This window comes from Aerococcus sp. 150760013-2 (assembly GCF_053627715.1).
The window spans coordinates 1-103,866 of the sequence record NZ_JBSEYI010000009.1 but is presented as its reverse complement, the minus strand read 5'-3'; the positions used below and the strand labels follow the sequence as shown (position 1 = coordinate 103,866).

General features: G+C 38.7%; 80 protein-coding genes, 2 tRNA genes, 1 other RNA gene, 1 pseudogene and 1 other annotated feature. Of the genes and pseudogenes, 74 read left to right on the top strand and 10 right to left on the bottom strand.

Annotated elements, in window-relative coordinates; genetic code table 11:
- Positions 1-217: 217 nt before the first annotated feature.
- Both ACUW85_RS06395 and ACUW85_RS06390 read right to left on the bottom strand, forming a co-directional pair.
- Positions 218-1,156, bottom strand: coding sequence for a nucleoside hydrolase (locus tag ACUW85_RS06395; protein WP_048725816.1), 939 nt, complete (start codon positions 1,154-1,156; stop codon positions 218-220).
- 139 nt (positions 1,157-1,295) lie between these two features.
- Complete coding sequence (locus ACUW85_RS06390; RefSeq protein WP_048725819.1) at positions 1,296-2,495, bottom strand: NupC/NupG family nucleoside CNT transporter; 1,200 nt, start codon at positions 2,493-2,495, stop codon at positions 1,296-1,298.
- A 239-nt stretch (positions 2,496-2,734) separates the two neighbouring features.
- Here ACUW85_RS06390 and clpX point away from each other — a divergent pair, with 239 nt between their 5' ends.
- The 12 genes from clpX to ACUW85_RS06330 all read left to right on the top strand — a co-directional run bounded on the left by clpX (position 2,735) and on the right by ACUW85_RS06330 (position 21,338).
- On the top strand, positions 2,735-3,991 hold the full coding sequence (gene clpX, locus ACUW85_RS06385; protein WP_048725822.1) for an ATP-dependent Clp protease ATP-binding subunit ClpX: 1,257 nt from the start codon (positions 2,735-2,737) through the stop codon (positions 3,989-3,991).
- 85 nt (positions 3,992-4,076) lie between these two features.
- Positions 4,077-4,682 carry a ribosome biogenesis GTP-binding protein YihA/YsxC gene (gene yihA, locus ACUW85_RS06380; protein WP_048725826.1) on the top strand — a complete coding sequence of 202 codons (606 nt, stop codon included), beginning with the start codon at positions 4,077-4,079 and terminating at the stop codon, positions 4,680-4,682.
- A 100-nt stretch (positions 4,683-4,782) separates the two neighbouring features.
- The gene (gene dnaG / locus ACUW85_RS06375) at positions 4,783-6,678 is read left to right on the top strand and encodes a DNA primase (RefSeq protein WP_259345401.1); all 1,896 of its coding nucleotides are present in this window, start codon (positions 4,783-4,785) and stop codon (positions 6,676-6,678) included.
- 37 nt (positions 6,679-6,715) lie between these two features.
- Positions 6,716-7,840 (top strand): RNA polymerase sigma factor RpoD, encoded by a 1,125-nt coding sequence (gene rpoD, locus ACUW85_RS06370; protein WP_048725833.1) that lies wholly within the window; start codon positions 6,716-6,718, stop codon positions 7,838-7,840.
- A gap of 1,039 nt (positions 7,841-8,879) precedes the next feature.
- Complete coding sequence (gene carB, locus ACUW85_RS06365) at positions 8,880-12,059, top strand: carbamoyl-phosphate synthase large subunit (protein WP_149255916.1); 3,180 nt, start codon at positions 8,880-8,882, stop codon at positions 12,057-12,059.
- Between the two features lie 106 nt (positions 12,060-12,165).
- Positions 12,166-12,387 (top strand) — a binding site (T-box leader).
- A gap of 317 nt (positions 12,388-12,704) precedes the next feature.
- Positions 12,705-13,568: an acetylglutamate kinase gene (gene argB / locus ACUW85_RS06360; RefSeq protein WP_182023474.1), complete on the top strand. Its 864-nt coding sequence runs from the start codon at positions 12,705-12,707 to the stop codon at positions 13,566-13,568.
- A 15-nt stretch (positions 13,569-13,583) separates the two neighbouring features.
- Entirely contained in the window at positions 13,584-14,609 is a 1,026-nt protein-coding gene (gene argF, locus ACUW85_RS06355; RefSeq protein WP_182023473.1) for an ornithine carbamoyltransferase, read from the top strand.
- On the top strand, positions 14,610-15,650 hold the full coding sequence (gene argC, locus ACUW85_RS06350; protein WP_182023472.1) for an N-acetyl-gamma-glutamyl-phosphate reductase: 1,041 nt from the start codon (positions 14,610-14,612) through the stop codon (positions 15,648-15,650).
- Between the two features lie 25 nt (positions 15,651-15,675).
- Positions 15,676-16,947, top strand: a complete 1,272-nt coding sequence (gene argJ / locus ACUW85_RS06345; protein WP_182023471.1) for a bifunctional glutamate N-acetyltransferase/amino-acid acetyltransferase ArgJ — start codon at positions 15,676-15,678, stop codon at positions 16,945-16,947.
- Between the two features lie 9 nt (positions 16,948-16,956).
- Positions 16,957-18,156, top strand: a complete 1,200-nt coding sequence (locus ACUW85_RS06340) for an acetylornithine transaminase (RefSeq protein WP_182023470.1) — start codon at positions 16,957-16,959, stop codon at positions 18,154-18,156.
- Positions 18,157-18,594: 438 nt separating this feature from the next.
- The gene (locus tag ACUW85_RS06335) at positions 18,595-20,136 is read left to right on the top strand and encodes an ATP-binding cassette domain-containing protein (protein ID WP_182023469.1); all 1,542 of its coding nucleotides are present in this window, start codon (positions 18,595-18,597) and stop codon (positions 20,134-20,136) included.
- A gap of 101 nt (positions 20,137-20,237) precedes the next feature.
- Positions 20,238-21,338 carry an FUSC family protein gene (locus ACUW85_RS06330; RefSeq protein ID WP_182023468.1) on the top strand — a complete coding sequence of 367 codons (1,101 nt, stop codon included), beginning with the start codon at positions 20,238-20,240 and terminating at the stop codon, positions 21,336-21,338.
- A gap of 426 nt (positions 21,339-21,764) precedes the next feature.
- On the opposite strand, the gene ACUW85_RS06325 is transcribed toward ACUW85_RS06330, so the two are convergent.
- Together ACUW85_RS06325 and ACUW85_RS06320 are read right to left on the bottom strand one after the other, a co-directional pair.
- Positions 21,765-22,025, bottom strand: a complete 261-nt coding sequence (locus ACUW85_RS06325) for an apurinic/apyrimidinic endonuclease family protein (RefSeq protein ID WP_182023467.1) — start codon at positions 22,023-22,025, stop codon at positions 21,765-21,767.
- A 42-nt stretch (positions 22,026-22,067) separates the two neighbouring features.
- On the bottom strand, positions 22,068-22,619 hold the full coding sequence (locus ACUW85_RS06320) for a DUF924 family protein (protein ID WP_182023466.1): 552 nt from the start codon (positions 22,617-22,619) through the stop codon (positions 22,068-22,070).
- Positions 22,620-23,065: 446 nt separating this feature from the next.
- Here ACUW85_RS06320 and ACUW85_RS06315 point away from each other — a divergent pair, with 446 nt between their 5' ends.
- The 19 genes from ACUW85_RS06315 (at position 23,066) to frr (ending at position 48,467) form a co-directional block, all read left to right on the top strand.
- The gene (locus ACUW85_RS06315; RefSeq protein ID WP_149314700.1) at positions 23,066-23,770 is read left to right on the top strand and encodes a tRNA (adenine(22)-N(1))-methyltransferase; all 705 of its coding nucleotides are present in this window, start codon (positions 23,066-23,068) and stop codon (positions 23,768-23,770) included.
- Between the two features lie 12 nt (positions 23,771-23,782).
- Positions 23,783-24,598 carry a Nif3-like dinuclear metal center hexameric protein gene (locus tag ACUW85_RS06310; protein ID WP_048725870.1) on the top strand — a complete coding sequence of 272 codons (816 nt, stop codon included), beginning with the start codon at positions 23,783-23,785 and terminating at the stop codon, positions 24,596-24,598.
- 13 nt (positions 24,599-24,611) lie between these two features.
- A complete protein-coding gene (gene pepT, locus ACUW85_RS06305) occupies positions 24,612-25,868 on the top strand; it encodes a peptidase T (RefSeq protein WP_069285707.1) in 1,257 nt (418 codons plus the stop codon).
- Positions 25,869-25,998: 130 nt separating this feature from the next.
- On the top strand, positions 25,999-29,727 hold the full coding sequence (locus ACUW85_RS06300) for a PD-(D/E)XK nuclease family protein (RefSeq protein ID WP_182023465.1): 3,729 nt from the start codon (positions 25,999-26,001) through the stop codon (positions 29,725-29,727).
- Positions 29,717-33,580, top strand: coding sequence for a helicase-exonuclease AddAB subunit AddA (gene addA / locus ACUW85_RS06295; protein WP_182023464.1), 3,864 nt, complete (start codon positions 29,717-29,719; stop codon positions 33,578-33,580). The genes ACUW85_RS06300 and addA overlap by 11 nt, the downstream gene beginning before the upstream one ends.
- Positions 33,581-33,638: 58 nt before the next feature.
- A tRNA-Gly gene (locus ACUW85_RS06290) sits at positions 33,639-33,709 on the top strand.
- Between the two features lie 190 nt (positions 33,710-33,899).
- A complete protein-coding gene (locus ACUW85_RS06285) occupies positions 33,900-34,562 on the top strand; it encodes a ribonuclease H1 domain-containing protein (protein ID WP_182023463.1) in 663 nt (220 codons plus the stop codon).
- Positions 34,563-34,620: 58 nt separating this feature from the next.
- Entirely contained in the window at positions 34,621-35,094 is a 474-nt protein-coding gene (gene lspA / locus ACUW85_RS06280; protein WP_182023462.1) for a signal peptidase II, read from the top strand.
- Positions 35,095-35,105: 11 nt separating this feature from the next.
- Positions 35,106-36,059, top strand: coding sequence for an RluA family pseudouridine synthase (locus tag ACUW85_RS06275; protein ID WP_026465939.1), 954 nt, complete (start codon positions 35,106-35,108; stop codon positions 36,057-36,059).
- A gap of 78 nt (positions 36,060-36,137) precedes the next feature.
- Positions 36,138-36,368 carry a YneF family protein gene (locus ACUW85_RS06270; protein ID WP_003141045.1) on the top strand — a complete coding sequence of 77 codons (231 nt, stop codon included), beginning with the start codon at positions 36,138-36,140 and terminating at the stop codon, positions 36,366-36,368.
- 174 nt (positions 36,369-36,542) lie between these two features.
- Complete coding sequence (locus ACUW85_RS06265; protein ID WP_182023461.1) at positions 36,543-38,312, top strand: ABC transporter ATP-binding protein; 1,770 nt, start codon at positions 36,543-36,545, stop codon at positions 38,310-38,312.
- Positions 38,299-40,110 (top strand): ABC transporter ATP-binding protein, encoded by a 1,812-nt coding sequence (locus ACUW85_RS06260; protein ID WP_182023460.1) that lies wholly within the window; start codon positions 38,299-38,301, stop codon positions 40,108-40,110. The genes ACUW85_RS06265 and ACUW85_RS06260 overlap by 14 nt, the downstream gene beginning before the upstream one ends.
- The gene (locus tag ACUW85_RS06255; protein WP_259345399.1) at positions 40,100-40,771 is read left to right on the top strand and encodes a lysophospholipid acyltransferase family protein; all 672 of its coding nucleotides are present in this window, start codon (positions 40,100-40,102) and stop codon (positions 40,769-40,771) included. Before ACUW85_RS06260 ends, ACUW85_RS06255 begins: the two co-directional genes overlap by 11 nt.
- A gap of 63 nt (positions 40,772-40,834) precedes the next feature.
- Positions 40,835-41,326 carry an AI-2E family transporter gene (locus ACUW85_RS06250; RefSeq protein ID WP_016897480.1) on the top strand — a complete coding sequence of 164 codons (492 nt, stop codon included), beginning with the start codon at positions 40,835-40,837 and terminating at the stop codon, positions 41,324-41,326.
- Between the two features lie 538 nt (positions 41,327-41,864).
- The gene (locus tag ACUW85_RS06245) at positions 41,865-45,065 is read left to right on the top strand and encodes an SNF2-related protein (protein ID WP_149314708.1); all 3,201 of its coding nucleotides are present in this window, start codon (positions 41,865-41,867) and stop codon (positions 45,063-45,065) included.
- 198 nt (positions 45,066-45,263) lie between these two features.
- Positions 45,264-46,022, top strand: a complete 759-nt coding sequence (gene rpsB, locus ACUW85_RS06240) for a 30S ribosomal protein S2 (protein ID WP_026465945.1) — start codon at positions 45,264-45,266, stop codon at positions 46,020-46,022.
- A 153-nt stretch (positions 46,023-46,175) separates the two neighbouring features.
- Positions 46,176-47,054, top strand: a complete 879-nt coding sequence (gene tsf / locus ACUW85_RS06235; protein WP_026465946.1) for a translation elongation factor Ts — start codon at positions 46,176-46,178, stop codon at positions 47,052-47,054.
- A 119-nt stretch (positions 47,055-47,173) separates the two neighbouring features.
- Positions 47,174-47,893 carry a UMP kinase gene (pyrH, locus tag ACUW85_RS06230; protein ID WP_048729212.1) on the top strand — a complete coding sequence of 240 codons (720 nt, stop codon included), beginning with the start codon at positions 47,174-47,176 and terminating at the stop codon, positions 47,891-47,893.
- Between the two features lie 13 nt (positions 47,894-47,906).
- Positions 47,907-48,467, top strand: a complete 561-nt coding sequence (frr, locus tag ACUW85_RS06225) for a ribosome recycling factor (RefSeq protein WP_016897475.1) — start codon at positions 47,907-47,909, stop codon at positions 48,465-48,467.
- Positions 48,468-48,653: 186 nt separating this feature from the next.
- Here the strand turns inward: frr and ACUW85_RS06220 are convergent.
- Positions 48,654-49,016, bottom strand: a pseudogene (locus tag ACUW85_RS06220) (response regulator); the annotation flags it as partial.
- Between the two features lie 205 nt (positions 49,017-49,221).
- Here ACUW85_RS06220 and ACUW85_RS06215 point away from each other — a divergent pair.
- From ACUW85_RS06215 to ACUW85_RS06135, 17 genes are all read left to right on the top strand, one after another.
- Positions 49,222-49,962: a polyphosphate polymerase domain-containing protein gene (locus ACUW85_RS06215; RefSeq protein WP_182023457.1), complete on the top strand. Its 741-nt coding sequence runs from the start codon at positions 49,222-49,224 to the stop codon at positions 49,960-49,962.
- Positions 49,952-50,629 carry a DUF4956 domain-containing protein gene (locus ACUW85_RS06210; protein WP_182023456.1) on the top strand — a complete coding sequence of 226 codons (678 nt, stop codon included), beginning with the start codon at positions 49,952-49,954 and terminating at the stop codon, positions 50,627-50,629. Before ACUW85_RS06215 ends, ACUW85_RS06210 begins: the two co-directional genes overlap by 11 nt.
- A 74-nt stretch (positions 50,630-50,703) precedes the next feature.
- On the top strand, positions 50,704-52,479 hold the full coding sequence (locus ACUW85_RS06205) for a carbohydrate-binding domain-containing protein (RefSeq protein WP_259345397.1): 1,776 nt from the start codon (positions 50,704-50,706) through the stop codon (positions 52,477-52,479).
- The gene (locus ACUW85_RS06200) at positions 52,476-52,604 is read left to right on the top strand and encodes a hypothetical protein (RefSeq protein WP_259345395.1); all 129 of its coding nucleotides are present in this window, start codon (positions 52,476-52,478) and stop codon (positions 52,602-52,604) included. The genes ACUW85_RS06205 and ACUW85_RS06200 overlap by 4 nt, the downstream gene beginning before the upstream one ends.
- Positions 52,605-52,913: 309 nt before the next feature.
- Complete coding sequence (locus ACUW85_RS06195; RefSeq protein ID WP_149358499.1) at positions 52,914-53,660, top strand: isoprenyl transferase; 747 nt, start codon at positions 52,914-52,916, stop codon at positions 53,658-53,660.
- A gap of 14 nt (positions 53,661-53,674) precedes the next feature.
- Positions 53,675-54,472, top strand: coding sequence for a phosphatidate cytidylyltransferase (locus ACUW85_RS06190; protein ID WP_149358498.1), 798 nt, complete (start codon positions 53,675-53,677; stop codon positions 54,470-54,472).
- Between the two features lie 47 nt (positions 54,473-54,519).
- Positions 54,520-55,785, top strand: a complete 1,266-nt coding sequence (gene rseP / locus ACUW85_RS06185) for an RIP metalloprotease RseP (RefSeq protein ID WP_182023455.1) — start codon at positions 54,520-54,522, stop codon at positions 55,783-55,785.
- A 90-nt stretch (positions 55,786-55,875) separates the two neighbouring features.
- The gene (locus ACUW85_RS06180) at positions 55,876-60,195 is read left to right on the top strand and encodes a PolC-type DNA polymerase III (RefSeq protein ID WP_149358496.1); all 4,320 of its coding nucleotides are present in this window, start codon (positions 55,876-55,878) and stop codon (positions 60,193-60,195) included.
- Positions 60,196-60,416: 221 nt separating this feature from the next.
- Positions 60,417-61,892, top strand: coding sequence for a DUF1538 domain-containing protein (locus tag ACUW85_RS06175; RefSeq protein ID WP_069286715.1), 1,476 nt, complete (start codon positions 60,417-60,419; stop codon positions 61,890-61,892).
- A gap of 12 nt (positions 61,893-61,904) precedes the next feature.
- Positions 61,905-62,558 (top strand): P-II family nitrogen regulator, encoded by a 654-nt coding sequence (locus ACUW85_RS06170; RefSeq protein WP_069286714.1) that lies wholly within the window; start codon positions 61,905-61,907, stop codon positions 62,556-62,558.
- 143 nt (positions 62,559-62,701) lie between these two features.
- Positions 62,702-63,178 carry a ribosome maturation factor RimP gene (gene rimP, locus ACUW85_RS06165; RefSeq protein WP_026465958.1) on the top strand — a complete coding sequence of 159 codons (477 nt, stop codon included), beginning with the start codon at positions 62,702-62,704 and terminating at the stop codon, positions 63,176-63,178.
- A gap of 30 nt (positions 63,179-63,208) precedes the next feature.
- On the top strand, positions 63,209-64,552 hold the full coding sequence (gene nusA / locus ACUW85_RS06160) for a transcription termination factor NusA (RefSeq protein WP_069286713.1): 1,344 nt from the start codon (positions 63,209-63,211) through the stop codon (positions 64,550-64,552).
- An 18-nt stretch (positions 64,553-64,570) separates the two neighbouring features.
- Complete coding sequence (rnpM, locus tag ACUW85_RS06155) at positions 64,571-64,870, top strand: RNase P modulator RnpM (protein ID WP_182023454.1); 300 nt, start codon at positions 64,571-64,573, stop codon at positions 64,868-64,870.
- Entirely contained in the window at positions 64,860-65,147 is a 288-nt protein-coding gene (locus tag ACUW85_RS06150; protein ID WP_016897462.1) for a L7Ae/L30e/S12e/Gadd45 family ribosomal protein, read from the top strand. The genes rnpM and ACUW85_RS06150 overlap by 11 nt, the downstream gene beginning before the upstream one ends.
- An 80-nt stretch (positions 65,148-65,227) precedes the next feature.
- Positions 65,228-67,489 carry a translation initiation factor IF-2 gene (gene infB, locus ACUW85_RS06145; RefSeq protein ID WP_182023453.1) on the top strand — a complete coding sequence of 754 codons (2,262 nt, stop codon included), beginning with the start codon at positions 65,228-65,230 and terminating at the stop codon, positions 67,487-67,489.
- A gap of 12 nt (positions 67,490-67,501) precedes the next feature.
- Positions 67,502-67,897 carry a 30S ribosome-binding factor RbfA gene (gene rbfA / locus ACUW85_RS06140; protein WP_016897460.1) on the top strand — a complete coding sequence of 132 codons (396 nt, stop codon included), beginning with the start codon at positions 67,502-67,504 and terminating at the stop codon, positions 67,895-67,897.
- A gap of 440 nt (positions 67,898-68,337) precedes the next feature.
- Positions 68,338-69,177, top strand: a complete 840-nt coding sequence (locus ACUW85_RS06135; RefSeq protein ID WP_182023452.1) for a cell wall hydrolase — start codon at positions 68,338-68,340, stop codon at positions 69,175-69,177.
- Between the two features lie 228 nt (positions 69,178-69,405).
- On the opposite strand, the gene ACUW85_RS06130 is transcribed toward ACUW85_RS06135, so the two are convergent.
- Together ACUW85_RS06130 and ACUW85_RS06125 are read right to left on the bottom strand one after the other, a co-directional pair.
- Positions 69,406-69,765 (bottom strand): DUF1304 domain-containing protein, encoded by a 360-nt coding sequence (locus ACUW85_RS06130; protein ID WP_048729192.1) that lies wholly within the window; start codon positions 69,763-69,765, stop codon positions 69,406-69,408.
- Between the two features lie 206 nt (positions 69,766-69,971).
- Positions 69,972-70,043, bottom strand: a tRNA-Arg gene (locus ACUW85_RS06125).
- 294 nt (positions 70,044-70,337) lie between these two features.
- On the opposite strand from ACUW85_RS06125, the gene clpP reads away from it, so the two are divergent.
- The 9 genes from clpP to ACUW85_RS06080 all read left to right on the top strand — a co-directional run bounded on the left by clpP (position 70,338) and on the right by ACUW85_RS06080 (position 82,161).
- Complete coding sequence (clpP, locus tag ACUW85_RS06120) at positions 70,338-70,934, top strand: ATP-dependent Clp endopeptidase proteolytic subunit ClpP (RefSeq protein ID WP_003140760.1); 597 nt, start codon at positions 70,338-70,340, stop codon at positions 70,932-70,934.
- Between the two features lie 313 nt (positions 70,935-71,247).
- Positions 71,248-72,285: a sugar-binding transcriptional regulator gene (locus ACUW85_RS06115; protein WP_059348938.1), complete on the top strand. Its 1,038-nt coding sequence runs from the start codon at positions 71,248-71,250 to the stop codon at positions 72,283-72,285.
- A gap of 37 nt (positions 72,286-72,322) precedes the next feature.
- Positions 72,323-73,336, top strand: coding sequence for a type I glyceraldehyde-3-phosphate dehydrogenase (gap, locus tag ACUW85_RS06110; protein ID WP_016897456.1), 1,014 nt, complete (start codon positions 72,323-72,325; stop codon positions 73,334-73,336).
- 101 nt (positions 73,337-73,437) lie between these two features.
- Positions 73,438-74,631, top strand: coding sequence for a phosphoglycerate kinase (locus tag ACUW85_RS06105; protein WP_149314715.1), 1,194 nt, complete (start codon positions 73,438-73,440; stop codon positions 74,629-74,631).
- A gap of 49 nt (positions 74,632-74,680) precedes the next feature.
- Positions 74,681-75,433 (top strand): triose-phosphate isomerase, encoded by a 753-nt coding sequence (gene tpiA, locus ACUW85_RS06100; protein WP_059134581.1) that lies wholly within the window; start codon positions 74,681-74,683, stop codon positions 75,431-75,433.
- 3 nt (positions 75,434-75,436) lie between these two features.
- A complete protein-coding gene (gene gpmI / locus ACUW85_RS06095; protein ID WP_182023451.1) occupies positions 75,437-76,969 on the top strand; it encodes a 2,3-bisphosphoglycerate-independent phosphoglycerate mutase in 1,533 nt (510 codons plus the stop codon).
- Positions 76,970-77,061: 92 nt separating this feature from the next.
- A complete protein-coding gene (gene eno / locus ACUW85_RS06090; RefSeq protein WP_149314717.1) occupies positions 77,062-78,363 on the top strand; it encodes a phosphopyruvate hydratase in 1,302 nt (433 codons plus the stop codon).
- Between the two features lie 286 nt (positions 78,364-78,649).
- Positions 78,650-80,290 carry a peptide ABC transporter substrate-binding protein gene (locus tag ACUW85_RS06085; protein ID WP_149314718.1) on the top strand — a complete coding sequence of 547 codons (1,641 nt, stop codon included), beginning with the start codon at positions 78,650-78,652 and terminating at the stop codon, positions 80,288-80,290.
- A gap of 197 nt (positions 80,291-80,487) precedes the next feature.
- Positions 80,488-82,161, top strand: a complete 1,674-nt coding sequence (locus tag ACUW85_RS06080; protein WP_149255943.1) for a peptide ABC transporter substrate-binding protein — start codon at positions 80,488-80,490, stop codon at positions 82,159-82,161.
- A gap of 414 nt (positions 82,162-82,575) precedes the next feature.
- On the opposite strand, the gene ACUW85_RS06075 is transcribed toward ACUW85_RS06080, so the two are convergent.
- Entirely contained in the window at positions 82,576-82,950 is a 375-nt protein-coding gene (locus tag ACUW85_RS06075; RefSeq protein ID WP_003143091.1) for a DUF3899 domain-containing protein, read from the bottom strand.
- 61 nt (positions 82,951-83,011) lie between these two features.
- Between ACUW85_RS06075 and opp3b the strand changes: the two genes are divergently transcribed.
- From opp3b to ACUW85_RS06020, 11 genes are all read left to right on the top strand, one after another.
- Entirely contained in the window at positions 83,012-83,956 is a 945-nt protein-coding gene (gene opp3b, locus ACUW85_RS06070) for an oligopeptide ABC transporter permease (RefSeq protein ID WP_003143093.1), read from the top strand.
- A 1-nt stretch (position 83,957) separates the two neighbouring features.
- Positions 83,958-84,998, top strand: coding sequence for an oligopeptide ABC transporter permease (gene opp3C, locus ACUW85_RS06065; RefSeq protein ID WP_149255944.1), 1,041 nt, complete (start codon positions 83,958-83,960; stop codon positions 84,996-84,998).
- Between the two features lie 14 nt (positions 84,999-85,012).
- Positions 85,013-86,194, top strand: coding sequence for an ABC transporter ATP-binding protein (locus ACUW85_RS06060; RefSeq protein ID WP_149314720.1), 1,182 nt, complete (start codon positions 85,013-85,015; stop codon positions 86,192-86,194).
- Entirely contained in the window at positions 86,187-87,128 is a 942-nt protein-coding gene (locus tag ACUW85_RS06055; RefSeq protein ID WP_107309486.1) for an ABC transporter ATP-binding protein, read from the top strand. Before ACUW85_RS06060 ends, ACUW85_RS06055 begins: the two co-directional genes overlap by 8 nt.
- Positions 87,129-87,233: 105 nt before the next feature.
- On the top strand, positions 87,234-87,467 hold the full coding sequence (gene secG / locus ACUW85_RS06050) for a preprotein translocase subunit SecG (RefSeq protein WP_003143098.1): 234 nt from the start codon (positions 87,234-87,236) through the stop codon (positions 87,465-87,467).
- A 158-nt stretch (positions 87,468-87,625) separates the two neighbouring features.
- Positions 87,626-88,384 (top strand): alpha/beta hydrolase, encoded by a 759-nt coding sequence (locus ACUW85_RS06045; RefSeq protein ID WP_182023450.1) that lies wholly within the window; start codon positions 87,626-87,628, stop codon positions 88,382-88,384.
- A 4-nt stretch (positions 88,385-88,388) separates the two neighbouring features.
- A complete protein-coding gene (gene rnr, locus ACUW85_RS06040) occupies positions 88,389-90,905 on the top strand; it encodes a ribonuclease R (protein ID WP_182023449.1) in 2,517 nt (838 codons plus the stop codon).
- Between the two features lie 28 nt (positions 90,906-90,933).
- Positions 90,934-91,407 (top strand): SsrA-binding protein SmpB, encoded by a 474-nt coding sequence (smpB, locus tag ACUW85_RS06035; protein ID WP_016897442.1) that lies wholly within the window; start codon positions 90,934-90,936, stop codon positions 91,405-91,407.
- A gap of 242 nt (positions 91,408-91,649) precedes the next feature.
- Positions 91,650-93,620, top strand: a complete 1,971-nt coding sequence (locus ACUW85_RS06030; RefSeq protein ID WP_182023475.1) for a fructose-1,6-bisphosphatase — start codon at positions 91,650-91,652, stop codon at positions 93,618-93,620.
- A 19-nt stretch (positions 93,621-93,639) separates the two neighbouring features.
- On the top strand, positions 93,640-94,368 hold the full coding sequence (locus ACUW85_RS06025) for a histidine phosphatase family protein (RefSeq protein ID WP_182023448.1): 729 nt from the start codon (positions 93,640-93,642) through the stop codon (positions 94,366-94,368).
- A 76-nt stretch (positions 94,369-94,444) separates the two neighbouring features.
- A complete protein-coding gene (locus tag ACUW85_RS06020) occupies positions 94,445-95,215 on the top strand; it encodes an NRDE family protein (protein ID WP_182023447.1) in 771 nt (256 codons plus the stop codon).
- Between the two features lie 281 nt (positions 95,216-95,496).
- Here ACUW85_RS06020 and ACUW85_RS06015 read toward each other — a convergent pair whose 3' ends face one another.
- The gene (locus tag ACUW85_RS06015) at positions 95,497-95,817 is read right to left on the bottom strand and encodes a hypothetical protein (protein ID WP_182023446.1); all 321 of its coding nucleotides are present in this window, start codon (positions 95,815-95,817) and stop codon (positions 95,497-95,499) included.
- A 34-nt stretch (positions 95,818-95,851) separates the two neighbouring features.
- Positions 95,852-96,076: a CsbD family protein gene (locus tag ACUW85_RS06010; protein ID WP_182023445.1), complete on the bottom strand. Its 225-nt coding sequence runs from the start codon at positions 96,074-96,076 to the stop codon at positions 95,852-95,854.
- 171 nt (positions 96,077-96,247) lie between these two features.
- On the opposite strand from ACUW85_RS06010, the gene ssrA reads away from it, so the two are divergent.
- The 6 genes from ssrA to ACUW85_RS05980 all read left to right on the top strand — a co-directional run bounded on the left by ssrA (position 96,248) and on the right by ACUW85_RS05980 (position 103,727).
- Positions 96,248-96,612, top strand: a transfer-messenger RNA (tmRNA) gene (gene ssrA, locus ACUW85_RS06005).
- A gap of 983 nt (positions 96,613-97,595) precedes the next feature.
- Positions 97,596-99,776: an AAA family ATPase gene (locus ACUW85_RS06000; RefSeq protein ID WP_182023444.1), complete on the top strand. Its 2,181-nt coding sequence runs from the start codon at positions 97,596-97,598 to the stop codon at positions 99,774-99,776.
- Positions 99,777-99,960: 184 nt separating this feature from the next.
- Positions 99,961-101,253: a hypothetical protein gene (locus tag ACUW85_RS05995; RefSeq protein WP_182023443.1), complete on the top strand. Its 1,293-nt coding sequence runs from the start codon at positions 99,961-99,963 to the stop codon at positions 101,251-101,253.
- A 363-nt stretch (positions 101,254-101,616) separates the two neighbouring features.
- Positions 101,617-102,564 carry a nucleoside hydrolase gene (locus tag ACUW85_RS05990; protein ID WP_182023442.1) on the top strand — a complete coding sequence of 316 codons (948 nt, stop codon included), beginning with the start codon at positions 101,617-101,619 and terminating at the stop codon, positions 102,562-102,564.
- A 10-nt stretch (positions 102,565-102,574) separates the two neighbouring features.
- The gene (locus ACUW85_RS05985) at positions 102,575-103,285 is read left to right on the top strand and encodes a DNA alkylation repair protein (protein WP_182023441.1); all 711 of its coding nucleotides are present in this window, start codon (positions 102,575-102,577) and stop codon (positions 103,283-103,285) included.
- 97 nt (positions 103,286-103,382) lie between these two features.
- The gene (locus ACUW85_RS05980; protein WP_003142778.1) at positions 103,383-103,727 is read left to right on the top strand and encodes a hypothetical protein; all 345 of its coding nucleotides are present in this window, start codon (positions 103,383-103,385) and stop codon (positions 103,725-103,727) included.
- The last annotated feature ends 139 nt before the right edge of the window (positions 103,728-103,866 follow it).

Sequence of the window (103,866 nt, the reverse complement as noted above, 5' to 3'; positions counted from 1 at the left end):
TTCGTAGTCCTTGTTGCTACAACATAATAATCTTCTTGCCTAAGGGCAAAAAAAAGCCATACACATAATCGTGTATAGCTTTTCTCTTTGAAGCTTATTTACATATTAATAAATACTAAATAACGTATTCGTGATATTTGAAATTATTTACCAACACTATTTGTAAAAGAACCAAAAAACCGAGCCTAAGCTCGGTTTTTTCGTATTGGAATAGCTATTAGAATGCTTTTACGATTGTGTCTAAGAAGTGTTTGTTATAGCCTTCAGCGTCAACGCCCAAAGCCACAAATACATTAGGTTCTTCATTGCGGTTTAAGGCAGCTTGATCTTGGACTAAACGACCTTCTTGTTCGCCGTATAAACTCTTGATGCGGAATGTTTCACCAGTCACCCAGTCACTCTTAAGGGCAACAGAGACGGCTAATGGATCGTGTAGGGCACAACCTGTTAAGTCTTCGTATGAATTTGCGTAAGCCTTAAAGTAATAAGTCACAATCTCATGGAATACTTCGGCAGCTTCAGACATTTCTAACCAAGGGGCGATATCAGTATCTGTGATTAGGGTACGTAAAGTCACATCTAAACCGATGACTTTAATTGGTAAACCGGAATCAAAGACAATGTTATTCGCTTCTGAGTCCTTCCAGAAGTTAGCTTCAGCAAATGGGCTTACGTTACCTGGAACTGTTAAAGCACCACCCATAGAAACAATCCCTTTAACTTTTTGCATAGCAGGTAAGTCTTTTTGAATGGCTAAGGCAACATTCGTTAAAGGACCTGTTGTCACTAAGACTAATTCTTCACCGTATTTGTTGGCAGACTCAATAATGAAGTCAATAGCGTCTTGGTCAGAAATATTGTTACCAGCAGGCAATTCGATATTTCCTAAACCATTTAAACCATGGAAGATACCAGATGCTGTTTCTTGGATATAATCTTCACTTGCCCCAAGTTTGTGGGAAGCGCCACGGAAAACTGGGATGTCTTCGCGGTCTAATAATTTTAATACTGCTGAGGCATTATGCACGCATTTGTCTACTTCAGCGTTTCCAAATACAGATGTAATGCCGATTACTTCTGCGTCCTCTTCGCCCAAAGCAAGTGCAATAGCCATTGCATCATCAATACCAGTATCAAAGTCTAAGATTAGTTTCATATTTAAACCCCCTATAAAGTTGGATATTTTTCAATATCTTATCCTATGTAAAGTATAAGACATTGTCTTTCAAATTGATAGAAGAAAGACAATGCCTTAGATAAGTTTATTTAAATTTACTATTGAGTTAGGTTATAAATTAGAAGAAGAAACCAACAACTGTTGATGAAATCATAGATACTAAGACAGAAGCAATGATTAAACGCCATGTATTATTTGCGACAACTTTTGCTTGTTTAGCTGACATAATTTTTATTGAAGCAATAATCATGCCGACAGTTGCGATATTTGAAAATGAGATAACGTAAGTTGACATCATTGCCATAGTTTTCTCTGTTACTTGTCCAGATACTGCTTGGACTTCACCTAAGGCTACAAATTCATTGGTTAATAATTTAGAAGCCATGATTGAACCAGCACTTACAATATCAGCACTTGGCACTCCCATGACATATGCAAGTGGAGAAAAAACATAGCCTAAAATGGTAAAGAAATCAATACCAAATATCAATGTAGCTAATGAATTAAGGAATGTAATTAAAGCTGTAAAACCAATCAGAGAACCAGCAATTGCTAAGGCAATTTGGAAACCACTAGAAATATAGTCACTTAACACTGAGAAGAAGTTCTCATCATCAATACCTTCATTTTCTTTAGCCTCTTCAATAGGATTAAAATCTACTTGATACGTTTGAGGGTTATAGGGTGCCATCAGTGAGACAATAATAAACGCAGCGAAAACATTCAATAGAATTGCAACAACTACAAATTTACCGTCAACCATTTGCATATAAGAAGCAATCGTTGTAGCAGATACACAAGAAAGACCCATTAACACAAACGTAAAGATTTGTTCAGGTGAAAATTTATCAATATAACGTTTAAGCGTAATCAAACCATTGGATTGGCCGAGCATAGCCATTATGATAGCAATATATGATTCATTTTCTCCCATACCAGTAATTTTATTAAGAATTTTACCGATATATTTAGCAATGAAAGGTAAAACGTTAATGTATTGAAGGATACCAATCAATCCAGAGATAAAAACAATTGGCATTAAAACATTTAGGAAGAAGATCCCGTAGTTTGTAGCTCCTTCCCCAAAGACAAATTCGGTACCGCCGTTTGCTTGTAAAATTAACCAGTTAAATAAACCTGATACACCTTCCAAAATCGCAATCCCAAAGCTTGTTCTTAAACCAACAAAGGCTAAAACAAACATAATAACTAATAAAATGCCTACTTGCTTAATGCGGGCGTTCTTACGGTCTTTACTAAGAAGTAAAGCAATAAATCCGATAACAATTAATCCGATAATTCCGCGAATAATACTCATAGTTATCTCCTTTTCTTATTTGTATTCAAATTTTGCACTGTTAATCATTATAAAATATCGGTCAATAAAATACTAGTAATATTCTGATGATTTCCGAATGATAAACCAAATGTAATTCTTAAATCCAAATACAATATAATAAGGCTGAATAAACCAATAAAATGAAGACTTTTAAATTGACTTGAGGTCAAGAATTTGGCACAATAAGGTGATGTAAAAGAGAAAGGAGAACGGATAGCATGTATAATGATGATGAACAAACAACGATTCACTGTTCTTTTTGTGGAAAATCACAAGATGAGGTAGACAAAATCATCGCTGGACCTGGCGTCTATATCTGTAATGAATGTGTAGCACTATGTCAAGAAATCATTGATGAAGAAGTTAGCCAAGAACGACAAGAATCTTATACAATGGTTGAACCACCAAAACCAACTGAAATTCGTTCCATCTTAGATGATTATGTTATTGGTCAAGATCAAGCTAAAAAAACTTTATCAGTAGCAGTATATAACCACTACAAACGTATTTCTTCTAATAACGAAACAAATGATGATGGGGTATCTCTACAAAAGAGTAACATCCTACTAATGGGCCCAACTGGTTCAGGTAAAACATACTTAGCTCAAACTTTAGCACGTATTCTTGATGTGCCATTTGCGATTGCAGATGCAACGACACTGACAGAAGCGGGTTATGTTGGGGAAGATGTTGAAAATATCCTAGTGAAATTAATGCAATCAGCTGATTTCGATGTTGAGCGCGCACAAAAAGGGATTATCTATGTCGATGAAATCGATAAGATTGCTCGTAAGTCAGAAAACGTCTCAATCACCCGTGACGTATCTGGTGAAGGTGTACAACAAGCCTTACTGAAGATTTTAGAGGGTACTGAAGCGAATATTCCGCCACAAGGTGGTCGTAAACATCCACACCAAGAATTGATTCAAGTGGATACAACAGATATTCTCTTTATTGTAGGTGGTGCCTTTGATGGTATCGAGCCAATTATTAAAGAACGTCTAGGTGAAAAGGTCATTGGTTTTGGCAATTCTTCAAACAACCATATTTTGAATGACAACGATGCAATTATGCAACAAGCCATTCCACAAGACTTACAAACTTTCGGGCTAATTCCTGAATTTATTGGACGTTTACCGATTATGGCGAACTTGAATAAATTAACAAAAGAAGATTTGGTCCACATTCTAACGCAACCTAAAAATGCCTTAGTGAAACAGTATCAACAATTATTGAAGATGGATAATGTGGAATTAACCTTTACAGATGAAGCTTTAGATGCCATCGCGCAAAAAGCTTTAGACCGTAAGACAGGCGCGCGCGGGTTACGCTCAATTATTGAAGAAGCTATGTTAGAAATCATGTTTGAAATTCCTTCACGAGAAGACGTTTCAAAAGTAATGATTACTGAATCAGTGATTAATGACGACATCGAACCAGATTTATTTGACTTAGAAGGCGAAAAAATCGCTTAATTATTGTTAATAGTAGCAGTGTATTAAATACAATGGGAAAGACTAGAATGAGTCTTTCCTTTTTGCGTCAGAAAGGGGATTTTTCATGGACGTACATAACGTTGAGTTTCTGATATCTGCCGTGAGGCCAGAACAGTATCCAGCACCCATTATTCCGGAAATCGCGTTAGCAGGTCGGTCTAATGTTGGGAAAAGTTCTTTCATCAACACAATGATCAACCGTAAAAAACTGGCTAGAACCTCTAGTAAACCAGGTAAAACACAACAATTAAACTATTATCAAATTGAAGATTTATTCTACTTTGTGGATGTGCCAGGTTACGGTTATGCCAGAGTAAGCAAGACAGAAAAAGCTAAATGGGGCGAGATGTTAGAAACGTATTTTGCTACCCGTGAAAATCTAGCATTGGCCCTATTGGTTGTTGACTTCCGTCATCAGCCAACAAAAGATGATATCCAAATGAAAGAGTTTATGGATTACCATGGTGTACCATATTTTGTCATAGCAACAAAAACAGACAAAATTAAGAAGAGTCAATGGAATAAACACTTAAGTGATATTTATAAAACATTAGAATTAGAATCAATCGATCAGATCTTACCATTCTCTGCTGAAACAAAGGATGGCCGCGATGAAGCGTGGGAAATTATTCAAGCTGTTTTAGATGGCGAATTTGAGGCTGAAGTATAGGCTGCAAATATTCGTAAAGAATATAGCCATATCGATTGCATTTTGATTTGGTTTCCGCTATATTTATTGTGAGTTTTTGCCGGCAAAAGTAGGTGATCAATTGGCGAATTTTATTCCAGAGGAAATCATTAATGAAGTTAAGAATAATGTAAATATCCTTGATGTTACCAGTCAATTTGTTGACTTACAAAAAAGGGGACGTAACTATTTTGGTTATTGTCCATTTCATGAAGAACGTACGCCTTCGTTCACAGTAAATGAAGAAAAGCAGATTTTTCACTGCTTCTCATGTGGTCGGGGGGGTAATGTTTTTCGTTTTATGGAAGAAATTGAAGGCTATTCCTTCCCCCAAGCTGTCCAAAAGGTAGCTGAAGCTGGGAATGTTTCGGTATCTTTCGATTGGTCAGCCTTAGATGATGGCAAACAAACAGCCAATTATTCAAGTGCGCAAAATCGACTCATCCAAATTCATGAAGAATTAAGGCAATTTTACCATTATTTATTGATGAATACGGAAAACGGTCACCAAGGACTAACCTATCTATATGATCGAGGTTTAAGTAAAGAAACGCTTGATGCCTACCAAATTGGTATCGCACCTGAAGATGGGGGCTTAGCTGCACAACATCTGTTAAACAAAGAATTTACCATTGAAGAGTTGCAACTTTCTGGTATATTTGTAGGCGACCAAGACCGGTTAAAAGATAGATTTGCTGGTCGTGTGATGTTCCCACTACGAAATCCCCAAGGGAAGACTGTTGGTTTTTCAGGGAGGATCTTGCCTGGCTCTAGCCATTATGAAAGTCATCCTGATGCAGCCAAGTACTTGAATAGTCCTGAGACAGAAATATTCGAGAAAAATACTTTCCTGTTTAACTTGGATTTAGCTCAAAATGAAGCCCGAAGAGCCAAAGAGCTCGTTTTATTTGAAGGTTTTATGGACGTCATAGCCTCACACAATGAAGGTGTAGGCAATGGGGTTGCATCGATGGGAACTAGTTTAACCAACAACCAAATTAAGGCTATTGAACGAACAAGTAAACAGGTCTTAATTGCTTATGATGGAGATAAACCCGGTCAAAAGGCGACCCTTCGAGCAATTAACTTGATACAAGATCAAAGTAGTCGTTTGAAGCTAAATGTGCTAGCCTTTGAGCAAAATTTAGACCCTGATGAATTTATTCAAAAGTATGGTGGCGAACGGTATGTCAATTTTGTCTTGAACAAAAGGTTGAGTCCGATTCATTTCATGAGGAATTATTACCGGCAGGAATTTTCTCTTGAGACTGATAATGGCAAGATCCAATTCATTAATGTGATGTTGGAAGCCATTGCTAAAATTCAACAAGCCATCGATCGGGATATCTATGTTGGAGAAATTGCTGAAGATACAGGTGTATCTAAAGATACCTTATTACACCAGTTAGAGAGTCGTAGTCCTAAAAACCAGTCACACCAACCCTACCAAACTGATGATAACGGCAACCAGAAGTCTTTTCCAACAAATACCAATTTTCAACCAAGTATTCCTGCTACAACAAGCAAGAAAAAGTCCCAGCTTGAAAAAAGTGAATTGCTATTACTATACCGTTTACTCTATAATAGTGAAACATGGTTACTAATAGCGAATAGGGATTTTCATTTCCAGTCTAGTGAAGTTGAAACGGTCTTTATGTTATTGTCTGACTATCGAGAAAATAATCAAAATATTGACGGTGAGATTGACCCTGGAGATTTCTTACAAGCCTTGTCAGGTGCTGAAGAACAACGTCTTGTAGCTGAAGTGATGAATATGGAAGTGGCACCAGATATAGGTGAGGGCGAAGTTGAAGATCTAATTTATAATATTCAAATTAAAGGTAATATTGAACAAAAAATGCAAACTTTAGACGACGAAATTGCTTATGCAAGATCGGTAGACGACTTTGCACAAATTAGCATTTTGATCAAACAAAAAATAGATTTGTTAAAGCAAATAAAAAGTCGCGGTAAATAAACTATTACAATTATTATTTATGTAAGGAGCGAATTGAATGGTAAAGAAAAAAGTGGACGGCGTAACACTTAACCAAGCTACAAAACAATTAATTGCTGAGAAAAAAATTATTGGTACAATTCAATATACTGATTTAAGCGATAAAATTGCACAACCTTTTGCCTTAGACGATAAAGGTATGGATAGCTTGATCGAAAAATTTGAAGATCAAGGTATTGCCGTTGTTGATGAAAATGGCGAACCAACATTGCGTCAAATGGATAAAGAAGCCGACAAAGAAGCAGAAAAAGTTAAGAAAGAGGAAGTAGATCCTACTTCTGTAGCTTCTGACGTTAAAATTAACGACCCAGTTAGAATGTACTTGAAAGAGATTGGCCGCGTAGAATTATTAACTGCGGACGAAGAGGTTTCTTTAGCACAACGTATTGAACAAGGTGACCCAGTAGCTAAGCAAGAATTAGCTGAAGCCAACTTACGTTTGGTTGTATCTATTGCTAAACGTTATGTAGGACGTGGTATGTCATTCTTAGATTTAATTCAAGAAGGTAACATGGGGCTAATGAAGGCTGTTGAGAAATTTGACTACCATAAAGGGTTCAAATTCTCTACCTACGCTACTTGGTGGATTCGTCAAGCCATTACCCGTGCCATTGCTGACCAGGCGCGTACTATCCGTATTCCGGTACATATGGTTGAAACTATTAATAAATTAGTACGTATCCAACGTCAATTATTGCAAGATTTAGGGCGCGAACCAACCCCAGAAGAAATTGGGGCTGAAATGGATTTACCAACTGAAAAAGTACGTGATATTCTAAAAATTGCTCAAGAGCCAGTATCATTGGAAACACCTATTGGAGAGGAAGATGACTCTCACTTAGGTGATTTCATTGAAGACCACGATGCAACTAGTCCTGCTGACTACACTTCTGCAGAATTATTAAAAGAACAATTAAACGAGGTCTTAGACACTCTAACAGACCGTGAAGAAAATGTTTTGCGTTTACGTTTCGGTCTAGAAGATGGTCAATCGAAAACATTGGAACAAGTTGGTCAACAATTTGGCGTTACCCGGGAGCGTATCCGTCAAATCGAGGCAAAAGCATTGAGAAAATTACGCCACCCATCTCGTTCAAAACAATTAAAAGACTTTTTAGAATAAGATTCTCAACCAAAAAAGCAGCCGAAGGGCTGCTTTTTTATTGCGAGTTTTTAAATTGTATTGACCATTAAGCCCCGTAATTCAAATGCCATTTGACACTTTACTTATCTCTCAGCATGCCATAACTAAGGAACCAATCTATTGCTTGAAATAAGACGATGACCTCCGTAGATTCCTTAACTAAGTTATATAAACAGCCTTGTAACTGGTCAAAATCACTAGACATAATAGACACAGAGACATCATTGTAGTCGGGTTAACCTTCACTAGGAAATTCGTCTGAGAATAATAAACTCTTGCCGTCAATGTCTAGGGCACCGCGCAGCAAATGATGGTGCTATGTTTTTGGTAATTGACCGGAATTTTCAGTATCTACCATAGCGCCATATTCAACTGCGACTAATATTTTACCACCTAGTGTTTCTTTATAGTAGGGCATTGCATCTGTGGCTTATCCATAGAAAAATAAGTAAGTGATTATAGTCATGATTCCACGCCTTTATCGTGACTCCTTGTTTAATTCAGTTTAGCAAATTTTAGCAAAGCCCTAAAATTTCACCGATAAATCAGAGGTTAAAAAAACACAAATTTGAAATATTGATAGTAAATCAAGGGGGACAAAGACAAAGATTGTATCTATTTGTTTTTTTATATATTCATATCAAGTTCATATTTTTCAACGGCTTATATAGAAAGAAGCGGGTTTTCAATAAAAAATATGGCTAAAAAGTTAGAAAAAGATGATGCTGTTTTCATTTTTTGTTTGACCTTCATATCAACATGCCGTAAAGTACGACAAAGGAAAAAATACTTCGCAATCAAAAAGCAGATGACAAGTTGGCTTCAAAAATCATTAAGGGTCATATCTGAGTCTGTGAAAAATGAAAGGGAAAGTATTTTAATTTTAATAAAGCCAATCGGCACCGATGTTTTTAATAAAATCCCACAGATTGCAGGTATGTAGCTTGAATTTGGGGTGTTTAAAGAAATTGGTGGATTTGGTGTGCAATCGATAGGTCATTAGAAAAGGGGAAAAATTATGCCAAAGAGAACAGATATTCACAAAATTCTAGTTATCGGATCTGGTCCCATTGTAATCGGACAAGCAGCCGAATTTGACTATGCTGGTACTCAAGCTTGTTTCGCATTAAAAGAAGAAGGATACGAAGTTGTCCTAATTAATTCGAATCCAGCGACAATAATGACTGATCGCAAGATGGCCGATAAGATTTATATCGAGCCAATTACTGAAGAAATGGTTTCTAAAATTTTATACGAAGAAAAACCAGATGCAATTTTACCATCACTTGGTGGTCAAACAGGCTTAAACATGGCTTTAACTTTAGATGCTTCAGGTATTTTAGAAGAATTAGATATTGAGTTAATTGGTACCAACCTTAAAGCCATTGACCAAGCAGAAGACCGTGAGTTATTTAAAAACTTGATGACTTCAATCGGCCAACCTGTTCCGGATTCAACAATTGTTCACACTGTCGATGAAGCGGTTGATTTTGCCAATAAAATTGGTTACCCAATTATTGTAAGACCAGCCTTTACCATGGGTGGTTCTGGTGGTGGTATCTGTGAAGACCAAGCATCATTAGAAAAAATCGTTAAGAACGGTTTGATTTTATCGCCAGTAACCCAATGTTTAATTGAGAAATCAATTGCCGGTTACCAAGAAATAGAATACGAAGTAATGAGAGATGGCGCGGGTGTTGCAAAAGTCATCACTTCGATGGAAAACTTCGACCCAGTTGGTGTACATACAGGTGATTCAATTGTGTTTGCCCCTAATCAATCACTTGATCAAGCACAAAATGACATGCTAGCAGATGTAGCCATTAAAATTATTCAAGCCTTAGAAATTGAAGGTGGCTGTAATGTACAACTTGCCTTAAAACCTGATACACAAGAATACTACATCATTGAGGTAAACCCTCGTGTGTCTCGTTCATCAGCCCTAGCTTCAAAAGCGACAGGTTTCCCCATTGCCAGAGTGGCAGCTAAAATTGCAGTAGGGTATCGTTTTGACGAATTATACAACCCTTACACTGAAACAACTTTTTCCGAATATGATCCAAAAAATATTACTTATACTGTTGCAAAAGTGCCACGTTGGTCAAGCGACAAGTTCAAAAATGCAGATAGAAGCTTAACGACGCAAATGAAGGCAACTGGTGAGGTAATGTCACTAGGTCAATCGATTGAAGAAGCCTTGTTGAAATCAATCCAATCGCTTGATAACGGCCACCCACACTTATTCGATGTGGATGCTGCTAAAGCGTCAGACGAGAAAATTTTAAAAGAAATTGTCGAAGTGAAAGATGACCGTATCTTCTACTTGGCAGAAGCGATTCGTCGTGGAATGACTGTAGAAGAAGCTGAAGACCATACGAAAATCCGCCCATTATTCCTGAAAGCTATCAAACATATCGTGGACATTGAAGCAGCGCTTAAAAATCAACCGCTAGATAAAGATGTTGTGGCAGAAGCGAAATTAAACGGCTTTGATGACCAAACAATTGCGCAACTTGCCAAAGTAACCGTGAATGAAGTGAAATCCTTTAGAGATGAACATGCCCTTGCACCTAATTTTGTCCCTGTAACCATCTGGGGTATGGGTGACTACGGTGAGGCAAGCTACTTCTTCACCTCTTATGCTGGTGAAAACAAAGTTCATACAGCTACTGATAAAGAATCTGTCTTAGTATTAGGTTCTGGCCCAATCAGAATCGGACAAGGAATTGAGTTTGACTACGCAACTGTTCACTGTGTTAAAGCCTTACAAAAAGCAGGGTATGAAGCCTTGATTATCAACTCTAACCCTGAAACAGTATCTACTGATTTCTCGATCTCTGACAAATTATTCTTTGAACCAGTTACTTTTGAAAATGTGATGGCTATTATTGAACGGGAGCAACCAATCGGTGTTATGATTCAATTCGGTGGACAAACTGCCATCAACTTGGCCAATGACTTGAAAGAAGCTGGTATCCAAATTCTTGGGACATCGGTTGAAGACATGAACCGAGCTGAAGATAGAAAATTATTCGAACAAGCATTAACCCAATTAAATATTGCCCAACCAGAAGGTGCTACAGCCTTAACCTTAGAAGAAGCGCTAGCTATCCCAGAAAAAATTGGTGGCTACCCAGTACTTGTTAGACCATCATTTGTCCTAGGTGGTAGAGGGATGGAAGTGGTTTATGACGAAGAAAACTTAACCACTTACATGAATGACGCCTTGGTTGAAAGTCATAAATTAAAACAAGAAGCGCCAATCTTGATTGACCACTACGTTCAAGGGATTGAAGTTGAAGTGGACGCCATTTGCGACGGCACGGATGTCTTTATCCCAGGTATCATGGAACATATCGAAGCAGCGGGTGTCCACTCAGGTGACTCCATGGCTGTTTTCCCTACACAAAGATTATCACAAGCTGTCATCGACCAAATTATCGATGAAACCATCAAAATTGGAAATGGCTTAGGCACAATTGGGATGGTGAATATCCAGTTCATCGTGGAAAATGATAAAGTCTTTATTATCGAAGTGAACCCTAGAGCCAGCCGTACAGTGCCATTCTTATCAAAAGTAACAGATATTGAAATCGCGCAAATTGCTACAAACGTGATCATGGGGACTAGCTTACAAGCGCAAGGCTATACTAGCGGGGTATTCGACTATACTGATGACCAAGTCCATGTGAAAGCACCGGTCTTCTCATTCACTAAATTAAATGGTGTTGATCCAGCGGTTAGTCCAGAAATGAAATCAACTGGTGAAGTGATGGGGTCAGGTAAGACATACGCCATTGCCCTACAAAGAGCCTTTGAAGGAGCCAACATTCAAGCGACTGAAGATGGTGCGATTGTCTTCAACTTGTTTAAAGCAGATTTAGGAGAAATCGAAGCGGACTTGACCAAGTTGCATAAGGCAGGTTACCCATTAGCAATCTACATCAATGACGCAGACGAAAAGCTTGAATCAGATAACTTTACAGTCTTCTCAAATACAGATGAGTTAAACCAATACATCACTGAAAACGATGTGCAATTAGTGGTGGATACAACGGGTAATGTGCCAGGGTATGAAAAAGGGTTGGCGACTAGATTAACTGCCATCAGCCAATTAGCGTCATTGTTTACCCACCTAGATACCTTTAAAGCCTATACGAAAGTTTTAGACGAAAAAGCGGTTGGCGCTAAGGTTTAATGAATTCTATGCAAGACAGTGATGCAAAAAACATATCACTAACTTAAAAAATCTCTGATAAAACATTTGACTTTATCATTATTTCCTAATAAAATAATGGAAATATTAAAGATCAAGTATGAAGAGAGTAAATGATGATTGGATTCACAGCGAGTTAGGATAGAGTGGAAGCCTAATATGACGACATCACTGAACCGCACTTCATAGATAAATTGGTGAAAGCAAGTAGCTAATTTCGCTGATGCAGCGTTAACAAAATCGAGTGAATTCAATTGTTTGTCAATTTGAGTTAACTAGAGTGGTACCACGGTTAAGCCTCGTCTCTATGTTCTATTTGAACGTGGAACGGGGCTTTTTTATATATAAATGAATCGTAGATAAAGAAAGTAAATTGGGGCGTATGCCAAGCGAAGTAGTGATGGTGTGAGACTACTGATATCAACCAATTGAACCGCGCTTTAAAGATTTCTTGTTAGGTTAAAAAACTGAACAAGGACGTGGTGTCCACGTTAGGATGAGAGATAGCCATTTTCCGGTGATTAAAATCAATGGAAAATGGCTAAGTAGAGTGGTACCGCGGTTTAACGCCTCTATATTTGCGAGATGCAGATGTAGGGGTGTTTTTTGATGAAATGGAGGAGAAAAGTGATAGAGATCAGTAAGCAAGATATTGAGAAGGCAGATATTTTAATAAATTCCTTGGCATATATTAAGGATTTTCACCAAAAAATTGTGGTGATTAAATATGGCGGTCATGCCATGATTTCTGAGGAAATGCGTCAGCGGGTGATTTCAGATATCGCTTGGCTGTCGTACGTTGGAATGAAGCCGATAATTGTCCACGGTGGTGGGCCAGAAATTAACCGAATGCTTGAAGTGCAAGGAGTTGAACCTCATTTTATTAATGGTTTGCGAGTGACTTCAAGTGACGTCATGCGGACAGTGGAGATGGTCTTAACTGGTTTGATCTCACCGAATTTAACCACCATGTTGAATGAGGAGGGCGTTTCGTCAGTTTCAGTTTCTGGTAAGGACAATAAAGTCATGGAAGCTGTGAAGAAAGATGAATCCCTTGGCCTAGTTGGCCAGGTGACCAACGTCAACACGGACTATCTCCACCAAATGTTAGATGATAATATGCTTCCAGTGATTTCACCCATCGCTTATGGACCCAAAGGTGAGAGCTTGAACATCAATTCGGATGAAGCGGCCGCTGCGATTGCTTCAGCTTTAAAGGCTGAAAAAATGATTTACTTGACCGATATTAATGGCATCTATGAAGATCCAGCTGACCCATCAACTTTATATTCCGTTATGTCTGCTGACCAAATCCAAGAAGCAATTGAAAACAAGATCATTACTGGTGGCATGATTCCTAAAGTGGAAAATTGCTTGGGTGCCATTCAATCAGGCGTCCATTCTTGCCAGATTATCGACGGCACTATTCCCCACGCTATTATCTTAGAATTATTCACTAAAAACGGCATTGGCACCATGATTACAGCTTAAAAAGGTGGTTTACACATGAACTTACAAAATAAAAACTTTTTAAAATTACTGGATTATACGAGTGCAGAAATCGAATTCCTAATCGACTTCGCCTTGCATTTAAAAAAATTGAAAAAGCGCAACATTCCACATGAATACTTAAAAGGCCAAAATATTGCCTTATTATTTGAAAAATCTTCCACTCGAACCCGGGCCGCCTTCACCGTAGCGGTCAACGATCTAGGCGGCCACCCTGAATACCTTGGGGCCAACGACATCCAACTCGGTAAGAAAGAATCTGTTATAGACACCGCAAAAGTTCTTGGCTCCATGTTTGATGGCATCGAGTATCGTGGTTTTGACCAGGATGCAGTCGAATTATTAGGCGCCCACGCTGGTGTACCAGTTTGGAACGGCTTGACCGATACCTGGCATCCAACCCAAATGATTGCGGACTTTATGACTATCAAAGAAAGTTTTGGTTGTTTAAAAGGGCACCACTTAGTCTATCTAGGTGATGGTCGTAACAATATGGCCAACTCTTTAATGATTGCTGGGGCCAAGTTGGGCGTTGACATTACCATTGCGACTAGCTCACAATTACAACCTGAACAAGATATTCTTGAAACCGCTCAAGACATCGCTAAAGCAACAAATGCCAAAATCACCGTAACAAATAACCCAGTTCAAGCCGTGAAAACGGCCAACATTATATACACAGATGTCTGGGTGTCAATGGGTGAGGAAGCGACCTTTGAAGACCGGATCAAGCAATTAATGCCATTCCAAGTCAACAAATCATTGATAGACCAAGTTGAGACAGCGAATTGCATTTTCCTACATTGCCTACCTGCCTTCCATGACGTAGAAACCACTTACGGCCAGCAAGTCTTAGACCAATACGGCTACCAAGAAATGGAAGTGACAGATGAAGTCTTCCAGGCCGATTACGCCAAACAATTCTTACAAGCAGAAAATCGCTTGCACTCAATTAAAGCCATCATGGCAGCTACAAACGGCAACTTATTCTGGCCAAACAATAATGACAAAGGAGGCGATTAGGTGATTAAAGTAGGGATTATCGGGGCAACTGGCTATACAGGTGAAGAATTAATCCGCTTGTTGGTGACCCGACCAGATATTGAATTAACCACTTTAACTTCGAGAAATGAAGTGGGAACTAAGGTTCAGGACTATTATCCTCATTTCAAGGGCTTAATCGACCAATCCTTCGTGGCTTATGATCCAAACCAAATTTTCGACCAGGTGGATGTCTTATTCTTGTGCTTGCCGCACGGGGTATCCATGGAAATCGCTAAAGCAGCCCAAGCGCATGACGTCAAGGTGATTGATTTGGGGGCGGACTTTAGACTGAAGGATAGCCAAGTCTACCAAGAATATTATGGCATTCCACAAACAGAACCTGATTTACTTGAACAAGCGGTTTACGGTTTGCCTGAACTTTACGCAGCCGACATTCAAAAGGCAGATTTAATCGCCAATCCTGGCTGTTTTGTGACCTGCAGTTTGCTCGCCTTATTGCCAGTAATCGACCAAGATTTCATTCGAACCGATTCAGTAATTATTGACGCCAAAACAGGTGTCTCTGGGGCAGGCCGGTCTGCCAAGGTAGCCAACTTACTGACTGAGTTAGGTAACAACTTTTACGCTTACAACCCTATGGCCCACCGCCATATTCCTGAAATTGAGCAGACTTTAAATAATGTCGCCAACAATCAAGTCACTGTTCAATTCACCCCGCATTTGTTACCAACCGAACGGGGCATTCATGCCACAATCTATGTGGACTTAACTAAAGACATTAATGAAGACCAAGTCCGTCAAATCTATCAAGATTATTATCAAGACAAATACTTTATTCACATCCTAGGCCAAGACCAATTGCCACAAATTAAAGCGGTTCGGGCCAGCAATTTTGCCCAAATCCAAGTCAAAGTCGATCAAAGAACCAACCGGTTAGTGATTTTTGCCGTTATAGACAACCTAGTAAAAGGGGCAGCTGGTCAAGCCATCCAAAATATGAACCTAATGTTTGGCCTAGACCAAACGACTGGGCTTACCCAAGTCCCAATCTTCCCATAACCATTAATGAAAGGAGTTTGAATACATGTCACAAAATCAATCACCGACCTCAATAAGTAGTGAAAATGCTGAAATACATTCCTTAACTAGTCAGGCCATTTCTGGAGGCCTTTGCGCCATTGAAAATGTCTGGGTGTCTGGTGTCCATTCTGGTTTCAAACACCGCAACAAAGATTTAGCCCTGATTTATTTTCCAAAAGGGGCCACTATGGCAGGGGTATTTACTAAAAATGCCATCCAATCCCATCATATCAAATATGATAAAAAACGCCTGAATGAACAGGCTACCTTTAAAGCCATTATGATTAATTCCGGAAATGCCAACACCTTTAACGGACCAAAAGGAGATACCGATGTTCAAATTATGGCCAACACACTTGCTAGCAAGCTAACAATTCAACCAGATGAAATCCTGATTTGTTCTACAGGTGTTATTGGTGTACCAATGGACCTGAGTAATTTCGACGACCAAGTGGACACATTAACCCATAATCTGACAGACGGTGATTCGATTCAAGCGGCTGAAGCCATTATGACTACGGACAACAAAATTAAGCAAGCAGCTATTGCCTTTGAAATCGAAGGGCAACCCGTTCACCTAGCGGCCATTGCCAAGGGGTCAGGTATGATTCACCCGAATATGGGAACCATGTTGTCTTATATTGTGACTGATTTAGACCTTGGCCAAGAAACCTTACAGCAATTACTGAAAGAGTCTGTTAACCAATCTTTTAATAAGATTTCAATTGACGGGGATACTAGTCCCAACGATACCGTCCTTCTGGCATCTACCAACAAAGTCTCAGTTAAGCCAACCAAGCAAAATATATTGATTTTCCAAGAGAAATTGACGGAAATCTGTCAAATGATGGCTCAAGAAATTGTGGCCGACGGGGAGGGGGCAACGAAATTTGTTACCGTTGCTGTGAAAGGCGCTGCGAGTCAAGCAGACGCTGAAGCGATTGCCAAACAAGTAGCGACATCCTCCCTTGTGAAAACAGCTGTTTACGGGCAAGACGCTAACTGGGGCCGGGTATTATCAGCCATTGGCCAATCCCAGCCAGACTACCTCGACCCAGCCAAAATTCAGATCAGTTTCATTTCTGAAAAGGGAGAGATTTTAACCTGCAAGAATGGTCAGGGGCTAGTATTTGATGAAGATTTAGCCTATGAAATCCTATCTGAAACAGAAATTACCATCCATATCGATTTAGGCCTCGGCAATAGTAAGACCGCCGTTTGGACCTGCGATATGACTGAAGATTACATCAAAATTAACGCCGACTACCGGAGTTAGGAGGAGCATATGACAACACAAAATCTCAATACGCAAGAATTGATTGCATTAGGACAAGAAGTCACCATGCACACCTTTAACCGCCAAGAAACAGTTTTGGTCAAAGGCCAAGGTCCCTATGTTGAAGACCTTGATGGGAAAAAGTACATCGATTTCATTTCTGGCATCGCCTGTAACGTATTAGGGCACGCCGACCAAGGATTCGTCGATTTTATTACCAAGCAAGCGGGCAATCTGATCCATGTGTCCAACCTTTTCTGGAATGAAAATGGGGTAAAACTAGCCGAAAAATTAAGCCAAGTTTCAAATCTGGACAAGACTTTCTTCGCCAATTCGGGGACTGAAGCCAATGAAGCAGCTATTAAACTGGCCCGTAAATGGGGGACTGAGAACAAGGGGCCGGATGCCTTTGAAATTATTTCCATGAACCAATCTTTCCACGGTCGGACCTTGGCCAGCTTGACAGCAACCGGCCAAGAAGACATGCACACCGCCTTTAAACCCTTGCCAGTCGGCTTTAAATATGTGGCATTTAACGACGTTGACGCTTTAAAAAAGGCAGTTAACAAGAATACGTGTGCCATTTTGCTTGAGGTCATCCAAGGAGAAGGTGGGGTCAATGCCATTACGCCTGAATTCGTGTCTGCTATCAACACACTGCAAAAACAAGAGGATGTCCTAGTGATTGTAGATGAGATTCAAACAGGAATTGGTCGTACTGGAACCATGTTCTCCTTCCAACAAACGACTTTAATTCCAGATATCATCACCCTAGCAAAAGGGTTAGGTGGGGGCTTACCAATTGGGGCTGTAGTGGCAAAGGACCAAGTGTCCGACCACTTTAAACCAGGTGACCACGGCACTACCTTTGGTGGCAATCCATTAGCTACAGCAGCGGGCAACTACATCTTGTCAGCCATTGAAGACCAACAACTTTTGAAAAATGTGAAAGTTATATCTGCTTATATCAAGGATCAATTACAATCTTGGCAATCCCCACTAGTAGAAGAAATTCGTGGTCAAGGGTTTTTGATTGGGTTGAAAGTCACTAAGCCAGTTGCCCAAGTGGTTGCGGCGGCGGCAGACCAAGGTTTGCTAGTGACTTCAGCTAAGGATAACGTCATCCGTTTACTACCCCCATTAAATGTCACAAAAGATGTGGTAGATCAAGCTTTAGCAAAGTTGAAAACATCTCTTGAGGGCGAATAAGGCTAGTAGATACCTATAAGAATGTCCTTCTAAATGATATTTAATAGGTTGACTTACCCTCAAAATCCTGGTAAATTGCTTTTATAACATAACAATTTCAAAGAAAGGTCAGGTATCAAGTCCAATGAAGTTATAATCCTACTTTATTTAAAATAGTGAGCGAGAAAAACACTGACGTTAGTGTTTGTTTAACCTGGGCTATTTTGGTAGGATGAAAAAACTTTGGACGGATACTAGGACCTTTCTTTTTTGTGTGCATTTTTAACATTGGAGAAAGTTTATCGGAATATGCAAGCGGGCCTATATCTAGGGTAATACAATAGACCTAGATTTGGTTGGCATCGTCATTCTTCAAGTATTCATGTTCAATATTTGTCCTACTACAGAACAATCTAGTAGGGCATTTTTTGTGCCCAAAATAATAAAGGAGGTACATACATGTTACTAATTACACACTTAACCATGACGCAAGCTAGCACTCTATTCACCGTGATTGACGACTTATCATTTGTGGTAAACCCTGGTGATAAGGTCGCAATCATTGGCGAAGAGGGCAACGGGAAATCATCGATTCTAAAATATATTGTCGGGGATGAAAGCATTCAATCTTATCTTGAAATTACCGGGCAAATGGCCAATCATTTTACCAAGTTAGCTTATTTACCTCAAGCTATGGCAAATGAGGACCTAGCAAAGTCATTGGAAAATTATTTTTTCAGGAGTCGGGATTACGCAGATGTGGATTATCAATTGCTCTATCAACTGGGTAACCAGCTAGATTTTGATGTGGACCGGATTTATGATCAGCAGTTAGTGGGGGACCTGTCTGGGGGTGAGCGGATCAAGTTACAGTTGATTGACTTGTTGATGGATGAGCCGGATTTGTTGTTGATGGATGAACCGTCTAATGACCTAGATGTCGAAACCAGTCTCTGGCTTGAAAAATTTATTCAGCAGAGTGACTTGGCTATGATTTATATTTCCCATGACGAGTTGTTGCTTAAACGAACCGCCTCCCATATCCTGCATGTAGAAAGATTGACCAACAAGTCGACTGCCCGCTCAACCTTTGTAAAGGACAGCTACGAAAATTACCTGACCCACCGTGACCAAGAGATGTCCAATCAGGAGAATTTAGCCAACAAGCAGCGGGAAGAAGACCAAAAACGGATGGCGAAGTTTAACCGCGTGCACGATTCAGTAGACCACCAATTGAACAATACCAAGGATTCTACTGCAGGACGACTTCTTGCTAAAAAGATGAAAGCTGTCCAATCTATGGACAAGCGATTTGAACGCGAACGGGCCAAATTTGTGGACCATCCAATTAAAGAAGCGCCCATTCATATTGAATTTTCAAACGTGAACCCTTTAGGCAAGAGCCAAGTTGTCGTGCACTTAGACGACGGTCAAGTAACCATTGATGACCGCATTTTAGCCGACAATCTGAAATTGACTGCTAAAGGCCAAGATAAGATCGGCATTATTGGGCCTAATGGTATTGGCAAAACGACTTTTCTTCGTCAACTTTGGCATGATTTAAAAGATGCTAAAGGCCTTCAAGTGGGCTACATGCCCCAACAATACAGCGAGGAAATTCCTGATGACCAAACCCCTATCGAATTTATGACTACCACTGGGGACAAGGAAGAAAGAACACAAATCATGACTTATTTGGGTAGTCTCCGCTTTTTACCTGAAGAAATGGACCAACCAATAGCTTACTTATCCGGTGGGCAAAAGGGAAAACTCATCTTAGCTAGTTTGGACCTCAAAGGCTATAATGTCTTACTCTTAGATGAACCGACTAGGAATTTCTCAGCTTCTTCTCAACAAGAAATCCGTACGGTTTTCAATGATTATCCCGGCGCTATCATCACCGTTTCCCACGACCGACAGTTTTTAAAATCAGTGTGTGACACAGTGTATGAATTAAGTTCTGAGGGATTTAAAATCGTTGACCATGTCAATCAATGGTAAAAAATGAAAATGTAGTGAAAACTTTCATGGTATAATGGAAGGGCAACCGGATGCTGGCTGATATAAAAAAGGCAGGTCCGGTATTTTTTGGAGGAGACTACATGCGTTCATTTATTAAACAAACATTATTATTAAAACCCTCGCCAAATGATCATCTAGAACGGGTATTAGTCGCTGGTTTTTGTACCTTGATTGTCAATTTAACCGGTTATTTATTGGGTATGCCTGGGATTAATGCTACATCTAGCTTAGGCTTATTTACTTTTTTACATTTTCAATCTTTTGAAGGTAGCCGGACCATTAAACGGATGGTTTTTGTGGCCATGACCTTGATGGTGTCTTATACAGTCGGCTTAATCATCGGACAAATCCCTTTAATTGCCCCTATAGCTATTGGGTTGGTAGCCTTTTTTGCTAGATTGATCTACCGAATTTACCGGATTGATAAGCCAGGAGACATCTTCGTTATTCTAGTGATGGCAGCGGCAGCTACACGAGATATACCACTCAATCAAATGCCTGTGCAATTGCTTGAATTTGCCTATGGGATTGTCGTTTCCCTAATCATGGCCTTTCTATTAGTGAAATACCTGCATTTACCTAAACAAACCTTCACCTTCACCTTCCATTTGAAGGAGGCTATTCGACAAGATCCACGGATGGTGGTTGATTCTTTCTATTATGCAAGCGTCTTATTCTTCGCTTCTTATTTGAATATTGTGCTCGATCTGAGTCCTTATTCATGGATTATCGTGTCTTGTTCAGCCATCCTACAAGGAAACACTCTGGAAATTATTTTAAATAGAAGCTTCCAAAGGGTTTTCGGGACCATCGCCGGACTGGCAACAGCTGCTTTAATCATTATTATCCCAATCCCGCATATTTTACGGATCGGTGCAGTCGTTATTTTATACGTATTGGCAGAGTACTTTATCCCGCGCAATTATTCAATGGGGATTTTCTTCGTGACCAATATGGTCTTGATTCAATTAACCTTCCAAAATCCAAATCTTGGCTTTGACTATCTTAGCTACCGATTTGAAGGTATTGTCATTGGAACCCTGATTGGTTCATTGGCCGCTTACTTGCAATATTATCTATACAGATTTTACAGTCAGTCTATCATTCAATATAGGACCTATGATTATAAAGAGAAGATGGCCGAAGAGGTTAATCACCACGATCATCATCTATTTAAATAGTCTCCTACCCTGAGGATTGTCCTTTTTCCGGATAATATTCAGGGTATTTTTGTACTTTATTCAATTTAAATTAGGGAATAAAGTCATTACCATTGACGGGAATACCAAAACCTTCAAACTCACAGACTTTTCGAACTATATTAAATAAGTCTATCTGATAACACTTAATCAATAAGGTCAAAAATTTGAATAGATGGCTATAGGATAAAGGCGCAAGAACTTGTTGGCGGGGAGGCTGACCAAGCTCTTACGTCTTTGTTTATTGTTGGTGATGAATTAGTATTCAATATTCAATTGGTATAACCAAGCTTTTAATGTTGCTACACTGTCTAAGAAACCTTGTTTTTGGTCTTCGCCAGGTACAAATTCAATGAGCTAATGATGTTTGTTTTGGGATCCTTCTTCCCCGGCCCAAACGCGAATGATTCACGCATCAACTATTTGTACGATTTGGATGAAGGGCTCGAAATCATCGAATGACCCAAGTTTGTAGTAGGGCCCGTAGGATGAAGTGGTTAAACTAGCTTCTTGCATTAATTGAGCGACTTTCTCGGCTTGTGCGATATCATTTTTGGGCAGGTGGTTATCGCTACCCCATTCAATAGCTTGAATGCCGGCTTCCTTGGCTAAATCGATGATGTAGTCGACGGAATCGTCTCTAAAGGTGACTGAACATAATCCAATCATTTAAAAACCTCCTATGTAGTTTGCTTTTACTTAGATAAATGTTTAAAATGAAGAGTTTTCTTGGGTCAGGAATTCAGCTTCTTCAGCGGTAGTTTCGCGACCTAGCACCTCATTGCGGTGTGGATATCGGCCGAACTTGTCGATGATGTTCTTGTGTAACTTTTCGCAGTATAAATTATTCTCGTTGCCAATTTCTTGAAAAATGGTTAGCGTCCATTTGTGGACGGTTTTAGATTCAGAATGCATAAAAGGCATAACTGCGAAGATTTTTTCTTGCTCGTTAAATAAGTCATTAAAAGCTGGATGATGATACAAGTCTTGTGACAGGGCAAGAGCCATTTTATCTTGGGAAAATGACTTGGCAGATCCACGCCAGAGATTGCGGGAAAATTGGTCTAAGACAATAATTTCAGCCAAGCGTCCATAAGGATCATCGCGCCATAGCCAAAGTTCATTATTAGCAGCCGCTGTCCAAGTATCTAGAAACTGGTAGCGGATTGTGGTATCAAAATTATTATCTTTTGCGAACAACAAGTCTGCATTTTCAGCTGTAAACCAGAAATCTAGCACTTGTTGTAGGTTTTTAATAGCCATAAAATACCTCCGTTCATATTAACTACAGTCATTTGTGATTTTTGGAACCATCGCATAGCTGTTAAATGTTCATTATTAGTATATAATAAAAAGTATAATCAATCACAAAAAACACATTATATAGGAAGAAACGATTCAAATATATCTTGTGGCAGATTGGCTCAATAGAAAAGAGTTATTGATAAAGTGCTTGGGTAATCGATTAATATCCGCGAGCACCTCTATCGTGCTAAATGATTGTGAATAAAAATAAAAAACTTCCAAGTCCTTATTATTAAATGAAAAGTCGACATTGGAAGTTCTTTGGTGAAACGACCGTTTATCTGTCTCATAAAATTTCTTGTAAAGTAAAAATTATCTTGTTATTTTACGAGGCAAATCCCTAAAAAACACCTGAATCTTTGTTATAATTGTTCTGTATTGAAAACGAGTGGAGAAGATAAATTATGAATGTAAATCACTTATCAGACCGACTAGCATCGGTCGCATCTTTTGTGAAAGATGGCGCGCGGCTGGCAGATATTGGGTCAGACCACGCTTACTTACCGGTCAATTTGGCTAGTCAAGATAAAATCACTAGTGCAATTGCTGGTGAAGTTGTGGCAGGACCTTTTCAGTCTGCCCAGCAAGAAATTGCTCGTCAGGAATTAGGGCATAGGGTTGAAGCGCGACTTGGAGACGGTTTAGCGGTTATTGAACCATCAGACCAAATTGACACCATTACCATTTGCGGTATGGGCGGCGCTTTAATCGTGGATATTCTAGCTCAAGGGTTAATTGACGGAAAATTAGCGACTAATCCGCGTCTTATTCTGCAACCAAATGTGGCAGAAGACAAGGTGCGTCAATGGTTAAACACCCATTCTTATGAAATCGTTGATGAAGCGATGATTGCTGAAAATGGTAAGTTTTATGAAGTGATTGTGGCGGATTACCGAGATAACCTACAACAAGAATTGACCAGTGACGATATTTTATTTGGCTTATTTAACAAAGAGAAATATGCAGCTATTTTCCAGGAAAAATGGCAATTAGAATTGAAACGGACAAACTATGTATTAGACCAACTTGAACAAGCCAGCAACCGCGATGAAAGCAAGATTGCCCGTTACCAAGAATTGAAGGCAGCGATACAAGCACAATTAGCTTAAGGAGGCATTGATTTGTCACTCACAATTAAAGACTTTATCCAGCAGTTCCAAACTTTTGCACCAGAATATTATGCGGTTGAAGGGGACCCAACTGGTTTACATTTTGGTCATCTCGACCAAGATATTCACAAGATTTTGGTGACCTTAGATATTCGCCCCGAAGTGGTTGAAGAGGCTAAGAAAATTGGAGCGGATTTCATCTTTGCCCACCATCCACCCATTTTTAAACCGGTGAAACGCCTAACGGAGGATGATCCGCAACAAGCGATGTATGCGGAAATTATTCGCTCAGGTATTGGGGTATACGCGGCTCATACCAATTTGGATGCTGCGCCAGCTGGGATGAATGCCTGGCTTTCTGATTTATACGAGGTTGAAAACGTAGAAGTTTTGCGAACCCATACGATAGATGAAACGACCGGGCAAGCGATTGGTATTGGACGCATCGGAGATTTAGCTGAACCGATGACACTTGAAGCTTTCGGTGAATTTGTGAAAGCAAAAACGGGCGTCAATGGTTTAAGGATGGTGGTTGCTGATAAAGATAGACCTGTTAAACGGGTGGCTATTCTAGGAGGTGACGGCGGTTCTTACTTCGAGGATGCACTGGCTAAGGGTGCGGATACCTTTATCACTGGTGACGTTTACTACCATACCGGCCACGATATGATTGCGGCGGGCTTGAACGTGATCGACCCAGGTCACCATTTTGAATCAATCGTAAAATCTAAAATGACAGACATGTTTAAGCAATGGAACGATGAAAATAACTGGCAGGTTGATGTAGTTGCTAGCCAATTAAATACGGATCCATTTACATTTATATAGGAGGAAATACTGAATGACTTATCAAATTAAAGACCAAGAATTATTAAACCGCTTTGTGACTTATGCAAAAGAGAATACGCGCTCAAACGAGGCGAATGCGGACCAAGTGCCTTCATCACCAAACCAAGTAGCATTCGCTAAGAAATTAGCTAAAGAATTAACGACTTTAGGATTTTCAGATGTCTTCTACAATGAAAAAGACTCATTTGTCACAGCAACAATTCCTGCAACAGATGACAGCAAAGACTACCCAACAATCGGTTTCTTTGCCCACGTAGATACGGCAGATTTTAACGCTGAAAATGTTAACCCACAAATCATTGAAAACTATGATGGCGGCGTAATTCCTTTAGGTGATTCTGGCTATGAATTAAATCCTGCTGAATTTGAATCATTAAACAAATATGTCGGTCAAACTTTGATTACAACGGATGGGACAACTTTACTTGGTGCAGATGACAAGGCGGGTATCGCTGAAATCGTTACCGCTGGTAAATACTTAATAGACAATCCATCCATTAAACATGGAGAAGTGAAAGTGGCTTTTGGTCCGGATGAAGAAATTGGTGTTGGAGCTGACCGCTTTGACGTTGAACGATTTGGCGCAGATTTTGCCTACACTATGGACGGTGGCCCACTAGGTGAATTAGAATTTGAAACTTTCCATGCGGCTTCAGCAGTGGTTGAAGTAGCAGGTAAAAACATTCACCCAGGTTCAGCGAAAGATTTAATGATCAATGCCTTACAAGTGGCTATCGATATCCATAACCAGTTACCAGAAAATGAACGTCCTGAAAATACAGAAGGACGCGAAGGTTTCTTCCATTTAATGGGTATGGAAGGGAATGTAGAAGCTGCTAAAGCCACTTACATTATCCGTGACCATGACCGTCAACAATTTGAAAACCGTAAGGCATTAATCCAAGAAGCTGCAGATAATTTAAATGCATTTTATGGTAGTGACATTGCCACAGTCACTTTAAATGACCAGTATTACAACATGGGTGAAATTATTAAAAAAGATATGCGTCCTGTGACGCTTGCTGAAAATGCATTTGCTGCTGTAGATATCCAACCAGATATTATTGCGGTTCGTGGTGGTACCGATGGGTCTAAATTGACTTACATGGGACTACCAACACCAAACTTATTTGCTGGTGGGGAAAATATGCATGGTCGTTTTGAATATGTCAGCCTAGAAACGATGGTGAAGGCAGCTGAAGTTATTCTAGCCATCATTGAAGGTGCTGGCGATTACAACAATCTATAAAATACTATTTTTAAATATATGAAGGTAAAAACATTTACCGCAAAGAAAGAAGTTGGCGTCTATCCGGTGTCAACTTCTCCTTTTATATATTTAGCAATTAAAAAAAGTTGCTTTTACAAAAGGAGGGCTTATGAATTTACAGTTTATTTTAAAGACCCCGACACAAAATAACCTGAAATCTGTATATGAAGACATTGATGCTTATCTAAGAGCAGATGTCGAAAATCAAGTCTTTATTATCACTGACGACAATATGAAATTTGATTTAGAGATGTCTGTTTTACGTCAAATGAAGGCAGTCCAGTTGAATGCTGGCCATACAACTGACAATAAACATGCAGGAATGATGCGACTACAAGTGCAGTCTTTCAAACGGTTAGCTTGGTATTTATTGCAGAAACAAGATAGTCAATCAGTTGGGGACGTTTCAGATATTGGTAATGTCATGGTTATCGGTCGCGTTTTAGCGGATATGAAGGACGACTTATTGGTATACCGGGGTGAATACGATCAGATTGGTTTTGTGGAAGCCTTGGCTGACTTATTTAAAGAGTTAGTGAACGGTCAAATTACCAGTGACGTCTTTTTAAATTCGTTATCTAGCTATGAGTCTAGTGACCAGCCCTTGATTCAAAATCAAGTGAAGAAAATGAAAGAACTGGCTGCAATTTACGGAGAGTACGAAAAGTATTTAGCGGGCTTAACAATGGCAGACCAAAACGTTTTTGCCCAATTGAGACAAGCTATTTCGGACCAAGACTTGTCTAAAACAAGAATTATCATTACGGGCTTTGATTATTTTAATGCCCAAGAGTTGGAGACGATTGTTGCCTTCCTTGAAAACTGTCCGCAAGTGCAAATTGTCTTAAATTTAGATCAACCTTATGATTTTAGGACGCCGGACTGGTATGAGTTATTTACGGTAACTGGGAAAACTTACAATCAATTGATGCAATTTGCTAGAAAGCAAGAGATACCATTTGCTAATCCCATAGTAGCTGAATCGGATAATAGTTATGCAGATGGTTTTAAAGTTTTAGATCATTATCTAAGAACGGACAACCGTATTGAAAGTGGCCAAATTGCGCAAACTGATCCTGCTAAAACGGCAGTCAATCAGGTCATGGAAATTTGGGAAGTACCGTCTACTTATATGGAAGCTGACCAAGTAGCCAATGAAATTTATCGATTAGTGGCAGATCCAAATACCGATTACCGCTACAAGGACATCCAAATCCTATCTAGAGATGAGGATGCCTATCAACACGCTTTACAGGCGGCTCTTGATGCCAATGAAATTCCTTATTTCACTAATTTCCAAGAGGATATGGCTCTCCATCCGCTTTACCGGCTGATGATAAGTTTGTATCGGGTTTACCAAGGTAATTGGCGGTATCAAGATGTCTTTGATTTACTGCGTAGTGAATTATTAATGCCAGTTGATTTGGGTGACTTGACCCATTGGAATGATCCAACTTTTGATTCAGTAGAGGTAGTATCGGATGAATTGTCAGCTTCCAAAAAGGAGCAAATTCAATTCCGTGATGCGATCGATTTGACAGAAAATGTTGTTTTACGAAATGGTTATGAAGGACAATTTTGGTGGTCTAAAGACCGGATCTGGTCCTATATTTTAGTGGGGGAAGACGGCGAAAAAATAGGGACAAAGCGTGATATTGCGATCGAAGCAACCGCGAACCAGGTAAAATCTTTTGTTGTTGGGGCCTTGTCGCCACTATTTGACAATTGGAAAAAGGATCAAACGACTGAAGCGGCTATTACATATTTCTACCAATTCCTAACCAATAATGGGATTCCAACCAATTTGATGAATTGGCGAGACAGCTATTTAGAGACTGGGCAATTACAAGAAGCGAGACAGCACGAACAGGCTTGGCAGACCTTTATCCATATATTGGACGACTATGTCCTCCTATTTGGTGAGGAAGCATTTGACCTAGAATACTTCTTTAAGATTTTAGATTTGGCCTTTCAAAATGCGGGCTATGCTATGGTGCCACCAACAATGGACTCTGTTACAATTGGCTCTTTTGATGAAAATAAGGTTGATGCAAAGAAAATCACTTTCCTTTTAGGTATGTCCAAATATGCCTTGCCAGTAGTCTATGAAGAGAAATCTCTTTTAACCAACGAGGACCGGCAACTAGTGGTCAGTCAATTAGATGACTTACAAGCCTTAAAACAATCGGCAGATAGTAAGAATAACAACGAGGCCTATAAAGCTTATTTGGCATTCCTATCTGCCACAGATCATTTATATATTTCCTATCCCTTGAATAACGGCGATGCGGATACTGAAGGCTTGTCGCCAATGATTGGCCGTATTGCAGAGGCTTTTGATATTCAAACCAAATATTTACGGCAACCGTCTGACCATGCAGCTGAAGAAACCTTGTTGAAACTAGGTAATGGTCACACACAAGTCCGTTATTTACTGAAAGCCATGGCCCAAGATGCCCACGGTCAACAACGTTTAAGCCAGATATGGCGGCCTGTATATGACCAGGTAGTATCCAATCAATCTACTGCTGGTTTTTTTAAATGGTTGCAGTCTAGTTTGACTTACCATAATACGGTATTGTCACTTACGCCAGAATTGTCCCGGTCCTTATACGGGGATATTTTGGCCGTATCTGTGTCCCAGCTTGAACTCTATAATCGAGATCCCTTCTCTTATTATTTGAAATATGGGTTGAAATTAAAAGAACGACCTAGCTTCCAATTAGATTCCTTACAAACAGGGAACTACTTCCATGAAATGCTGGACCATTTTTTCAAGGAAGTAAATCAAAGAGAGTTTGATTTGGCTAATCTTTCTGATGGCGAGGTCAAGGAAATTGTAGGGAAAGTGACGGATAAGTTAAATGATCCGGATGTCTATCCTGAGTACACGATTTTTAAGGTTAACCACCGCAATAGTTACTTGCAGGAATCAATGAAAGAGACCATTCAGTTGTTGGTTGAAAATATGATCAAGCAACGCCAAGCGGTTAATGTGAAAACTATCGAAACGGAACAACGGTTTGGCTATACCCAAAATGAGGACGAGGAAGAAGAGACCATTACCCATTTCACTTTAGCAAACGGTCAAGAAGTTCGTTTGCGCGGTAAAATCGACCGGATTGATGCGGTGTCACAGGTTGAAAATGGCCTGGAACAAAACTTCATCCAAGTGGTGGATTATAAGTCATCGGCTCATGATGTGAAATTTGACCAGATTTATGTAGGGTCCCAATTGCAGCTTTATACTTATTTGAAGGTGGCTTTAGACCAGTTAAATCAAGAAGGTCAAACTGCCTTGCCACTAGGTGCTTTCTACCAACGGATTTTTCAACCTCAAGTGAAAATTGAAAAGCAAACAGATTTAACTGACAAAAATATTGCGGATCAAATCTTGGCCGACTTGAAACTGTCGGGTTATGTACGGGCTGACTATGATCTATTAGAAGATATTCATAGCGAAGGACTTGAACCAGGTGGGAAGTCGAGCGTTTATGCGGTGAGCCGGAAGAAAGATGGCGATTTCGCTAAAGCTGCCAAAGTCTTAACCAAGGATGAGTTGAATAAGTTGTTAGCCTTTGTTGAAGAGAAGATTATGGCTACAGCAGAACAAATTGTGTCTGGACATATTGCTTTAAATCCGCTTGATGATGATCCGTACATTCCGTCCATGACTGAGCCTTACCGGTCTGTATCTATGTTTGATGCAACGGACTATACCAATAAATATCGACCAAATCCGTCTATGGATCAGGATGAATTTTTCCAAGCCTTAATGACAGATGCCCATGTAGATGAAAATGTAGCAGAGGAGGACCAGACAGGCGATGAAGAATAGACAGAAACAAACCACTATTCCGTTACAAACAGAAGCTAATGCCCGTTATACAGCCGACCAATGGGCAGCGATTCATTTAGAAGGGAATAACCTGCTCGTTTCAGCCTCTGCTGGATCTGGTAAAACGAGTGTCCTTGTCCAACGTATCTTGCAGAAGGTACGACGTGGCTATGGGGTGGATGAGTTACTAGTTGTAACGTTTACCGAAAAAGCGGCTAGTGAAATGAAAGAGCGGTTGGAAGTAGCCTTACAAGAAATGATCAATGAAGAATCTGACGCTGACAGCCGTCAACATTATCTGCAACAAATCGCCAAATTGCCGCAAGCCAATATTTCAACCATTGACGCCTTTTGTAAGCAAGTCATCCAACGTTATTATTTCTTGATTGATCTAGACCCAGTTTACCGATTGTTAACCGATGAAACTGAAAATATGATGCATTTTGAAAATGTTTGGGAGGCCTTGAAAGAGGACTTATTAGCAGAAGGCAATCCAGATTATTTACGTATGGCAAAACACTTTGCTTCCGACCGTAAAGATGACAAGATTGACCAGCTGATTTTTGACCTATACAACAAGTCTCGAGTCCATACCCATCCAAACGACTGGTTAGATGGATTAGTAGCCAAATATCCGGATGAGGATACCCCCTACGGTGAGTCTGATTTTTATCAAGAATATGTGGTCCCTGCTTTAATAGATGAAATTGAAGCTCTTGAAAATACTGCACGACTGTATATTGAAGACCTGCCGGTTGCTGAAGCGGTTGGTTTTGAAAAAATGGCCATTTCTGTGAAAGAAAAGTTAGCTTACTTAGACCAATTGAAAACGAATGTGAAGGCCTCTTATAAAGATGCCTACCAACAAATTATTGCAACATCTTTCCCTGCTTTAGTTCGAAAAAGTAAGAAAGACTTTGAAGATGGTAACGACGCACAAAATGATTTACGAACTCAGTTAAAAGACCGACACGATAAAACAATTAAGGACGTATTCGACAAGGATATCTTGCCTTACTTTACCTTTGACGAGCATTACCAAGGCCTCTTTATTCAAGATGCTAAAAAACTTGGGCAAGCCATTATAAATGTGGAGAAGGTCTTTACTGAACGAATGACAGCCCATAAATTTGACCAAAGAATCTTAGATTTCTCAGATATTGAACTTTTCACCTATCAAATTTTAAGTAAGCAGTTAGCGGACACAGAAACTGGCAACGGCGGAAGTGTGAGTAAAAACGTCAATACTATAAATGAGGCTAAGGCTTACTATCGGGACAAGTTTACTGAAGTCATGGTGGATGAGTATCAGGATGTCAATGCCTTACAGGAAGCCATTCTACAAGCTGTATCAGGGAATCCAGAACATCCAAATATGTTCATGGTAGGAGATGTGAAGCAGTCGATTTACCGTTTCCGCTTTGCTGAACCAGGTTTATTTATCCATAAATTCAACCAATTCGCGGATGGTAATGGAGGACAAAGGATTGTCTTAGCGGAAAACTTCCGATCAAGAGCAGATGTCCTTGATTTTACCAACTTTATCTTCCGCCAAGTCATGGATCCACAAGTGGGGCAGATTGCTTATGATGAGGATGCAGCCCTTAAATTGGGCTTTACCGCCTATCCAGAAACCGACAGGATGCAGACTGAAATCCTCCTTTACGAGGAGGAAGATGGCGGTAAATCTAGCGATTACGACCAGGAAGGTTTAGACGGTTTAGATGGTGACGTCTCAAATGGGACGAAAATGCAAGCAGAATTGATTGCCCAATCCATTTTGGACAAGGTCAACAACCAGCACATGATTTATGATAAAAAGCTGCAGGCAGATAGACCCATCACCTTTAATGACATAGTAATTCTTGTAGCAACTAGACGTAACCATTCGGAATTAGAGGATGTTTTTGCCCAATATAAAATTCCTTTGATGTTGGATGATTCGGCGAACTATTTCCAGCGTACAGAAATCCGTGTCATGTTGAATATCTTAAAATTTATCGATAATCCTTACCAAGATATTCCACTGGCGGCTATTTTGCGGTCACCAATTATTGGTTTAAATGAGCAAGACCTAGCGAAAATCCGGATTGCCAACAAACAGGCAACTTATTATGACGCTATGAAAACTTATATGGCCATGGATGAAGGGCAAGATGAAAGACTAGCTGAAAAATTGCGGATTTTGAATGATTGGCACTTAGCGTGGCGGGATATCGCCCGCGACAAACCGTTGGCGACTTTAATCTGGCAAATTTATACAGATACGGGATTCCTCGATTATGTTGGTGGGATGCCAAATGGTGAGATTCGGCAAAATAACTTGCATGGTTTTTATAAATTGGCGTCTAACTATGAAGCGTCAGCCTTTAAGGGGATTTTCCAATTCATCCGCTTTGTTGAGAAAATTCAAGAGAAAGACAACGACCTGCAAGCACCAAAACACGGGGACGAAGCTCGATCTGCGGTCCATGTCTATACTATTCATCATTCTAAAGGTTTAGAGTTTCCGCTCGTTTACGTCTATAACATTTCCAAGCGTTTTAACACTCAAGATCTAAGGAATCCGGTGATTTATAATGACGCTATCGGTATCGGGGTGAAATTGTCTGATAGAACACGCCACATCACCTATCCAAATATGTTTGAAATGATGGCTAAACGCTTTGAGAAGAAAGACATGTTGGCTGAAGAAATGCGAAAATTATACGTGGCCTTAACTCGAGCAGAACAGCAACTGGTATTAGTGGGTATGGTGAAAAACTTCGATACCACGATTGGCAAGTGGCAAGGGCTTTTGATGAAAGACGAGCAACTATCGCCATCAGGCCGGATTAAAGCCAACAGTCTACTTGATTGGATTGGCCCAGCGCTGATGCGCCACCACGATTTTGATCAGGTTAACCAATCAGTCCATATTCCAGACTACCTAGCCAACACTAAGACCAATTTCCGGGTTGCAGTCGTTTCTAGCGAAGACGCACTTGCGGGCCGTAGTAAGTGGGTACAGACGGTAGATGAATCCAATCGAGTTGACCAAGCAGAACTTTTAGCGGCCATTTTTACAGATGACAAAATGACTACCAGTGACCAAGCTAATAAACAAGTCATTCAGCTACCAGCTACCGACTTAGATTATGCTTATCAATCGGCGACCAAGACAACATCCTTCCAATCAGTATCAGAATTGAAACGGATGCTTCAAGATCCAAGTGACAACGACTTGCAACCTTGGTCAGTCAACAATCAAAATAAATTGACTAAAACCTTCCGTTATACTGAAGAGGACTATGACCAACCGAGTTTCTTGGCCAAAGAACAAGCTGTCACACCAACAGCTATTGGGTCAGCGACCCATTTGTTAATGCAGAAGGTGAATTTAAGGGCTAAACCAAGTGAAGCGACCTTTAAAGCGCTCTTTGATGAACTATGCCAACTAGAAATTTTAAGCAATAAACTTTGGGCCCATATTCAAGTGGATAAACTAGTAGCCTTCTTCGATACGGCAGCGGGACAATTGATTTTGAAACAAGTTGACGATGTATATAGAGAAGAAACATTCTCCCTAATGGTAGCTGGATCAGAAATCTTTACGGATATGGCAACAGATGATGACTTGTTGGTCCACGGGACAATTGACGGTTTTATTTTATTACAGGACGAAATCTTCCTGTATGACTTCAAAACTGACCGGATTGCTTATCTAAATGAAAGCCAGCAAGAACAAACCTTAATCGACCGTTACGAAGGGCAAATGGATCTTTATGCCCAAGCCCTTGAAACCATTTGGGAACGGCCAGTTACACAGAAAATGATTATATCTTTAGATACATTAAAAACTTTTTTTGTCTAATAACACTTGCAAAAATAATACAGAAGGTGGTATACTATCTCTTGTATTAGTTTTGCATGCGGGTGTAGTTTAGTGGTAAAACCATAGCCTTCCAAGCTATCGTCGCGAGTTCGATTCTCGTCACCCGCTTATAATAAAACAATGAACGCTGGTGGTATTCCAAAAGCCAGTGAAGGGAAGTGGGGCTTAGGTCTCACTTTTTTTTGCTAAAATTAGTAGAGAAACTGAGAAAGTAAGTATGAAAATCAGTATAATCAATTCAGATAGATATAGTAGTATCATCATTTTACAAGAATAGAAAGCGAGTGGTTGACCAACCATGGCAAAATTTTATGCAGTGAAAAAAGGAAAAACACCAGGAATTTACAAGACTTGGCCTGAGTGTCAGAAACAAGTTAAGGGCTTTTCGGGTGCAGTCTATAAGTCATTTACCAGCCTAGAAGAAGCAGAAGCCTTTATGGGTAATGGGTCGCAGCCGCTGTCTAAAACGAGTCAAGGGGAAGAAATCCGCTGGCTAACTAAAGACGGTAAAAACGGCCAGGTTGATGCCGATACCATGTCCGTATATGTAGACGGCTCTTTCGATAAAAAATCTGGTTATTTTGGCTACGGGGGTGTAGTCTTATTTCAGGATACGATCAAAACTTACAAGGGTGGTCGTAACACGGAAGGATTAGCTAAAATGCGGAATGTAGCCGGTGAAATTATCGCTGCGATGCATGCGGTTAAAATTGCGCAAAAATCAGGGGCAAAAAATGTCGTAATTTACCATGATTATATGGGGATCGCTGAGTGGGCCCTAAAATCTTGGCAGGCCAAAAATGATTATACCAAGGAATATCAGGACTATATGCAAGAGCAGGCCAAGAATCTAGCTATCGGATTTGTGAAAATCGCAGCCCACACAGGTAATCAATATAATGAGGAAGCTGACCAATTAGCTAAAGACGGGATTCGCCAAGCCAAGTCAGCCAATAAATAAGCTAGAATAATGGTAAAATATATTTAAACAATATCGGCCGAGCGGCTCAGGAGGATTTATGTTACTGAATTATCTATTAATTGCAATTTTAGTTGGTATTGACCAAATCGTGAAGTATTGGACAGTGGCCAATTTTGCTGTCAATGAAGGGCAAGATTTCATACCAGGCATTCTTTCCTTCTTTTATATCCAAAATGATGGAGCTGCTTGGGGAATTTTCTCAGGGCAAATGTGGCTATTTTATATCATTACTGTTGCTGTTGTGGCAGTCCTCGTCTATATGCTCCACAAGGAAGCTAAAGGCTCGCCGCTACTGGCTATAGGTCTTTCCTTTATGATTGCAGGAGCCTTGGGTAACTTTATCGACCGCCTGCATTTAAACTACGTGATCGACATGTTTCGATTAGAATTTATGGATTTTCCAATATTTAATGTAGCGGATGTTTGTTTAACCATTGGTGTCATTATGATGATTGTCTACATGATTATTACACCTGAAGACCAATTGGAAAAAAGAACCGCTAACAAGTGAGGAGTGTCATTTTGACAGAAGAAAAGACAGTATTTAATTATACTTATACGGGTGAGGACGGCTTGCGTTTAGACCAATTCGTCACTAATCAATTTACAGACGAAAGCCGGACTACAATCAAAAAATGGATCAAAGACAAATTGGTCACAGTAAACGGCAAGGTGGCTAAAGCGTCACAATCCTTGGTTAATGGAGATTTAATCGGAGTTGAGAAACCGGCGCCTGCTGAAGCGGAAGAATTTAAACCAGTAGCCGAAAAGATGTCTTTAGATATCGTATTTGAAGATGATGACATTTTAGTGGTCAATAAACCAGTCAATTTGGTCGTGCATCCTTCCGTGAACCATCCAACCAATACCCTAGTGAATGGTTTGTTATACCACGTACAGGAAAATGGGTCGCAACTAGCGGTTGGTCGCGAGTCTTTTAGACCAGGTATCGTCCATCGATTAGACAAGGACACCACCGGGTTATTAGTGGTCGCTAAATCACAAGCAGCCCTTGAAAATCTAACTGAACAAGTGGCCAACCACCAAATGACACGAATTTATTCAGGTTTAGTTTATGGCGAAATTTTTGAAGCGGGCGGGACCATTGATGCACCAATCCGCCGTCATGAAAAAGATCGGTTGAAATTTGAAACTAACGAAGCTGGTCGTCATGCAGTTACGCATTTTACGGTCAAACACCGGTACGTTGGCTATACCTTGGTCAACTTCCAACTGGAAACAGGTAGAACCCATCAAATCCGTGTTCACGCTGATTTTATCAACCACCCAATCGTGGATGATCCTTTGTACGCAAGACAATATAAGGAGCGGTTCTTCAGTGATAATGGCCAATTATTACATGCCCACCGCTTAGAATTAGACCACCCGGTAACTGGTGAACACATGGCTTTTGATGCGCCAATTCCTGATAATTTCCAGGCTGTATTGCATCAGTTGACATTTAAGGGTGTATAATTGATGAAAAGCTTTGCAAAAGGGGCAATACTTTAGTAAAATTTTATCTTGTAATCGTATGAGAGGAGTGTATAGACTATGCTAAGTACAGGAGCTTGGATTTTAATCGTAATTATCGCAGCTATTTTAGGTGCTGTTGGGGGATTCTTTATCGCCCGTAAATATATGGTGAACTATTTTGAAGAAAATCCACCAATTTCTGATGACATGATTCGTTCAATGATGATGTCAATGGGTCAAAAACCTTCAGAAAAACGTGTGCGTCAAATCACACAATCTATGAAGAAATCGAACAAAAAATCTAAATGATGAGATTAAAGCGCCACCAAGCGTTTAATATCAACAATAGCCTCCGTAGCTAATAAGGCATACGGAGGCTGTTTCGTTGTCTAATCAAATTTTTTATCTATATGCGGGTGTTAATTTTCGCAATTGGTCAATATTTGTTAGATAATAGGTGAGAATTTATTTAGGAGGGAAGAAATGTTTTCAATTTTTAAAAAATTGGGTTGGTTTTTTAAATTGCGGTGGAAGAGCTATGCCTTTGGGATAACGGCATTGGTTACCTGTGCGATTCTATCAGCTATGACCCCTAGAATTGTAGGGAATATGGTTGACCAGTTGTCAGCAGGCTCTTTAACTGGGCAATTATTAATCACTCAAACAGGCCTTATTTTAATATTGGCTATTATTATGTATGTACTTCGCTACGGTTGGCGGACAATTATTTTTGGAAATTCGACTTTACTAGAATCAATTATGCGTAATCGTTTGTTTAGTCATTTCACAAAAATGGACGCTACCTTTTACCATAAATATCGGACGGGTGACTTGATGGCCCATGCCACAAATGACTTAGCGGCCTTGCGTTTTGTTGCTGGTGGGGGGATTCTGACCTTAACGGATTCTATCTCCATTTCAGTCGTGACCTTGTTCTCTATGTTTGTCTTAATCGACTGGCAATTAACCCTAGTGACTATTCTGCCATTCCCATTTCTAATTGTGGTGGCCCGTGTTCTAGGTCGAATCATTAACAAGCGGTTCCGTAAATCGCTTGAAGCTTTTTCAAGTTTAAATGACGAAGTCCAAGAAAATGTTTCTGGGATGAAAGTCATCAAAACGTTCGGTGAAGAAGAAGACTACTACCAAGACTTCGTTGAAAAAACAGACCAGGTTGTCGAAATGAACCGTAAAGTTTACCAAGCAGATGCGGCTTACACGCCAATGATTGAGATTATCACTGGTTTAACTTATGTATTGACCATCTTCTTTGGGACTTACTTTATCCAAAACGGTCGGATAACAGTCGGTGACTTGATTGCCTACATTTCTTACTTGTCTATGATGGCTTGGCCTTTAATTGCGGTCGGTCACCTAGTCAATACGCTTGAGCGTGGTAACGCATCGTGGGACCGGGTGTCTGAATTATTGAACGAGCAGCCGGCTATCGTTGAAGCTGATCAAGCTATTACAACGCCGATTCAAGGGGATATCCATTTTGACGTTCAGAAATTTGCCTACCCAGATGATGGCCGGACGAAATTATCGGATACGCGTTTTCACCTGAAAGAGGGCAATATGCTTGGTGTAGTTGGTCGTACTGGGTCTAGCAAAACGACAATCTTCAAGTTGTTGATGCGTGATTATGACCAATACGAAGGTCAAATTACCTATGACGGCAAAGATATCAAAGATTTCAGTCTAAATACACTATCTTCAGCAATCGGATATGTACCGCAAACGAATTTCCTGTTTTCAAATACGATTTTAGAAAACATTCGTTTTGGGAATCCAAACCTATCTGAAGAAGAAGTCATTCACTATGCCAAAGTAGCGGATATCCACGAAGACATCATGAAATTCCCTGAAGGCTACCAAACGGAAGTCGGGGAACGTGGGGTGTCTTTATCAGGAGGGCAAAAACAACGGATTGCTATCGCTCGTGCCTTAGCGGTTGACCCAGAATACTTAATCATGGATGACTCGCTTTCAGCGGTAGACGCGCAAACAGAAGAAAATATCTTGACCAATTTACGGCAAGAACGTGCCAATAAAACAACGATTATTGCAGCTCAACGTCTGTCTTCAGTGATGCATGCAGAAGAAATCATTGTCATGGACAAAGGGACGATTATTGAACGTGGTAAACATAGTAAATTAGTCCTTGAAGACGGATGGTATGCCCATACTTATAACCAACAACAATTACAAAGAAAAATTAGCGAAGGTGGTGATTCTGATGGAGAAATCTAGTCAAACAAAGTTTTCACTAGCTGACCAAGTGCGGATCTTCAAAGGAATTATCGGCTTTGGTAAACCGTATTGGCTACCCTTTGCCTTGTCCTTTGTGGCAACAGCAATCGTTGCAGCCATTTCAGCTTATCTACCCATTATCATCCAACGGTATTTGGATGAAGTGTTGGGGACCAATTCAGCAACCCTACAAGTGACGATACAGGTCGCAGCCTTTTATTTTGGCTTAACCCTATTAAAAGTAGCCGTTTATTATTTTAGAGACTTTACCTTCAAATTGACGGCAGAAAAAACAGTAGCCAATATGCGAAATACTGTATACCAAAAAGTAGTGCACTTAGGTATGCGGTACTTTGACCAAACACCGAACGGGTCAGTGGTTTCACGAGTGACTAACGATACCGAAACAATCAAAGAATTTTGGCAAGTATTCCTGTCATTCTTCGACGGTTTACTGAATATTGTGGCTATTACTTATGCCATGTTTACCCTAGATGCTGGCTTGGCCCTTGTCTTTATGGCCTTTGTACCTGTAATGTTTATTTTGATTTATATCTACCAACGTCAATCGACTTATATTTATGGCCGGATGCGAGTAGCGCTATCTACTTTGAACGCGAAATTAAGCGAGTCTATTTCTGGGATGAATATCATTCAAAACTATGGTCAACAAAAACGTATAATGCAAGAATTCGATGATGTTAACCAAACTTATGTAAGAGCGCGTGTAGGCATGTTCAAAATGAATGCCTTATTATTACAGCCAGCAATCAACTTACTTGAAGCCATCGCCTTGGTGCTTGTCTTGTATATTTTTGGTTTCCAAGACTTGCAAGGGGTAGCCATAAATGTCGGGGTCGTTTACGCCTTTACTTCATACGCGAAATCCTTCTTCCAACCGATGGGTCAAATGATGGACTCCCTATCAATATTCCAAGATGGGATGGTATCTGGATCGCGAGTATTGGCCTTGCTAGACAATCCGGAAATGGCGCCAGTTTCTAATCCAGGAGCAGCTGGTAAAGTGTCTGAAGGGCATATTCAAATCAAGGACTTGTCATTTTCATATGACGAGAAAAAACAAGTCTTACATAATATCAATATCGATATTAAACCGGGACAAACAGTGGCCTTTGTTGGTCAAACCGGTTCAGGCAAATCGTCGATTATCAATGTCTTGATGCGGTTCTATGAATTCAATCAAGGGGACATTTTAATTGACGGCCAATCTATTAAAGATATCCCGCTAAAGCAACTGAGAGAAGATATCGGCTTAGTCTTACAAGATTCTTTCATGTTCTACGGGGATATCGCTGAAAATATCCGTCTGCACGGAGACTATTCTGATGATATGGTCAAAGCTGCAGCCCAATTCGTCAAAGCTGATGACTTTATTGAATCATTAGATGACGGCTATCACGCCAAAGTAATTGAAGGCGGGGCTGCATTCTCGACAGGGCAAAAACAATTGTTATCATTTGCCCGGTCAATCTTACGAGAACCTAAAATCTTGGTATTAGACGAAGCGACAGCCAATATCGATACCGAAACAGAGCAGAAAATCCAATCTGGTTTAGCTAATATGCGCATAGGTCGGACAACCATTATCATCGCCCATCGTTTATCAACAATTAAAGATGCAGACCAAATTATTGTCCTTAAAAATGGCCACATCATCGAGCACGGAAACCATGACGACTTGATTGCACAAGGTGGCACATATTATAATATGTATCAGTTGCAGACCTATTCGGATGCACATCAAGATATAGATGAAGGGGAAACCGATGATTTATAATATTTTACTGACTTTAATATCCTGGTTTATCCAGTTAATTAATGGTCCAACCAAGATTGATATTGATGAGGCCTTCGATCCAGAAGCCAATTACCTAGTAGTTGGCCCTCACCGTTCAATCCTTGATCCAATCTTTATTGCCATGGCATTACGTCCTAAGCAAATAGCCTTTATGGCGAAGAAAGAATTATTAGCCAATAAATTTTTAGCCTGGTTCTTCACAACCATCAACATCATTCCAGTTGACCGTGAAAATCCTAGCGCTTCAACCATTAAACAAGCCGTTCGAACCATCAAAGAAGGCGAGAAATATGTTGGGCTTTTCCCAACTGGCTCTCGTTATTCAGATGAAATCAAAGACGGTGCCGTTTCAATGGCTAAGATGGGTAAGGCAGAAATCTTGCCCGTTACCTACCAAGGGCCCATTGGTATCCGTGACTTATTCACTTGGAAAAAGGCCAACCGTGCCAAAGTGCGTGTCGGCAAACCTATTCAATTGCCGGATGTTAAACGATTAACCGATGAAGACAATAAGGCAATTAATCAAGCCATAAAAGATGCTTTCATCGAAAACGACCGTTTTTTAGATCCAAATTATACCTACGATTTAGCCGGTTCAGTTGCTAAGCGTGAAGCTAAGCACGCTAAAAAAGCCAAATAGTAAATCGTCAATATAAGCTTTTAACAAAGGCAGAAAAAAGATTTTTACAGAGAGGATGATAAGATGACAAGAGCCACATTTTGGAAACAAGTTTTCTTGCATACCATTCAAAACATTAAATTGTATGTGGGGGCAGCAGCCAAGTTATTACTCTTAACCGTCATCATCTACGGTGTAGGTTTTTGGGCCTTAGACATTCACTTGGCCTGGTTAATGGCTATTGGGATTAGTCTAGTAGCCTTACTACCAGTTATTGGTGCAGGCGTTGTCTTTATTCCTTGGATATTGATTGAGTGGTTGCAGGGGGATACCCAAGTAGGTTGGTGGCTCTTTGCCATTTACTTAGGGGTCGAACTATTAACCGAAATCTTGCAACCATTACTCATCGGTAAAGATTTAAAAGTACCTTTTTGGTTGCCCATAGTCGTGACTTTAATGTGCACCATTGCTTTTAACCTGTTTGGGGTCATGGTTGCAGGGATTGTCATTCCCTTGATATCAGCCTATTTTCAAGTAAAAGAAATCGAACGCGCTGAAATCTATGACGAGAAATAATCAAAACAAGAGATCTGTATAAAAGCAGATCTCTTTTATTTATAATGGGATTCAGAAACATGTGAAAGCTTTGTTAGACTTTATAACTAGCAAAAGATTCAGTAATCATAATTTAAAATGATAATCAGTTCGTAAATCAAATTGATGAATATGCCATATTATTCAAAGATTATTGCTATTCAGATTTATGAAGTTAACATTTTATCAATTGGTAATATTATTCATATAGAGAATATATTTTCAATAGCAGGATAAAATTTATTCAAGGAATAATGCTGTTTAGTTGTGTATGTAATTACAAGTTAGTTTTAGATATTACCCCAGTTTATGAGTAGCCGAGGCTAAAGTTTCCCTAGCATGCCCACTGCGTTAAAGGCAATGATAGGAGAAAGCAAAGCCGAAAGTTTATTAATTATAATAATATTTCTCGCCTTAAGCCCTGACTCCCATCCTGTGGCTTAGCATATGAATTTCTTAAGAAGTTTGATATAATGAATTAATTAATGAGCGACAGATTCAGAATTTTGGGGTGTATGATATGAAGTGGAGTATTCCAAGTAAGATAATCGAGCAAGGCCGTGCTTTGGTAAAGGAAAATCGGGTGCTTAAAGTAGTACCAGATGAAGAAAATACTGTTTGGCGTGCAGAAGTGCTTGATGATGACACGTATACCGTGATCTTAGATGGAACTGCTAAAGAAGAGGATGTTTGTCAGTGCCAAGTTTTTCAGAAAAAAGGCTACTGCGAACATACAGTTGCAGTAGAACTTTTCTTAAGAGAAATGGGCATGACGCGCGTCCACCAATTTAATGAAGAATTGAAACGTTATCCAGAAGTAGATGATGAAGCAGAACTACAAGTGAATGAAGTCCTTGAAGGTTATTTAAGTCATCGTCAAGTAACCAGTCCTGTGAAACGTTTGCCGCGAACTAGTCGAGTGAAAGTGACACTAGAAATTCAATTTGATGAAGTAAGACCTTATATTATTTCTTACGAAGATATTGCTTACTTACGAATTCGCGTAGGTGTCAACAACCTGTACTACGTGACAGATATGGATAATTTCTTCCAAGCTGTTGTCCAAGATACCTTATATATTTTGCCAAATCGTGACCGTGAAGAAATTTGGTTATCGCCTTCAACACTAGGCCAAGATACCTATGACTTGCTAGTTGAATTAGCCAATGCATACAGCTTACGAAATAAATGGCTTTTACTAGTCATGAACACACCAGAAAATAAAAAAAATACCCAACGCTTTTATTTAATGAGTGAGGAATTAAATCGCTTGAAAGATTTATATCTTGCGGATAACCGGATTTCTATCCGCTTTAAATTAGATGGTAATGCTATAAAACCGACCTTTTCAAATGATAAAGCCCTGGTATTTAGTCTGAAGAAAGACAATGACCTGTATCAATTAACTTGGGATCAATCAGTCAATTGGCTGGCGCAATATGGTTTACTGATTCAAGATGAAACCTTATATGAAACCACTCAAGACAGCAATTTCTATGATGATTTGCGCTTTTTACAAGGATTCTTTGCGGAGAATGACTATCAAATCACCTTGCCAGAAGAAGAAATGACCTACTTTATCAGTTTATTTGGCCGGACTCTGATGGCTTACAGTGAAATTGACCAATTAGACCAATTCTTTGATTTGTACCAAGAAGACTTGCAAGTGCATGTGACACTTGATGTTGAGGGGACAGATTTGTACGTGACCCCTGAATACCAGTACGGTCAATTTTTAGTATCAGATGAGGCAGAAAATCAAGTATTACCAGATGATAACACAATTTTAGTCCGAGACTTTTCGGGCGAAGTATCGGTTGAAAACACCTTGAAAGCTTTAGGCTTTGTCTCGGAAAAAGGTGCCTTCGTCCAACGTTTCGACAACTTGACTGACGTCATGACCAATATTGAAAATTTCGGTCGTTTATTCATTGACCAATGGGACATTAAATATGGTAAATTCCTGCGCAATGTCTATGACAACAAAGTCAATGCAACTGTGAAAATGACACCGAGTGACGGGAGTCGATTCTTGTCAGTAGATTTTGAATTATCTGACGTTGAACCAGTTGAAGTGGACCGTATTTTAAACGCCATTATGGAAAATGAAGCATATATTCGTTTACGTGACGGTCGTATTATCGACGTTCAAAATACCATGGACGACGAACAGAAACGTATGCTTCAACAAATCTCTGCAGCTAATAACGAATGGCAAAACGGGGACGTGGTCCCCATTTTCCAAACGCTGCGGTTCCAAACCTTGGTGGACGGTAATGAAGTATTTGAGGAATTCTACGACGATATCGTACGAGCTAAAGATAAAGACTACACGCCATCAGCTAGCTTAAAGGCTACCTTGTCTGACTATCAAGAGACGTCAGTGAAATGGTTTAGAGGACTTGCTAAATACCAATTGGGCGGCCTATTAGCAGATGAGATGGGGCTGGGGAAAACAGTTCAAACGATTTCCTTCATCCTAGACTATATCGAAAATAATCCGCATGAAAAATCATTGGTATTAGCGCCAGCGTCTGTTTTATATAACTGGGCACATGAATTTAAACGATTTACGCCATCCTTAAATGTAGCAGTAGTTGACGGGACCATTGATGAACGGGAGGCGATTCGCCGAGATGATACTATCGACATATGGTTGACTTCTTACCAGTCGTACCGAAATGACCAAGAGGCCTATCAAAAAGTGAATCTGGACATTTTAGTCTTGGATGAAGCGCAAGCCATCAAAAATGACAACACCATCTTATATAGATCGGTCAAGAAACAAGTGGCGGCGATGCGGATTGGTTTATCAGGGACACCAATGGAGAATAACTTGAATGAGTTCTGGGCCTTGATGCAGATTATCGTGCCCGGATTATTACCGAATAAGCATGAGTTCCAAAAATTATCAGTAGGAGAAATTGCCCGAATTGCTAGTCCATTCGTCCTACGTCGTACCAAGAATGATGTGGCCTTACAATTACCGACGAAAACTGTTACGGATAGATTTAGTATGCTGGACCCTGAACAAAAGAACATCTACCTGGCCTACCTGAAGAAAATTCAAGACCAGTTAAACAACGATTCGTCGGACGCAGGACATATGCATATGGAATTATTGGCGGGGATTACACGATTGCGTCAAATTTGTTGCCATCCTCGTTTAGTGAAAAATGACTACACTGGTCAATCCGGTAAGTTCGAATACTTCAAGGTCATGTTGAAACGTGCCATCGAATCAGGTCGTAAAGTATTGGTATTCTCTCAATTTACGAGCATGTTAGATGTGATGTCTGAGTACCTAGCTGAAGAGGGTATTGACTACTACATGATGACTGGTCAAACCAATAAAAGAGTCCGTCAAGAACAAGTAGACGAATTCAATACCGGCGATAAATCAGTCTTCTTGATTTCATTACGTGCTGGCGGGGTAGGGATCAACTTGACTGGCGCAGATACTATCTTCTTATATGATTTATGGTGGAACCCAGCAGTTGAAGAGCAAGCTATTGGCCGTGCCCACCGGATTGGTCAGAAGAAAGATGTTGAAGTTGTTCGCTTTATTACTGAAGGGACAATTGAGCAACGTATTGCTGAACTTCAAGAAGAGAAGCGCTACCTATTCGAACAATTATTTGATGACGGTGACCAAGCAGGTAGTCAAAGTCTAAGCTTGGATGACCTGAAATTTATCCTTGGTGTGAGCCAAGCCTTATAAGTATTAATACCAACCATGACTGTTTCGCCCTTTTTCAAATAATGGCTTGAAAAGGGTGGTGGATTATGGTAATATATTCGAGTGTCAAATGACACATATTTCACACCTTATGGATGGAATCGCGTGGTGCTAGTATTCGCTAGTGGCGAGTCTTTGAAATAGGGGCGGAAAAATAAAAACCAAATGGAGGAATTTAACATGCCAGTTATTAGCATGAAACAATTATTAGAAGCTGGTGTTCACTTTGGACATCAAACACGTCGTTGGAACCCTAAAATGGATAAATACATCTTTACTGAACGTAATGGTATTTACATCATTGACTTACAAAAAACTGTTAAGTTAGTAGACCAAGCTTACAACGCTATGCGTGATTTAGTAGGTAACGATGGTATCGCGTTATTCGTAGGTACTAAAAAACAAGCACAAGATTCAATCGCTGACGAAGCGACTCGTGCAGGTCAATACTACGTAAATCACCGTTGGTTAGGTGGTACTTTAACTAACTGGGAAACTATCCAAAAACGTATCAAACACTTAAAAAATATTAAAGAAATGGAAGTAGACGGTACTTTTGACGTTCTTCCTAAAAAAGAAGTTGTTGGCTTATTGAAAGAAAAAGAACGTCTAGAAAAATTCTTAGGCGGTATCGAAGATATGCCACGTATTCCAGATGTTATGTTTGTTGTTGACCCTCGTAAAGAAAAAATTGCGATCCAAGAAGCACACAAATTAAACATCCCTGTTATCGCTATGGTTGATACTAACTGTGATCCAGATGACGTAGATTACGTAATCCCTTCAAACGATGACGCTATCCGCGCTATCAAATTGATCACTGGTGGTATGGCTGAAGCAATTCTTGAAGCTAAACAAGGCGCTCAAGAAGAAGCTGAACAAGATGTAACTGTTGAAGACTTCAAAGGTGACGAAGTCTTAGACGAGGTTGCTGAGTAAGCATTGCTTTAGTTGAAGATTACTTCAATTAGTAGTAAAATATAAACAGTAGATGGCTATCTGATTAAGTTTGTCTAAGCTATATTCGGCTTTCCTTCTTAGTTAAGATAGCCTTTTTTTAAAGAATGCATGCAATTAGGAGGAAAATTTTAAATGGCAATTACTGCAAAACAAGTTAAAGAATTACGCGACCGCACTGGTGTAGGTATGATGGATGCTAAGAAAGCCTTAGTTGAAGTTGACGGAGATATGGACAAAGCTATCGACTTCCTACGTGAAAAAGGTATCGCTAAAGCTGCTAAGAAAGCTGACCGTGTTGCTGCTGAAGGTTTAACTAAAGCTGTTGCTAAAGGGAACGACGCTGTAATTGTAGAAGTTAACTCTGAAACTGACTTCGTTGCACGTAACGATCAATTCGTTGAATTACTAGAAACTGTTGCATTAGCTATCTTAGAGCAAAAACCTGCTACTGTAGAAGCTGCTTTAACTGATGTAACTGTTGAAGGTAAAGACTTAGATACATACATTAAAGAAAAAGCTGCTGTAATCGGAGAAAAAATCTCATTACGTCGCTTTGAAACTTTAACAAAAACAGATGACCAAGAATTTGGTACATACTCTCACCAAGGTGGACGTATTTCTGTTCTTACATTAATTGACGGTAACAGCCCTGAATTTGCTAGCATGGTGTCTATGCACATCGGTGGTATGAAACCTCAATTCTTAAACGAAGAATCTGTACCTGCTGAAGTTTACGAACATGAAAAAGCAGTTCTTACTGAACAATCATTAAACGAAGGTAAACCAAAAGAAATCGTTGAAAAAATGATTACTGGTCGTTTACGTAAATTCTTCGCAGAAATCTGCTTAGTTGATCAAAAATACTTATTAGATGACAGCAAAACTGTTGCAGAAGTTGCAAAAGAAAACAATGCTGAAATCAAAGGTTTCTTCCGTTTTGAAGTCGGCGAGGGTATCGAAAAACGCCAAGACGACTTTGCTAGTGAAGTTGCTGCTCAAATGGGTAAATAATTTAACAACATCCCGATATAGACTTTTTGAATTTGCTTAAAATAGAGAAGTAATGAAGAGGGAATTTAAAATAGGTTGGGAAAGGTTTCTTTCTCAACCTTTTTAGTAAGGAGAATAGAATGACAGAACCTAAATACAAACGCGTTGTTTTGAAACTTTCAGGTGAGGCTTTATCTGGTAACAATGGTTTCGGTATTGATCCAGAAACAATGAAGGGTATTGCTAAAGAAATCAAAGAAGTCCACCGTTTAGGCGTACAAATCTCAATCGTCGTAGGTGGCGGTAACATTTGGCGTGGTAAAACTGGGGAAGAAATGGGTATGGAACGTGCACAAGCAGACTACATGGGTATGCTAGCAACAATCATGAACGCCCTAGGTTTACAAGATGTTTTAGAAAACATTGGCGTGCCAACTCGCGTACAAACTTCAATTGACATGCGTCAAATCGCGGAACCATATATCCGCCGTCGTGCTGAGCGTCACTTAGAAAAAGGACGTGTTGTTATTTTTGCTGGGGGTACTGGTAATCCTTACTTCTCAACAGATACAACAGCCTCTCTACGTGCTGCTGAAATTGAAGCAGATGTTATTTTAATGGCGAAAAATGGCGTAGACGGTGTATATTCAGACGATCCTCGTAAGAACAACGCTGCTGTTAAATACGAAAAATTATCGCATTTAGAAGTCATCAGCAACAATCTACAAGTAATGGACACTACAGCTTCATCATTAAGCATGGACAACAATATTCCTTTAGTTGTATTCAACCTAAATGAAGAAGGCAATATCCGCCGTGTTATCCTTGGTGAAGAAATTGGTACTACAATAGAAGGGTAAGGGAGAAATTTCAATGGCTATTGATAATTTACTAAAAGAAACAAAAGACCGTATGTTGAAATCTGAAGAAGCATTTACACGTACGCTTGCACGTATCCGTGCTGGTGTGGCCAATGCTTCTTTACTAGACGGCATTACTGTTGAATACTACGGTGTACCAACTGACTTACGTCAATTGGCAACAATCACTATTCCAGAGCCTCGTATGTTACAAATCTCTCCATACGATAAAAGTTCTTTAAATGATATCGACCGTGCATTACAACAATCTGACTTAGGTATTCCACCTACAAATGATGGATCTGTAATTCGTTTGATTATCCCAGCTTTAACACAAGAACGTCGTAAAGAGTTAAGTAAAACAGTTGGAAAAGACTTGGAAGACGCTAAAGTAGCTATCCGTAACATCCGTCGTGACGCGATTGATGAAACGAAAAAAGCTGAAAAGGCAAAAGAAATCACTGAAGATGACGTACGTTCATACGAAAGTGACATTCAAGACTTAACAAACGCTGCAATTAAAAACGTTGAGAAAATCGCTTCTGATAAAGAAGACGAAATCATGAACGTTTAATCTAGCATCTGTTCAGACAATAATACAAAGAAAGCCAGCAGGCATCCTATTAGATGACCTGCTGGCTTTTTTCGTTAATCTATATGGGATATTTTGCTGGTCGATTATGTAAACCGGGGTGGCTATTGAACTTCTTGTTAATCGTAGTTTTTGCGCAAACGAATGGTAAATATGACGCCTTGAGGATGACCGTCTTAGTAGGGCACGAATCCGTAGCAGTAATTCTTCCCTGTAAAAAGGCTTGGTTAAATAATCATCAGCTCCCGATTGAAAGCCCTCGACTTTGTCTTCTAAACCGTCTTTTGCGGTTAGGATAAGGACGGGGGTTTTGATATGGTCAGCTCTCAGTTTCGATAAAATCTGATAACCATTCATACCAGGAAGCATTAAGTCGAGAATAATCAGGTCATAAGTTTCCCCACTGGCTTCATATAGGGCATCATCCCCGTTATAGACTTGTGTAATTGCTACTTGGGCTAGGTCCAAGCAAATTTCTTTAATATTATCAGATAAAATTTTGTCGTCTTCTACGATCATTATTTGAATCATGCGGTCACGCTCATTTCTCTGCAAGTTTTTATTAGCTTATCATGTTTAGTCCGAAAAATAAAAAGACTTAAGAATTTTTAAAGTAAAAGACATTTAAGTTAACTTTAAGCTTGAACGTGTAAATTAACATTATCGCAAGAGGCGGTAAGCAATAATCCAGTAAACAAGCTTATCTTAGTGCCTTAAGAATTGATGAGGAAACATCATGAAACTTAAAAATGTTTTTCAACGTAAGGAAACTAAATACGTCCTGAGTCAAGAAGATTTCCATAAATTCTTCCATGACCTACAAAAAGAAATGGCAGTAGATGAGTATGGACAACATACCATTTTATCCCTCTACTTTGATACCGATGATTTTCGCTTAATCAAAAGATCAATAGATAAACCAGTCTATAAAGAAAAATTCCGTATACGTGCATACGGGGTACCTGGAGAAGACTCATTAATCTTTTTAGAAATTAAGAAGAAGGTTAACGGGATTGTCTATAAACGCCGAATACCTATGTCATATGATGAATATCTAAACTGGTTAGAATGCGGTGAATTCCCAGATGAAGCTGGGGAAAACAACCTACCAATTTCTAAACAGATTGAATCTGAAATTACTTGGCTATTCAAAAAGAATCGGACATTAGCACCAAAAGTCCTGATTGCCTATGACCGTATTTCCTTATTTGACCACGAAGATGGCGAATTTAGGGTGACATTTGACCAAAATATTCGCTACCAAAATGACCAACTAGGCGTCATCGAAAATGATGAAGGGGACTTGGTTGCGCCAGAACTGGGTGTACTTATGGAAGTGAAAGCTTTAGGGGCCTATCCATTATGGTTTGTCAGCCAACTAGACAAGTACCAAATTAGAAAATCAAGTTTTTCTAAATACGCAGAAACTTACGAACGTCACTTATATAGAGAGGAAGAATTATTACATGTTAACTAGTATATTTTCAGGAGATATCTCAACTTTAGTATTTAGCCAAGTATTAATCTGTTTCCTGGTATCCATTGTCTTAGGGATTTTGGTGGCCGGTGTCCACATGGTCAAAAATGCCTATTCTAAAAACTTCATTATCACTTTAGCCATACTACCTGTTTTAGTTCAATCAGTTATTATGCTGGTTAACGGAAACTTAGGTACAGGGGTTGCCATCCTAGGGGCCTTCTCACTCATTCGCTTCCGTTCAGTACCTGGTGGTTCCCGTGATATTGCCTCAGTATTCTGGGCAATGGGTATTGGTTTAGCGACCGGTATGGGTTACGTCGGTTATGTCACTATTTTCTCAATTATCGTAGCTACTTTACTCGTTATCTTATACAAATTACCATTTGGTGAAGATGGCAATAATATCAAACGTGAATTAAAAATAACTATTCCAGAAGACTTAGATTACCCAGATTTATTTGAAGATATTTTTGAAAAATATACGGATATTGCCAGCCTAGAAAGCGTTCGTACAACTACAATGGGTAGCCTATATGAATTGCGGTACCACTTATTGATGAAAGATCCAACTGTTGAAAAAGCCTTAATCGATGAAGTTAGAGTACGAAATGGTAATCTGCCAGTCGTTTTAGGTAAAGTTGCCACAACGCCAGATACACTGTAGAGGTCAAACCAAAGAAATTTTGAATCAAAAAATATTAATTCTGACAAGTCCCCATCATAAAAGAAGAAATACACATGAAATATAAAATGAAAAAACTAAATAGTAAAAAGATCATTATGCCCATACTAGTAGCTAGTTTGCTACTAGGGGCTTGTGATCAAACTGTACAAGGGTCATCTACAAGTGACTCAACTACCACGTCTAGCGAACAATCAAGTACAAGCTCTAGCGTTAGCGATGAATCAAATGGTGCTGCTACGGACACCTATGGTACATATGAGGATGAAGATATAGAGACCTCATACGTCAGCGAAGAAGCACAAACCATTACCTTGTCTGATGACGGAACAGAAGCTGTTGATGGGGTAACTGTAGACGGATCAACAATGACGATTACTCAAGCAGGTACTTACGTCATCGAAGGGAGTTTAAGTGACGGGCAATTACAAGTTTCAGTAGGGGCAGAGGATAAAGTAAACTTAATCTTCAACGGGGTAACCATCAATAATGAAGACGGTCCGGCCGTATATATTACTGAAGGGGAAAAAGTCGTCACAACCCTTGCTTCAGGTACAACCAATACCTTAACAGACGGAACTTCTTATACCTTAGCAACAGGTGAAACTGAACCGGATGCTACTTTCTATTCAAAAGCGGACTTAGTCATCAATGGTGATGGTAAATTAGTGGTTGAAGGGAACTATTCAAATGGTATCCGTTCTAAAGACGACCTAATCTTAGTATCAGGTGAATATGAAGTGACTGCAGTGAATAATGCCCTAAAAGGTAAAGATACAGTAGCTATTTTAGATGGTACATACAACCTAACCACAACAGAAGGTGATGGTATCCAAGCCAAGAATGAAGAAGATGCAGACTCTGGTAATGTCTATATTGATGGTGGTACCTTTAACATCAATTCAGGACGTGATGGTATTCAAGCAGTCACAAAATTAGCTGTTCAAAACGCAGATATTACCATTCAAACGGCTGACGGTTCAACATCCACAGATATTGATACTGCTGAATCTTATAAAGGGTTAAAAGCCACTGGTACAGTAGAAATTTCATCAGGTATACTTAACCTAAATACTGCCGATGATGGTATACACGCAAATAGTGCTATTAGCATTCTTGGTGGTGAGATGACTATTGCCTCAGGTGATGACGGTAAGCACGCCGATGAGACCTTAACAATTTCAGATGGTACGATTGATTTACAAGAGTCATACGAAGGGATTGAATCTTCAGTCATTCAAATCGAGGGTGGTGATATTTCTGTAGTCGCTTCAGATGACGGTTTAAATGCTGGTGGTGGTTCTGATACAGAAACAACAGCTGGTACATTTGGTGAAGATAGCTTTGCCGGCGGTCAAATGCGTGGCGGCATGGAAGTAGATGAATCGAAACAATTGATCATCACAGGAGGTACATTAGTTGTCGACTCTGAAGGTGACGGTCTTGATTCCAACGGTACAGTAGACATGTCTGGTGGTGTCGTGATTATAAACGGGACAACAACTGGTGGTAATGGTAGTTTAGATTACTACAGCTCATTTAATATTACTGGAGGCACTTTAATTGCCACAGGTACTTCGGACATGGCGCAAAATGCCTCTGAAGGTAGTCAAGTTTCCTTAGGTATTACTTACGATACAACACAAGAAGCAAATGAACTAATTAGCCTTTTAGATGAAGAGGGGAATGTAGTGGTTTCCTTCACACCGACAAAATCTTATAGTCATGTAGTAATTTCTAGCCCAGACTTAACTACAGGTACATATACCTTAGTATCTGGTGGTAAAATGATGGTGAAGAAAGCAATGGCTTATATGAAGGTGGTAGTGTGACAAATGGTACGGAACTTGCAGACCTTTCTGTAACGGAAACAATCACAAACCTCACATCATCAGGTGAAACTGCGAGTGCAACTGGCATGATGGGTGGTGGTCAACCAGGACAGCCAGCTCAATAAAACATAATTAAATTTGAAAAAATCACCGGAGAGGTTAGCTTAAGGGCTAGCCTCTTTTGGTTTAGCAAATGTATACATTTGCATGTTTCGTTAAAATCATTTTAAAAATATGTGCTTTACTGCCACCTGTCTAGATAGATTACTTACCAGCGACTATCTACTTGTAATATTTTCTTTTTTTATATCAAGGCACACCTAAACTTTAAAGGCGCCTGTGCATAGTAAAAGAACTGCTGAGCTAGGGGATAAGTATAGGTTTTTCTCCAAATTTTTGATACAATTGTTTAGAATTACAAATGGAGGTTCAATATGGTGACAGAAGTAAACTATAATCCAGAGTTACTAGTACCCAATCACATCGCGGTGATCATGGACGGAAACGGTAGATGGGCACAAGCTCGCGGATTAAAACGAACAGACGGACATTCAGAGGGATTAAAAGCCCTAAAACGTGTTGTCATCGCAGCACATAAAATGGGCGTGAAGGTACTGACAGCATATGCCTTCTCAACTGAAAATTGGAAGCGACCAATTACCGAAGTAAATTATTTAATGGGCTTACCCAAAGTATTAAACGATGAAATCTTACCTGATTTAATCGACAATAATGTACAAGTTCGCATGAGTGGAAACTTCGATAAAGTACCACTAGGGACAAAGAAATATATTCAAAATGCCATGAATCGTACTAAAGACAACACTGGTTTAATTTTGAATATTGCCTTTAACTATGGCTCACGTGATGAAATCACCAAAGCCGTTCAAAATATTGCCACATCAGTAGCAAATGGCGACTTAAAAGTGAAAGATATTTCTGAACAAACCATTTCAGATAACTTATATACAGCTCAATTAGGTGAATATGCTGACCCAGATTTATTGATTCGTTCAAGTGGAGAAGTTCGTTTATCGAATTACTTATTGTGGCAGTTGGCCTATAGTGAAATGGTGTTTACTGACACGAAATGGCCAGACTTTGATGAAGCTGTCATGCAAGAATGTGTTGGCGAATTTCAACGTAGAAACCGTCGATTCGGAGCGATAGATACCAAATAGAAAGAGGGGTTCTCATGACACAAAGAGTTATCAGCGCTGTTGTTGCTCTTGCCATTTTTATCCCACTTTTATTTATGGGTGGTCGTCCTTTTGACTTGATGGTAGCGATTATTGCAATGGTTGCTTACTATGAAATTTTAAAAATGGCAAAAATTCCATTCCCCTCATGGCGGGGGATTATCGGTTTAATCACCATGATGTTACAACTACTGCCGTCTTATTATCTAGCACTACTGCCACAAGAAATCGACTATATGACGCTTTACTTCGCTGGTTTAGCCATGTTATTGATTATAATGGTCTTCAAACCAGAGGATATTAACTTTGAACAAGTAGGGGTCATTAGTTTAGCGGCTTTATACGTTGGCCGTGGTTTTCACTTATTAATTGAGACGAGATTAATGGGGCTCTTGCCGGTTATTTACGTTTTAATCATTATATGGGGGAACGATACCTTTGCCTATTTAGTCGGTCGCCAAATTGGCCGAACTCCCTTAGCACCAAAAGTATCACCTAATAAAACCATTGAAGGATCATTAGGCGGCATCATAGGGGCCTTTATATGTTCAAGTATTGTCCTTTATTTTAACAACATCTTTGGCATATCAATCATGGATAATTTGATTTTAGCCGTGATTTTAGGCTTTTTAGGACAGATTGGTGACTTAGTAGAATCATCCATAAAACGGACTTACCAAGTCAAAGACTCAGGTAATATTATGCCCGGTCATGGCGGTTTCCTTGACCGTTTTGACAGTCTCTTAATGGTATTACCCATGTTTTATTTCTTGATTCCATTCTTAGGATCTTAACCAGTCTCATCGCTTTAATAAAGCTTTATCATAGTAAGGAGCGCATTATGACGACCATTATTGCATTTATATTTATATTTTCAGTTATCGTGATTGTCCATGAATTTGGGCATTACTATTTTGCCAAGAAAGCGGGCATCTTAGTCCGCGAATTCTCTATCGGTATGGGACCGAAAATTTTCCATTTCGAAGCTGAAGAAACGACATACACGCTACGCATGTTGCCAATCGGCGGTTACGTCCGTATGGCTGGATTAGAAGAAATGTCAGACGCCCTAACTAAGGGCATGCAAGTCGTCATCGAACAAGGTGAAGACGATATTGTAGACACCATTTCGTTGGAAAATGAGGGCCAAAATTTTGCAGGCTTACCTTTAGAAGTATGGGCAGCTGACTTAGAAGAAGAGATGTTCATTGAAGGTATTCCTTACGGTAGCGAAGAGAAGGTCCGTTACCAAGTGTCAAAAACAGCTAATATCGTTGAATCTGACGGAACGATCGTGAAAGTCGCGCCCATAGAACGTCAATTCCAATCTGCCAACATCTGGCAACGACTAATCGTTAACTTCGCTGGACCAATGAACAACTTTATTCTAGGTGTTTTAGCTTTCATCCTACTAGCCTTCATGCAAGGCGGTGTCTGGTCAAACGAAGCCGAAATTGGTGTCGTTCAAGCAGACTCTGCAGCTCAAGCAGCAGGACTAGAGGCCGGTGACCAAATCGTGTCAATCGACGATCAAGCGGTCGAATCATTTGACGATATGCAAGCCATTATACAATCAAACCCAGACCAATCACTTACTTTTACCATCAACCGTGATGGTCAAGACCAAGAAATTTCTGTGACACCACAAGCAACAGAGACAGAATCAGGTGAAACAGTTGGGGTAATTGGGGCCCAACGAGCGCAAGATACGTCATTTATGGCCAAAATCACCTTTGGTTTTACAAGCGCTTGGACCATGATTACAGGTATTTTCTCTATAATTGGTGGTATGTTTAAAACAGGCTTTGATATCAACAACTTTGGTGGGCCAGTTTACATGTACCAAACGACCTCGCAAGTCGTTTCCTTTGGGATGACAGGTATTATTTCTTGGCTAGCTTCTTTAAGTATTAACTTGGGAATTGTCAATTTACTACCCGTACCAGCTTTAGACGGTGGTAAAATAGTCTTGAACCTGGTCGAATTGGTCCGAGGTAAACCACTACAAGCTAAAACAGAAGGTATGATCAATATCGTAGGTGCTGTTCTAGTCATTGTCCTAATGATTGCAGTTACTTGGAACGATATTATGCGCATGTTTGGCTAATTAATCTATTGCATCAATTCAATTAAAAACAGTAAGTCAGAAGGCCATAGTGATGGCCTTTTGTTATTAAACAGGAAAGGAATTGAGTCTATGTCAGAATCTAAAGAAGCCTTATTTCAGGCCTTATTAGGACAAATTCATTGGAACGATGAAAACACGGCTATCCAAAATGGTTGGTTAGAAAATGTCGTGGTCCATACCAAATCACGGTTGTGGCAATTTAAAATTGGCTTACCAACACGTATAGATGCCGCGACTTTCTTAACCTTTGAAGAACACTTGAAAAAGGGTTTCGACCATGTTGGGGCAGTGGACTTTTCAATTGAGGTTGCTGATCAAAGCCAACCAACAAATCAAGCTGTCCTAGACTACTGGCCAATCATAGTTAACCGGTCTGGTATTTCAAACGGGATTGCTAAAGCCACTTTCCAAGGGCAATTACCCTCATTTGAAAATAACCGCTACTATATTCGCGTGGACAATCAACCATTAAAACAACTCATCCAAGAAAACTACCTTGAAGTTATCAAACAAAATTACCAAATGGTCGGATTTCCTAAGGTGCCGTTTGAAATTATTATCGATGATGAAACGGCCAAAGACCGGCGTGATGTCTTTGTAGAGCGGGCCAATGAATTAGCTGAACAACAACAAGAAATGGCCAAAAAAGCAGCTGAAAAACAAAAAGAAATGGCTGTTGCTGGCAATAATGGTCAAGCAATTAAAGTGGACAAAATTCAATTAGGCAAACATATCCCCGTTGACGACAAATTAAGAGCCATGAATACTTACGTTGAAGAACAACGGTTTGTATCCATGGAAGGTGTAGTCTTCGATGTTGAAGTTAAAATATTAAAAACCGGCCGTCGCATTTTAAATGCCAAAATTTCGGATTATAGCTCAGCATTCTTAATTCAAATGTTTTCTAGAACGGATGAAGATATCGCCATTTTTGACGCCATCCGCAAGGGTATGTGGTTGCGAGTTCGCGGTGATTTGCAAATGGATGACCGTTTTGCCCGTGACCTAGTCCTAAATGTTCGCGACTTGGAGCAAATTACCAAGGCTAAACGCCAAGATAATGCTGACAAGAAGCGGGTTGAATTACACGTTCACACCAATATGTCCATGTTGGATGCGACTAATTCAATTTCCGATTTCACCAACCAAGCTAAAGATTGGGGACATACAGCTATTGCGGTCACTGACCATGCAACCCTGCAAGCTTATCCAGAAGCATCAGGGGCGGCTAAATCCACTGGTTTGAAAATGATTTACGGTGTTGAAGCCAATATCGTGGATGATGGCGTCCCTATCGCCTACAATCCGGACCATATCGAATTAAAAGAAGCAACCTATGTCGTATTCGATGTGGAGACTACTGGATTATCAGCTATTTACGATAACATTATCGAATTAGCGGCCGTTAAAATGCAGAACGGTAATGTGATTGATACTTTTGAGGAGTTTATTAATCCAGGACGACCACTCTCGGCTACTATTATTGATTTAACGGGGATTACTGACGCCATGTTAGCCAATACCCGGACTGAAAAAGAAGTGATTACGGACTTTAGAGAATGGGTTGGGGACGCTATTTTAGTGGCCCACAATGCCAGCTTTGATATGGGCTTTATTGATACAGCTTACAACCGACATGGTTTTGACAAGTCCCATAATGCCGTAATCGATACCTTAGAAATGTCTCGTTTCTTGCATCCAAACCTGAAATCGCATCGTTTGAATACCTTGGCCAAACGCTATAATGTGGCCCTAGAGCAGCATCACCGGGCTGTATATGATGCGGAAACCACAGGTGCCTTAGCCTGGATTTTTATCAAAGAAGCAGCCACTGACCATGAGATTTTCTACCATGATGAGTTGAACAAAGATGTTGGTAAAGGGGACGCCTTCAAGCAAGGTCGACCATTCCACGCCATTTTGCTGGCTAAAAACCAAACAGGGTTAAAAGACCTATTCAAATTGGTATCTGCGTCAAATATCGACTATTATTACCGAGTACCTCGAATTCCGCGGTCACTCTTATCTAGTCACCGAGAAAACTTGCTAGTCGGTTCAGCCTGTGCAGGCGGTGAAGTATTTGAAGCTTTAATGCAAAAAGGGAAGGTTGAAGCAGAGCAAAAAGCTGGCTTCTACGACTACTTGGAACTCCAACCAAAGGCAGTTTACAAACCTTTGATCTTAGATGAATTGATTCAAGATGAAGAAACGCTTGAAAAAATCATGAAAGATATGCTTGAAATTGGGAAATCGGTCAACAAACCTGTTGTTGCAACAGGAGATGTCCATTACCTAAATGAAGAGGATAAATTGTATCGGGAAATTTTAATTAATTCGATCAAATCTAACCGGACCAAAAACTTCCCAGAAGCTCATTTCCGTTCAACTGAAGAAATGTTGCGAGAGTTTGCTTTCCTAGGCGAGGAAACGGCATACCAAATTGTCGTTGAAAATTCCAATGCCATTGCAGACAGCATTGAGTTTGTGGAACCTTTGAAAGACAAATTGTATACACCAACAATTGAAGGGGCGGAACAGGAACTGACAGATATGTCATTTGAAAAAGCCCATGAAATCTACGGTAAAGAACTACCAGAAATCGTAGAGGCTCGCTTAGATAAAGAATTGAAATCTATTATCTCCAATGGATTCTCGGTTATTTACCTGATTTCACAAAAACTGGTGAAGAAATCGAATGACGACGGCTATATCGTTGGTTCCCGTGGGTCAGTAGGATCCTCATTTGTAGCGACTATGTCAGGGATTACGGAAGTAAATCCGCTGGCGCCGCATTATGTTTGCCCGAATTGCCACTATAGTCATTTCTTTACTGATGGATCGGTGGGGTCTGGGTTCGACTTGCCAGATAAATCTTGTCCTGAATGTGGGACTAACTTGGATAAAGACGGACAAGATATTCCATTTGAAACCTTCTTAGGATTTAAAGGGGACAAGGTACCTGATATCGATTTGAACTTCTCTGGAGAATACCAAGCCCGCGCCCATGCCTACACTAAAGTCCTTTTCGGTGACGACCACGTTTTCCGGGCGGGAACAATTGGTACAGTCGCGGATAAAACAGCCTTCGGGTATGTACTAGGTTACGACCAAGATAAGAATTTAAATCTTCGTAAAACCGAGAAAGAATTCTTAGCCAAGGGTGCAACAGGCGTTAAACGGACAACCGGTCAGCATCCAGGGGGGATCATTGTTATCCCTGAAAATATGGATGTATATGACTTTACCCCAATTCAATTCCCGGCTGACGACGTGGAATCTGAATGGAAAACGACCCACTTCGATTTCCATTCCATCCATGATAACGTCTTGAAATTAGATATCCTTGGGCACGATGACCCGACAATGATTCGTAAATTACAGGATTTATCCGGCATCAATCCAACCGAAATTCCAATCGATGATCCAGAAGTATATGAATTATTCAATGGGACAGAAGTTTTAGGTGTTACCAAAGAACAAATCTATTCCAACACTGGTACATTAGGCATTCCCGAGTTTGGGACCCGATTTACCCGACAAATGCTTGAAGCAACCAAACCTTCAACCTTCGCCGAACTACTGCAAATCTCCGGATTATCGCATGGTACAGACGTTTGGTTAGGTAATGCCGAAGTACTTGTCCGTGAAAAAGGGCTACCGCTAAGTGAAGTTATCGGTTGTCGTGATGATATCATGGTTTACTTAATCCATCGTGGTCTACCTGAATCAGACGCCTTCCAAATAATGGAGAAAGTTCGTAAAGGCAAGGGGTTATCTGACGAACACAAGGCCATCATGCGTGAATACGACGTGCCGGAATGGTATATGGATTCATGTGAAAAAATCAAATACATGTTCCCGAAAGCCCATGCCGCTGCCTATGTATTGAATGCCATGCGGGTAGCTTGGTTTAAAGTGAAACATCCAATTTGGTACTACTGTGCTTACTTATCAGTACGGGCGAGTGACTTTGACCTTGTATCCATGTCGAACGGGAAAGAATCGACTAAGGCCAAAATTAACGAAATCAATGCCAAAGGAATGGAAGCTTCGACTAAAGAAAAACAATTGTTAACAGTCCTTGAGATTGTAAACGAGATGTGGGAACGTGGCTTTACCTTAAAAATGGTTGATATCAATAAATCTCATGCAACTGAATTTATTATTGAAGAGGACAATACTTTGATTGCACCTTTTAGAGCCATTGACGGTTTGGGTACAAACGTGGCCAAATCTATTGTTGCAGCACGTGAGGAATCACCGTTCTTATCCAAAGAAGACTTACAAACTCGTGGTAAAGTGTCTAAATCATTGATTGAATACATGACCGAGAATCATGTATTAGATGGTTTACCAGACCAAAACCAATTATCACTATTTGATTTTTAAAAGCGCAAAACAGGATTACCTATCATCTTGAAAGGTAATCCTGTTTTTTTGAGCGTTATTTTTTGTTGTATCTATCAGATTATGTTAACATAATATTGTATGCATCATTTTTAAGTGAATCCGTTCGCTTAACCGCAATATTCGCAACAAATCACACGCCAGTGTTATGTTTATTTGTTGCTTTTTTCAATGTATATTGATTATTTAAAAGGAGGAATTCTATGCAGTTATTGCTAGATAAGTTTAAAGAAGTGATATCTTCTGTCTTACCTATCGTCGTCCTTGTATTCGCGCTAGCATTTACCTTGGTTGATGTGCCAGGAGATATGATGGCGAGATTTGCAATTGGTTCAATCCTATTAACACTAGGACTGACCATTTTCCTATTCGGGGTAGATATTGGTATGACGCCAATTGGGAATTATTTAGGTGATTCGATTATTCGATCAAGTTCCCATTTAATCGTACTATTATTATCATTCTTTATAGGGTTTTCGATTACCGTAGCCGAACCAGACCTATTAATTTTGGGCCAGCAAATTTCTGATGCAACGGGTGGCGTTTTAGGATCACAAACCATTGTTGTCGTTGTATCAATAGGTGTGGGGGTTATGATCGCCCTTGCTGTTTACCGGGTAATGAAAGATGTCGCCTTGAAGTGGTTCTTCCTAGCCGTTTATGCGGTCATTACTTTATTATCAATTTTCGTAGATTCTACCTTCCTAGCGATGTCATTTGATGCCTCTGGTGCAACGACTGGTGCCTTAACTACACCATTCGTATTGGCCTTAGGTACCAGTGTTTCCGCTAAAAAAGGTGGTAAAGGGGCTGAAGATGATTCCTTTGGTTTAGTAGGTGCCATGTCAACAGGACCAATCTTAGCCGTGATGATTATGTCACTAGTTCAAAGTTCATCTTTCCAAAATTCTGATGAAGCTTACCAATATACTGAAGGGATTATCCGTCCGTTCATCGCAAATATTGGTCATACTGTTCAAGAATCAGTAGTTTCACTTATTCCAATTTTAATCCTATTCGCAATAGTGATTTATTTTTATAGAAGAATCAATAAAGGTGAATTACGCCGTATTGCTGTTGGGGTTGTCTATGTCTTGATTGGTTTAACTTTCTTCTTAATCGGGGTTAACCAAGGATTTATGGATATGGGTCGTTACTTAGCGACTGAATTAGCCACTAACCACGAAGCCTTACTACCATGGATTGGTCTTGTGATGGGGCTAGTTGTTGTATTAGCTGAACCAGCTGTACACGTACTTGGGGACCAGGTTGAAGACGTGACAGGTGGACATATCCCTAATAAGTTGTTATTATTCTCCTTGTCGATTGGTGTAGGGTTAGCCGTAATGATGTCAATGCTTCGTATTATGGTACCAGGCGTTGAATTGTGGCACTTCCTATTGCCAGGATTTGGCTTATCAATATTATTAAGCTTTTACGTACCCAACCTGTTTACAGGTATCGCCTTCGATGCTGGTGGGGTAGCATCTGGTCCGATGACAGCGACATTTATCTTGGCCTTTGCTCAAGGTGTAGCCGATACGTTACCGCAAGCAGATATATTAGTAGATGGTTTCGGTATCATCGCAATGGTGGCAATGACCCCAGTGTTGATGGTTCAAATCCTAGGTTTAATCTATAAATTACGCGTTAAAAACAATAAAGCAATTGGTGAATAAGGGGGTTAATTGATGACTGTAGAATCAGTGGCGTTTTTCGCTATTGTAAACCATGGTTTTGGGCAAAAAGTACTTAAAACTGCCAAAGAGCATGGAACCGGTGGTGGCACCTTAGTCCTTTGTGATGGCACCATTCCAAATAAATTCCTTAACTTGATGGGACTTGATGAATCTAAGAAAGAATTGATGATTACATTAGCTCCTAAGGAATTCGAAAGTGACATTCACGAAAAAATCACTGAGAAAATGAAATTAGACAAGAAAGGCTTGGGTATCCTGTTCTCAGCAGATACATCAAGCGTTTTTGGTAGTCGTTTATTTAATCGGGCATTTGAAGAAAAAGGTGAAAATATGAGTGAGTATCAACTATTAGTATCAATTGTCGACCGCGATTCAGGTGATGATGTTGTTGCAGCTGCCCGTAAAGAAGGCGCTAAAGGTGCAACCATTCTTCACGGTCGTGGAACAGGGACAACTGAAATCTCTAAACTATTCAATATTGAAATTCAACCAGAAAAAGAAATCGTTCTGTTAGTAGTTGAAGCTGAAAAAGTCCATCCAGTATCTGAAAGTATTCGTACCGCAATGGACTTAGATCAACCAGGTAGCGGTGTTGTCTTTTCAATTCCAGTTAACCAAGTTACAGGTTTGGTTCAGAACTTGTAAAAATCGCTTGATAGCAACAATTATTGCGAATCAAGCTCCCATATGTTATACTGTCTAAGTAGAAAGAAGACAGTGGTGGAGTGAGCGGTGACGCTCACTTTTTTCATGGTAATAAGGTGAAAGTAAGAAAAGCGAGGGGAAATATGGCTAAAGTAACAGACCAAATGCAAGAAATCGTTCAACCAATAATTGAAGACTTAGGCTTTATATTGTTTGATATCGAATTCGTTAAAGAAGGGAAATCTTGGTTCCTAAGAATTTACGTGGATAAACCAGGTGGTGGCATCGCAATAGAGGATTGTGTCACAGTTAGTGAACATATTTCTGAAGCTGTTGATCAATTAGAAACAGACCCAATTCCACAAGCTTATTACCTTGAAGTATCTTCTCCAGGTGCGGAACGTCCATTGAAAAATGATGACGATGTGCAAGCTGCAATCGGTGAATGGGTATTCTTGTCATTCTATCAAGCCATTGATGGTCAAAAAAATATTCAAGGCCGTCTACTTTCTGTATCAGATGATGCATATGAAGTTGAAACAAAAGACAAAACACGTAAAGTGGCAGTCACTGTAGAAAAATCAAATGTATCGTTAATCAGATTGGCCATTGAATTTTAAAATTTATCATTTTTGAAAGAGGGAATTTAGATGAGTAAAGAAATGTTAAGAGCCTTCGAAGCGCTTGAAGATGAAAAGGGCATTTCAAAAGAAGTTATTTTAGAAGCTTTAGAAGCTGCTTTAGTTTCAGCTTATAAACGTAACTACCAACAAGCGCAAAATGTCGAAGTAAACTTTGACGTAAAAAAAGGTAGTATAAAAGTATTCGCAGTGAAAGAAGTTGTTGATCTGGTAATGGACTCACAACTTGAAGTATCGCTTGAAGATGCTCATGACTTAAACAGTGCATATGAAATTGGCGACAAGATCAAATTTGAAGTTACGCCTAAAGATTTCGGTCGAATTGCTGCACAAACTGCAAAACAAGTGATCATGCAACGAGTTCGTGAAGCTGAACGTTCAATTATCTACAACGAATACATTGATTATGAGGATGATATTTTAACTGGTATAGTCGAACGCCAAGATCGTCGTTATGTTTACGTTAGCTTAGGTAAAATCGAAGCCGTTATCCCACCAGAAGGTCAAATTCCTAATGAAACCTTCCAACCACACGAGCGTGTACAAGTTTACGTAGAACGTGTTGAAAATACGACTAAAGGGCCACAAGTCTATGTCTCTCGTAGCCACCCAAGTCTATTGAAACGTCTATTTGAACAAGAAGTACCTGAGATTTTCGACGGTACTGTTGAAATTAAAGCCATCGCCCGTGAAGCTGGTGATCGTTCTAAAGTAGCGGTTGTATCAAACGACGCGAATATCGATGCAGTAGGTACTTGTGTTGGACCTCGTGGTTCGCGTGTACAACGTATTGTAGACGAATTAAAAGGTGAAAATATGGATATCGTTCAATGGTCAGACGACATGGCAACCTTTATTTCAAATGCTTTAAACCCAGCTGATGTATTATCTGTTCACTTTGTACCAGGTGAAACGTCATGTGTGGTTGTCGTACCAGAAAACCACTTGTCATTAGCTATTGGTAAACGTGGCCAAAATGCGCGTTTAGCGGCTAAATTAACAAACCACAAGATTGATATCAAATCTGAAGCTGACTTTGAAGCCTACGTACAAACAGAAGAGTACGCAGAACGTTTTGCTGAGAAAGAATTAGTCGACGAAGACGTTGATCCAATTTTAGCTGAAGATATTGAAACTGTTGAAGATTACGAAGCAGTGACAGAAGGATCAACTTCAATTGATGAAGAGGATTTATTAGCTATTGATGACCTTGAAGAAGGTAATGTTGGTCCAGAAGCAATTGAATATCAGATTGATGATATTGAAGGCGAAGACAACGACATTATTGGTGATGAACCTTTAATTGGCGAAGAAGATTTAGACCAACAAGAGCGTTTAAACGAAGAAGGCTAAGATTAGGTGGGATCAAACATGAAACAACGAAAAATTCCTATGCGAAAATGTGTTGTGACAAATGAAATGTTTCCTAAAAAAGAATTAATTAGAATTGTTCGTAATCCTGAAGGGGTTGTTGAAATTGACCCGACAGGTAAGAAAAATGGGCGCGGCGCATATGTATCCCTCGATCCTGAAGTTGTACAAAAGGGTTGGGATAAACACATGTTAGATAGACACTTAAATGTATCCATTTCGGATGATTTTTATAGTGAATTGAAAGCTTATGTTGCCCATCAAAAAGCCAGAAAAGAGCTTTTTGAAAATGAACAATAATAAGTTGAATTTGTTAGGTTTGGCGCAAGCAGCGAGTAAACTCGTTTCAGGTACTGAAACTGTCATGAAAACTATTCAGCAAGAGACGGCTGTTTTAGTGGTCATGGCTACTGATGTCAGCGAACAAACAAAAAAGAACATAGAGAATAAATGTGCTTTTTATGAAGTGGAATATGTTCAGATGTTTACAACTGAAGAAATTTCAATTGCTTTAGGTAAAAAGAGGTCGATAGTCGCCCTCTTAGACCGCGGGTTTGTGAAAAGCTTTAAAAAATAATTTAGATTTTTACGTATATTTTTACATCAAATAGGAGAGTAAAAAGTATGAGAGATTAGTAGAATAAGGAAGGTGATGACATGTCAAAAAAACGTGTCTACGAAGTTGCTAAGGAAATTGGCATATCAAGTAAAGAGTTATTGAATGCTGCAGAAAAAGCAGGTTTTGAATATTCAAGCCATATGGCATCAATGACTGATGACGAAGTAAACAAGCTAAAAAGTAGCTTTGCAAATAAATCAGCAGGTAAGGAAGACAACAACAATCAGCCAGCGAAAGCAACTGAAAGTCGACCAACTAAGAAAGCTGAAAATAAGCCTGCAGAAAAAGGTTCAGCTAAATCAGAACCTGCTAAAGCAAACGCTAAGCAAAACCAGCACCAAAACAAGTCGCAAAATCGCAATAACCCAGCAAAAGAGAATAAAAATATGAATAATCAAAAAAATAATTTTAAAAATAATAGCAATAACAAAAATGGCGGATTTAAAGGTAAAGGCAAAAAAGGGAAAAAAGGTCGTTTTAACAATGACCAAAACCGCCCTCAAGGCAACCCGGTACCACCAAGAAAGAATAAGCCACTTCCAGAAAAAGTGGAATATACTGAAGGTATGACTGTAGCGGATATTGCTAAAAAAATTCACCGTGAGCCAGCTGAGATTATCAAAAAACTATTCTTGATGGGTATACCAGCTACACAAAACCAAGCGTTAGATAAAGATGCTATCGAGTTAATTCTTGAAGAATATGGTGTAAAGGCTGAAGAGAAAGTTATTGTTGACCAAGCAGACTTTGAACATTACTTTGAAGAAGCTAAGAATGCAGACGAGGAAGATTTAGAAACTCGTCCAGCAGTTGTAACCATCATGGGGCACGTTGACCATGGTAAAACAACTTTACTTGACTACTTACGTAACGCTCAAGTTGTAGACGGCGAAGCGGGTGGTATCACACAACATATCGGTGCCTACCAAGTACGTGAAAATGACCGTTTAATTACTTTCCTAGATACACCAGGACATGCGGCCTTCACGACAATGCGTGCGCGTGGTGCTGATGTAACGGATATCGTTATCCTTGTAGTAGCAGCTGATGATGGTGTAATGCCACAAACCGTTGAGGCGATTAACCATGCCAAAGCAGCGGGGGTACCAATTATCGTTGCAGTAAACAAAATCGATAAACCAACAGCTAATCCTGATCGAGTAATGCAAGAGTTAACTGAATATGGCCTAATTTCTGAAGAGTGGGGCGGGGACACAATCTTCGTAAATATCTCAGCTAAATTTGGTCAAAATGTAAGTGACTTACTAGAAATGATTTTATTAGTTTCAGACGTAGAAGAATATAAAGCTGTACCAAACCGTTTAGCTTTAGGTTCTGTAATCGAAGCGCGTCTTGACCCATCTAAAGGTGCTATTGCGACATTATTAGTCCAAGAAGGGACATTGCGTGTTGGGGACCCAATTGTTGTTGGTGATACACATGGACGTGTCCGTGTAATGACTAATGATACTGGTCGCCGTATCAAGCAAGCTGGCCCATCAACACCAGTTGAAATCACTGGTTTACAAGAATCACCACAAGCTGGTGACCGCTTTGTAGCCTTTGATGACGAAAAAACAGCCCGTGCTGTTGGTGAAGAGCGTGCGAGCCGTGCCTTACAAGAACGTCGTCAAGCAAACCATGCTGTAACCTTAGACAACTTATTCGAAACGCTACAAGAAGGCGAATTGAAATCAGTTAATGTCATTATCAAAGGTGACGTTCAAGGTTCTGTTGAAGCCTTAGCTGGAAGCTTGAAAAAAATCGAAGTTGAAGGTGTTAAAGTAAATATCGTTCACCAAGCAGTTGGTGCAATCAACGAGAGTGATATTACTTTAGGTCAAGCGTCACAAGCCTTAATCATTGGTTTTAACGTTCGTCCTACACCACAAGCTAAATTACAAGCAGATACTGATGAAGTAGAAGTACGTCTATACAACATCATTTACGATGCAATTAATGACGTAGAATCCGCGATGACAGGTATGTTAGACCCTGAATTCGTTGAAGAAGTAACTGGTACTGTACAAGTTCGTGAAACTTACAATGTATCTAAAGTAGGAACAATTGTTGGTGGTTACGTATTAGATGGTACAATCTACCGTAACTCACAAGTTCGTATCATCCGTGATTCAATTGTCATCTATGATGGTCAATTAGGTTCGTTACGTCGCTTTAAAGATGATGTGAAAGAAGTATCTCGTGGATTTGAACTAGGTCTTACAATTGAAAACTACAACGATATTAAAGTAGATGACGAAATTGAAGCATACCGTATGGTTGAAGTGAAGAAAAAATAGAGGTGATACACAATGGCAAAATTTAGAGCTGAACGTGTAAGTCAAGAGATCCTTCGCGATGTTAATGACATATTGAGAAAGACTGTTAAAGACCCCCGCGTTGAAGGTGTTACAATTACTGATGTAGAAGTTACTGGTGACTTACAGCAAGCAACTATTTTCTACACTACATTGAGTGAATTAGCCAGTGAACGTGAAAAAGCGCAAAAAGGTTTGGAAAAATCTAGTGGTTTAGTTCGTTCTGAAATTGGTAAACGCCTAAACATCTATAAAACACCAGAAATATTCTTTGAACGTGACCGTTCAATTGAATATGGTAACCATATCGACCAATTGCTAGCACAATTAAACAAAAAAGACGATTTTGATAGCATGTCTGACGCTGAGTCAGATAAGTTAGTCGATTAATAAGTAGAAAGGCCCCGGGAATTATAGCAAGTATGCTGTATTTCTTGCGGCCTTTTTTGTTGTTTGTGAGGTTGATTTTTAGAATAAATCTTCGAAATGTGGTGCGAAAATGCTGATATATAGACCTTTAGCGTGGTGAAATATACCTATTTTTCAAAAAATAATTGTTACATACAATGTCATAATTATAACTTATTAAAATATGCAAGAATTGATGTAAGTGCTGTAAATGTTGTCATACTGGGAAAACGTTGAATTGTAACAATTGAGATGAAAATATTAAAAATTACAAAACATTTCAGTCCATTTAAAGCCCCTTAACGAATGGGTTTATAGGGTTTTCTTTTGAATCCATACCGTGTAGTATATTGCATGTAGTCGAAACAGTGGCTAAATAAACAGCTAAGCAATAGCTAAACAAATAAGGAGTTTTACTTAACATGAAATTTAACAAAACTATTCTAGGAACAACATTTGCATTGTCAGCATTATTTGCGACAGCAGGCTTTAACACTGAAGATGCTAAAGCAGCAGAATGGACAGCACGTAGCGTTGAAGAAGTTTCAGCTGATATGCAAGCAATTGATGAATCAACTTCTGAGTATACAGTAGTATATGGCGATACTTTATCAGTAATCGCTAATGCAGCAGGTGTTGACGTGATTACACTAGTACAAATTAATGAAATTGAAAATGCTGATTTAATCTTCCCATCTAAGTCTATTTCATTTACTAAAAATGATGAAGGTGAAGTAAATGAAGTTGTCGTAGAAGATACAAACAATAAAAAAGATACTTATAAAGTAGAGGAAGAAACTGTTGAGAAAACTGAAACAGTTGAAGAAGTAGAAGAAACAACTGTAGAACCAGTTGCATACGAAGCTGAAAAAGAAACAGCAACAGTAGAAGCAACTTCATATGAAGCAGAAGAAACAACTGAAGAAACATCTTCAACTTCTTCCTACTCAGCAGCAGAAGAAATCCCTTACCAAGTATTACAAGTAGTAGAAACTGAAGCAGGTCCAAGCTACTCTGAAAAAGCAGCAGTATTCTCTGTAATCCTTAACCGTGCAAACTCAGGTAACTGGGGTGGTACTTCATTATCGGCAGTAGTTAACGCATCTGGTCAATTTGAAGTTGTTTCAAACGGTATGGCAGCTAGCGCTACAGTATCAGAACAAACTTACCAAGCTGTTAACGATGTATTAACTAACGGTGTAACTACATCAGCTGAATCATTCCGTGCTTCAGGTGACGGCGTGACAAACACATTCTTCTAATTTAAATTCAAATACAATAAACAAAAAAATCGGGAGAGCTCCCGATTTTTTTGTTTATTATTTTTTGCAAGATCGATATTAAAGAGTATTGGTTTGTTTAGTTAAGTTTCATCGTTCTAATAATAGAAAAACGACCTAATTATTTGTTTACGAATAACGCGTTAAAAAAATAGAGAGTTAAACTAGGATTCAAATGATTATCTAACGTGTATTGCTCTGTGCATTCTATTATAGAAAGGTTGAGAATAAGGCTAAAATAGATAGTCCACCTTGTGTCAATATAATTTTTTTACTACTAGTGAAGCTACCATATGTGGCCACTAAAATAATGTAGACAAATATCATACGAACAATCTCAATAGAAGCGCTACTGAAAAATAATGCATATAATAGCCCTAAACCAATGAGACCATTATATATTCCCATATTTTTAAATAAGGTATTCAATGAACTTCCTTTCAACTCATCTCTTTCCATATTAAATATTCTACTTGTTTGGGCTGACGTGGTAGTAATAGTTTGTATATACATGATATAAAAGAATTCTAAAGCGACTAAAAGAGTTAATAAAGTTGTTGTAACTGACATGGTTAATCTCTCCCCTTAACTGACGAAGTAATCTTCTTTTTTTAAATATAAAACATTTTTATGAATTTTCAAAGGATTAATACGTGCAATGTTAAGCTATATAAACATGAACACTAAAGAAGGGAAATTAAAGAATTCTATAGTTTAAGGGTAAAAAAAAGCTGTAACTCATAAATAGCAACAACCTAATAATTTTTTTATTTGAATGCGCCCGGAGGGAATCGAACCCCCATCATAAGAACCGGAATCTTATGTGATATCCATTACACTACGGGCGCAAATTTTTGTATATTTTGCTTAAAAAACAATAACAGGATTATTATAGCCTAGTTTTTAGTCAAATTCAAGCGTTTATAGGAATCTGGTAGCGTCAATTGTTATTAACAATTGATAATGTCTTAGGTATTAACTAGAGAAAATGTCTCGTTTTTCAAGTCATGAAGGCCAGCTATTGGGCAGAATGAACCTTCTATGCTAAAATGATAAGGCAAATCAAAAAAGTCATATTCGTTGACCAATTTTGACCATAAAGGTATAATACCAATATACAAGTTTAAAAGGAGGACATTTAAATGAATTTAGTACCAACAGTTATTGAACAATCTTCTCGCGGTGAACGTGCTTATGATATTTACTCTCGTTTATTAAAAGACCGTATTATTATGTTGAGCGGGGAATTCAATGACGATTTAGCCAACTCAATCATTGCCCAATTATTATTCTTAGATGCACAAGATCCAGATAAAGATATCTACCTATACATTAATTCACCAGGTGGTTCTATAACTTCAGGTATGGCAATCTATGATACTATGCAATTCGTACATGCAGATGTACAAACAATTGTAATGGGTATGGCTGCATCAATGGGGTCATTTATTGCGGCTGCCGGAACCAAAGGTAAACGTTTTGCTTTACCAAATGCTGAAATCTTAATCCACCAACCTTTAGGTGGTGCGCAAGGACAAGCAACTGAAATTGAAATTGCTGCACGTCACATCTTGAAAACAAAAGAAAAAATGAACCGTCTATACTCTGAAATGACTGGTCAACCTGTAGAAGTGATTGAACGCGATACCGACCGTGACAACTGGTTAACTGCAGAAGAAGCTTTAGAATATGGTTTATTAGATCAAATCATGACTAAAAATGATGAATTAGAAAAATAGTTAATCAATTTTAAGTCTAGAGAAGTGGGGTAAAACCTGCTTCTTTTTCTTTAAGGCGTTCGATATAGCCCGTGGAAATGTCCTTAAATATATATTCTTTGTAAGGCGTAATAGCTGTCATTGCAGTATAGGAGAAAAGTGGGCTTAAAAGCTTGCAAGCGGATAAATTTATTGGTATGATTACTTTTGTAAAGAGATGTGATTCGAAGGAATCAAATTTTTTTACCGGAGGGTGGTCAAAAAAAGACACGCTGGACAATAAAAGTCCAAGTGTTTTTGCGCTCAACGTTTTTGTACTAGGAAAGTGGGGACTATGGACGAATTATTTAAAAGTATTACTGAAGTAGTGCCGGAAGTTCAGAAGACCTATTTTGAGAGAATTAGCGTATTACAGCGGATTTTCAAAGATGGTCCGATTGGTCGGAAGGGACTAGCTGAAAAGTTAGGAATTACCGAACGACCGCTACGTACAATTACAGATGTTTTGAAACAACAAGGTCTCATTGATTCTTCTCCCGCAGGTATGACAATTACGCCAAAAGGGGAACGAGCAATTGCTACAGGTCAAGACTTGTGGCGTGATACAAATAAAATTCATCTACAAGAAAAATATTTGGCTGATGTGCTCAACATAGCAGATGCTCGAATTGTTTCAGGAGATATCGACCAAGATCAACATATTCTGTTTGAAATGGGTCTACAAGTTTCAAAATACTTAGACACGAATTTACCAGCGGGGAATCATACGATTGCTGTTACTGGTGGTTCAACTATGCTAGAGGTGAGTGAACATGTTCAATTAGCACCTTCTGCTGACAGACACTTTACTGTTGTCGCAGCCAGGGGTGGGATCGGAGATGCTTCAGCAACCCAAGCCAACACAATTAGCGATATTCTAGCGCAAAAGTTATACGGTCATAATATTTCCTTATATGCTCCTGAGAATTTATCAGAGGTGGCAAATATGGCTTTAATGAATGATCCTGTGATTCAATCAACTTTAAAGCGGTTAAAAGAGGCTAACATTTTACTTTTTAGTGTTGGTAATGCTAAAATTATGGCAAGGCGTAGGGGACTTGATTTAGAAAGTTCATCTAAGATTAAGAGTAACCACGCTGTAGGGGAAGTGTTCGGGTGTTTCTTTGATAAGGAAGGGAACATAGTGCATCGAATCCCTAGAATCGGTCTTCAACTTGAAGACTTGGCAGATATTGATTTGCCAATTCTGATTGCTGGAGGCAGTGTAAAAGCAGAAGCAATACAGGCTTTTGCGAAACTCGCACCTAAACAGTTAGTCATTATAACTGATCAAGGTGCCTCAAATATGGTTTTAAATGGGGAATCCCATTAAAATAATTTTGTATTCCATTAAGGAGGAATTTTGTAGTATGGCAATTAAATTAGCAATTAACGGTTTTGGTCGTATCGGTCGTTTAACTTTACGTCGTATCTGGGAAGAAAATGAATCAAATGTAGAAATCGTGGCAATCAACGATTTAACAGACAACGAATTCTTAGCTTACCTATTAAAATATGATACAGCTCACGGTACTTTCAACCACGATATCGAAACTACTGAAAATGGTATTTCAATCGATGGTAAAGAAATTACTGTATACTCTGAACGTGACGCAAACGATTTACCTTGGGGTGACTTAGGTGTTGATATCGTTCTAGAATGTACTGGTTTCTACGCTACAAAAGAAAAATCTCAAGCACACATCAACGCTGGTGCTAAAAAAGTTATCATCTCAGCTCCTGCTGATGCTGAAACTAAAACAATTGTTTACGGTGTAAACGAAGATATCATCGAAGCTGAAGATAAAATTATCTCTGGTGCTTCATGTACTACTAACTGTTTAGCTCCTGTAGTTAACGTGTTAGAAAAAGAATTTGGTATCAAACATGGTTTAATGTCAACAATCCATGCTTACACTTCTACACAATCATTACAAGATGCACCTAACGGTAAAAAAGGTAACTTCCGTAACGGTCGTGCAGCTGCAGAAAACGCTATTCCAGCATCTACTGGTGCAGCAAAAGCTGTAGGTCGCGTTATTCCTTCAGTTAACGGTAAAGTTGACGGTACTGCTATCCGTATTCCTATCGTTACTGGTTCAATGACTGAGTTCTACTCAACATTAAACACTAAAGTTACAGTTGAAGAAGTTAACGCTGCTATGGAAAAATACGCTAACCCATCATTCTTATACAACACTGATGAAATCGTATCTTCTGACATCGTTGGTGTTCCAGCTGGTTCAATCTTCGACGCAACTCAAACTAAAGTTATCGAATCTGAAGATGGCCAATTAGTTAAAACTGTTGCTTGGTACGATAACGAAGCTGGTTTCGTTTCTCAATTCGTACGTTTAATCGAATTCTTTGCTGCTAAACAATAATTCATTGTTTAAAAGTAAAATCAGTTGAATTTGGGCGGGAAGCTTCGCGCTTCCTGCCCTTTTTTATTGGTTAACAACTTAAGATAAGGAGTGCTATTTTAATGGCTAAGAAAACTGTAAAAGACATCGGTTTAAAAGGTAAAGTAGTTTTAGAACGTGCTGATTTTAACGTTCCAATGGACAAAGACCTTAATATTACTGATGACAACCGTATCGTTCAAGCATTACCAACTATTGAGTATATTCTTGAGCAAGGTGGTCGTTTAGTATTATTCTCTCACCTTGGTAAAGTGAAAACAGAAGAAGACAAAGCTTCTAAATCTCTACGCCCAGTTGCAGAACGTTTATCTGAAAAATTAGGTAAAGAAGTTACTTTCGTAGCGCAAACTCGTGGTCAAGAATTAGAAGATGCTATCGCTAACCTTAAAGATGGCGAAGTATTAATGTTTGAAAACACTCGTTTCGAAGATGTAGACGGTAAGAAAGAAAGCAAGAACGATCCTGAATTAGGTAAATACTGGGCTTCATTAGGCGACGTATTTGTTAATGACGCATTCGGTACTGCCCATCGTGAACATGCTTCTAACGTTGGTATCTCAAACAACACCGAAGCTGTTGCTGGTTTCTTAATGGAAAAAGAAATCCAATTCTTGGGCGATGCTGTTAACGAACCAAAACGTCCATTCGTTGCAATCTTAGGTGGTGCGAAAGTATCTGACAAGATTTCAGTAATCGAATCATTACTAAACAAGGCTGACAAAGTCTTAATCGGTGGTGGTATGGCTTATACATTCATGAAAGCTCAAGGTTACGAAGTTGGTGGCTCTTTACTTGAAGAAGACAAAATTCCATTGGCTAAGGATTTAATAGAACGCGCAGGCGACCGTTTGGTATTACCAGTAGACTTTGTTGTAGCTGACGCTTTTGACAACGATGCAAACACTGATGTTGTTGATGTTGACGGTATCCCGGCTGACTGGCAATCACTTGACGTAGGTCCTAAGACTGTTGAGTACTACGCAACACAAGTTGCAGATGCTAAAACTGTTGTTTGGAATGGCCCAATGGGTGTATTCGAAATGCCAAGTTTCGCAAAAGGTACTAACGGTGTTGGTGAAGCTATCGCTAACCTAACTGATGCAACAACTATCATCGGTGGTGGTGACTCTGCTGCAGCTGCTTACCAATTAGGTTTAGCTGACAAATTCTCACACATTTCTACTGGTGGTGGGGCATCATTAGAATTCTTAGAAGGTAAAGAATTACCTGGTATCGCTGCAATCGCGAACAAATAATTTTTGTAAATAAATTGAGTAAAACTTTTCGTAAAGGAGTTTTTAATATATGCGTAAGACATTAATCGCTGGTAACTGGAAAATGAATAAAACAGCTGCTGAAGCTCACGAATTTGTTGCTGCACTTAAAGAAGGTTTCCCACAAACGGATGCTGAATCTTTAATCGCACCACCAGCAATCTACATTGAAAAATTAATCGAAGAAGTAGCAGGTACTGACATCCAAATTGGTGCACAAAATGTTCACTTTGAAGATGATGGTGCTTTCACAGGCGAAATTTCTCCGCTTGCTTTAGAAGCATTAGGCGTACCTTACGTTATCATCGGTCACTCAGAACGTCGTGAATTATTCGGTGAAACTGATGAAGATGTACGTAAAAAAGCAGCAAGCATTTTCAGCCACAACATGACACCAATCATTTGCTGTGGTGAAACTTTAGAAACTCGTGAAGCTGGCCAAGAAAAAGAATGGGTTAGTGGACAAATCCGCGCTGCTCTTGAAGGTTTAACTGCTGATCAAGTTGCACAAGCTGTAATTGCTTATGAACCAATCTGGGCAATCGGTACTGGTAAAACAGCTTCTGCTGATGATGCACAAGATATGTCAGCACACATCCGCGATTTATTATTTGAAATCGCTGGTAAAGAAGCAGCAGACCAAACACGTATTTTATACGGTGGTTCTGTTAAACCAGCTAACATTGCTGAATTGCTTGAAAAAGAGGACGTTGACGGTGCGCTCGTAGGAGGAGCTAGTCTTGATGTTACTTCTTACATCGCATTATTAAATGGAGGTAAATAACACATGTCTAAATCACCCGTAGCTATTATTATCTTAGATGGATTCGGTTGGAGAGAAGAATCATATGGTAATGCTGTAGCACAAGCAAACAAACCAAACTTTGACCGTTACTGGAATGAATTTCCACATGCTACAATGAAAGCTTCTGGGTTAGACGTTGGGTTACCTGATGGACAAATGGGTAACTCTGAAGTTGGCCATACAAATATTGGTGCTGGCCGTATTGTATACCAAAGCCTAACTCGAATCGATAAAGCTATTGAAGATGGTGAATTTGCTGAGAACGAAGCATTAAATGGTGCTTATACTCATGTAACTGACAACCATTCAGCTCTACACATCTTCGGATTATTATCTGATGGTGGGGTACACAGCCACTTACGTCATATCGAAGCATTGATTAAAGATGCTAAAGCTAAAGGTGTTGAAAAATTATACCTACACGCTTTCTTAGATGGACGTGACGTTGATCCACATGCAGCGCCAGGTTATATTGAATCACTTGAAAAAGTAATGGCCGAAGAAAACTTAGGTCAAATCGCTTCAATTTCTGGACGTTACTATGCAATGGACCGGGATAACCGTTGGGAACGTGTACAAAAAGCTTATGATGTTATCTTTAATGGTGAAGGCGAAACTGGCAACAATGCAATTGAAGTTGTAAATGCTAATTATGCTAAAGACGTTACTGATGAATTCGTTGAGCCGACAGTAATTGTTGATGCTAACGGCAACCCAGTAGGCCAAGTAGCCGATAATGATGCTATCATTTTCGCTAACTTCCGTCCTGACCGTGCTATCCAACTTTCAGACGCTGTAACAGCAACTGAATGGGATAACTTCGATCGTGGAAATGTACCAGCAAACGTTAAATTTGTATCAATGACTAAATACAAAGATACAATTCCAGCTGATATCGCTTTTAAACCAATCCCATTGAAAAATGTTCTTGGCCAAGTGTTATCAGATAACGGCTTAAACCAATTACGTATCGCTGAAACTGAAAAATACCCTCACGTGACATTCTTCATGAATGGTGGGGCAAATGACGAGTTTGAAGGTGAAAAACGTATTTTGATCAACTCACCTAAAGTAGCGACTTATGACTTAAAACCTGAAATGTCTGCTTACGAAGTAACAGATGCATTAGTTGATGAGATTGAAAATGACCGTCAAGATGCGATTATCTTAAACTTCGCTAACCCAGATATGGTAGGTCACTCTGGTATGTTAGAGCCTACTATCAAAGCGATTGAGGCTGTTGATGAATGTTTAGGTCGCGTTGTGGATGCCTTATTAGCTAAAGACGGTAAAGCCATTATCTTTGCTGACCACGGAAACGCGGATACAGAATTAAATGAAGATGGTTCACCAAATACAGCGCATACGACAGTACCAGTGCCATTAATTGTCACTCAAAAAGGTATTGAATTACGCACTGATGGTCGTTTAGCCGATGTTGCGCCAACAATGTTAGATTTATTGAACGTTGACCAACCAGCTGAAATGACCGGTGAAACTTTAATTAAGCGCTAAACAATGAATATCCGTGTCTACCAATCGGTGGGTATGGTATAATACGAATGTAACAAATTTAAAAATTATTTTGAATTTAAAGGAGAGAAATTATGTCTGCAATTACTGATATTTATGCACGCGAAGTCTTGGACTCACGTGGTAACCCAACTGTAGAAGCTGAAGTTTACACTGAAGCTGGAGGTTTTGGTCGAGGAATCGTTCCTTCTGGAGCTTCAACTGGTGAACATGAAGCCGTTGAATTACGTGATGGAGACAAAGAACGTTACTTAGGTAAAGGTGTTCAAAACGCTGTAAACAACGTGAACAACGCTATCGCTGATGCAATTATCGGACTTGACGTAACTGATCAAATCGGTATTGACGCTGCTATGATCGAATTAGATGGTACAGCTAACAAAGGTAACTTAGGTGCTAACGCTATCTTGGCTGTCTCAATCGCTGCTGCACGTGCTGCTGCTGATGAATTAAACATTCCGTTATACAACTACTTAGGTGGTTTCAACGCTAAAGTATTACCGACACCAATGATGAACATTGTAAACGGTGGTTCTCACTCAGATGCACCAATCGCTTTCCAAGAATTCATGATTATTCCAGCTGGTGCTTCTTCATTTAAAGAAGCTTTACGTTGGGGTGCTGAAACTTTCCACGCATTGAAAAAAATCTTATCTGGTCGTGGTTTAGAAACTGCTGTTGGTGATGAAGGTGGATTCGCTCCTCGTTTTGACGGTACAGAAGATGCTGTTGAAACTATCATCCAAGCAATCGAAGCTGCTGGTTACAAACCAGGTGAAGACATGTTCTTAGGTTTCGACTGTGCTTCTTCAGAATTCTATGAAGATGGCGTTTACAACTACGCTAAATTCGAAGGTGAAGGCGGAGCTAAACGTAACGCTGAAGAACAAGTAGCATTCTTAGAAGAATTAGTTGCTAAATACCCAATCATTACTATCGAAGATGGTATGGATGAAAATGACTGGGACGGTTGGGCATTATTAACTGAAAAATTAGGTGAAAAAGTACAATTAGTTGGTGACGACTTATTCGTAACAAACACTGAAATTTTAGAACGCGGTATTACTAACCACGTTGGTAACTCAATCTTAATTAAAGTTAACCAAATCGGTACTTTAACTGAAACTTTCAACGCTATTGAAATGGCTAAACGTGCTAACTACACAGCTGTAGTATCTCACCGTTCAGGTGAAACAGAAGATTCAACAATCTCTGATATCGCTGTTGCAACTAACGCTGGTCAAATCAAAACTGGTTCATTATCACGTACTGACCGTATGGCGAAATACAACCAATTATTACGTATCGAAGATGAATTAGGCGATTTAGCTGAGTACCAAGGTCTAAACGCTTTCTACAACTTAGAAAACAAATAAGTTCTCTTAAATTAGGGCAATTTATTGCACCAATTTAGGTCGCTATGACACTTTCGAATATTCAGACAGTTAACATCCTCGCGCAGGTACTTCGGTATCTGTGCTTTTTTGTCTTCGTCAACTTCAACTTAAGTGAAAATCGCGCATACAAAGTTGCAGAAAATTTTAAAAATTTGTGCGTGATCGTTTTTACTGACAAAAATTATAGTTTGATACCATTGACATAATAAAATAATGAGATAAAATGATATTTATATTAAAAATATGTTAGAAGTGGGAGATTTCTATGAAGATAAAGAAAAGTTTTTTGGTTACGCTAGCAACTGCGGCTTTATTAGGTGCTTGTGGTAGTAATGGGGAGAATACTGAAGCTGCAAATGGGGAAGCAAGTGCGGTAGTCAATTATGTGGCACCAACTGAAATTGCTACAATGGACTCAGTATTAGTAACAGATATGAATAGTGCTAACTATATTGGACATGTTCAAGAGGGTTTATATTGGGAAAATGATGTAAATGAAATCCAACCAGCCTTGGCTGAATCATTGCCAGAGGTTTCTGAAGATGGATTAACTTATACAATCAAAATGCGCGAAGACGCAACTTGGTCAAATGGTGATCAAATTACAGCTCACGATTTTGTATATGCAATTCAACGTTTAGCTAATCCAGATACGGCGGCACCATACTCATACTTACTAGCAGGATTTGAAAATGCTGAAGGTGTTTTGAATGGTGATCAAGCGGTTGAAGAATTAGGTGTTGAAGCTTTAGACGATTATACTATTGAAATTCGTTTAGAAACACCAATTCCATATATTGAAAACTTATTAGCTTTCACGCCATTATATCCACAAAACCAAGCTTTCGTTGAAGAAGCAGGGGATGCATACGGTACTGATTCAGAAAGTCTTGTTTTCTCTGGTCCATTTACTATGACTGACTGGGATGGTACAGGTTTAACTTGGTCGTTAGTGAAAAATGAAGACTACTATAATGCTGATAAAATTGCCATTGATGAAGTAGATGTTCAAGTTATCAAAGAAGTTTCGACAAACGTCAACTTATTTGAAGCAGGTGACGTTGATAACTCATTATTAACAGGAGAATTAGCTAAGCAATATCTAAATCATGAAGACGCTGTACAACAAGCGAAAGCGAGAAACTACTGGGTAGCCTTCAACTATAATAACGAAGTATTCCAAAATAAAAATCTTCGGGAAGCGATCGACTATGCAATCAACAACGAAGAGTTGGCAACTAATGTAATCGGTGATGGATCAAACCCTGTATCTACATTTGTACCTGAAAACTTTATCTTTAACCCAGAAACGGAAGAAGATTTTGTCTCTGAAGTTGCAATTGAAGATAAATACGATCCAGAAGAAGCAGCTAGACTTTGGGCATTAGCACAAGATGAATTGGGTGTTGAAACATTAACACTGAACTTATTAGGTGATGATGACGAGAAAAGTAAAACAACAGCTGAGTATATCCAAGGACAAATTGCAAATAACTTACCAGGTGTCACTTTAACATTGCAAAATGTACCTAAGAAAAACCGTCTAAGCCAAGAAGATGCGCGTGATTATGATTTAGTTATTACAGGTTGGGCAGCTGACTTTGCAGATGGTATCAACTTCTTTGAATTATTTGAAACCGATGGCCCATACAACCGCGGGGACTACTCAAACGAATCTTATGATGCAGAAATTATTGCTGCTAAAGGTGAAAATGCCAATGATCCAGTAGCGCGTTGGGAAAACTTTGTTGCTGCCCAAGAGGTATTAACAGAAGATGCGGCATGGATCCCGTTATATCAAGAAGTAGAAACACAATTAAGAAATCCTAACTTAGAAGGTATCACTTTCAGATCGGTAGGCAACGAATTTGACTTACGTACTGCCACTTTAATTAGTGCAGAATAAAATACAATAATTGAACAAGTGACAAGACAACCGTAGATAAAATTTCAACGGTTGTCTTTGTTTATGAGGGGATTATGAATATTCCATGAAAATAATGAGAAGAAAAGATTGACAACGTATTCAAAATCTAGTAAATTATCTCCATGTTGTAATAAATATCTAATTAAGCAATTTGCTTAAATATGGAGGATGTTCTTATGGAAAGAAAAAGTTTATTTAAATCACTTGCAGTGATTGGTTTATCAGGTTTAGTGCTAGCGGCCTGTGGTAATGGAAGTGACAATTCGGGTTCAAATGGTTCTGGCGAAAGCGAACAAGTATTGAACTGGACGACAACTTCTGAATTACCAACAATGGATACGACAATGGTTACAGATACAGTTTCATTTGATATGATGAACAACGTTAATGAAGGTTTATACCGTCAAAATGCTGAAGGTGAATATGAAGCTGGTGTATTAGACGGCGAACCGGAAATTTCTGAAGACGGTTCTGTATACACATACAAAATTAAAGAAGATGCTACATGGTCAAATGGGGACCCTGTAACAGCTAATGACTTTGTATATGCATGGCAACGTTTAGTTGATCCTGATACAGCAGCGCCATACTCATACTTAGCGGACGGTATCATCCAAAATGCAACTGAAATCATCGCTGGCGAAATGGAACCTTCAGAATTAGGTGCTGTTGCGGTTGATGATAAAACATTAGAAGTAACATATGCGAAACCTGTGCCATATTTGGAAGGTTTATTGTCAATGGCACCATTCTACCCACTTAACCAAACATACGTGGAAGAACAAGGTGACAATTATGCAACTAACTCAGATACAGTTTTATATAATGGACCATTTGCCTTATCTGGTTGGGATGGTACAAACTTGAACTGGTCATTAGAGAAAAATGATAACTACTGGGATGCAGATAATGTTCAGTTAGATACTGTTAAATACCAAGTACTTAAAGAAACTTCAACTGCATTAAACTTATTTGATTCTGGGGAAATTGACTATACTACAGTATCTGGTGAATATGTAGCGGCTCGTGAAGGTGATCCAAACATGGATAATGCGCCTGAATCGACAGTGTTCTTTATCAAGATGAACCAAGAACGTAACGGTGAAGAAACACCATTAGCGAATACAAATATTCGTCGTGGTATCTCACAAGCGATTGATAAACAATCATTTGCAGACCAAGTGTTACAAAATGGCTCGCTACCTGCTGACTACTTGGTACCAGAAGGATTAGCAAGCAATCCGTCAACAGCTGTTGACTTCCGTGAAGATTCAACTGAAGGTACAGGATTTGTTGACTATGATGTAGAAGCTGCTCAAGAAGCTTTCAATGCTGGTTTAGAGGAGTTAGGTACTGAATCAATTACACTTGAATTATTAGTAGATGATACAGAAAATGCGAAACGTTCAGCTGAATATATCCAAGGACAATTACAAACAAACCTACCAGGTTTACAAGTTCAAATTGTATCAGTTCCATTCAAGAACCGTGTAGCAGCTAATAACAGTCAAGACTACGATTTACAAATCTCAGGTTGGGGTGCTGATTATGCTGACCCAATTAACTACTTAGAGCTATTCGTAACTGATGGAAATAATAATAATTCTGGTTACTCAAACGAAGAGTACGATGCGTTAATCCAAGCTGCATCAGATGAAACTGAAGACTTAGATAAACGTTGGAGCGATTTAGTCGCAGCTGAGTCTTTAATCTTAGAAGAAGCTGGTATCGCACCATTGTACCAACGTTACGGTGCTTACTTAGAGCAACCAACAGTTGAAGGGGTTGTTCACCACCAAGTTGGTGCATCGACTTCATTCAAATGGGCTTCAAAAACAGCAGCAGAGTAATTTCAGCTGACATTTGAAACTTATTGAAACAACCCGCCAAGCCTTGGCGGGTTGTTTTTATTATGATATGTGAGGAATGTTGACGCTAAATGATAATTGTGTTAGAATTTGTACTGCTTTTGGTGAATATTTCTAAGAGATTGACTAGATTATAAATAATTCTAGATATGTCACCAAATGGATTTATTTGCGTTTTAAGGCGCGTTAGGCTTATAAAACCCGATAGTACTAATTGGGTAATAAAAAGGCCTTAACCGTAGGTTAAGACCAAATTGAAGGTGGGTTGATAGGGTTTTGCTTACTAGAAGTTAGGTAAGAAAAATAACATGATTAGGGATATAATGTTTCATGGTAATGATAACTAGTATAACATATCATAAAAAGGGCGGATAATTTGGTCCACCCCGGGTAATTCTATATAATGTAATAGGCGATTAGGAAGATTAAACTTATTGCTAATAAGCTGCCACCGATTTTTAGGAAGCCGATGTACCAGTTGCCAATTGATTGGGACAAATTTTGTACATTTCTTTCTGAGTCATCATCATTTTTTGAATTATTTTGTGAGAAAACACTTGGTTTCCACTTACGCCAACTGTACTGAAACAGGTCAAAAGTCCCGTCTTTAAAGATTAATCCAAATAAACCAAGGATTAAAAAGGGCGCTGACAAGTAAAAGTAGCTATTGCTCAAGTAAAATAAAGTGATACCTTCTTGCAAAAAAATTGATATAATGAACGGTATCGTGGCAAAAAGCAAAAGGATGCTTTTCCAACGTTTATAAATCATTGATAGATCAAATCCTTTCAGATATGTCAATAATTTAACACAATATAGGAGGTGAAGCAATTTGAAATCGTATTACAAATATCTACTTCGAAGAGTATTTTATATGTTCTTAACAATATTTCTAATTGCAACAATTACATTTTTCTTAATGAAACTGCTTCCAGGTACACCTTTCCAAAATGAGGACCGGTTATCTGCGGAACAAATCATTATTATGAACGAACGTTATGGTTTGAATGATCCAGTGATCGTCCAATACGCACGTTACATGTTAGGTATTTTTACAGGTGATTTAGGTGTATCTTTCCAATTCTCAAATACACCAGTTACTGACTTATTAAGTAGTCGTATTGGACCGTCATTACAATTGGGTGGTCAAGCAATCTTGTTCGGTACATCATTTGGTATCATACTAGGTGTTATTTCAGCTATGTACAAGAATACTTGGATTGACTCTACTGCTACATTCGTGGCTATCTTGGGGCGTTCAATTCCTAACTTCGTTTTCGCGGTATTACTACAACTAGTATTTGCCGTACAACTAGGTTGGTTCCCAATCGCTTTATGGAACGGTTCATTTGCAGCAACAGTCTTACCGACATTAGCATTGGCCATTTCGCCATTAGCCGATTCGAGTCGTTTCATCCGTACCGAAATGGTCGACGTATTGAATTCAGACTATATTGAACTAGCGCGTGCGAAAGGTTTAAGCAAAACAGCCGTAGCTTTCAAACATGGTGTACGTAATGCCTTAATCCCATTATTAACATTATTAGGGCCATTAACAGTTGCCTTGATGACAGGTTCAATGGTAGTAGAAAACATTTACGCAATTCCTGGTATTGGTGAGCAATTCGTTAAATCAATCCAAACAAATGACTATCCAACAATCATGGGTATCACAATTCTTTACTCATTCATGTTAGTGTCAATGTTATTAATTGTAGATGTGTTATACGGTATCGTAGACCCACGTATTCGTGTAAGTAATGAGGGAGGGGAATAAGATGGCTGAAAACAATCAATCATATAAATCAATTGCAGCTGACAAATTCCGCCCAGCTACGCAACATGACCACGTCGCTGAACGTGAGCAAATTGCTGGAGAATCATTGAACTTCCTTCAAGATTCTTGGCGTCGTTTAAAGAAAAATAAAGTAGCGATTGTATCCCTAGTGGTATTGATCATTATCATCATTCTTGCTATCTTGGCGCCAGTGATTGCACCTGCAGATCCAAATGCGCAAAACGTAGCCTTTGCCAACCTACCACCAAAGATTCCTGGATTGGAAAACTTTGCTTGGTTTGATGGTAAATCAGAAGTAGCCGGAACAGCTATTGACCAATATGCTGCCAATAATGTACCAGAGGGCGTTTACTACTACTTAGGTACTGACGCTTTAGGACGTGACTTATTATCACGTGTCTTATACGGTACACGTGTATCGCTATTTATCGGTATGATGGCTGCCTTATTCAACTTAGTAATCGGTGTACCTTACGGTATTATTTCAGGTTGGAATGGTGGTCGTATTGACAACATCATGATGCGTTTCTTAGAAATTCTATCAGGTGTACCGAACTTGGTTATCGTAATCCTAATGTTATTAGTATTACAACCAGGTATCATGTCAATCATCATTGCATTAGCGATTACAGAGTGGATTTCAATGGCTCGTGTAATTCGTGCGCAAACAATGAAAATTAAAAACCAAGAGTACATCTTGGCTGCCCGCTCTTTAGGTGAATCTGCATGGAAAATTTCTTTCCGTCACATCTTACCTAACCTGTCAGGTATCATCATTATCCAAACAGTATTCTCAATTCCGTCTGCGATTTTCTTCGAAGCGTTCTTGAGTTTCATCGGTTTAGGTATTCCAGCACCAAATGCTTCTCTAGGTACATTAATCAATGATGGGTACAAGACATTTAGATTCTTGCCTCATTTAATGTGGTACCCAGCGGGTGTAATCTGTATCGTCATGATTGCATTCAACATGTTAGCAAATGGTTTGCGTGATGCTCTAGATCCAAAAACGAATGATTAAGGAGTTGAGCAGAATTGAGTAATAAAACAGAAAACATTTTAGAAGTAAAAGACTTAGAAATTAATTTCAAAACGTATTCTGGTGATGTTCAAGCCATTCGTAAAGTGAACTTTGACTTGAAACATGGGGAAACGTTAGCAATCGTAGGTGAGTCTGGTTCAGGTAAATCTGTAACCGTTCGTACCGTAATGCGTTTATTAGCCAATAACGCTGATGTTAAAGGTGGTCAAATCCTTTTTAACGGCGAAGACTTATTAAAGAAATCTGAAAAAGAGATGCAAGGTATTCGTGGTAAAGATATCGCCATGATCTTCCAAGATCCGATGACTTCATTAAACCCTACAATGAAAATTGGTAAGCAAATTGCTGAACCGATTATCTTACACCAAAATAAATCTAAAAAAGAAGCCTATGCAAGAGCGGAAGAATTACTAGAATTAGTAGGTATTCCAAAAGCACACGAACGTATGGACTATTATCCACACCAATTCTCAGGTGGACAACGTCAACGTATCGTTATTGCGATTGCCTTGGCATGTAACCCGCGTGTCTTAATTGCGGATGAGCCAACAACGGCTTTAGACGTAACCATACAAGCCCAAATTCTTGAATTAATGAAAGAATTACAAGATAAAATTGATACATCAATCATTTTCATCACACATGACTTGGGTGTTGTTGCAAACGTTGCTGACCGTGTGGCCGTTATGTACGCTGGTAAAATCGTTGAATACGGTGATGTGGACGAAATCTTCTTCAACCCACAACATCCTTATACATGGGGGCTAATCGGTTCAATGCCAACATTAGATACTGCAGGTAAATTGGTTTCAATCCCTGGTACACCACCAGACTTATTGGATCCGCCAAAAGGTGACGCCTTTGCCCTACGTTCTGAATACGCGATGGAAATTGATTACGAGGAAGAACCACCGTTGTTCCAAGTATCGCCAACACATGCCGCTGCAACCTGGCTATTACACCCAGATGCGCCAGCAGTAGAAGAGCCAGCTGAAATTCAACGTCGTCACAAAATCTACGAAAGCCTATCAAAAGGAATCGTGCCAGAAGGCTACAACGATGGTGCACCTCGAGCTGAGTTAGATGAGCATACTGCAGTGGTTACATCAGCAGATACTGAAGGTGTGATTGCTACAGGTGGAGTAGATAGGGAAGGAGATGACGCAATTGGCTAATGAGCAAGAACCAATTTTAAAAGTCAGAAATTTAAAACAATACTTCAATGAAGGCTCAAAAGGTGAAGTACGCGCCATTGACGATATCTCTTTTGACATTTTCAAAGGTGAAACATTTGGTTTAGTTGGTGAGTCTGGTTCTGGTAAAACAACTACCGGACGTGCTGTTATGCGTTTATACCAACCAACTTCAGGTGAAATCATTTTTGAAGATAAAGATATTGCTTCATTAAAAAATCGACGTGATATGTTAGACTTCCGTAAAGATATCCAAATGATTTTCCAAGATCCGTACGCATCTTTAAACCCTCGTATGAAGGTTGAAGACATTATTGCTGAAGGTCTAGAAATTCACGGTTTAGTGAAGACAAAAACTGAACGTAAAGCGAAAGTCGCTGATTTACTAGAGCAGGTTGGGTTAAACCCACAACATGCTACGCGTTACCCACATGAGTTCTCTGGTGGACAACGTCAACGTATCGGGATTGCACGTGCACTTGCAGTGGCACCAAAAATGATTGTAGCGGATGAGCCAATTTCAGCCCTTGACGTATCGATTCAAGCCCAAGTAGTTAACTTGCTTGAAGAATTACAAAAGGACTTTGGTTTAACATTCCTATTCATCGCCCATGACCTTTCAATGGTGAAATACATTTCTGACCGTATTGCCGTAATGTATATGGGTAAAATAGTAGAACTTGCTGATGCTGACGAATTGTATTACCACGGTTTACACCCTTATACGAAGAGTCTTTTATCTGCAATTCCTTTGCCAGATCCAATTTATGAACGTAACCGCCAACGGATTACTTACAACCATGAACCTTTCAAAGGTGACGAATCAATGGTTGAAATCGCACCAAACCACTTTGTATACTGTTCACCAAATGAAGTTGAATTATATAAAGAAATGCGTGCAAACCAAGGCGAATAATCAAATAGAGAAGGTGACTTCGGTCGCCTTTTTTATTTGCCCATAATTGTATGTCAACCATACTTATGGTAGAATAACTAGGACATTAAAACGGAGGGGTATCTTTTGTATAATATATTATTAACCATTCTAATTATTATCGCCTTTTTACTAATTCTAGTAGTTGTTGCACAACCTTCTAAAGGAAACAGTGCAAGTAACTTAACTGGTGGTGGCGATGCAATGTTTGGTAAAAAGAAAAAAGCACGCGGATTTGAAGCTGTTTTAAATCGATTTACAATCATCTTAGGTGTAGCCTTTATGGTGATTGCCTTACTATTAGCAAACTTATCTTCATAACATTTGGGCGGTTCTGCTAGGGGACCGCTATTTTTATGCCTTTCGTTTGCTGATGACAATGCAATTAATTGATTTAAAAGCGAATAAAACTTACAATGGAATAGCGAAGTCATTATGTATAAATTATGATAATATAGTAAGATTGAGAGTGGATATGCATGCAAGCAAAATTACCAGAACCATGTTTCTTTGAAGGTGATGAAAGGGCAGTAATTCTTTTCCACGCCTTTACAGGTACTTCGAACGACGTGCGGATGTTGGGACGTCGGTTAAATCGTGAAGGTTACACTGTTTATGCACCTCATTTAACAGGACATGGCACTATGAACGTCTTCGATTTAATTAAGAAAGATAATCCAGTTGCATGGTTACAAGACGGTCAAGATGCCTACGATTTTATGGTTGAAAAAGGCTATAAGCAGGTGGCAGTTTTTGGCTTGTCATTAGGTGGTACAGTGGCTATTTCCGTGATTTTAAATAATCCGGCAATTGGTGGGGGCGTATTTAATACACCTGTTGTCACAGATCAAGCTATTACTGATTCCAATGTACCAACATCATTTATGACCTATGCCCGAAAAGTCCAAAAATACGCTGGTAAGACCGAAGCAGAAATTAACCAGTCGGACGACAAAGTAGCCCAACAATTACATACAACCCTTACCGGTGTACATGCCATGAACCGTGATTTAAGCGCACGACTAGATGAATTGAAAGTGCCAATCTACATTGCAGCTTCTGGTCAAGATGAATTAGTTGACCCAACCGCTGGAGAGCAGTTTGCAGATGCCATTACCACTGCACCCGTTTATTTAAATACCTTTAATTCAGCAAGGCATGTAATCACAGTCGGTAAATACCACCACGAATTTGAAGACACAGTAATAGAATATTTAACCAACCTAAATTGGGAGTGAAATAGTGAGTAGAAAAATTAATTATATGAAAAAAGAAATCCTTGCCGAGTTGGCGAGTTCAGAAGAAAATTACACAGCACAAACTTTAAGCCAAGCCTTGTCTTATGACCAAGCAGACGATTTTGCCGATTTGGTGAAAACCCTCGCTAAATTAGAGCAAGCTGGTGACATTGCCATTACAAGCAACGGTACCTTAAGTATCAAACAAGACAAAGCCACTTATACAGGGGTATTTACCCAGAACGCACGTGGATTTGGTTTCGTCAAAACTGATGAACTTGAAAAAGACATTTTCATCGGTAAAGGCAAAACCAATGGTGCCTTGCAAAGTGATGAAGTGCGGGTGAAAATCACCAGAGAAGCTCATCCTGCCAATGACAAGTCAGCTGAAGGTGAAATTGCTGAAGTATTAGTCCGTCATACAACACGCCTTACAGGTGAGTTTACGCCCTTTAATGATAATGATAAAGCGTCAACAGGTTTTATCGGTAGCGTGAAACCGCAAAACCATGGTTTAGACAATTTAACCGCCTTAGTAAGACCAGATGGCTTACACCCAGTAGAGGGTGAAATTGTTGTTGTCGAATTAGTGGATTATCCAGATGACCAACACCCATTTGCAGTTGTGGGTAACGTCATCCAACAAATCGGTCATAAAGATGAGCCGGGTGTAGATATCCTTGCCATTTTAAACATGTTTGAAATTCCGCATGAATTCCCTAATGAAGTTTTAGATCATGCCAATGAAGTGCCTGAAACCATCTCAAATGATGACTTAAAAGGGCGTAAGGACCACCGTGACCTGTTGACTATTACAATTGATGGGGCAGATGCAAAAGACTTGGATGATGCCATCTCATTAAGTAAATTGCCAAATGGAAACTATCAATTAGGCGTCCATATTGCTGACGTGTCTTATTATGTGACAGAAGATTCAGCAATGGATAAAGAAGCCTATGAACGTGGGACGTCAGTTTATCTAACAGACCGCGTAGTCCCAATGTTACCGCAACGTTTATCTAATGGTATATGTTCATTACATCCAAATGTGGACCGTTTAACAATGACAGCTATCATGGAAATTGACCATAACGGCGGTATTGTTGATTATGATATTCATCCGTCAATTATCCACTCAGATTACCGAATGACTTATTCAGATGTAAATGCCATTATCACAGATAATGATTCAGAATTACGGGAAAAATACAGTGAGATCACTGACATGTTAGAAAATATGGGTGCTTTACATGAGATTTTATACAATAAACGTGTTAGTCGTGGTGCCATTGACTTTGACTCTCGTGAAGCGAAAATTATAGTTGATGGTGAAGGTCATCCTACAGCGATTGAAGTACGTGATCGTGGCGTTGGAGAGCGGATGATTGAATCATTCATGTTATCGGCGAACGAGACAGTTGCCGGCCACTTTACAAGGAAAGTATTGCCATTCATCTACCGTGTCCATGAGCAACCGGATGAAGACAGAATGCAACGTTTCTTAGAATTTGTGACGGCCTTTGGTATTGTGCCACAAGGGACAAAATCTTCTATTCGTCCAAAAGATATTCAAAATGTCTTGCGTGAGGTTGAAGGAGCGACTTTCCAACCGGTTGTATCCATGATGTTACTGCGTTCAATGAAACAAGCGAAATATGATATTGAACCAATCGGCCATTATGGTTTGGCGGCTGAAGATTACACCCACTTCACATCACCAATCCGTCGTTACCCAGACTTGATTGTTCATCGTTTAATTCACTTCTATGAAAGTCATGCACGTCCAAATGCAGACAAACAAGAGAAGATGAAGATGAAATTATCTGATATAGCAGAACATTCTTCCAAGATGGAACGTCGTAGTGTGGATGCTGAACGTGAAACGGATAGCTTGAAGAAAACAGAATTCATGCTGGATAAAATTGGCATGGAATTTGAAGGAATCATTTCGTCGGTTACTGGTTTTGGTTTATTCGTTGAATTACCAAATACAGTTGAAGGTTTAGTCCATATTTCTATGCTAAAAGACGATTACTACAACTTTGTAGATAGCCAGTTAGTGATGATTGGGGAGCATACTGGAAAAACTTACCGTATTGGGGACAGAGTGACTGTTAAAGTTATGGATGTTAACACAGATACACGTGACATCGATTTTGTCATTGTGAAGAGTGAAGATAACGGTGAATCAACTAGTTTACAGCGTCAAGATAACCGCAAAGGTGGCCGTGGCAATAATAAAGGCCGTAAAGGCAATAATAGAAGCCGTAGACGTCAACAAGATAAAGAATCAAATGGTGGCAACCGCCGAAATGACCAATCTGGTGCTAGCAAGTCTCATAAGGAGAATAAGAATAAGCACACAGGTAAACCTCATCAGAAGGGTAAGAAGTCTGGTAGCAAGCCACAGAACGGCAAAGCTGGCGGTCAAGGACAAAATAATAAGCAAAATAGCAATAGTAAGAGTAAAAAATCAAATCAGAAACGGAGCTTTGTCATTCGTCAAAGTAAACGCAAATAAAAGATTTGAACAGTTAGAAGGTGACTAAATGGCAAAAGGCAAGAAAGTGCAGAAAAATGACGATAACGTCGTTGCACGTAATCGAAAAGCCAATCATGATTTTACGATTTTAGATACAATCGAGTGTGGTGTGGTCCTAACAGGGACTGAAATTAAATCTGTCCGCCAATCACGCTTGAATTTAAAAGATGGGTTCGCAAGAATCGATCGCGGAGAAGTCTGGATGTATAATGTCCATATTTCCGAATTTGAGCAGGGGAACATGTTCAACCATGACCCACTACGCCCACGTAAACTTTTATTGAAGAAGGCTGAAATTAATAAGTTACTAAAAGAGACACAAAGGGAAGGTCATACCCTAGTACCACTAAAAGTTTATATTAAACGCGGTTACGCCAAAGTGCTATTAGGCGTAGCTGAGGGTAAGAAAAAATATGATAAGCGTCGTGCTTTAAAAGAGAAAGATATGAAACGAGAAGCGCAACGAGCATTGAAAATTTAATCAGGAAGCATACCTATGTGAAAAACTGCAAAGTTTATGGGTATGCTTTTTTGCTATTTTGTCATTAGTTAATGATAGCAAGTTAATAGATTATTTAATATAATTATAAAAGCGAGTTAAGAAGGACTTAAATAGCCAATTTTTTGAAAAAATCTCATGAATTTGTTAGAAATAGTAATATTGCAATTTTTATCTTCTACGAGACATGGTATGATGGTTGAAAGAAAGTGAGTGAAGTAGTGATGGACTACAATGAACGTTATTTATTATTATTATCTGAGCAATTTCCAGATATTGCCTCAGTAACAACAGAAATCATTAATCTAGAAGCGATTATGGAATTACCTAAAGCCACAGAACATTTTATTAGTGACCTCCATGGCGAGTATGATGCTGTTTCGCACGTGTTACGTAATGGGTCGGGGAATATTAAAGAAAAGATTCGAGAGGTATTCCAAAACCGGTTATCGACGAATGAAATGAACCAGTTGGCAACCCTTGTCTACTATCCAGAAGAGAAGCTAGACCGTGTGTTAGTGGATATTACAGATGTAGAGGAAGAGCATGAATTCTATACGTTAACAATTTCTAGAATGGTGGAGTTGGGACAATTTGTTGTGTCTAAATACACCCGTTCAAAAGTTCGCAAGGCTATGCCAAAAGACATGTCTTACATCCTTGAGGAGTTGTTATTTAAGGATTCTGTCTTGACCAACAAGGGGTCTTACTACTGGAATATCATTCAAAATGTAATCGAATTAGGGGCAGCGAACCGTCTAATTGAAGCCTTGTCTGAATTGATGCAGGAACTTGTTGTCGATCATTTACACGTTTTAGGGGACATCTATGACCGTGGGCCGTCACCTGATAAAATTATTGACTTGTTGGCTGCTCAGAAATCCATCGATATCCAATGGGGGAACCATGACGCCATTTGGATGGGGGCTGCTTCAGGGTCACGCGTCTTGATTGCCAATGTATTACGGATTTGTGCCCGTTATGACAACTTAGAAATCATCGAGGATGGCTACGGTATTTCACTGAGACCCTTGGTGGCATTCGCGGAGGCTACATACCAGGATGACACTATCGCGGAATTCATGCCTAAGATTGACGATGCGGTGGACCATTTTCCAGAAGAAGTAAAACAAATTGCCAAGATGCAGCAGGCAATCACGATTATTCAATTTAAATTAGAAGCGCAAGTCATTAAACGCCACCCTGAATTCCAAACCGACAACCGCTTATTCCTCGATAAATTAGACTTGGAAAAAGGGACTGTACTCGTTGGAGAGAAGGAATATGACTTGAAGAATACGACATTCCCTACGGTAGACCCGGCAGATCCGTTCAAACTAACTGAGGATGAAGAGTTTGTGATGGCGAAATTGCAAGCAGGTTTCTTAAACTCTGACCGTCTGCAAAAGCATATTGCCTACCTATATAGTAAGGGGTCATTGTATAAAGTCTACAATGAAAACCTGTTATATCACGGTTGTATTCCGATGAATGAAGATATGTCATTTAAGGCGGTTGAAATTCACGGCCGTTCATATGCAGGACGGGAATTGTTGGATCAATTTGAGAAGGCTATGCGTCAAGCTTTTGCGGCTCAAGGACCAAATGAAGACGAAAACCCTGATTTAGATTACATGTGGTATATCTGGCAAGGGGAAGGTTCGTCTTTATTTGGAAAGACTAAAATGACGACGTTTGAGCGTTACTATATCGAGGATGCTGAAACCCATCATGAGCCAAAGAATATTTACTATACTTTACGTAATGACAAAGAGTGTGCTGAATTGATTTTAAGCGAGTTTGGTATTCGTCCAGATCGAGGGCATATTGTAAACGGTCATACACCGGTTAAAGAGCGCAAGGGTGAAGACCCAGTTAAAGCGGACGGTAAACTCTTAGTGATTGACGGCGGTTTTTCAAAAGCCTATCAACCAACCACAGGCCTAGCAGGTTATACCTTACTATATAATTCGTTTGGTATGTTATTAGTGAGCCACCAGCCATTCTCTAGTATTGAGGATGCCGTGGAACATGAAACAGATATCGTATCTACACGTCGAATTATCGATAAAGAGCTAGAACGATTACAAGTGCGCCAAACCGATGTAGGGGTTAAACTGGAAGACCAAGTCGCCCAGTTAAAAAAATTACTTCATGCCTATAGAAATGGTACAATAAGACCAAGAGTAGTGTAATTTGAGGAGGAATTTATTCATGTCAAAAGGTGTGACGATTTACTTCATGCGTCATGGAGAAACGTATCTAAACTATTATGGACGTATGCAAGGGTGGGCTGATGCGCCACTAACGCCACGCGGAGAAGAAGATGTACGTAGCAGTGGTCGTGGATTGGCCGATGTAGAATTTTCAGCAGTATATACGAGTGATTTACAACGTACGGTAAAAACAGCAGAACTTATTCTAGACGAAAATAAGGCAACTGCTAAAGATATTGAAATTGAGAAACGTCCAGAGTTTAGAGAAGTCTTCTTTGGTTCTTTTGAAGGATTAGACGCAAGAGGTTTATGGGACAAAGTAACAGAGATTGCTACTGGTAAAGATGGTTCCTATACTGGAGCAACTTCAGATGAAAGTGTTCGTTTAGAATTGAATGCTTTTAAAGAAATGGATCCTTACCACGATGCAGAAAACTTCATGGAATTTTGGATGCGCGTGGAATTAGGTTTGATTGATGTGATTACTAAACACAGAGAAACTGATCAAACGATTCTAATTGTGAGTCACGGGATGACTATCCGTAATATGATCCACGAATTAATCCCACAATTTGAAATTGATTCAATGCTAGATAATGCTAGTGTGTCCGTGGTTAGATATCAAGATGGTTTATACCACCTAGAAGCCTTTAACCAGACAGACCACTTTGCCCGTAAAGAAATCAATGACGAAGAAACAGATTTGGATTATTCAGATATTTCTTAAACAATTAAAAGCATGATAGAATAGGCGAGTGCGTCTACTTTGTCATGCTTTTCTTTTAAGGATTGAGAGGTTACCTATGTGTTTAATTACTTTTTCTATTCAAACGGATACTGAATACCCTTTCGTTCTGACCGCAAACCGCGATGAGGCTTATTCAAGAGCGAGTTTACCTATTCATGAATGGGAAGAACCTGCTAACATTATTGGCGGTCGTGACTTGAAACAAGGCGGGACTTGGTTGGCCTTTTCTAAGGCGGGTAAATTTGCTGCGCTAACTAATTATCCCTTTGTAGACTGCCAAGTAGCTGACCCGATTAGCCGGGGGTTTCTGATTATGGACTACCTGGATTCGGAAATCAGTGCTAGTGACTATGTATCTAATTTACGTTACCATAGAGAACAGTTTGAAGGGTATCATCTACTAGTTGGTCGAATTCATCCTAAAATAGAACTCAAAATGTACAATAATGTAGATGATAGCTTGACTAATTATGCAGCAGGCATTCATTCAATATCTAACACCTACGATGATTTGTCAGCCTACCGGAAAAGTCAGTCGGTGAAAGATTTAATGCATTTAATGCAAGGTGAAATTGATTTAAATAAAATGCTAAAAAACTTTCAAAATACCGAGGCGAATCCCCATTTAACAGATTTTCCTAGCTTTTTGACCCTAGACCAGGCCAAAAAGGCATCAGGTATTTTTATCGAAGGCCAAGGAGACTTTGGGACAGTTTCTACAACCGCTATCGCCTTGGATAAATCAGGCCAATTGTCCATGAAGGAGGTTCGTTATACGAGAGAACTTGGCCAAGAAGAGATAGAAATAAAATTCAATTTTACTTAATTAAGCCAATATGGAGACATCATTACTATTTTGCCAAAGTTTCTCAGTAAAATATAATTAAAGAATGGTACATGGGGAAATGATATGGAGTCGATAGTTTTGAATATGGGCGTTTGTGTTGGAGTAGCAATCGGAGCTGCGTTGGGTATAGCCATAGGTCAAATAGGCCTTGAGGTATCTGTGGGAATTGCTACTGGACTTGTGGTCTGATCAATCGCTGACGTTATGCGGAGACGAAAAGCAATAGACGATAATGATCGAAACAGATTTAGGTGATTGAATCAGGCATGATAGAAAAGGGGAGATATAGTAGACTTGAAAACCGCAATTTCATCTGGCGTGTTATTCGGTCTCATATTTGGTCGTGCCATGAATAATATATTCTTAGGTATCTCATTTGGGATAGCTATTGGTGTCGCTATGTGTACTGCTGCTGTTGACAAAAAGAAAAAGCCAAAGTAGATGATGAAGAAGTTTAAATCGAATAAATATAGAAAAGAAGGCCATTCAGCGAGAATGGATTGATGTATATATTGATCAAAAATAGTATAAATTTGAACAATTATATTATATAAAAGAAAGAATAAAAAAGATGTAGCCATTAAGCCACACCTTTCAATCTAATAACTAGTAAAATTATTTTTCGTCATCGTTGTTAGTAAAGCCGTCTAAGCGACCATTAACATCATCTTTGGCATCATCAAAAGATTTTCTTGCATCATTAATTTTTTCTTCTGCTTCACCACGAGCTTGTTGGGCTTTACCTTTACCTTCTTGCTCTTTATCGCCAGTAACTTTACCGACTGCTTCATTTACTGAACCTTTAATTTTATCGAAAGTACCTTTGTTTTCATTTGACATGATATCATCCTCTTTCTTTAAATTATATAAACATTATAACATATAAGTGTTTACGCTCAAATGAAAGCCCTTATTAATGATAAAATACTCAAAAGCATCTAACCAGATTATACTGACTCATATTTTTTGACATTCTTGTATAATTCGTGATATTATAAAGAGTACATTCACGGGGGTGTTATTGGATTCGACAGGCATAGCCCGGTGTATGACTACTGCTCGGAGGTTACGACTTCGCAACAACGTTACCAGTTTAAAAATAACTGACAAACAAGAAACAAACACTTTAGCTTTCGCTGCCTAATAACAGCTAGCTAAGATTCGCCCGGCGTCACCTATGCGTTGGTTCCGAGTCCTATTATAGTAGGTTACGTTCTAAGCTTCCGTCTGGAGCAAGGAAAAGAGATTAATCAGACTAGCAATCTAAGTGGTTTGTTTATTCACCATTAGTGCGCAAATTCGAGAATAAACTATAGTGGTAAAAGTTATACAACCGGAGTGTTTGGACAGGGGTTCAAATCCCCTCACCTCCATATTATTCAACAAAGGCTTCCTAACAGTTGTAAAGGCTGTTAGGGAGTCTTTTTTGTATTCAGATAATAATGATGGGCTCTATTTATAAAATTTGATTACTAAATTAATTAGTGTATTAAAGAAATTTGTTGGAGAAGGTTCTTTCTAAGGCTTCTGAAGTAATCAAATTGTTTGAATAATTCCTTATTTCATTACAAAAATAGATATTCCTAGATTGAATAGATAACTTTCTGAATCTAAAGTATAATAAGAGTAAAATTTCAATCAAATGAGAAAATTATGTGGAATTGAAGTGATTTTTCCATAACCAATAGGAAACTATAGTTATAATTAAGTAATTGGTGAGTATTAGATAGATAATGTATTAAATAAAAATATGACCAATATATAAAGTGATAATAAAACTGATGTACATCTACAGAAGTTAAATAATAATGTGAAAAAATTATTTAATCGAACTTACAAATATTATTATCGATTAATAGTTTTAGGTGGTGGCTTCTTGGAAGAAAACAATATCCTTATGAAAAACGTGAGACGACATATTTATTTGAGTCTCGAAATACCAACACTATATGGTTTCAATAAATGAAAATTAAAAAGCTCGTATCTCGAGGAAAAAATAACTTAGATATATTTATCAGATAAATCCAACTGATTTTTTATTCTCATTTAATCGATGCAGGTTATAAAGCATTATAAATCTTTCAGGTATAAATCTCAAAATTATAGCAATATAGAAGTAATTACTTAGATTAATGATAATAGAATAGTTAGGATAACCAATCAGGAATAAGTACCTTTAAATATATTTAGATGAATAATTGAAACCTCAAGAATTAGAATCGTGTCATAATGTTGATTAATGGTAATGATAAATGAAATTTAGTAGCTAAACATGAATTTTATTTAACGCCTGTAACTATGTATGAATTGAATGACTTTTATTTTGAAGAAGAATGGTTGATAAAACTATGGAGGAAAAATGATAAATAAACTAATTATTTCCAATATTGCAAGTTTTGATTCAGATGGTATAAAAATAGCAGATTTGAATAAAATTAATTATATATATGGTGGAAATGGCGTAGGTAAAACAACTATATCTAATTATATTAATAGTTTAACTAATACAAAAACTTCTACAGAATTAGAAAATGAGTATTCTAATTGTAGTAGTGATTACAATTCAGAAGAAAAAATTTTTGTTTACAATCAAAAATTTTCAGAAAATGTTATTGTTGAAAAACAAATTCCAGGAATTTTTTCATTAGGAGAAAATGCTAAGTTATATGAAGAACAACTAGAAGAGTATAAGAAAAGTAAGATTAATAATGAAAAAAAGCTTGAGAATGCTAATCGCAATTTAATCATAGCTAAAGATGAATTAGCTAATTCAAAAAATAAATTTATTGATTATTTATGGAGAATATATCGTGATAAAGAGAGCGAACTATATTCTGTTTTTAATAAAACGGCATTTTATAACCGAAATAACAAACAGAAATTTTATGAGCAATATCAAAATGATAAGAAAGATTTTGATAAATTATCTCCCCAACTTTCAATTGATGAATTAATTAATAGAACTGAAAAAGTGTACGATACTGATTTATCACAGGTATCTCTAATTTCGGAATTTAAGTTGAGTACTGATACCCTTGATTTTGATATTTTTAAGGAAGAGATAATTGGAACAGAAAATATCGATTTTTCCGAAATGATAAATTCTTTAAATATTCAAGATTGGGTAGCAAAAGGGACCGATATTATAGAAGAAAACCATATGACACAATGCCCTATGTGTCAAAGAGAGTTAACGGACAACATCGTAGCTAATCTTAAAAATTATTTTGATAGTACATATACTGAGAAAATTGAGATATTAAATAAAAGTGTTGCTCTCTATAAAAATTATTATTCTGAATTACGAAATTTGCTTGTAGAGCTTAAAGAGAATGATTTTTTAAGTCGGAATAGTATAGTAGAAATTGAGTTAGAAGCAGAAACAATAAACAATAAAAATGAAAAAATACTAGAAAGCAAATTAGCTAATCCATCAACTAAGCAAGAAATAGAAAATTTTGATGATGTTTTAGATAATTTACGTTTGCTAATTAAAAATGCAAACTCTTCGATTGAAGATCATAATAAAATAGTTAATAATAGATCTGAATCAAAGCAAAGGCTTATAAAGGAAGTAAAAATTAATTTCTTTAAGTTAGCAAATAAGTATTCGAAAGAACATTTTGAAGGTATTGAAACGAATCAAAAAAAAGTAAACGGTATAAATATAAATATAGAAAAGGTAAGTAAGTCCATTAAAGAAATAGATACGGAAGTCGAGAAGATAAAAAATAAAATTTCGGGGATAGAATTTACAGTTTCTGATATAAATAAACAGCTACAATTATTTGGATTTTATAATTTTAAAGTAAAAGTAATGAATGAGACTTCTTATTCTTTAATTCGAGAGAATGGAGACTTAGTAAGTAATAACTTAAGTGAGGGAGAAAAAACCTTTATTTCATTTTTGTACTTTTATCATACTATTATTAAGGATAAAGATTCTAAAAAAATTATTGTAATTGATGACCCAATATCTAGTTTAGATAGCTCTATTTTGTATGTTGTCTCGTCAATTATTAAACAGCTGGTGAAAAAGAAAGAAAATTTAAATATTGATCAGTTAATTATATCTACTCATAACACTTATTTTTTTAAGGAAATTACCTACAAATCTGATAATAATTTGACGAATTATTATATATTGAGAAAAAATAAAGGAATTTCTTATATCAAAAAGTATAAAAATAATCCAATTAATTCCTCCTACGAATTGTTATGGAAGGAACTTAAGGAAGCAAAGGAAAAGCCTAATTCATCTGTTCCGAATATAATGCGCAGAATACTAGAAGAATATTTTACATTTTTGGGAAATAAAAAACTTGATGAATTAGTACAAGCATTTGATGAAGAAGAACAAATTATTGCTGATTCATTAATTAAATTCTCTCATGACGGGACACATAGAATTAAAGATGATCTATATGTTGAGCAGACTGGAGAAACTTATGAAAAATTTTATTATGTTTTTGAGGAGCTTTTCAAAAAAAATAATCAACATTCACATTATCAAATGATGAAAAACAGTGTTGGTAATTAATCTATCAAGATAGTAGAAATAGCAATCTAATTAACGATAACAACCATAGTAAGGGGAGTAGTTAAAAAAATTATGTTGGAATATGATTTAATTTACTAGGGATTGATTTTGAGATTCTTCGTCAAAAATAATGAATATATATAATTACAGTATGTTTGGTATTTAAAACATAGGGAGGTTAAATTTGCAGGTAGATATTTTGTTTTTTAATGATAAAAAAAGCATCACATTTAAAGAGATTAAAAATATACTTTGTAACATTAGCGGTATCTCAATAAATTCAGATACATTAAATTTTGATGAAAAAGATATTTCTTATAATCTAAAGCTTTCAACAAATAGAAAGTACGTGTATCTGATTTTAGAACTAGAGGGTAAAAATCGAGTAAATGCCTCAGTCTTAAGTGCCGTAAAAGATTTGATCAGAAAAGGCGAGCATAGATCAGGATATAAAATTGTTATTTCCTATGATGAATCTTCAATTTACTTTAATGAAAAACTTTTTTCTTTTATTTCAGAGCATGAAAGCTTGTTAAGAAATTTGATATATTTAATCTTAATTGACACTTTTGGAAGTTCGTGGGTCCAACAAACACTTAATGAAAATAAGAAGAGTGAATTTAAAAATAATTTAAGAGGTAGCAAGTTAATCGAAAGAGGATTGGAAGCCTTTTCCTACCAAGAGTATATATCATTTCTCTTTGACCAGAGACCTAACAAATTTACTAACGATTTTATTGATAAAGCTATAGAAGACATTAAAACAGCTACAGAAATAAATAAAGATAAAATACTAGTATTTCTTAATAATAATAAATCATATTCATTGTGGGAATCATCCTTTTCAGGGATAGAGTATGGTGAAGCAGAAAAAGATATTAGATTAATTCGCGATGTTAGAAATGGGGTTATGCATAATAAAGAAATTACTGAAAATGAATTTGATGTAAATAAAAAAATTATAAGGAAATCAACTAAAGGTTTAAAGGACGCTTTAAATTATGTTAAGAGCGAACACAGAAGAGAAATTAAACCTAGAGAGGTACTGCTATCGTTGGGTGAGACACTAGAAAATATGGGAAAACAATATGCTACTTTGGTTAAACCTATGATTGATGTAGTCAAGATCATAAGTGAAAGTGTTTCCAAAGCTCAAAATTTTAGTGGCATTAATTTTGCACAAACATTACAATCTAACATTAAAAATGTTACATCATCTTTTTCGGCTCTATCTCAGAATACTGAATTACTTGATTCAATTAAGATAATGCAGCAACTATATAAAAATTCAAACCCTAAGATTGTTATACCTAGGATAAATATGCCCAGCATGTATTTTAGCCCAGGCTTAATGAATCCCGGTTTACCAGGATCGCCAATTAATCCTTTGGTAGATGGAGAAGTTGAGGGAGAAGATCCAGATGTTTCTGAAGAGGACATTGATTCTCATGATAGATCAGGTTTACAAGATCAGTGAGTAAGTGAAAAAAGGATACAGAAGTGCCATCACCACCATTTTGTTTATAAAGGTTTCCTAACAAATAATAGGAAACCTTTTTGATTATTATAGAAAATTTGCTAATTACTGGCTGCTAGATAATCTTCAATCGTAAAATTTAAGATTTGTATTTGTTTTATAATTATATATCTGTAGCAGTACAGTCTATTAAAAGGAAATTTTTACCATGCTTAGTATTTTAAAATTCCTATCAAGCCACTCATCTGGGTGGCTTTTTCTATACCGTAAATCCCATTATACACTTCAACCCTCACTTCCTTATATCTCCACCTATAAAGATAGGCTATAATGAAAATAAATAACCATATTGGAGGATTTAACATGAGAAGAGTAATTATTGATTCGGATACAGCTGGGGACGATACAACAGCGATTTTGATGGCTTTGAAGTATTTTAAGGTTGAAGGTGTGACAATTGTTGCTGGAAATGTAGCTTTTGACCAAGAGGTTGAGAATGCCTTGACCACTATTGAAACCTATAATCCTGGTTACAAGGTCCCTGTTTATAAGGGTTACCAAAGTCCCATGATTGCCCTACCTAACGCGAAACACGATACGGTTGAGGAAATTCAAGGTGGCAATGGTATGGGGGATGCTGTTTTTCCAAAACCTCAGCAAGAACCGGAAAATGACCATGCCGTAGACTTTATTATCGATACAATTAAAGCAAATCCTGGGGAAATTGAAATACTAGCTTTAGCGCCATTAACCAATATCGCGATGGCTATTAAGAAGGCACCAGAGATTGCAGCGGATATCAAGCATATTTGGATTATGGGTGGGGTAAACAACCGCTTAGGGAATATGAATGTCTCGGCTGAATATAACTTCTATGTGGATCCTGAGGCGGCTAGAATCGTCTTAAATGCATCAACAGCAAAAACCATGGTTACTTGGGATGCTTCTTTAGACTTTGGTGTGATGTATGAAGAAGATATTGAAGAAATTCAAGCTTTAAATACAAAAGGTTCAAAATTCTTCTTAGATATTAATATGTTTGTCCGTGAGTTTGAACTGGCAAAACGAGGAATCGACGGGATTACTTGTACAGATTCATTATTGGTTGCAGTTGCTGCGGTACCAGAATTGATGCTTCAAGCGACTGAATATTACGTGGATGTTGAAACACAAGGTCAATTTGCCCGTGGCTACAACATTGTTGACTGGGAAGAGGAATTCAAACGTGCGCCGAATTGTCGAGTTGCAGAGAGGATTTCTAGCCAAGGATTTAAAGACCAATTGGTGAGCTTGTTAGCGGAAATTCAATAGGGAGAATTCGATGGTGAATTGGCAGTACTTAATTGAAGAAATGTATGATCATGCAAGCGATGATGCTGAACCGATGGCCAAGTACCAACGTAACCAGTTTCCATTTATTGGTATCAAAAGCCAAACGCGCCGGGATATTTTTAAACCCTACCTAAAGGAAGCGAAAGCAGAAGCAAAGTTGCGCTTCATGGAAAATCCTAATCAAGCAATCATTGACTGGGCTTTTGTTGACGAATTTTGGTCATTTTCCGAAAGAGAATTTCAATACATTGTTTGTAATTATTTGAAAGAAATGAAGAAATATTTGCAGCCGGATGATTTACCTAGATTAAAAACATTGATCGTCCAAAAATCGTGGTGGGATTCGGTGGATGCCTTGGTTAAAACAATCGGTTATTTAGTCCATAAGAATCCTGAATTGAAGTCGGAAATGGCGGCGTGGAGCTCATCGGATAATGTCTGGTTGAAGCGGACTTCAATGATCCATCAACTGGGGATGAAGGAGCAAACAGATAAGATTTTATTAGCTGAAACTTGTGAAAATTGCTTGCATACAGATGAATTTTTTATTAATAAGGGAATGGGTTGGATCTTACGTGATTATGCGAAAACCAACCAAACTTGGGTGGAAAATTTCTTAAAAAACCATGAGAGTGACTTATCTAACTTAACCTGGCGTGAGGTCACAAAATACTTTTACCTAGAAAAAAACCAGATATAATGCCGTTTTTCAACGGGTAAGCCTTTAAATTATTATTAAAATACAAAATATGGTACAATGGTGATTAGAAGGCGCATGGTTAACTAGGAGGCTATATATGAGTATTAAAGTCACAGATGAAATGCAAGAACTAGTTGGAACTGAATTACGTCGTGGTACAAGTAAGTCGAGAATTGCATCATTACTGGATTTACCCTACGATGAGGCAGTAGAAGTTATTAATACTGTAAAAGAGTCTGTACGACCAGATATAGGAGATGAAATACGCTTCACCTTCCGTGAACGCAACATGGTAGGAAGAATTGAAAAATTATTAACAAACTCAGCAGTTGTTAAAATTTATTGGGATTATTCTGATGAAGAGATGCGAGAAATTTGCGAATCAAAAACAATTGTCAATTTTAAAGACATCGATGAGTATGTTAAAGTGCCTTCTAGCTAATACATACACGTATAAATAGTAAGAAAGAGAGTCGGGGTGAAAATTGAATCTCAACCCGAAAACTGAACACTCAAAAAAAGAGTGTTGTAAGTTTTCGGGTTATTTTTATGCAAAATTTTCGGTATACTCTATTTGAGTT

What these genes read in the sequence shown, in the direction of transcription:
- lspA (WP_182023462.1), top strand. Translation starts at nt 34,621, where the DNA reads ATGTTACTGAATTATCTATTAATTGCAATTTTAGTTGGTATTGACCAA.
- ACUW85_RS06390 (WP_048725819.1), bottom strand. Translation starts at nt 2,495, where the DNA reads ATGAGTATTATTCGCGGAATTATCGGATTAATTGTTATCGGATTTATT.
- ACUW85_RS06025 (WP_182023448.1), top strand. Translation starts at nt 93,640, where the DNA reads ATGTCAAAAGGTGTGACGATTTACTTCATGCGTCATGGAGAAACGTAT.
- gap (WP_016897456.1), top strand. Translation starts at nt 72,323, where the DNA reads ATGGCAATTAAATTAGCAATTAACGGTTTTGGTCGTATCGGTCGTTTA.
- rimP (WP_026465958.1), top strand. Translation starts at nt 62,702, where the DNA reads ATGGCTAAAGTAACAGACCAAATGCAAGAAATCGTTCAACCAATAATT.
- ACUW85_RS06205 (WP_259345397.1), top strand. Translation starts at nt 50,704, where the DNA reads ATGAAATATAAAATGAAAAAACTAAATAGTAAAAAGATCATTATGCCC.
- ACUW85_RS06135 (WP_182023452.1), top strand. Translation starts at nt 68,338, where the DNA reads ATGAAATTTAACAAAACTATTCTAGGAACAACATTTGCATTGTCAGCA.
- ACUW85_RS06395 (WP_048725816.1), bottom strand. Translation starts at nt 1,156, where the DNA reads ATGAAACTAATCTTAGACTTTGATACTGGTATTGATGATGCAATGGCT.
- argJ (WP_182023471.1), top strand. Translation starts at nt 15,676, where the DNA reads ATGTCACAAAATCAATCACCGACCTCAATAAGTAGTGAAAATGCTGAA.
- ACUW85_RS06270 (WP_003141045.1), top strand. Translation starts at nt 36,138, where the DNA reads ATGCTAAGTACAGGAGCTTGGATTTTAATCGTAATTATCGCAGCTATT.
- ACUW85_RS06130 (WP_048729192.1), bottom strand. Translation starts at nt 69,765, where the DNA reads ATGTCAGTTACAACAACTTTATTAACTCTTTTAGTCGCTTTAGAATTC.
- rnpM (WP_182023454.1), top strand. Translation starts at nt 64,571, where the DNA reads ATGAAACAACGAAAAATTCCTATGCGAAAATGTGTTGTGACAAATGAA.
- rseP (WP_182023455.1), top strand. Translation starts at nt 54,520, where the DNA reads ATGACGACCATTATTGCATTTATATTTATATTTTCAGTTATCGTGATT.
- tpiA (WP_059134581.1), top strand. Translation starts at nt 74,681, where the DNA reads ATGCGTAAGACATTAATCGCTGGTAACTGGAAAATGAATAAAACAGCT.
- frr (WP_016897475.1), top strand. Translation starts at nt 47,907, where the DNA reads ATGGCTATTGATAATTTACTAAAAGAAACAAAAGACCGTATGTTGAAA.
- ACUW85_RS06330 (WP_182023468.1), top strand. Translation starts at nt 20,238, where the DNA reads ATGCGTTCATTTATTAAACAAACATTATTATTAAAACCCTCGCCAAAT.
- ACUW85_RS06190 (WP_149358498.1), top strand. Translation starts at nt 53,675, where the DNA reads ATGACACAAAGAGTTATCAGCGCTGTTGTTGCTCTTGCCATTTTTATC.
- ACUW85_RS06000 (WP_182023444.1), top strand. Translation starts at nt 97,596, where the DNA reads ATGATAAATAAACTAATTATTTCCAATATTGCAAGTTTTGATTCAGAT.
- ACUW85_RS06215 (WP_182023457.1), top strand. Translation starts at nt 49,222, where the DNA reads ATGAAACTTAAAAATGTTTTTCAACGTAAGGAAACTAAATACGTCCTG.
- rpsB (WP_026465945.1), top strand. Translation starts at nt 45,264, where the DNA reads ATGCCAGTTATTAGCATGAAACAATTATTAGAAGCTGGTGTTCACTTT.
- ACUW85_RS06045 (WP_182023450.1), top strand. Translation starts at nt 87,626, where the DNA reads ATGCAAGCAAAATTACCAGAACCATGTTTCTTTGAAGGTGATGAAAGG.
- nusA (WP_069286713.1), top strand. Translation starts at nt 63,209, where the DNA reads ATGAGTAAAGAAATGTTAAGAGCCTTCGAAGCGCTTGAAGATGAAAAG.
- ACUW85_RS06105 (WP_149314715.1), top strand. Translation starts at nt 73,438, where the DNA reads ATGGCTAAGAAAACTGTAAAAGACATCGGTTTAAAAGGTAAAGTAGTT.
- tsf (WP_026465946.1), top strand. Translation starts at nt 46,176, where the DNA reads ATGGCAATTACTGCAAAACAAGTTAAAGAATTACGCGACCGCACTGGT.
- ACUW85_RS06210 (WP_182023456.1), top strand. Translation starts at nt 49,952, where the DNA reads ATGTTAACTAGTATATTTTCAGGAGATATCTCAACTTTAGTATTTAGC.
- gpmI (WP_182023451.1), top strand. Translation starts at nt 75,437, where the DNA reads ATGTCTAAATCACCCGTAGCTATTATTATCTTAGATGGATTCGGTTGG.
- ACUW85_RS06080 (WP_149255943.1), top strand. Translation starts at nt 80,488, where the DNA reads ATGGAAAGAAAAAGTTTATTTAAATCACTTGCAGTGATTGGTTTATCA.
- carB (WP_149255916.1), top strand. Translation starts at nt 8,880, where the DNA reads ATGCCAAAGAGAACAGATATTCACAAAATTCTAGTTATCGGATCTGGT.
- ACUW85_RS06115 (WP_059348938.1), top strand. Translation starts at nt 71,248, where the DNA reads ATGGACGAATTATTTAAAAGTATTACTGAAGTAGTGCCGGAAGTTCAG.
- ACUW85_RS06315 (WP_149314700.1), top strand. Translation starts at nt 23,066, where the DNA reads ATGAATGTAAATCACTTATCAGACCGACTAGCATCGGTCGCATCTTTT.
- ACUW85_RS06285 (WP_182023463.1), top strand. Translation starts at nt 33,900, where the DNA reads ATGGCAAAATTTTATGCAGTGAAAAAAGGAAAAACACCAGGAATTTAC.
- ACUW85_RS06265 (WP_182023461.1), top strand. Translation starts at nt 36,543, where the DNA reads ATGTTTTCAATTTTTAAAAAATTGGGTTGGTTTTTTAAATTGCGGTGG.
- argF (WP_182023473.1), top strand. Translation starts at nt 13,584, where the DNA reads ATGAACTTACAAAATAAAAACTTTTTAAAATTACTGGATTATACGAGT.
- pepT (WP_069285707.1), top strand. Translation starts at nt 24,612, where the DNA reads ATGACTTATCAAATTAAAGACCAAGAATTATTAAACCGCTTTGTGACT.
- clpX (WP_048725822.1), top strand. Translation starts at nt 2,735, where the DNA reads ATGTATAATGATGATGAACAAACAACGATTCACTGTTCTTTTTGTGGA.
- rpoD (WP_048725833.1), top strand. Translation starts at nt 6,716, where the DNA reads ATGGTAAAGAAAAAAGTGGACGGCGTAACACTTAACCAAGCTACAAAA.
- infB (WP_182023453.1), top strand. Translation starts at nt 65,228, where the DNA reads ATGTCAAAAAAACGTGTCTACGAAGTTGCTAAGGAAATTGGCATATCA.
- ACUW85_RS06260 (WP_182023460.1), top strand. Translation starts at nt 38,299, where the DNA reads ATGGAGAAATCTAGTCAAACAAAGTTTTCACTAGCTGACCAAGTGCGG.
- ACUW85_RS06175 (WP_069286715.1), top strand. Translation starts at nt 60,417, where the DNA reads ATGCAGTTATTGCTAGATAAGTTTAAAGAAGTGATATCTTCTGTCTTA.
- addA (WP_182023464.1), top strand. Translation starts at nt 29,717, where the DNA reads ATGAAGAATAGACAGAAACAAACCACTATTCCGTTACAAACAGAAGCT.
- ACUW85_RS06010 (WP_182023445.1), bottom strand. Translation starts at nt 96,076, where the DNA reads ATGTCAAATGAAAACAAAGGTACTTTCGATAAAATTAAAGGTTCAGTA.
- ACUW85_RS06180 (WP_149358496.1), top strand. Translation starts at nt 55,876, where the DNA reads ATGTCAGAATCTAAAGAAGCCTTATTTCAGGCCTTATTAGGACAAATT.
- rbfA (WP_016897460.1), top strand. Translation starts at nt 67,502, where the DNA reads ATGGCAAAATTTAGAGCTGAACGTGTAAGTCAAGAGATCCTTCGCGAT.
- eno (WP_149314717.1), top strand. Translation starts at nt 77,062, where the DNA reads ATGTCTGCAATTACTGATATTTATGCACGCGAAGTCTTGGACTCACGT.
- ACUW85_RS06170 (WP_069286714.1), top strand. Translation starts at nt 61,905, where the DNA reads ATGACTGTAGAATCAGTGGCGTTTTTCGCTATTGTAAACCATGGTTTT.
- ACUW85_RS06250 (WP_016897480.1), top strand. Translation starts at nt 40,835, where the DNA reads ATGACAAGAGCCACATTTTGGAAACAAGTTTTCTTGCATACCATTCAA.
- ACUW85_RS06085 (WP_149314718.1), top strand. Translation starts at nt 78,650, where the DNA reads ATGAAGATAAAGAAAAGTTTTTTGGTTACGCTAGCAACTGCGGCTTTA.
- ACUW85_RS06150 (WP_016897462.1), top strand. Translation starts at nt 64,860, where the DNA reads ATGAACAATAATAAGTTGAATTTGTTAGGTTTGGCGCAAGCAGCGAGT.
- ACUW85_RS06075 (WP_003143091.1), bottom strand. Translation starts at nt 82,950, where the DNA reads ATGATTTATAAACGTTGGAAAAGCATCCTTTTGCTTTTTGCCACGATA.
- ACUW85_RS05980 (WP_003142778.1), top strand. Translation starts at nt 103,383, where the DNA reads ATGAGTATTAAAGTCACAGATGAAATGCAAGAACTAGTTGGAACTGAA.
- ACUW85_RS06195 (WP_149358499.1), top strand. Translation starts at nt 52,914, where the DNA reads ATGGTGACAGAAGTAAACTATAATCCAGAGTTACTAGTACCCAATCAC.
- ACUW85_RS06300 (WP_182023465.1), top strand. Translation starts at nt 25,999, where the DNA reads ATGAATTTACAGTTTATTTTAAAGACCCCGACACAAAATAACCTGAAA.
- ACUW85_RS05990 (WP_182023442.1), top strand. Translation starts at nt 101,617, where the DNA reads ATGAGAAGAGTAATTATTGATTCGGATACAGCTGGGGACGATACAACA.
- pyrH (WP_048729212.1), top strand. Translation starts at nt 47,174, where the DNA reads ATGACAGAACCTAAATACAAACGCGTTGTTTTGAAACTTTCAGGTGAG.
- smpB (WP_016897442.1), top strand. Translation starts at nt 90,934, where the DNA reads ATGGCAAAAGGCAAGAAAGTGCAGAAAAATGACGATAACGTCGTTGCA.
- ACUW85_RS06015 (WP_182023446.1), bottom strand. Translation starts at nt 95,817, where the DNA reads ATGGCTACATCTTTTTTATTCTTTCTTTTATATAATATAATTGTTCAA.
- ACUW85_RS06255 (WP_259345399.1), top strand. Translation starts at nt 40,100, where the DNA reads ATGATTTATAATATTTTACTGACTTTAATATCCTGGTTTATCCAGTTA.
- ACUW85_RS06340 (WP_182023470.1), top strand. Translation starts at nt 16,957, where the DNA reads ATGACAACACAAAATCTCAATACGCAAGAATTGATTGCATTAGGACAA.
- clpP (WP_003140760.1), top strand. Translation starts at nt 70,338, where the DNA reads ATGAATTTAGTACCAACAGTTATTGAACAATCTTCTCGCGGTGAACGT.
- ACUW85_RS06245 (WP_149314708.1), top strand. Translation starts at nt 41,865, where the DNA reads ATGAAGTGGAGTATTCCAAGTAAGATAATCGAGCAAGGCCGTGCTTTG.
- ACUW85_RS06320 (WP_182023466.1), bottom strand. Translation starts at nt 22,619, where the DNA reads ATGGCTATTAAAAACCTACAACAAGTGCTAGATTTCTGGTTTACAGCT.
- ACUW85_RS06030 (WP_182023475.1), top strand. Translation starts at nt 91,650, where the DNA reads ATGGACTACAATGAACGTTATTTATTATTATTATCTGAGCAATTTCCA.
- ACUW85_RS05985 (WP_182023441.1), top strand. Translation starts at nt 102,575, where the DNA reads ATGGTGAATTGGCAGTACTTAATTGAAGAAATGTATGATCATGCAAGC.
- ACUW85_RS06325 (WP_182023467.1), bottom strand. Translation starts at nt 22,025, where the DNA reads ATGATTGGATTATGTTCAGTCACCTTTAGAGACGATTCCGTCGACTAC.
- ACUW85_RS06020 (WP_182023447.1), top strand. Translation starts at nt 94,445, where the DNA reads ATGTGTTTAATTACTTTTTCTATTCAAACGGATACTGAATACCCTTTC.
- yihA (WP_048725826.1), top strand. Translation starts at nt 4,077, where the DNA reads ATGGACGTACATAACGTTGAGTTTCTGATATCTGCCGTGAGGCCAGAA.
- ACUW85_RS06335 (WP_182023469.1), top strand. Translation starts at nt 18,595, where the DNA reads ATGTTACTAATTACACACTTAACCATGACGCAAGCTAGCACTCTATTC.
- opp3C (WP_149255944.1), top strand. Translation starts at nt 83,958, where the DNA reads ATGGCTGAAAACAATCAATCATATAAATCAATTGCAGCTGACAAATTC.